The organism is Leisingera sp. JC1 (assembly GCF_001679925.1).
In the GTDB taxonomy this organism is placed as follows: Bacteria; Pseudomonadota; Alphaproteobacteria; order Rhodobacterales; family Rhodobacteraceae; genus Leisingera.
The window spans coordinates 1-113587 of sequence record NZ_LYUZ01000002.1 but is presented as its reverse complement, the minus strand read 5'-3'; the positions used below and the strand labels follow the sequence as shown (position 1 = coordinate 113587).

Below are 113587 nucleotides of genomic sequence, written 5' to 3'. Positions count from 1 at the left end.
CGGCGGCGGTCCATTCCGCTGTCCTCAGATGAGATTGACAACGAAGACTATGAGGACGAAGCGTCGCTTGCGCCCGAGGCGCGGGCGCTGGGGCGGCCCTATTTCGAGGTACTGATCGTTGATGACGTGTCGGAATCGCAGGAGCGGTTCCTGCGGCAGAACCTCTTGCGGATGCGGAGGATTGAGGACCCGTTCATCTATGAGCCGGTGATTGTGCCATCGCTGGAGGATGCGCTGATCGGCATCCTGTTCAACCACAATGTGCAGGCCGTGGTGGTGCGCCCCGGACTGTCGCTGAAATCGAAGATCGAACTGCCGATCCTGAACCAGTACCTGACACGCGTGAGCGAGGGGGAGGAAGTCGATTCCATCGCCCCTCATGAATACGGCCCCGAAGCCTGCCGCCTGATCGAGAAGATCCGGCCGGAGCTGGACGCCTATCTGGTCACCGACCGCTCAGCCGAGGATATCGCGGGGCTGGATCTGGGCCGCTGCCGCCGGGTGTTCTACAATCAGGAGGATTTCCAGGAGCTGCACTTGAACATTCTGCGCGGGGTCGACCGGCGCTACAAATCGCCGTTCTTCACTGCGCTCAAGGAATACTCAAAGCAGCCCACCGGCGTGTTCCACGCGATGCCGATCAGCCGCGGCAAGTCGATCAGCCGCTCGCACTGGATTCAGGACATGGGGGCGTTTTACGGCTCCAACATCTTCCTAGCGGAAACATCGGCCACCTCCGGCGGGCTCGACAGCCTGCTGGAGCCGCGCGGCCCTATCAAGGAAGCGCAGGACATGGCCGCGCGCGCCTTTGGCGCCAAGCACACGTTCTTTGCCACCAACGGCACCTCGACCTGCAACAAGATCGTGGTGCAGTCGGTGGTCCGCCCCGGCGACATTGTATTGGTGGACCGGGACTGCCACAAATCGCACCACTACGGAATGGTGCTGGCGGGTGCCAGCGTGGCCTATATGGACAGCTACCCGCTGCATGAGCATTCGATGTACGGGGCGGTGCCGCTGCGCGAAATCAAGCACACCTTGCTGCGGCTCAAAGCAGCCGGCAAGCTGGACCGGGTGCGGATGGTTCTGCTGACCAACTGCACTTTTGACGGCATCGTCTACAACGTGCGCCGGGTGATGGAGGAATGCCTGGCGATCAAGAAAGATCTGATCTTCCTGTGGGACGAGGCCTGGTTTGCTTTTGCCCGCTTTGACCCGACCTACCGCCAGCGCACGGCGATGGGGGTGGCCAACACGTTGCGGGAAACGTTGCGCACCCCGGAGACGGTGCAGGCCTGGGAGGCGCAGCAGGAGATGCTGAAGGACGCGGATGAGGAGACCTGGCTGAATACCCGGCTGGTGCCGCCGCCTGATGCGCGGGTGCGGGCCTATGCCACCCAGTCCACCCATAAGACGCTGACCTCGCTGCGGCAGGGGTCGATGATCCATGTGAATGACCAGGATTTTAAGGGCGAAGTCGAGCAGGCCTTCCACGAGGCTTACATGACACATACCTCGACCTCGCCGAATTATCAGATCATTGCCTCGCTGGATGTCGGGCGCCGGCAGGTGGAGCTTGAGGGGTTCGAGTTCGTTCAGAAACAAATCGAAAGCGCGATGTCGATCCGCCGGGCGATCAGTGAACACCCGCTGCTGAACAAGTACTTCAAAGTGCTGACCGCCGGCGACATGATTCCGGAGCAGTTCCGCGAGAGCGGGGTGGAGGCTTATTACGACCCGGATCACGGCTGGATCGACAAATGGTCGATGTGGAGCCAGGATGAATTTGTGCTGGACCCGACCCGCGTCACTCTGGCGGTAGGTGGCACAGGCTGGGATGGTGATACCTTCAAGACCAAGATCCTGATGGACAAATACGGGATCCAGATCAACAAGACATCGCGCAACACTGTCTTGTTCATGACCAACATCGGCACTACCCGGTCTTCGGTTGCTTACCTGATCGAGGTGCTGGTTGAGATAGCCAACGATCTGGATGAGTTGCTGGACGATGCCTCTAAGATGGAGCGCCGGTCGTTTGACAACCGGGTGTCGGCGCTGGTGGAACATGTGCCGCCGCTGCCGGATTTCAGCCGGTTCCACGATGCGTTCCGGGCGGGCAAGGAAACGCCGGAGGGCGACATCCGCACCGCTTTCTTCCTCGCCTACAACGAGGACAACTGCGATTACATCCCGACAGATGACAACCTGATGCAGCGGCTGGAAGCGGGTGAAGAGCTGGTTTCGTCGAGCTTCATCATTCCCTACCCGCCAGGCTTTCCGATCCTGGTGCCGGGGCAGGTCATAAGCCCGGAGATCCTGTCGTTCATGCGGGCGCTTGATGTGAGCGAAATCCACGGATTCCGCGCTGATCTGGGGCTGCGCGTTTTCACCAAGGAGGCCCTGAAGTCAGTCAAGAAATAGACGCCCGCCAAGAAACAGAAATCCAACGAAAAATTGAATTCACTGGGAGACGATACATGCCGAAGAAAGTTCTGAACAACATTTCGGAGATCCGCCGCTATTTCCATACCAATACGGACCCGGTCTATTTTGTCTCAGCGACCAACTTCAATCTTCTCGGGCTCGACGAGTGGGTAAAGAACTTCAAGTATATCTGCTACATGGACTGTTTCGACGGCCGCCACCCGAACGTGCTGGTGCCGTCTGAGCTGCCGCATGACGAATTCCAGTCCATCGAGGACATCAACAACTACCTGCTGCAGCACAAGGAGGTCATCGACTACGTCAAGGCGCGCGGCGGCAAGCCCAAGTTTGTGTTCCTGATGTTCGATGAAAAGACTGAGAAGCTGGCCAAGGAACTTGGCGGTGAGGTGTGGTTCCCCAAGGCGAAGCTGCGCACCAAGATGGATAACAAGATTGAGACCGTGCGGGTCGGCAACAAGGCCGGCGTGCCCTCAGTTCCGAATACGCTTTCAAAGGTCGACAGCTATGATCACCTGAAGAAGATCTGCAAGAAGGCGGATCTTGGCAGTGATCTGGTGCTGCAAAGCGCCTTCGGGGATTCCGGCCACACCACGTTCTTCATCAAGACGGAGGCTGATTTCCGCAAGCATGAGCATGAGATCGTCGGCCAGGGCGAAATCAAGATCATGAAACGGATCGATTGCCGCGGCTCGGCGATCGAGGCCTGCTGCACCTCCGAAGGCACAATCGTCGGGCCGCTGATGACAGAACTTGTCGGCTTTAAGGAACTGACGCCCTACCGGGGCGGCTGGTGCGGCAATGAGATTTTCTCTACTGCCTTTCCACCTAAGACACGCGAAAAGGCACGCGAGCTGACCTTCAAATTCGGCGAGCAGCTGCGCAAGGAGGGCTATCGCGGATATTTTGAGCTGGACTTCCTGATCGACAAGAAGACTGGCGATATTTGGCTGGGCGAGCTGAACCCGCGGATCACCGGGGCGTCCTCGATGACCAACCACGCTGCCTTTGCCCATGCGGACGCGCCGCTGTTCCTGTTCCACCTGCTGGAGTTCTCCAAGAAACCGTTCAAGCTGGATGTGGGGGAACTGAATGCCCGCTGGGCTGACCCGGACATGATAGATTCCTGGTCGCAGATGGTGATCAAGCACACCGAGGACACAGTGGATATCGTAACCCACGCGCCGGAATCCGGGATATATAAGATGCTGCCGGACGGATCAGTGGTGTTCGACCGTTTCGATTATCACCGCCGCGCTGTCGAAAGCGAGGATGAGGCATTCTTCCTGCGGATCTCCAATGCAGGCGATTACCGCTATGAAGGCGCCGATCTGGGCATTCTTGTCACCCGGGGCCGGTCTATGACCAAGGGCTTCCAGCTGACCGAGAAATCGAAACGCTGGATCGACGGCATCAAGAACGCCTATTCGGCGCGCCCGCTGCCGTCTGCACAGGCCTTTGAGGACCCGGCGTTCAAGATTATGTAGGCTGAATGAGACTGACATTCCGCGCCATGCAGGAAACGGAGCCGGGGCAAGTGCTGTCCGGGCTCTTTTCCGAATACCGCACAGCCTACTTGAATTGGTGGGCCAGCGAAGGCCTCTCTGGCCGTCCAACCTATGCCGAATGCCGTCGTGCGCTGCAAACACATATGCCTGAGATGGTGGGGCTTTATGATCAGCTGTGCGCGTCCGTTGGCGGCGGCGATCTGGAATCCCGGTTCCTCAGTTTCTATTGCCCGCCGCGTTATCTGGCAGGCTGCAGCCAGGCCATCTGGCAGGGCAGGGAGCCGCTGCTGGTGCGCAATTATGATTACAACCCTTCGGCCTTTGATGCGGTGTATCTGAAGACCGGTTGGAATGGGCGGCAGGTCATGGGGACCTCGGACGGCCTGTTCGGCTTGCTGGACGGGGTGAACGATGCCGGGCTTTGCGTCTCGCTGACCTTCGGCGGGCGCCGGGCCGTGGGCGACGGCTTTGGGGTGCCGCTCATCCTCAGGTATCTGTTGCAGACCTGCTCAACCATCGAGGAGGCAAAGGATGTGCTGCGGCGCGTGCCCTGCCACATGAGCTATAATGTGACGGTACTGGACCGCAACCGGAACTACTTCACCGCCTTTCTTGCACCCGACCGTCCGACCCTGATCACCCATGCGGCGGTTGCGACCAATCATCAGGAACGCGTTGAATGGACCAGTCATGCTCGTCTAACGGCCTCTGTTGAAAGGGAGCGGTTTTTGCTGCACCGGCTGACGCTGCATCCGGAAACCAAGGAAAAATTTGTCGGAACTTTCCTCAAGCCGCCACTGTACTCACTGGCTTTCGACAAGGGTTTTGGCACGCTGTACACTGCGGCCTATCACCCTGGCGATCTGTCAGTGGATTTGCTGTGGCTTGGCCGGACCTGGCGCAAAACGTTGGATCTGTTTGAGCCCGGCCAATTGGCAGTTGTCTACCCTGACCATCGCACGCAGCCGGTATTTTAGTGGCGTGCGCGCCTTCAATATGCAGCGCAGGCCATCGCTTGCGAGGGTACAGGCCGGGTTGAGCTGCCTTCATCCTGATGAAAGCGTGATAGTCTTGGCCGGGCACTGGTCTGCTGCGGGGCGGTTTCGGGCCGGAATTCCGGCTTCGGGAAGAAAAGTCTGTTTGCGGTCCTGAACGGGCGTGACACCATAGAATTTGCGGTAATGCAGCGTCAGCGTCGAGGAACTGGCATAGCCAACAGAATGAGCGATGTCCGAGATGCTGTCCCAGGAATAGCGCACCATCTGCCTGGCGGTCTTGAGGCGCTGGCGGCGGTAATACTCGCCAGGGCTGAGGCCTGTGGCGGTGCGGAAACTGCGCTCCAGCTGGCGCGGAGAAATTCCGGCCATGCGGGCGACCTCGCGGATGCCGACAGGAGTTTCGACATTCTCCGAAAAGATGGACATCGCCTGCTTGACCGCAGGCGGCATTTGATCAACCGTGCGGCCGCTTTGCAGAACGGGGATTTTTTGCCGTGCGCTGCCGCTGCGCAGGACAGGATGCTGATACATGCAGGCGACCTCATTCATAGCAGCCTCGCCAAGTGCGTTCCCGGTCAGCTCCAATGCCAGGTCAAGCATCGCAGCGGCTCCGGAAATTGTATGAACCGGCCCGTCACGCACGGCCAGCCTGTCCACAGCAGTGCAATCCGGAAAGGCGGTTTCAAAGGCGTTGCGGTAGCTCCAATGGACAGCGCAGCGCCGCCCGGACAGAACACCGCTGCGGGCAAGCGGGAAAATACCGCCCGCGGCCGCGCCAAGGATGATACCGTGGCGTGCCAGGTATCGCAGCCGGCCGTGTCCGGGGACCGGGTCATCAAACACGGCCTCTGGCCCGGAAAGCAGGAACAGACAGTCCATGGCGTCTGCTTCAGCAAGGCTGCAGTCTGCCGCAAAAGGCACGCCAGCGGAGGCTGTTGCCTGTGCGCCGGTCTCGGTCACAAGCGACCAGCTGAAAACCTGGTGCCCGGCCAGCTCATTTGCGGTGTGCAACGTGTCGATAGCTGCGGTCAGGCAGGCCATCGGAAAGCCGGGAAACAGCAGGAAGCCGAAGCGGCGGATCGGGGCGGGGCCGAAGTCGCTGGAGTGCAGTGTCATAGCATTACTCCAGTCCCAGTGCTTCTTTCTTGGACCGTGCCCAGGTGGACACCAGGTGGTCCACCATCAGCCCCATGAAGGCAACGGCAAGGCCCAGCACCAGGCCCTTGCCCACATCGGTGGAGGACAGCGCCCGCTGCATTTCCTGGCCGAGATCCTGGGTGCCGATGAAGGCTGCGATGATCACCATGAACAGCGAGAACATCACCGACTGGTTGACCCCGACCATAATGGTCGGCAATGCCATCGGCAGCCGCACCTTCCACAGGGTCTGCATCTTTGTGGCACCGGACATATCGGCAGCCTCGATCAAGGTTTCCGGCACCTGGCGCAGCCCTTCGATAGTGTAGCGAACCAGCGGCACCGCAGCGAACAGAATCACCGCGCCGACCACGGCCACGTCATTGACGCCGAACAGCATGACGACCGGGATCAGGTAGATAAAGCTGGGGAAGGTCTGGAGCGTGTCGCAGATCAGCAGCGCGATGCTTGCGCGCTTTTCGTTGAAAGAGCCCCAGATCCCCAGCGGAAAGCCCATTACTGCGGCGATCGAGACCGCGACCACCACGGTGTAGACGGTGATCATGGCGCGGTCCCACCAGCCGGACATGGCGATGAGGCCAAAGAAACCCAAACACACAAGAGCGGAGCGCAATCCGCCGATGGCCCAGCCGGCAGCTGCCAGCAGCGCCAGGACGGCAGCATAGGGCATCCACAGGAAGGCGTCACGGATCGGAATCAGCACCCAAGTGATCAGGAACCAGCGGAGCCACTGGGTCACCGGGTCGATCAGTACGATGAACCAGTCTGCGACTGCATCAATCGGTTTGGAGATGGTGAAAGCATCGCGGCGGCCGATCTGGTCCATCAGCGGGATGAACTGCGCCAGTACCAGGCAAGCCAGCGATAGGCCAATGCCGAGCAGCAGGAATTTGTTGTGCACAGCAAAGGATGTGCCTTTTTCGAAATGCTCGGGCTGTTTGGTGGCCCATGCTTTGGTGCAGCGGTCCAGCATGACCGCCAGCAGAACGATGGTGATGCCGATCTCGACCGAGCGGCCGATTTTCAGCGCTTGCAGCAACTGGAGCAGTTTCTGGCCGAGGCCCGGCATGCCGATGAAGCTGGCCAGAACCACCATGGCAAGGCATTGCATGATCACCTGGTTCACACCGACCAGGATCTCTGTCCGGGCTGTTGGGATGCGCACGTGGCGCAGCAGCTGCCAGCGGGTGGAACCGCACATATGGCCGCTTTCGATCACCTCATGCGGGACCTTACGCAGGCCCAACAGAGACATGCGGATCATTGGCGGCACCGAGAAAATGATGGTGACGATGGCGCCTGCCTTGGGACCGACGCCGATAAAGACGACGACCGGGATCATATAGGCGAAGTGCGGCAGGCTCTGCGCGATATTCAGGACCGGGTTCAGGATCCTTTCAAAAGTCTTGGAGCGCCAGGCGAGAATGCCCATGACAAGACCGAACAGAATCGAGAACGGCGCGGCAACGACGATCACGGACAGGGTCTCCATCGCCCATTTCCACTGTCCCATGACGGCAATCCAGACAAAGGTGCCGCCGGTCAGCAGCGACAGCCGCCAGCCCTGCAGGGCATAGCCGATGACAAAGCCGATGCTGGCGATTACGGTCCATGGAATGGGGCCGATACGGGGCCAGCGGTTCTTGCCGTACAGCAGGTTGGCGGTCACATCGAGCAGCCATTCGACGCCATCGGCAAAGGCGCGGGTCAGGTAGAGAAGGCCCAGATCGTCGCGGACAAACACGAAGAGTGCATTGATCCAGTCAGCGAAGGGGAGGACCAGCCACTCCGGCGGCCGCACCAGCCCGGCAGGCAAAACCGAATTACCAATGGCCAGAAGGCAAGCTGCGATGAAAATGGTCCAGCCTGTCCGGCTCCGCGTCCAGGTCTGAGGATTACCTGCAGGTGTCATCGTCTGGTCTGTCATGACCCTGCTCCCAGCAGCACGTCGAGTGCTTCCTGGCGGTTCATTGCGCCAACCAGAGTGCCGGTGTTGTTGGCCACAGGCAGGAAGTCGCGGCTGTCGTTGACCAGCAGCCGGGCAAGTTCGGCAATGGTCTGCTTGTCACCGACAGGATCGCCTGTCAGGCTGTGGCCGTTGACTTCGTGCGCCAGAACGCCTGCGTGAACCACGCGGGACTTCTCGATTTCCTCGGTGAACTTGGCGACATATTCGGTGGCGGGGTTCAGCACTATCTGGTCAGGGGTGTCGCATTGCTCCACGACGCCGTCCTTCATGATGGCAATGCGGTCGGCAAGGCGCAGGGCCTCGTCGAAGTCATGGGTGATAAAGACGATGGTCTTGCCCAGCATTTCTTGCAGGCGCAGGAATTCGTCCTGCATCTCGCGGCGGATCAGCGGGTCCAGCGCCGAAAACGGTTCATCCAGGAACCAGATGTCAGGCTCGATCGCCAGGCTGCGGGCGATGCCGACGCGCTGCTGCTGGCCGCCGGACAGCTCGCGCGGGAAATAGTCTTCGCGTCCAGAAAGACCGACCAGCTCGATCACCTCCAGCGCGCGGGCGCGGCGTTCGTGGCGGTCCTGTCCGCGCATCTCCAGCGGAAAGGCAACGTTATCCAGCACGGTGCGGTGCGGCAGCAGGCCGAAGCTTTGGAACACCATGCCCATCTTGTTGCGGCGCAGGTCTATCAGCTCTTTCTCGGACATTTCACCAATGTTCTGCCCTTCGACCTTGACCTCGCCGCCGGTGATGTCGATCAGCCGGGAAAGACAGCGCACAAAGGTCGACTTTCCAGAGCCGGACAGGCCCATGATCACCAGCATTTCCCCCTTGGCAATATCCAGGGAAACGTCCCGCACCGCGGCGATGTAGCCGGCCTGGCGGATCTCATCAAAACCCGGGTTGCCGCTCAGGGATTTCAGGTACTGTTCCGGATTGGCGCCAAACAGTTTCCAGACGTTTTTGCAGGAAATGACGGGGGTGGCGGCGGTCATGGCTTAACTTTCTTTAGCAGGGATTCCGGGGCAGCGGGCCGCCCCGGCTGATTGACGTTCGTGCGGGAAATCAGGAACCGGTCCAGGGCTTCCAGAGATCTTCATTCGCCTCCAGCCATTCGGCGGCGGCGTCCTCCGGCTCCAACTCGTCAATGTCGACCAGCTTGGCCATTTCTGCGATTTGCGGATTGGTAAAGCTAATCTGGGTCAGCGTTTCATAGGCCGCGGGCCACTTGTCCTTCATGCCGTCCCATGCGGCCTTTTTGAGGTAGCCGTTCGCCGGATTGCCGCAGTCGTAGGTGGCATCCGGGTTCGGGCCGACCGCAGGATCCTTGTCGCAACCCTCTTCCCAAGCCGGAAATTCAACAAATTCGCCCGGCCAGACAGCCTCTGCAAAGTTCGGTGTCCAATTGAAGATCACCACCGGCTTCTTGGTTTTTTCCGCGGCAGCCACTTCCGCCCACAGTGCCGACGCGGAGCCGGCGTTCACCACGGTAAAATTCATGTTCAGTGCTTCGACGCGCTCCGCATCATGCTTAAGCCAGTCAACCGGTCCGCCCAGGAAGCGGCCCTTGTCGCCGGTTTCCGGGGTGGCAAAGGCGGCGGCGCAATCATTCAAAGCTTCCCAGCTTGGCAGTCCGGGGCAGGCTTCTTTAGTCCAGGCCGGATACCACCAGTCTTCGCGGGTGACGGCGTTGTGATCGCCGGCATCGTGCAGGCCGCCCTTGGCCAGTGCCTCATTGAAAGACTTGCCAAAGGCGCCTTCCCAAACTTCCAGTTCAAGCGTGACGTCGCCCAAACGGACCGATTCATAAACGGCTTGGCTGTCGGTCGAAACATACTCAACGCTGTTTCCCATGGATTCAAAAATCTGCCCGACAACGTGGCTCATCACGATCTGGCTGGACCAGTTATGGATGGGAATGATGATGGGGTCGGAGGAATCCTCTGCCATAGCCATCGGAGCTGTCATCGCCATTGCGGCGGCACTGGCCATTAGGTGTTTCCGGAATTTCATGTGTGTCTCCCTGTTGTCGCGGCCCCGGTCCTGACGGCCTGAGCCTTTTCGCTGTTTGAAAGCCATGCTTTCGGTGACGGAGGCTAGGCAGCAGATGTGAACAGGTCAGCCCGGACAGATGAACAGGCTGGCCATGTATGTTAAAATTTGTTAACTGAAGGGAAAGTTGGGGTGCGGGACCTGCATGGCGCATATCTTGATCATTGAGGACGAGCCGGTCACCCGGAGCACTCTTGCCAGCTATCTGGATGCGCAAGGCTATGCCGTTTCGCAGGCCGAGACCGCCGAAGAGGCGGAACGGGTCCTGCAAACACGGGATGTCGATCTGCTTTTGGTCGACATCAATCTGCCCGGCAAGGACGGGTTGCAGATTACCCGGGAACAGAGAGCCAAATCGGACATTGGAATCATTCTGGTGACCGGCCGGGATGACGAAGTCGACAGAATTGTAGGCTTGGAACTTGGCGCGGATGACTATGTCTGCAAGCCATTCAACCGGCGCGAACTTCTGGCCAGGCTAAAGAACCTTTTGCGCCGCACGCAGGAGGCTCGGCGCCTTGCGCGGCGGGTTTATACTTTTGGAAAATTCCGGTTCGACGTCGCTGCGCGGCATCTGCAAACAGTTGAGGGTGACAGTATTCCGCTGACCCGTGCGGAGTTTGAAGTGCTGGATATGCTGGTTGGCCGGGCGGGTGAGGTCGCGACGCGCGACGCGCTGATGAGCCGGGTCACCCATCGTCAGTACGGGGCAAACCCGAGGACTGTGGATGTGCTGATCCGGCGCCTGCGCAGCAAGCTGGAAGAAGACCCTGCAAATCCCCGGATCATCACCACTGTGCACGGTGAAGGCTACGTGTTCACTGCTCCCTTGGGCTGATGGCCATAGTCGCGCAGCACTCTGGACAGAGCCTCCAAAACTTGCGGCGCTAGTGTGCTCAGCTCGCCCATATGCTCAGCGGTGGCGGCCTGGCTGCCATCGGTGGCGGACTTCTCGAGTTTTGCCAGAAGACTGGCCAGGTCCTGCTGACCGAAACTGCTGGCGGCGCCCTTCGCGCGATGGGCTTCCTGCGCCAGCCGTGCGAGGTCATGCGCTGTTTGGCTGGCGTCCATCTTCTCAACACTTTTGGGAAGTTCCTGCTGGAACAGCGCGGCAATTTCAATGGCCCGCTCCTCGCCCAGATCCTGAATATTCTCCTGCATCTGCCGCAGCAGGCTGGATCTCCTGTCCTGTCCGGGAGAGACTTGGCGAGCTGACAAGTAAACTGCGCCTTCGTGGCCCTGTGTGATGCTTTGCAGCGCCTTGGCAAGACGTTCCGGTGAGATTGGCTTGGCCACGAAACCATTCATCCCGGCCAGCAAATGGGATTCGATCTGCTCTTCTTGAACATGCGCGGAGATGCCTATGACCGGAAGATTTGACAGTCGCGGATCTGTCATTGCGCGCAGGCGGCGGGTAGCCTCAGTGCCGCTGATACCAGGCAGGCTGACATCCATCAGCACTAAGTCGAACCGGGTCTCCGGCAGGATCGCCAGTGCTTCCTCTGCGCTTGCCACGCATTGGCAGCTGTGGCCCATACGTTCCAGATAGCCCTGCGCAACCATTTGATTGATCTCATTGTCTTCCACCACAAGAACCGACAACGGGGGGCCAGACAGCTTGACCGGAGCCGGCGGGTCTTCCGGCTTCAAGTCTGCAGGATCGCCGGGCGCAAGTTCCACTGCCAGGGTAAAAACAGAGCCGACGCCTTTGGTGCTTTCCAGGGACAGGCGGGCACCGATTGCCTGGGCAAAATGCCTGCTGATCGCCAGGCCCAATCCTGTTCCACCGAATTTGCGGGCGGTTTCCGGGTCTTCTTGCTCGAATGCTTCGAAAATGCGCACCTTGGCCTCCTGGGAAATGCCCTTGCCGGTATCGCTGACCTCGAAGGCAACCCGGTGATGCCCGGCAGTGCCGCCATTTCTGCGAACCCGCAGGATGACTTCGCCCGTGTCCGTGAACTTCAGTGCGTTCGACAGCAGGTTGAACAGGATCTGCCTCAGCTTGGCGGCGTCTCCTTTAACAACGCCGGGGAGGTCTGCAGGTGCATCCAGCCACAGATGAACTCCTTTGCTGTCGGCACTGGGGCGCAGCAGGACAATGATCTCGTCCACAAGATCGCGCAGTGAAAACGTGACGTCTTCCCGTTTCAGCGCGCCGCTTTCGATTTTGGAGTAGTCCAGAATGTCGTTCAGGATTTTCAGCAGGTTCTGGCCCGACACCAGCGCCGCGCGCAGGCGTTCCATTTGCCCGGGCGGCAGGCCTTCGTCAGAGAGGTTGCGCAGCATGCCCAGAACGCCGTTCATCGGGGTGCGGATTTCGTGGCTCATCATCGCCAGGAATTCAGATTTCGCCTGATCGGCAGCTTCGGCCTTCTGACGGGCATCGTCGTGTGCCTCCACTTCTTCCCGCAGCCGTTCCGTTTGTTCGTCGACAAGAGATTGCAAGTTGTTGCGGTGTTCCCTGAGTTCCTGTTCGTTGCGGTCGCGGACCTTTTCCAGCTCCTGCTTGTCGAGTGCTTGCTGGCGGAACACTTCCACGGCCGCTTCCATACGGGCTATCTCATCTTGCCCGCGGGGCTGGACCGGGTGATCCAGTTCGCCGCGCATTAGTGCGGCCATGGTGGCTGCCAGCTGGTTGAGGCGGCGGGTGATGCTGCCGCGCACATAAAACCAGAGGACAGCCAGTGAAAGCAGGAAGCCGGTGACGGCAGCAAACCCATTGCGCAGCTGTGCCCGTTGAATGTCAGCTGCGGCAGCATGCCCCGAGCTGATCGCCCGCGCCTGCGCCTGATCGGCGACGGCAGAGGCCTCATCACCAAGCCGAAGCGCTGTGTTCTGCAGTTCCAGCTTCAGTGTGTTGATGCGGGTTTCGGTGGTGAGGATGCGGGCTCGCAGGCCAAAAAGGCCGGCGTTGCCTTCCGTCACGGATTGCAGCTGGGTGGCATAGCCTTCAGCCTGCTGGCGGCGGCCGGGATCGCGAATTGCCTTGATCCGGCGGGAAACGATGTCCAAGCGGCTGGTCAGTGCGCTCTCGATCTCCTGCAGTTCGGCCTCGTTGCCTGCCTCTTCGATCCGGTTGATCAGCAGTCCGATCTCAGCAGTTTGCGATCTAAGTTCGAACATCAGGCCAAGCTGGAACAGGTCCACCTCTATCAGCTTGTCCAGCATATCGGTGCGGGCCTGCTCCTCCACCGGAGACGTGCCTGGTCCGTACAGGCTTGAAATGACGGCTGTTGTTCCCATCTCGGCATTGGCAACCAGCGTGTCGGCCATGCTCAGTAGGTTGTTTGCGGCGGTCAAGTTGCGGGTGGTCAATTGTTTGAGCCCGCTGTGCAGCGCGATGCGCGTTTCCACCAGTTCATCAAGCAACGCCAGTACACTTGCGGCATCAGTAACGGTTTCCCGCAGGCGGCTGGACCCGGCTATGCCGCCACGCTTCAGCGCGTCCAGCCGCCGGGTGAGCGCCTCGACCTGAGCGGACAGAAACTGCGCCCGGTTTGCCCGTTCCGCTTGGGTTGCGACACCGGCCAGTTCCGGGGCAATGGCTATGATTCGGGTGCTTTCCTCTGCCATGCCGCGCACTTCTGCGATGGCGGGAATTGTCTGGCTGATCACTTCTGCCTGGCGGCGTGCAAGCACACGTAGTTCAACCAGCCCCAGAATGCCGGCAAGGGTCGGCAACCCCGCAATAACGATAAACGCGAGGCTCAGTTTTCCGCCAAGGCCGAGCTTTCCTAACATTCAGGAACTTTCGCCTGCATTTGCGGATTTCGCAAATTTGAATTTCCCTTTTCCGTCCCGCTGCCTATCCTCCACTCCCGGAGAAGGGGACTTCATGCGCGCTTTGTGGCTACTGCTTTTTACGTGTTTCAGCACAATGGCGGCTGCGGACAGCTGGCGGCTGCAGGTGCCGCGGACCGCTTTTGACTACGGCAGCGGGCTGGAGGAAGTGGAGTATGCACCGCTCGAACGGGCGGCGCAGGAATGGCGCCTGTGCATCGCCTACCCGCACTTGAAAGATGCATATTGGCTCAGCGTTAACTACGGGATGGTGGCAGAAGCCGCTCGGCTGGGAGTGTCTTTCAAGCTGGTCGAAGCAGGCGGTTATCCCAACCTCAGGCGGCAAATTCAGCAGGTGGAGGCTTGTGTCGCCGACGGTTCCGATGCGCTGATCCTTGGAACTGTATCTTTCGCCGACCTTACCAGCACGGTGGAGCGGATTTCGGCTTCTGTTCCGGTGATTGCTGCTGTGAATGACATTGCCGATGCCGGGATCACGGCCAAAGTGGGAGTGTCCTGGACGGAGATGGGGGCCGAGGCAGGCAGACTCATCGCTGCACGCCATCCGAAGGGGGCACCTGAAGTCAAGGTCGCCTGGTTTCCAGGGCCGGCGAAGGCGGGCTGGGTGGCTTTTGTCGAGGAGGGGTTCCGCGCCGCGCTTGCTGACAGTTCAGCCAAGATCGCGGTTACAAAATATGGCGATACCGGGCGTGAAATCCAGGTGCGGCTGGTCGAGGAGGCGCTGGATGCGGTTCCGGATCTGGACTACATAGCTGGTTCCGCGCCTGCTGCGGAAGCCGCAGTGTCGGTGCTGCGCGCCCGCGGCATGCAGGAACAGGTTCAGGTTGTTTCAGACTACATGACCCATGCGGTCTACCGCGGGGTTCTTCGCGATCGCATAATAGCTGCGCCAACGGATTTTCCTGTGCTTCAAGGACGGCTTGCGGTCGAAATGGCAGTGCGTGGAATCGAAGGCAGTTTGCGTTTCAAACATGCCGGGCCTGCCATCAGGATTTTCGACCGCAGCACGGTGTCAGAGGACTTGCTGGACCAGACACTGGCACCTGCAAGTTTCGTGCCTGTTTTCGATTTTCAGCCGCATCAGTAGGGGCAGGGGTGTCATGGCTTTCGCCATCTGACTGCCCTGTTGTTGACCGCTAGCCTGCGGCAGGTCATCCTTTGGCTATGGCTGCCAACCGCTGTTTTGGACAGCGTCAGACTTTCCGCGGCTGTTATGACAGTGAGGCCTGCCAGATGCCTGAGGCGCAGCAAAAAGGCTATCTGCACGACACCCACCGTCTGTGTGATCCAGCGCAGACACTGGCAAGGGTGCGCCCGCATCTGACAGATATGGGGATTACCCGGATTGCTAATCTGACGGGGCTGGACAGGGTGGGCCTGCCCACGGTTATGGTCACGCGGCCAAACTCCCGGTCGGTTGCAGTGTCGTTGGGCAAGGGGCTGACACTGGAGGCCGCGCAGGCCTCCGGCGTGATGGAGGCTATTGAGGCCTGGCATGCAGAGCGGATTACCCTGCCGCTGCGATCCGCCAGCTTTCTGGATTTGCAGAAGGAGGCACTGGTTGCGGATGTGGCACGGCTGCCGCGTGTGACCGGTGCGGGCTTTAACCCGAAACAGCGGATGTTGTGGATCGAAGGCACCGATCTGGCAACTGGCAACCGGTATTGGCTGCCCTATGAAATGGTGGATACTGACTATACTGGTCCTCCCAGCGGCGGGCAAGGGGCGTTCCCGCGCACTACAAACGGGCTGGCGTCGGGCAACAGCCTTGCAGAAGCTTCCTGCCATGCGATCTGCGAGCTGATTGAACGCGATGCGATCACCCTGTGGCACCATGCGGCGCCGGGACCGCGCATTGATCCGGCCACGATGGATGACGCGCGCTGCCAAGACGCGCTGGACCGCTTTGCTGCGGCGGGGCTGGACGCAGGTATATGGGACATCACTTCTGACATCGGGGTTCCGGCGTTTCTTTGCATGATTTGCGAGGCAGGCAGCGGGGCCGGCCATATCGGCATTGGCAGCGGCTGTCATCCGGACCGGGCCATTGCCCTGCTGAGAGCACTGACGGAGGCGGCACAGACCCGCCTGACCTATATTTCCGGAGCGCGCGACGATCTGGATCCGGAGGAATTCACGCCTGCAGCGGCCGCTGAGCGCGCTCAGTACGTTCGCCGTCTGCTTTTGCAGTGCGAGGCCGCGGCCAGGTTTCAGGATTGCCCGGCTTTTTCCTCCCCTTCTTTCGAAGAGGATCAGTGCTGGCTGCTGAACAGGCTGGAAGCAGCCGGAATGATGCAGGTGCTGACTGTTGACCTGTCGCGTCCCGGGTTGGGCGTGTCCGTGGTGCGCGCCGTGATCCCCGGGCTGGAAGCGCCGCACGACGATCCTGATTTCATCGCTGGCGCGCGGGCTTTGCGGGCGGCGGAGGCAAGTCAATGACGGCTGTGGTGTTCGCCGGACCGACCATCGGGGAGGAGGAGACCAAAGCCCTGTTGCCCGGCGCCATTGTTCTCCCCCCTGCCGGTCAGGGGGATATCTACAAAGCAGCGCGCCAGGGCGCCGCAGCAATCGGACTGATCGACGGCTACTTTGAAGGGGTGCCTTCAGTCTGGCACAAGGAGATTCTATGGGCGATGGAGCAGGGCATAACCGTGTTCGGCAGCGCCAGCATGGGGGCCTTGCGGGCGGCAGAGCTGTCGGCCTTTGGTATGATTGGCGTCGGCAGGATTTATGAGGCTTATGCCTCAGGCGCAATCATCGACGATGACGAAGTCGCGGTCCTGCACAGCCCGGCGGAGCTGGGCTATGCGCCGCTGAGCGAACCAATGGTTTCGATCCGCGCGACGGTGGAGCATGCGGCAAGCGGTTCGGTTCTGGACGCGGTGCAGGCGGGAGCTGTTTTGCAGGCCGCCAAGGCGCTTTACTATCAGCAGCGGACCTGGAAACGAATACTGGCGGATCTTCCAAAGTCATCCTGGCGGGACCGGTTTGCGGCCTGGGTGAAGACAGACGCGGTGGATGCCAAACGCAAGGACGCGCAGGAAATGCTGGCTCGAATGTCAGAGTTTTCCGGCAAGGAAGAGACGATTGCGGTCCAGGTGTGCGAGCCGATGGAGCAGACTCTTGCATGGCAAGGGCTGGTGCGCCGGGCTGAAAAGCAGGAGTGCAGCTTGCAGGACGCGGACCGCAGGGTGCTGGATGAGTTGCGGTTGGAGCCGGAGCGTTATGCTGCGTTCCTGAACCGGGCGGCGCTGCGTTTCCTGGCGCTGCAAGAGGCGCAGAGGTCCGCTATTCAGCCCGGACGGGAAGCCTTGTTGGCGCAGCTGAACAGCCACCGGCAGGCACATAGCCTGGTCCGCAGCAAGGACTTGCAGACGTGGCTGCAGGCCAATGGGCTGACCGCTGCGCAATACGAGGCGGAACTGGGCGAGGCGGCGCGAGCCGCTGCGGCTACCAGCGCGGTGCAGGGCGGCTTGGAACCCCGCTTGCTGGCGGAGCTCCGTTTGGCAGGTGCCTATGCCAGCCTGAAAGCGCGGGCCGATGCCAAAAGGAAGCAGGCCTCGGGATGTGTGCAGCCGGGCATTTCCATGCAGCAGGCGGACCGGTTGCGGACAGTGGCTTGGTATTTCGAAACCCGTCTCCGTCAGGACATTCCGGAGGATTTAAAGGCATACGCGGCGGGTATAGGAATTGAGATTACGGAATTCTACGAGCTGATCCGGCGAGAATTCATGTATCATCATGAGTGCAAAATGGGGCCCGCATCAGGCCGCAGCGGCGAGGCAGGCCGGGGCCAGTGAAACCTCCGCAGGATTGGAGGCACTATGGACGACACCTTTGAGGCGGCACAGGAGGCACCGGGAACACGGTTCCTGCTGTTTCCGCAATCGCCGTTCAGAACGGACAAGCCGGTGCTGGAGCTTGTTGAGATTTCCGCGCCCCCGGGTAGCATCGGTCCGGGGCCGTCAGGACCGCGGATGTATACGGTAAATGCGCTGGGCAAGATGATCCCCTATGGCGCAATTGTGCAGGGGCCTGAAGGACAGGGCATGTATCTGCCGCCTTGGCACGGGGATATTCACGCGGCGCCGGAACCGGATGCAGACGGGCACTTCCTTCATATCCCGCCATCTGATCCTCGGTTTGAAGCGGCACACCTTTTTGCAGCGGCGCATTTCACCCTAGATGTATGGGAAGAGTATTTCGGCCACGAAATACCCTGGCACTTTGCCCGCGACTACGACCGGCTGGAACTGTCCCTGCTGCCAAGCTTGGATAATGCCCATATCGGTTGGGGGTTTCTTGAAACGGGCGGCACCAATGAACACGGCGGTGAGTACCGCGCTTACAGCCTGAACTTTGATGTTGTTGCTCATGAGATCGGCCACGCCATTATTTACAGCATCGCAGGGATGCCGGTCTTGGAAGATGTTCCCGGTGAATACTACGGGTTTCATGAATCTGCGGCGGATATGGTTGCGCTGATTGCCTCCCTGCATTTCGGATCGGTGGTCGAAGACCTGTTAGAGAACACCAAGGGCAATCTGTACACATTCAACCAGCTGAACCGGTTTGCAGAGCTTGCAGGGAATGCGCAAATCCGGATGGCAGCGAACACCCGGCTGCTGGATGATTTCGTTTGCGGATGGAGCAGCGAGCACGCGCTGTCGGAGCCCCTGACCGGGGCGATGTTCGATATCCTGGTGGACATCTTTCACGAACGGCTTCTGGTGCATGGTTTGATTACCCCTGAAATGGAGGATCTGTCCGACCAGCTGGAAGACAGTCCCCATTATGGAGAGGTCATGCAGGCACTGTTCGATGCCCGCTATGCCGATGATCCTGAGGGTTTCCGTGTTGCGCTTCTGGAGGCCCGGGATATTCTGGGCTCCTATCTGGCAGCTGCGTGGAGCATGCTGGATGCTGAGGCGCTGACCTATGCAGCGGTGGCGCAGGCGCTTTTGCTGGTTGACAGTAACTCAACCGGCGGAGCGTTCCATTCGATCATCGAAGGCAATTTCCGGATGCGGGGGATTGGTTTGGTTCATGCCGGGCCACGTCTGGAGGAAGCGGGTGAAGACAGCCATGCACATTCCGTGCGGACTCGGGTACCGGATTAAGCAGGACCCGAACCTCGGAAGAGGTTCCGGTATTGGTCAAAATCAATAGATTTCCGGCAGGTGGCGTGTTTCAGGCTTCGAAAGCTGTGTGGTGATATGCCAGCGCATTTCTGCCTGGCGCGCGCAGATGGCTCGTTCTGGACTGTATTCCGAAGGCTCTCGGTTGGCCGCGTGTCTATGAGCAGTGTCTTCTCAGCGGAGTTGTCTACGTCCGTCGCAATGGTTTCCTCCAGAGCGAAGCGCCCACTCTTTGAAGTGTATTTGAACTGTCGGTGTTGTTAATCGCCGTTCAGCACAGTTCGTCCGGTTTGCGCCATCGCTATACTCAGCTCCTGGCTCAGGGCATTCCATAACTGCTCCAACCCCGTCTCTCCTGAAGCGGCGATAGCAAACTGCAGAATTCGTCCGGCGAATACAAAGTCTGCCCCCAGTGAAAGAGCTTTGAGAACATCCTCGCCTGACCGGATTCCACTGTCATAGAAAATAGGGAAGTCCGGCCCTAGCGAGGAGCGGATTTTCGCAAGCATTTCAATCGGAGCGGGTGCAGCCTCAAGTTGCCGCGCGCCATGGCTTGAGACTTGAATGGCGTCAACGCCTGCCGATACCAGCGCGCGGGCGTCTTCCACGTCCAGAACGCCTTTCACCACCAGTTTTCCGGGCCAGAGATCACGCAGCCGGGCAAGCGTCTCCCAGGTGGCCCGGGCACGGCTTTCGGTGCGGTCGAATTCATATCCCTCCATCTCAAAGTTCGCCATCACAGGCTTGCCTTTCAGCAGGGTTGTCAGCGACCAGCGCGGGTGCAGGGCAAAATCCAGGAACTGCCGCGGGCCGATGCGGAACGGCATTTTGAAACCGTGGCGCAATTCGCGCGGGCGGCGGCCGACCTCGGGCACGTCGACCGTCAGCACCAGCGTCTGGTATCCGGCCGCGCGGGCGCGCTCGGCCAGCTTGAAGGTGCCGGTGCCGTCGCCGCTGAAATAGAGCTGGAACCAGGCGTAGCCCTCTGCCGCCTCCAGAATGGTTTCTAAGGGGGTCGAGGCGACGGTGGAAACCCCATGCGGCACCCGGTAGCGCGCTGCCAGCCGGGCCAGCATCAGGTCGGCGCCGGGGGCTGCGAGGTTGCACATGCCCATGGGGGCAATCCCAAAAGGCCGGTCCGCCTCGGCGCCGAAGATACGGGTGGCGAGCGAGCGCTGGCTGACATCACGCAAGATTCGGGGTCGCAGGGTGATGGCATCCAGGGCGGCGCGGTTGCGCGCCGCCCCGGTTTCCTGCCCGGCGGCCCCATCGATATAGTCAAACACCATCCAGGGCAGCAGCCGCCGGGCCAGGCGGCGGGCATCCTCGGCAGAGTGGATGGCGCCTGCACCCATCAGCCGGCCACGGCCTTCATGAAGCGGTCGCGGATCACCACCGGGTCCATGGTGATCACCGGCATCTTGGCGTTGCCGCTGTCGCATTTGACCACCAGCACAGTTGCTTCGCCACTGGCCAGCGCCTCCTCCAGCGCCGGACCGGTGTCCTTGTCCTGCACCTCGACCACCCGGGCGCAGCCGGCGGCGCGGGCCATGCCGGCCAGATCGGTGCTCTGGCTGGTATAGGTCGGCTGGTCGCCGGTAGAGCCGTAGGAGCCGTTGTCGATAATCATCAGGATGTAATTACCGGGGGCGTTGTTGCCGATGGTGGGCAGGGTGCCGAGGTTGGTGAGGATTGAGCCGTCACCATCGATCACGATCACCGGTTTCGGCTGTGCCAGCGCCAGCCCTAGGCCGATGGAGGAGGCAAGCCCCATGGTGCCCAGCATGTAGAAATTGGTGGGTTGGTCGTCGATCGCATGCAGCTCCTGTGATGGAATGCCGATGTTGCAGACCACCAGCTGGCTGCGGAGAATGGGGGCGATCTCTTTCAGGATTTCGGAACGGATCATTGGTCGCCATAGCCTCCCCAGAAATTGGCGTCGGTCAGGATGGCAACGGGCTTGTTGCACATGAAGGTGTATTTCAGGATGTTGTCCAGTTCCTCGACATCTTTCTGCCAGTGGAAGTGGTAGGCCGGGATGTTGAGCTGGGCGAGCAGCGCCTTGGTGTGCACCGCCATCTCCACCTGGCAGGCCACCGGCTCCCGCAACTCGCCGCGGTAGGAGATCAGCATCGGCAGGGGCATCCGGTAATACTGGATCAGCGTTGCCAGCGCGTTGATGGTGACCCCGATGGCGGTGTTCTGCATGATGATGGCGGGGCGCTTGCCGCCCATCCAGGCTCCGGCGCAGAGCCCCATGCCCTCATCCTCCTTATTGGAGGGTATGTGGAAGATGTCGTCGCGATGGTCGATCTCTTCGATCACACCGGCCAGTTGTTTGCAGGGCACGGTCGTGACGAAGGAAACGCCGTTGGCGGCCAGATCGTCAGCGATCCTCTTGTCTATGTTCATGGTCGGTTGCCTTTGCTTAGGGTGTCGTGTTTCGGGGGCAGGCGGTCCGGCAAACGTGGACCGCGCAAGGGGCGTGGCGGACAACGCGGGCCGCTGTCGAGCCGAGGAAAAAGTCGCTGAGCCCCGGTTTATGGGAGCCGACGACGATGCAGTCCACGCCGTGCTGCTCCGCGTAATCGATGATGGCGCGGTAAGAGCGGCCCTTGACGATTTCCGCCGTCACATTGTCCAGGCCTGCGGTCTTGGCCGCGAGCAGCTGGCGGGCCTTGTCGAAGCCTTCGCGCATGGTGTCTTCATCCAGGTAGGCGGTGACCGAACTGTGCACCGCCTCATAGACATGCAGGGCGGTAATCTGCCCGCCCGGATTGCACAGGGTGGCGGCGGCCTCCAGCGTCGTTTCAGAAACCCCGTGATCCAGGGCCATGGGAACCAGGATTTTGTCATACATGGTTGCTCTCCGTTTGATTGGCGCGCGGGCTCAGGCCCAGGGGTCGAGGATGATCTTGGGGGCGGCCACCGCACCGGACCGAAGGTCGCGAAAGGCGGCGGCGCCGTCCGACAGCGGCCGCTGTTCAGGCCAGTCCAGCGGGCCAAGGCGGCCGTCGAAGATTGCCTGCGCGGTGTCGCGGAAATCCTGCGCGGTATAGGTGTAGGTGCCGATGAAGGTGATTTCCTGCAGCGTCATGCGGCGGATATCCAAGCCGCCCGCGTCCTCACCTAGTCCGACATGGGCAATCACCCCGCCGGGCGCGGCAGTTGCTGAGGCCGCGGCGCGGGTGGCGGCATAGCCCACGGCGTCCACCACCAGCGGCACCATTCCCTTGAACTCTGCCACCGCCTTTTGCCCGCAGCGGTCCGTCAGGTAGGCCCGGCGCGCTTCGTTCGGCTCCTGGATGGTCACCTCCTCCACCCCCATCGCCCTGAGCGCCAATGCAGCTGCCAGGCCGATGGCGCCGCCGCCGATTACCAGCGCGCGGCGTTCTGTGCTTGGATGCAGCGCCTCCAGCGCCAGCCGGGCGGCGTGCCAGCTGACCGCCAGCGGTTCGGCCAGAGCGGCCTTTTCCAGGGGTACCTCCTCTGGCACTGTCACAAGGTTGCGCTCCGGCATCGCCACGAACTGGGCAAAGGCGCCCTCGCGCGGGGGCATGGAGATGATCTGGCGGCTGGTGCAGAGGTTTTCGCGCCCCGACGCGCAGGCAGCGCAGCTGCCGCAGGTCACCAGCGGATTGATCGTTACCCGGCGGCCCGCCTGGGGGCCGTCCTCGATCACGCCGGCAGCTTCATGCCCCAGGATCAGCGGCGCGGGCCGCCGGTTGTCGTGGCCCAAGTAGGCGTGCATGTCCGAGCCGCAGATGCCGGAGGCGCGGATGCGGATCAGATGCTCACCATCCCGGCCCGCTGCCATCGGAACGTCGCGCAGCGCAAGCGTCTCAACCCCTTCATAAACCAAGGCTTTCATTTCGCTGTGAACCCCCCGTCAACCATCAGGATTTGTCCGGTGACATAGGCCGACGCCTCCGAGCATAGGAACAGGAGCGGCCCATCGATGTCCTCCAGCCGCCCGTTGCGGCCGATGCAGGTCTGCGCCGCATTGCGGGCGGCGCGGGCGTCATCCTCGAATACCGCCTGGGTCAGCTCAGTCGGGAAGAACCCCGGCCCGATCGCGTTTGCGGTGATACCAAGAGGCGACCAGGCTTCTGCCATGGCGCGGGTCAGCTGGCCGATCCCGCCCTTGCTGGCGCCATAGGCAATGCCGCCGGGAAAGGCGCGGGTTGTCTGGAGCGAGGCGAAATTGACGATCCGCCCCCAGCCCCGCTCCTTCATCGTCGGCACCAGCGCCTGGCTCAGGAAGAAGGGCGCCGAGAGGTTCAGCGCCAGGGTCTGATCCCAGCCCTCCGCTGTCACCTCATCCGCGGCTTGCCGGGTGTTGACGCCCGCCGCATGCACCAGGATGTCCGGCGCCCCGAAGGGGGCGGAGACCGCCTGCCGCAGCGCTTCCAGCCCGCTGCGGTCCGCCACATCCGCGGCCGCATATGCGGCCGTCGGGCCGATCTCCGCGCAGAGGCTTTCCAAAGCCTCCGCCCGCCGCGCCACCACCACCACCTGCGCCCCGGCTGCGGCCAGCGCGATTGCTGCCCGCCGGCCCAGACCAGAGCTAGCGCCGGTGATGCAGGCGGTCCGGCCTGCCAGATCGAACTTGGTTCGCGGGTCAACCATCGGCGGTCAGGTCAAAGGKTTCATCCGGGAAATACTTGGCCAGCCGCACGTCGGCCGCGCGGGCGTGGCCCTCCATCCCCTCTAGCCGGGCAATCCGGGCCGTGGCCTCCGCCACCGGCTTGGAGCCCTCGCGGGTGGCGCGCTGCCAGGTGACGATTTTCATGTATTTGTGGACACTGAGACCGCCGGTATAGCTGGCCGCGCGCGAGGTCGGCAGCACGTGGTTGGTGCCCGCGGCCTTGTCGCCGTATGAGACCGTGGTCTCCTCGCCCAGGAACAGCGAACCGTAGCAGGTCAGTTGCTCCAGCCACCAGTCCAGATCCTCTGCCTGCACGGTCAGGTGTTCGGGCGCGTATTCATCGGAACAGGCGGCCATATCTTCGCGGTCCGCGCAAAGGATCACCTCGGCATAGTCGCGCCAGGCCGCGGCGGCGTTCTCGCGGTTCACTTCGGGCAGATCGTCGATGTAGCCTGGCACCAGCCGCATCACTTCTTCCGCCAGGGCGCGGTCATCCGTTACCAGCCAGACCGGGGAGTTGTAGCCATGCTCTGCCTGGCTCACCAGATCGGTGGCCACGATATGGGCATCCGCGGTGCCGTCGGCCAGGATCAGGCTGTCGGTCGGGCCTGCAATCATGTCGATGCCGACCCGGCCGAACAGAATCCGCTTGGCCTCTGCCACGAACTGGTTGCCGGGGCCGACCAGGATGTTGGCCTTGGGCAGGCCAAAGAGGCCGAAGGTCATCGCAGCAACCCCCTGCACGCCGCCCATCGCCATGATCTTGTCGGCACCGCAGATGTGGGCGGCATAAACAATGGCCGGTGCCACGCCGACGCCGGGGCGCGGCGGCGAGCAGGCAGTGATGTGCTTGCAGCCGGCCACCTTGGCGGTGGTCACGGTCATGATGGCGCTGGCAATATGGCTGTAGCGGCCGCCCGGCACATAGCAGCCCGCCGCATCCACCGGGATCACCTTTTGCCCGGTGACGAAGCCGGGGGAGATTTCGGTCTCCACATTCTGCATCGTGCTTTTCTGCAGCTCCGCAAAGCGGCGCACATTGTCGTGGGAAAACTGAATGTCAGCTTTCAGCTTCTCCGGAACCAGCGCGCAGGCGGCCTCGATCTCTTCTGCCGTCAGCAGCACATTGCCCTCGTACTGATCGAATTTGGCGGCATACTCCAGCGCCTTGGCATCGCCGCCGGCCTCGATGTCGTGAAGGATACCCTGCACGATCTTATGGGTTTCGGAGGCATCGGACTTGGGGGTCAAGGCAGCCTTTTTCAGGTATTCACGGGTCATTTCCAGGGGGTCCTACTTGTAGATATCAGGAAGCAGCGTGGTCGAGATCGGCGGGATGTAGGCGATCAGCAGTACCACGATTAGCATGGTCAGCACGAAGGGCACGGCGCGGGCGGCGATCTTGAGGATGGATTCGCCGGTGATGCCGGAGACGACGAACAGGTTCAGCCCCAGCGGCGGGGTGATGAAGCCCACACCCAGTGCGGTAATCATCATGATGCAGAACTGGATTTCGTTCATGCCGATGTTGTCCGCCAAGGGCTTCAGGATCGGCGCCAGGATCACGATGTTTGGCGTTGTCTCCATCACACAGCCGGCCGCGATCAGGATGCAGATCATCAGGAGGATCAGCAGAGACGGATCATCGGTCAGCCCGGTCACCGCGGTCACGAACCCCTGCGGTACGCCCATGATGGCCAGCGCCTCGGCCAGCGGAGCGGAGAAGGCGATGATCGGCAGGATCACCCCGTTCACCTTGGCAGAGCTAACCAGCATCGCCGGGAAGTCCGACAGCTTCAGGGTGCCGAGCAGGAAGCCCATCAGGATGGTGACGACCACCGCGGTGGCGCCGGCCTCGGTCGGGGTCAGGCGGCCGGAGAAGATGCCGTAGAAGATGATGCCCGGCACGATGAAGGCATACCAGCCGGATTTCAGCGCATGGCCTAGGTTGCCCAGCCATTCGCCCAGCCCCATATTGCCGCCGGTCTCATAGGTATAGAGCCGGTTCATGATGATGTTGGTGACCAGGATCGACACCAGGATCGCCAGTCCCGGGATCAGCGCCGCCAGGAACAGGGTGGAGGCGGAAATGCCCAGCACCAGGCCGATGATGATATAGGCGATGGAGGGCGGGATCAGGATGCCGGTGCAGGCACCCGCCGCCACCAGCGCGCAGGCATAGGGCCGCGGGTAGCCGCTTTCGACCAGCCGCGCGATGGTCATCCGCCCGACGGCCGCAGCGCCGGCGGCGTCAGAGCCGGAGATCGCCGCGAACATGCCGCAGACCAGCACCGTGGCAGAGCCGAAGCCGCCCCGTGTCCAGCAGGTCAGCGCCTCGGCCACATCCAGGAACTTCTTGCTGAGGCCGGTCCGGACCAGCACGTCGCCGGTCAGAATGAACAAGGGCACCGCGGTCAGCGCAAAGGCGTCGATGCCGGTGAATAGGCTTTCGCCGATGGCGCTCAGCGGAAGGTCGCCGGACATCACCAGCATGGTGATGGCCGCCGCGCCGATCGCGGCCCACACCGGCACCGCCAGCGCAATCAGCGCCACGAACATGATCACCGGCAGATAGAAGTCCCAGCCCAGCTCGACCGTTTGATTGAGTGAATTCCACAGCATCGCTTAAGGCCCCTCAATCAAACAGCTTGTCGCCTTCAAAGACGGGGGTGCCGTCGCGAAGGCTGCGGTAGTCACGCAGGAATGATTGCAGCAGGCGCCAGATCATCAGGGCAAAGCCCGCGGGCACCGCCATCAGGAACCAGACCATCGACACCCGCAGCCCGTGGCTCACCGATCCGAACTTGGCCGAGACCAGCACCGTCTCGAACGACCAGTAAAGCGCCACCAATGCCACGATGAACATCACCAGGTCGCCGAAGATATAGATCAGCGCCTTGGGGCGGGGCCCCAGGTAATGCAGGATCACGTCGATACGGATATGGGCGCGTTCCTTGACTGCCGCTGCGGCGCCGATCCAGGCGAGGTAGATAAAGGAATAGCGGACTATCTCCTCACCCCAGATCGAGGAGAAGGCAAACAGCTCGCGCCGGATCACTTCGATCGCCATAGTGATGACCAGCATCACGTAGAACACCAGGAGCAGCCAGCGCTCCGCGTTCTTGTCGATGTTTCGCAGGATGTGCATTGCCGTTCCCGGGGTTCAGGCACGCCCCCGCAGCCAGCTCGGCGGGCTGTTGCGAAGGCTGCTGTTGAAAATTGCGGGGGCCGGATGAAGGCGCCCCGCCTAGTGCGGCTCAGGCGTCGTGAACGAAGTATTTGCCCTGGGTGCCCGCGGCCTCTTCCAGCTTGGCGAAGCTCTCCATCGAGCCTGCAAGCTCGGTCTTGAAGGAATCCCACTCGCTGCGCTGATAGCCGCCGGCCTCTTGCCACTCGCCCAGTTGATCGTCGCTGAGGGTATGAAATTCGACACCGGCCTTGGCCAGCTCCGCCATCGCATAGGCGCGGGCGGAGGGCACTTTGGACAGGTTCTGATGCGCGGTCATTTCCGATCCCCACATCACGCCGTCCTGCACGTCGGAAGGCAGTGAGTTGAACCATTCCAGATTGCAGGAATAGACTTGGCTGTCCGGCACCGCCTGGGTGAAGGTCACATGGCTCAGGATATCCTTGAAGCCAAATACATACAGTGCCCCGACGGAGGGGTCGAGCGCATCAGCTACCCCCTGCTTGATGGCGGAGGGCGTCTCGCCCCAAGCCACCGGCGTCGGGTTGGCACCAACCATGCGGTAATACTGCTGCAGCATCTTGGATCCCGGCACCCGGAATTTCACACCGGCCATGTCGCCTGGCGACATCACCGCATTGCCTCCCTTACGCACCGCCACGACGCGGGGGTCGATGTTCACATAGAACAGCGCCTTGAAGCCGGCGGCCTCCACTTTGGGATGCACTTCCGCCTTCCAGAAGTCGGAGTTCACCAGATTGGTGAACCGCTGATTTGACCCGCAGAGATAGGGCATGTTGATCAGGTCGACGGTCGAAGCGAAGGGGGCAAAATTCGACAGCGAATGCTGCGCTGCCTGAATGGTGCCGCCCTGAACCTTCTGCACCAATGCGCCGCCTGCACCCAGCTGTCCGCCGGGGGCCAGCTTTACATAGATCTTGCCGTTGGTGGCGTTCTGGATGTTCTCTTTGAGATCCAGCTGCATGATCGGATAGCTGCGTGACGCTCCCAGCACATAGGCGGTGGCAACCGTCATGATATGTTCCGCCGCGCGCTCGCGCTCTTTCTCTTCCTTTGCGGTCTGCGCAGCCGCTTCGGACGACCACAGCACCCCGCCCGCACCAGCCACCAGCGCCGCGGTGAATGAGCCGACCGAGGCCAGTTTCAGAAAATTCCGGCGCTCAGCAGATTTGAGGCCATCCTTGCCATTCGTCATAGTTTTCCTCCCTTAAGATCCGTCAGCTGCCGTTGTTGTTCTTGTGGTCAGCCTCGCGCTTGAGAATGGCCGCTACGAACAGGATCGAAGCAGCGAACAGAACCAGCATCTCTCCGACATCGCCCAGGAAGCCGCCGCCGCCAAAGGCGCCCATGGCGACATTGGCAAAGAACACGGTAAAGACGGCAGAGGCAGCCCAGAGAAACATCGCAAGTTCCCGATTTGTTATCCCAACCCTATTTGTAAGCGCTTACATCAATAATGCAAGCGCTTACATGGGTGGCTGGCAAGCGCTGGATTTTGTGGTATGACGAGGGGCAAAGGAAATGGCAGACGTCACATGGGAAAAACCCGTTCAGCTCCAACACTTAACGATGTTGCCGAGGCGGCGGGCGTTTCCACCGCCACGGTGTCGCGGTGCCTGAATTCCCCGGACCGGGTGATCGAGGCAACCCGCCAGAGGGTGATGGATGCGGTCGAATCACTGGGTTACACGCCGAATTTCGCGGCCCGCGTGATGGCGGCCAAACGCAGTTTCACCATCGGCGCCATCATCCCCACCATGGACAACGCGATCTTTGCCCGCGGCCTTCAGGCGTTTCAGGACCAGCTGCGCGAGGATGGCTATACGCTGCTGGTGTCCAGCTCTGCCTATGACCCTGAGGCGGAACGCGAGCAGATCCGCACCCTTGTCGCCCGCGGCGCAGATGGGCTGCTGCTGATCGGGCATGCGCGTGATGCTGGAATCTATGAATATCTGGAACGCCATCAGGTTCCGTCACTGGTCGCATGGTCCTACGACCCCGAGGCACAGCGGCCCTCTGTCGGTTTCAGCAACGCAGACGCCATGTGCGAACTGGCGCAGAGCGTGATTGCAGCTGGCCACCGGCGGATTGCCATGATCTCCGGCATCACAGAGGGGAATGACCGGGCGCAAGGCCGGGTGGAGGGTGTCAGGCGGGCGATGGCAGACAGCGGCCTGGATGCAAATACCCTAGCGCTGATTGAAACGGATTATGAGATTGAAAGAGGGGCCGAGGCCTTTCGGCAGCTTATGGCATTTGTCCCGAGGCCGACGGCAGTCATGTGCGGCAACGATGTGCTGGCGGCGGGAGCTCTGCGAGAAGCCGGAAGGCTGGGGATCCGTGTGCCTGAGCAGGTCTCTGTAACAGGGTTTGATGACATAGAACTGGCTGAGATCGTTAGTCCCGCGCTGACCACTGTGCATGTGCCCCACCGGGAAATGGGGCGCAAGGCTGCGCGCGAATTGACTGCAATGGTTGAAGGGAAATCGGAAGGCCGGTCTATCTGTATCGGTACAAAGCTTGTGAACCGCTGCTCGCTGGCAGAGCAGCATGGCTAATTTTGTCGAAAGGCTGTTTGTTGAAATCTGCACCCGTGCCGCCGGTAAAGCTTTAGCCGCCGTCTGACGCCGCCGCAGCCGTTGAAGCCCTGATGACGAGATCTGATCTCAATAGGCATGCCGCCGGCACTTTCTGGGTTTCAACCCAGGCGGCAATTGCATCCGCTGCCGCCGCCCCCATCCGCGAAACCGGCAAGTGAACGGTGCTCAACTCGGGAAACAAATGGGCTGAGCCGGCCAAGTCGTCGAGGCCCATCACGGATTTCTCCTGCGGCACGGACACTCCCTGACGCTGCAGTTCAAACAGCACGCCGGATGCCAGCACGTCTGACAAGCACAAGATGGCGGTCGGCTGTTTTTCCGCCTGCAGAACGTTGCGGCCTGCCTCACAACCGCCGGCAATGGACAGCGGAACTTCATAAAAACTCAGATCGCTTTTGGGGCTGTGGTTCTCAAGTCCGGCAATACGCGCCTGTGTCCGGTCGTTGCTGGCGCTTGGCCCATGCACCACTGCAACCCGGCTGTGGCCAAGGTCTGTCAGGTGGGCCAAGGCGGTGCGCGCCGCTGCGGCATTGTCATAGCCGATGGTAGGAAGTTGATAGTGCGGATCGTAAAAGGATGTGGAAACAACCGGCAGCTGACAGCGCTCGATCAGACTGTAGAACTCCGGCGCATGGGTGACACCGGAGACAATCAGCCCCTCGGCACCGATATCGACCAGCCCCTTGGCTTTCTCCGCCTCCCGGGCTGGATCATTATCGGTTGTCGCCACCACCAGCGACAGCCGGTGGGTGGCCAGCCGGCTCTCCATGCTGGCAAGCATCCTGGCAAAGATGGCATTGTCCAGTGTCGGTACCAGCGCCCCTACAAACCGTGTACGTCCGGTGTTAATGGCGCGGGCTGCTGCACTGGGCACCCAGTGCAGGCTGTTCATCGCCTCTTCGACCTTTTTGCGGGTTGCTTCCGCCACGGTTTCCGGTGCGTTCATGACGCGGGATACCGTCGCAACTGAAACTCCGGCGGCTGCTGCAACATCCCGCAGGTTGGCGCGTTTCCTGGATGTGTTCCGCTGCATTCCGCCTGCCTTCCTTTTCCGCTCCGGCCTCATGGTTAACGAAAATCTTGACAGATGTAACTAGTTTCATCAACCATGTAACCAGTTACATAACCAGATTCGGCAAAAAATGACCCGCTACGCAGTCCTGCGCGATTTCGACAACATGGGGTTCAGAACCCCAGCCCGGTCCTTCCCTGGCTTCCCCAAGCCCCTCGAAGGCGTGACGCACCGTCTCGCCCCGCGCCAAGGCCTGATGCAGGAGATGCGGCCGGGGGATCTGCTGTCACTGGCCGGAACCGAGTGCCAGATCGCGGCGTTTGACGCGGCCGGCCGCCCGGCGCTGGCCACACTGGGGCTGACGGCGGACGGCGCGCTGCGCCTGGCGGAATGCGACCCTGCCGTGCTGCTGGGCTGGATCAATGCCCGCGGCGGTGACAGCACCGCTGAAATCCCGGCCTGCACCCTCACTGCCGCGGAGGAGCCGCTGATACTGAAAGCCGCCGCCCGGGCCACCGTCTGGATCTTCCGCCCGGCCCGTCCCCAGGATCTGGTGCACGGCACCGTTTCGGGCGGGATGGAAATCACCTGGCAGCCCGGACCGGGCACCGCGCCGCTGCTGCCGCCGCTGCTCGGCGACACCCGCGACGAGTTCACCGTCAGCCGCGGCACCGGCTGCGCCTACGAGGTGAAGAAAGGCGAGATTATCCAGATCATCGACGTGGAAGGGCAGCAGTGCTCCGACTTCACCGCCTTCCGCGCCGCCGGGCTGGAGCGCGGCGAAGAGTTGATGATCGACAGCACCGCGACCCGCTCGATGGTTCGTCGCGCCTATCCGGGGCCGGGATTGCTGGACAAGTTCTTCGACCCCGGCATGCACCCGATGCTGAACGTGATCCAGGACACCTGCGGCCGCCACGACACTTTCGGCCTCGCCTGCACCGCGCGCGGGTACGAGGAGCGCGGCTTCCCCGGCCATGTGAACTGCTCCGACAACATGTCCCATGCGCTGGCCCCCTACGGCGTGGCGCCGCGTGCAGCCTGGCCTGCCATCAATTTTTTCTGGAACACCTGGGTCGATCCGCATTCGCACCACATCCTGACCGAGGAATCCCACTCCCGCCCCGGCGATTACATGGCGATGCGGGCGCTGGAGGATCTGGTCTGCGTCTCCACCGCCTGCCCGGACGATATCGACCCGATCAACGGCTGGAACCCGACAGACGTGCATGTCCGCATCTACCGCCCCGAAACACCCCTGCGCCGCGCTGTTGCCTACCGCGAAAAGGAAGACGCCCCGATGTCGATCAGCCAGAACTCCGCCTTTCACGCGCGGCTGGAGCCGCTGACCCAGCATTTCGCCCCCGCGCGCGATCTCTGGGCGCCGGTAAGCTTCCCCTCGCACGGCACCACCGGCGAATACTGGGCCTGCCGCAACGCGGTGACGGTGCAGGACATGAGCGGGCTGCGCAAATACGACATCGCCGGCCCCGATGCTGAGACGCTGCTGCAGCAGGCCACCACCCGCAACGTCGCCAAGCTGCCGGTCTGGCGCGGCTCCTACACGCTGATGTGTGATGAGGGTGGCTCGGTGATCGACGACGGTACCCTGTTCCGGCTCGCCCCTGACCTGTTCCGCTGGTGCTGCGGCTCCGAGGAAAGCGGCCGGTTGCTGGAAACGCTGGCGCAGCAGATGGGCCTGCAGGTCCGCATTCACGACATGCGCGGCGCGATGCCCAATCTGGCGATCCAAGGTCCCAAATCGCGCGACCTCCTGCGCAAGATCGCCTTTAACCAGCCGCATGTGCCGCAGCTGGACCAGCTCAAATGGTTCGGCGTCACCGTGGCGCGGCTGCACGACCGCGAAGGCGCGCCCTTCATGCTGTCGCGCTCCGGCTACACCGGCGAGCTGGGCTATGAGATTTTCTGCTCCCAGGCCCACGCCTTGGATATCTGGGACGCAGTGATGGAGGCAGGCGGGGAATTCGGGATCACTCCGATGGGCTCCGCCGCGCTGGAAATCATCCGGATCGAGGCCGGGCTGGCCGCCGCCAACGCCGAATTCGCACCGGGCGTGGATGCATTTGAGGCAGGCCTCGGCTTTGCCATCGACCTGACTAAAGCCGATTTCACCGGCAAGGCGGCGCTGGAGCGCAACGCGCGTGCGCCGCGCCGGCTGCTCAAGGGCCTGCTGCTGGGCTGCAATGACGTGCCGCTGCACGGCAGCCCGGTCTATGCCGGCGAACGGCAGGTCGGCACCGTCACCTCCGCCACCCGCTCGCCGATGCTGGAACACGCCATCGCCATCGCCCGGCTGGGTGTCGAGCACGCGGAAAACGGCACCCGGCTGGAAATCGGCCAGCTCGACGGCCGGATGAAGCGCCTCGGCGCCACCGTCACCGGCATCCCCTTCATAGACCCGCAGCGCAAGCGGGCGCGCGCCTGAGGTGCTTGAAACAAACACCAACAGGAGAGAGAAATCGATGAAAAATATCATCTTCGCCACCGCCGTTACCGCCTTGGGCGCAGCCGCGGCCACCAGTGCCACGGCACAGGAGAAAGTCATGGTGGGCGAGCCCAGCTGGCCCGGCGCCAAGATCATGAGCCGGATCATCGGCCAGGTGATCGAAACCCGCCTCGGCAGCGAGGCCGGCTACGCCCCCGGCGCCAACGCGGTGATCTTCGCCTCGATGGACGGCGGCCGCGGCGACATCGACGTGCACCCGGATGTGTGGCTGCCGAACCAGGCCTCCTTCACCGACGAATATGTCGATCAGAAAGGCACCGTGGCGCTGTCCTCCGGCAGCTACGAAGGCCGCGCGGGCATCTGCGTGCCCAACTACATGGTCGAGAATCACAACATAAAATCGATCTTCGACCTTGCCACTCCCGAAGCGCAGGCGCTGTTTGACAGCGACGGCGACGGCATGGGGGAGGTCTGGGTCGGTGCCTCCGGCTGGGCCTCGACCAATACTTTCAAGGTGCGGGTGCGCGACTACGGCATCGAGACCTTCCTGACCCCGACCACCGAAGACGAAACCGTGTTCTATTCCCGGCTCAAGGACCTGGTCGACCAGGAGAAAGGCGCTGCCTTCTACTGCTACGCGCCGCACTATGTTCATGCGCTCTATGACGTGACTATCCTGGAAGAGCCGGAGCATGACGCAAATACCTACAAGATGGTGCAGCCGGATCAGGATGCCGATTGGTACAACAACTCGCACATCTCCACCGGCGAGCCGGTCAAGACTGTGACCGTGGCCTATTCCAGCTCGCTGAAGGACCGCAACCCGGCCGCAGCCTCCTTTCTGTCCAGCATCGACATGAGCGCCGAAGCCCTGTCCGAACTCACCTACGAGGTGGTGGTCAAAGGCAATGAGATCGACGCGGTTGTTGCAGACTGGATCGCCGCCAATGGCGACACCGTCGATACCTGGCTCGGCCTGAAATAACGCGCCCTCCCACACGTGCGCCCCGGCTGCGGCCTGCCGCCGGGGTACCTTCCTTAAGTTAGACGGGGGTCCGGATGGAAAAGGAAATTGCAATCGACGCACGCGGCGTCTGGAAGATCTTCGGCGCGCGCTCCGCCGAGGCGCTCAAGGCCATTCACGCCGAAGGGCTGACCAAGCCGCAGGTGCTGGAGCGGTTCAACTGCGTGGTTGGCGTCGCCGATGCCAGCTTCCAGATCGAACGCGGCGAGCTGTTCTGCGTGATGGGCCTGTCGGGCTCCGGCAAATCGACGCTGGTGCGCCATGTGAACCGGCTCCTGGAGCCGACCGACGGCCATATCTACATCAATGGCGATGATGTGATGGGGCTGAACGCCGAGGGGCTGCGCGACCTGCGTAACCGCCGGGTTGCCATGGTGTTCCAGAACTTCGGCCTGATGCCCCACCGCACGGTGCGCGACAATGTGGCGATGCCGCTGGAAATCCGCGGCACCGGCAAGGCCCGCCGCTGGGAGGAAGCCGACCGGGTGCTGGAGCTGGTGGAGCTGTCGGGCTGGGAGGACAAATACGCCCATGAGCTGTCGGGCGGCATGCAGCAGCGGGTGGGGCTTGCCCGCGCCATCGCCTCCGACCCTGAGATCCTGCTGATGGACGAGCCCTTTTCAGCGCTTGATCCGCTGATCCGCAAGCAGCTGCAGGACCAGTTCATGGAGCTGTCCCGCAAGCTGGGCAAGACCACCATGTTCATCACCCATGACCTGGATGAGGCGATCCGCATCGGCCACCGCATTGCCATTATGAAGGACGGCCGCATCGTGCAGATCGGCACGCCGGAGGAAATCATCCTCAACCCGGCGGACGGCTACGTGGCGGATTTCGTGGCCGGCATCTCCAAGCTCAACATGATTTTCGCCCATTCGGTGATGAAACCCGTTGCCGAGTTCGAGGCCGCCTACGGTGCCCTGCCCGCCGACGCGAGGGAGGCGCGGCCCGACATGGACCTCAGCGACCTGATGGAGCTGGCAGTAGACGGCCACGGCATCGTCAAGGTGGCGGATGATGGCGCCACCGTCGGGGTGATCAACCGCGCGGGCCTGATCCGCGCCATTCAGGACAGTCAGGCGTAAGGAGAAGGGTGATGAAATACATCGACCAATCACAGATCCAACCGGAAACCGCCGGGCGCTTGAATGCGCTGGTGGCGGAATTCACCGGCCAGTCGCAGGCCTATTACCAGCGCGTTTTCTCCTACATGATGGAGGCGCCCGGCTACCGCTTCACCCTGAACCGTGCCGCCGCGCTGCTGGGGCCGGTTTGGTTCGGCGCGCGGGGCCTGTGGTCCTGGTTCCTGGGCTTCCTGCTGCTGGAAACGCTCGCCTATATCCAGATCGCGATGGGGCTGTTCGGCGACCTCGGCCGGGACTCCCGCCTGCGCGCCGAGCAGATCGCCCAGACGCTCGACCTGCGGCACCAGCAGATCGCCGCGGCGGAGGCTTCCGGTTCCTCCTCGCTGGACTCTCTGAAACGCGCGGCAGAGTCGCTGGAGGCGGCGCTGGCAGGCGCGCAGCAGGCCGCAGCAGCCGCCAATGCCAGCGGCACTATCTACCTGATTGCCGGCGCGGCGCTGCTGCTGGCGGTCAAGTTTCTGGCGTCCTCGCTTGCGAACTGGACGCTGGAGGGGCAGTTTGCCCGCTGGCGATCCGACCGCCGCGTCGCCAGCGGCTGGTCGCTGCCGCGGCTGATCGTCTCCGCCGTGCTGGCAGCCGCCGTGGTTGTGCTGTCGGCGCTGAAATTTGCGATGCCCGATGCCTTCTCGCTGCTGAACGCCTTCCCCACCAACCGCGACTGGCGGCTGAACGTCGGCGACGGGGTGCAGGCGGCGTTCGACTGGACCAAGACCTCCGGGCGCGGCTTCTTCGACGGGCTGACCGCCGGCATGCGCACGCTTCTGGACTGGATCGAAGTGGTGCTGGTCGATACCCCCTGGCCGGTGGTGGCGCTGGTCATTGTGATGCTGGCCTACCTGTCGGCAGGCGCAAGGGTGGCGATCTTCACCGGCGCAGCACTGGCCTACCTGGGCCTCTTGGACTTCTGGGAAAAGGCGATGACCACCATTGCCCTCCTGGGCGCCGCGGCGCTGATCTCGATCACCTTGGGCATTCCGCTCGGCATCTACTGCGCCCGCCGCCCCAAGGTGTTCGCGGTGGTGCGGCCTGTCCTTGATTTCATGCAGTCTATGCCCTCCTTCGTCTACCTGATCCCGGTGGTCGCCTTCATCGGCTCCGGCAAGCCCGCGGGCGTGGTCGCCACCATGATCTTCGGCAGCCCGCCGGTGATCCGCTTCACCGTGCTGGGCCTGCAGCAGGTGCCCGAAACCGTGCGCGAGGCCGCGCTCGCCTTCGGCGCCACCCCGCGCTACCTCCTGTGGCGGGTCGACCTGCCGCTGGCCCGCAAGACAATCATGGCCGGCGTCAACCAGACCATCCTGCTGTCATTGGCTATGGTTGTGGTGGCTTCGCTGATCGGTGCCAAGGGGCTGGGTGAGGATGTGCTGGAAGCGCTGCAATATGCCGCCGCCGGCCAAGGTATTCTGGCCGGTCTGGCAATCTTGTTCTGCGCCCTGATCCTCGACCGGATTGTGGCTGGGAAAAGGTAATGCGAAGATGCCGCATGCTGCGTCCTCAGGGTGCGGCTTCTTCAATTGGCGCTCTGAAGCTCCACCAGTTGTGTTGAAAAACCATGCAACTTGCGAGAGGGCAGATGAAGGCGGGTTTCACCGCGTGCCGGGATTGAAAACCCGGCGAGAGGAGATTGATGCGCCCGCCTTAGAACCATTGACCCGGTTCCATAAGCCCCAGATCCAGAAGCTGGCGCGAATGCCATTCAAACGGCGCGGAATTATGCCAGCGGAAGGTTTCGATATCGAAAGTGGAACCTGGATTCCGCTTAAGCGCCTTGGCGGTGCGGAAAGAACAGATGGCGGCAGTCAGGTTGTGGTGCCAGGGGCACGCATATGTGTTGTATTCCTGATCGTTGAAAGTGTGATCCAGCTGCAGTTGCAGACCCGGTTTGGCGCGGAACAGTGAAATCCGGTCGATTTTGCGGCTGGCCGCGGGGATGTGTTCTTCGAAGCGCCAGCGAACACCGCCGAAGAAATCCAGCTGCCGCTCGCGCGGGTGTCCGGTTTCCGGATCCTGCCGCGACTGCGCATAGTAACCGGATTTGTCGAGATATGCCTCTTCAAGCGACACTGCACTGGGGCAGGCATTCAGATCGCCGGCATAGAGGTCGATCACATAGGTGAGCATCGCATCCCGGCGTTCCTCGGTGTGGAAAGCAAGCATCTCTCCGATCCCGCGCGACTCGCAAAACGGGTAGAACAGGTATTCCGCGTTATAGCAGTAGTAGAGCCAGCAGCCTGGTTCAGCCGCAGCGATAACGGCATTGACGGCGCCTGTGACTGCCCCTTCCGATCCGCAGTCAAAAGGCACCCGATGCACCATGGCGCGCACATCCGGCGGCAGGTCAAATGCATCCGGCATCAAAGCCGCCACGGCCTTGAAGCCGCATTGAAGGTGGTGGCGCAGTGTGGTGGCTGTCTCTGTTTCATCTTCAATGAAGACCAGCGCCACCGGTCCCTTGGCCAGTAGTGGTTTGCCCTGTTTCAGGAAATCCTTCAGCGAGGAATACATCATGCTGGTCTGCCCTGCCTTTCTGGCCTTTGCAGTCAAAATCGGGTAAATGCCGCTCCATTGCAAGCAGCGGCATTTGCCTGTATTGCAAGCCGCTGTTTACCCACCCTGGCTGGAAGGCTGACCTGCATGAGCGCCCCGAAAAAGCTGTTTATCAAGACCTATGGCTGTCAGATGAATGTCTATGACAGCGAACGTATGGCCGAGGCGCTGGGCGGGGAAGGTTACATTGAGACGAAATCGGCAGATGACGCCGATATGATCCTGCTCAATACCTGCCACATCCGCGAAAAGGCGGCTGAAAAGGTGTATTCCGAACTCGGCCGTTTCAAAGGGCTGAAGGCAGAGAAACCGGATCTGAAGATCGGTGTCGCCGGCTGCGTTGCCCAGGCCGAAGGCGAGGAGATCATGCGCCGCCAGCCGCTGGTCGATCTGGTTGTCGGACCGCAGAGCTACCACCGCCTGCCGGAGATGGAGGCCAAGGCGCGGGCAGGTGAGAAGGTGCTGGACACCGATTTTCCCGAGGAAGACAAGTTCGAGAAACTGAAAAACCGCCCCAAGGCCAAGCGCGGCCCGACGGCGTTTCTGACGGTGCAGGAAGGCTGCGACAAGTTCTGCGCCTTCTGTGTCGTGCCTTATACCCGCGGTGCCGAAGTCTCGCGCCCGGCAGACCGTATCCTGCGCGAGGCGCAGGATCTGGTGGAGCGCGGCGTGCGCGAAATCACCCTGCTGGGCCAGAACGTGAACGCCTATCACGGCGCAGGCCCGAACGGTGACCTGACATTGGCGCAGCTCATTTGGGAACTCGACAAGATCGACGGGCTGGAGCGCATCCGCTTCACCACCTCGCACCCCAACGACATGCAGGACGATCTGATCGAGGCGCATGGCACCTGTGCCAAGCTGATGCCCTATCTGCATCTGCCGGTGCAGGCGGGGTCCGACAAGATCCTCAAGCGGATGAACCGCTCGCATACCGCCGAAAGCTACATCCGCCTGATTGAGCGCATCCGCGCCGCGCGTCCCGACATCCTGATCTCCGGCGATTTTATTGTCGGCTTTCCGGAAGAGACCGAGGAAGACTTCCAGGCCACCATGGACCTGGTGGAGGAGGTGAAATACGGCACTGCCTATTCCTTCAAATACTCGACCCGCCCCGGCACCCCCGCGGCGGAGCGCGCGCAGGTGGACTCGGCGGCGGCAGATGACCGGCTGCAGCGCCTGCAAGCCTTGCTGACCCGTCAGCAGCGCGAAGTGCAGGACAGCATGGTTGGCCGTGAAGTCGGGGTGCTGTTTGAAAAGGCGGGACGCTTGCCCGGACAGATGGTGGGGAAATCCGACTACCTGCATGCTGTGCATGTCGCTGATTGCAGCCGCGGGATTGGTGAACTTGCCCGGGTGCGTATTGTGTCTTCCGGAGCAAACTCCCTGGCAGGTGAGCTGATCAGCTGAGACCTTGTTCCGCTCGGCGAATCGCCCCGGCGGCGGGCCGGGGCAGTCCCAAGTCCGGGGCGCTCCGGAAAATTCTCCTGGCGCGATTGCTTCGCGTTCAGCAACAATTCCCGGGAGCTGAGCGGAGTGTCCTGCGAAGGCGTTTAATCTGCTTGTGCATTCGTCCGATTTTGGGAACGTTTTAACTTAAATTCAGATAGATTTACTCTTATGGCCTATGGGGTGGCCAGGTTTGAGACAGCTCCCTGGGGGGACTTAGGTGAAGGAATTTCGGTTGTGTTGACATTTAAACTGCACAAGGCGATTGCGCTGGCCGCTGCTGCCGCGGCTGCGCTCAGCATCGCCGCTGCGCCTGCGAGCGCCCAATCACAGCAGCGAACCATCAAAGGCGAACGCTATGTGCCGACCATCTGGGTCGACCCGGATGGCTGTGAGCACTGGGTGATGGACGATGGCGCTGAAGGCTATATGACTCCGCATGTGAAACCAGATGGCAAACCCGTTTGCCGCCGCGGCAATATCTGCGGCGTGATGCCGACGGACCAGTTCTTTGCCACTGACAGGCATTACATCAATGCAGCAGGCAAACAGCGCCTGCGCCAGTTCTTCCAGCAGGCGAGGAGCAACGGTGCGCGCTCTTTCATCGTTGCAGGCCATACCGACAGCAGAGCGTCGGATGAATACAACATCCGCCTGTCCGAGCGCCGTGCAAATGCCGTGGCTGCGGTTGGCCGTTCGGCCGGTGCGCGTATTGCAGGCGTGCGGGCCTACGGCGAGCGCGATCCGCGGGTGCCCAACACCAGCGCGGCCAACATGGCGCAGAACCGCCGTGTCGAAATCTATTGCCTGCGCTGAGGGGAAAAAATCATGATGATGAAAAGAACGCTTGGTCTTGTTGCGGTGATTTCCCTGCTTGGAGCCTGCACCGAAGCATTGGATAAAACCCGTGATGCCCACGTTGGCGATGGCAGCAACAATCATCTGTCCAACCTGACGGCCGGTATCTGGGTTGACCCGAACGGCTGTGAACATTGGATCATCGACGATGGCCTTGAGGGCTACGCCGACTTGCGCCGCACGCCCGACGGGAAGCCGGTCTGCAACAGCGACATTCCGCCCACCCTGGCGACCGGCCCGTTCAAGGACGGTTCGACCTTTGGCGACCCGATCTGAAATTTGAGTCTTGCCTGATTTGCAGCCGCCCTCAGGGGCGGCTGTTTTTGTTTCAAAAATGTGATTTTGCGAAGCGCCTGCTTGCGCAAACGCTGCTGCAGATGCAGACTGAAGGGGCAACGCCAGATTGAGGAGATCAGCTTGGCCATCAGCGCCCTGAATGACCCGCAGACCCAGACCGCAACCCACGAAGTGCTGCTGGAATTTCCTGACAACCGATTGCTGATCGACCTGTGCGGCGAATATGACCGCAACCTGGCTGACATTGAACAAAAACTGGGGGTACAGATTGTCCGCCGCGGCAATCAGCTGTCCGTAATGGGCGAGCATTCCGCGCGGGAGCAGGCTGCAGGAGTGCTGACGGCACTTTATGACCGCCTGGAAACCGGCCGCAGTGTCGAAAGCGGCGACATTGACCGCGAATTGCGCATGGGAGCGGACAGCGACGATGCCGAGCCCGATGGACAGCTGCAGATGTTCCGCGGCGGCCGGGTGGAGATCAAGACCCGCAAGAAACTGGTAGAGCCGCGCACCGAGGCGCAAAAAGCCTATGTGCAATCCCTGTTTGAACACGAATTGGCCTTTGGTATCGGCCCCGCTGGTACCGGCAAGACTTATCTGGCCGTCGCTGTGGGCGTTTCCATGTTCATCACCGGCCATGTCGACCGCATCATCCTGTCCCGCCCCGCAGTGGAGGCCGGGGAGAAGCTCGGTTACCTGCCTGGCGACATGAAGGACAAGGTCGACCCCTACATGCAGCCGCTCTACGATGCACTCAATGACTTCCTGCCGGGCAAGCAGCTGGCCAAGCTGATCGAGGACAAGCGGATCGAAATTGCGCCGCTGGCTTTCATGCGCGGCCGCACGCTGTCCAACGCCTTTGTGGTTCTGGACGAGGCGCAGAACGCCACCACCATGCAGATGAAGATGTTTCTGACCCGCTTGGGCGAGGGCTCGCGCATGGTGATCACCGGCGACCGCTCGCAGGTGGACCTGCCGCGTGGAGTGCAGTCGGGCCTGGCCGACGCTGAGCGGCTGCTGAAAACCATCCCCAAGATCAGCTTCAACTACTTCACCGCCCGCGATGTGGTGCGTCACCCGCTTGTGGCCGCGATCATTGAAGCCTATGACGCGGATTCGACACCGGCCTGAAAAAAGCAATCGGGCTTCATCTTTGTGAAAATACTCCGGGGGTGCGGGGGCTGTCCCCCGTTTGTGCAACCGTACCATGACGCTCGACATCACCATCGAAGACAGCCGCTGGCAGGACGCCGGACTTTCGGCGCTGGCGGAAGAGGCCGCTGCAATTGTTCTGGAGCATTTTGGCCTGGACGCCGGGATGTGCGAAATTTCGCTGCTGGCCTGCGATGATCCGCGTGTTGCGGACCTGAACGCTGAGTTCCGCGAAAAGCCGCAGCCTACCAACGTTCTCAGCTGGCCGGCAGAGGAGCTGGCAGCAGAAGAAGACGGCGGCACGCCGCTCCGGCCAGAGGCTGATTTTACTGGGGAAATCCCGCTGGGCGACATTGCCATCTCCTTTGACACATGCGCCCGCGAAGCTGCCGAGGCGGGGAAACCCCTGGCCGATCATACCCGCCATCTGATCATTCACGGACTGTTGCATCTTCTGGGCTATGATCACATTCGTGACCGCGATGCCGCATTGATGGAAGGGATTGAGATCCTGCTACTTGGCAAACTGGGTATCGCGAACCCATATATAAGTGAGGACGCCCCGTAACCGGGGTTTTTGGAATGGAAAGATGGGCGACATAGAAGGCAGTTCTAACGCGGCGCAAGGCGCGCTGCAGGACATCAATGGCACGGCGGCGGATGCGCCGGCTTCTGAAAATACCGGATTGTGGACGCGGCTGCGCAGCGTGTTCAGCCCCGATCCGCAGGACGGACAGGACACCGGCGGCGAACAGCCAGCGCCGGGCACTGCTCCGCATGGCATGATTAACCTGCGCCGGATGCGGGTTGAAGACGTCGCCATCCCCTCTGCCGAAATTGCCGCTGTGCCGGTCACTGTCGCCAAGGATGATCTGGTCGGCATTTTCCGGCAAAGCGGCTTCACCCGCATTCCCGTTTACGAGGGCACACTCGACACGCCGCTGGGCTTTGTTCACCTCAAGGATTTCTCGCTGACACACGGCTTTAACGGCGGCACCTCTGAGTTTGACTTGTCAAAAATGCTGCGGCCGCTGTTGTTCGTGCCGCCCTCGATGCCGATCGGGGTTCTGCTGACCAAGATGCAGGCTGAACGCCGTCACATGGCGCTGGTGATCGACGAATACGGCGGTGTGGACGGGCTGGTCACCATCGAAGACCTGATCGAACAGGTGGTGGGCGAGATCGAGGATGAGCATGACGCCGACGAACATCAGACCTGGTTCGAGGAAAAACCCGGCTGCTACATCGCGCTGGCCCGCACCTCGTTGCCGGAGTTCGAGGCTGAGACCGGCCATTCGCTGACCAGCCACGATGACGTGGACGAGGAAGAGATCGACACGCTTGGCGGGCTGGTCTTCATGCTGTCCGGCCGGGTGCCTGCCCGCGGGGAGGTGATCGAACACCCCGAAGGCGCCGAGTTTGAAGTCATGGATGCCGACCCGCGCCGGATCAAGCGGCTGCGGGTGCGGCTGCCGGACGCCGCTGCATGATGTCACTGGGGTTGCGGCAGGCTGCGCGCCAGCTTCGCCTAGCCCTGGCGGGGCTGGCTCTTGGCAGCGGTGCGCTGCTGTCCTTGGCGCTGGCTCCCTGGCACATGCTGATCGGGCTGCCGTTCGCGCTGGCCGCGGCTGGCTGGCTGATTTTGCATGCTTCGTCCGCCCGCACCGCTGCTCTGGCAGGCTGGCTGTTCGGACTGGGGTATTTCACTTTCGGCCTCTCCTGGATCATTGAGCCGTTTCAGGTCGACCCCGAACGCCACGCCTGGATGGCCCCCTTTGCGCTGGTCTTCCTTGCCGCTGGCCTTGCTCTTTTTTGGGGGGCTGCCTTTGGCATTTCCGCCCGTCTCAGCCGTGGGGTGGTGCGCCTTCCGATGCTGGTGGCGCTATGGTCGCTGGCAGAATTTGCCCGCGCCTATCTGCTGACCGGTTTTCCCTGGGCCGCATTCGGCCAGTTCTGGATTGATACGCCAGCCGCCAATCTGCTGCCGTGGACCGGGCCGCAGGGGCTGGCGCTGCTGACGCTTGTGGCGTTTTTGCCGCTCGCATTGCTACGGACGCATCCTGCAGCCGCCTTGCTGCCGCTGGGGTTGGCGTTGGCTGCAGCTGTTGGAGTTCCCGCCCCCGGGGAGACCGTGCGGACGGATCGTGTCGTGCGTATCGTTCAGCCCAATGCGCCGCAAAACCTGAAATGGCACCCTGAACACAGGTGGGAGTTCGTCCGCCGTGCGCTGGCATTCTCAGCCGAGGAGCCGCGACCTGACATGATCGTCTGGCCGGAAACCGCGGTGCCGCAGTTGCTGAATTATGCCGGAGACACGCTTCAGGCCATTTCCGAACGGGCCGGCGGTGTCCCGGTCTTGCTGGGTATCCAGCGAGAGGAGGGCGGTGCCTACTATAATTCTGCGGTGCTTCTGGATTCAGACGGGCTGCCAGCCGCTGCATATGACAAGGCGCATCTGGTGCCGTTCGGGGAGTATGTGCCCTTTGGCGACTTTATGGCCCGCTTCGGGATCCACGGGTTCGCCTCCCAGGCCGGGGCAGGTTACGCCGCTGGCCCGGGTGCCCGGGTGTTGGAACTGCCCATTGGCAGTGCCTTGCCGCTGATCTGCTATGAGGCAGTCTTCCCCCAGGATGTGAACGCCGCCGATACCCGTCCGGACATGCTGGTGCAGATCACCAATGACGCTTGGTTCGGCACCCGTTCAGGCCCTTATCAGCACCTTGTACAGGCGCGGATGCGGGCACTGGAGCAGGGATTGCCGATAATCCGGGCAGCCAACACCGGTGTCTCGGCCATGATTGGGCCGGACGGGGCGATGATGGACCAGCTGCCGCTGGGAGAGGCAGGCTTTATCGATGCAGCTCTGCCTGCTCCGCTGCCGCCGACGCTTTACAGCCGGACCGGGGACTGGCCGGTTCTGCTGCTGTGTTTCTTTATTGCAGGTGCGGCAATCTTTCTGCCCCGCGCTCTTGCGCCGCGGTCATAGCAGCTTAACTCTATTGGAATATAGATTGACCCGCGCGGATGGGCCGCGTACTGCGGCTTGATACCTGCCACAACGGCTTCCTGGCGTGGCATGGATAAACCAATGGAGCACTTTTCATGACCCGTACGAACTACACCTTCACTTCGGAATCGGTTTCCGAAGGCCACCCGGACAAGGTCTGCGACCGCATTTCCGACGCGGTTCTCGACGCTTTCCTGGCGGAAGAGCCCGAAGCGCGCGTGGCGGCTGAGACTTTCGCTACCACGAACCGTGTTGTCATCGGGGGGGAGGTCGGGCTGTCCGATCAGGACAAGCTGCACGATTACATGGGCCGGATTGAAGACATCGCCCGCGCATGCATCAAGGACATCGGCTACGAGCAGGACAAGTTCCACCACGAAACCGTGGAAGTGACAAATCTGCTGCACGAACAGTCCGCCCATATTGCACAGGGCGTCAACGCTTCCAGTGAAAAGGACGAAGGCGCCGGCGACCAGGGCATCATGTTCGGCTTTGCCACCAATGAAACCGACGCTCTGATGCCAGCCCCGATCCAGTTCAGCCATGCGATTCTGCGCCGTCTGGCCGAAGTGCGCAAGAACGGTACCGAACCGGTGCTTGGTCCGGACGCGAAATCCCAGCTGTCGGTGGTTTATGAAGATGGCAAGCCGGTTGGGGTCAGCTCGCTGGTGCTGTCGACACAGCATCTGGACGAAAGCCTGACCTCTGCGGATATCCGCGCCATTGTCGAGCCTTACATCCGCGAAACCCTGCCCGAAGGCTGGCTGACAGATGCCACCCAGTGGCACGTGAACCCGACCGGTAAATTCGTGATCGGCGGCCCGGATGGCGACGCAGGCCTGACCGGGCGCAAGATCATCGTCGACACCTATGGTGGCGCGGCTCCGCACGGCGGCGGCGCCTTCTCCGGCAAGGATCCGACCAAGGTGGACCGCTCGGCCGCCTATGCTGCGCGTTATCTGGCCAAGAACGTGGTGGCCGCGGGCATGGCTGAGAAATGCACCATCCAGCTGTCTTATGCCATCGGCGTCTCCAAGCCGCTGTCGATTTATGCTGAAACCCATGGCACAGGCGAGGTTGATCCGGCGGCGATCGAACGCGCAATTGACCAGGTTATGGACCTGACCCCGCGTGGCATCCGCTCCCATCTCGGCCTCAACAAACCGATCTACCAGCGCACTGCAGCCTATGGCCATTTCGGACGCGATCCGGAAGCCGACGGCGGCTTCAGCTGGGAGCGCACGGACCTGGTTGAGGCTCTGAAAAAGGCAGTTTGAGACAGCGCTCAAAAGAACCAAGGCGGGCCGGAAGGCCCGCTTTTTCTATGCAGGTCAGGCCCTTGCCTCCGCCGCTGCCTTCAAGAATGCCCCGCTTCTCAATCGGTCAAAGCCCGCGGCGGTGCGCTATGACCAAGAAAGTTGAAGCACATATTGCGCGGGAAATCTTGGGCAATTCTGCTGCGCTGAAAAATCTGGAGCATACGGGCAGGCTGCGCCATACTACGGGGGGTGATAACCAGCCACCGGGGGCGTGATGCTGCGTTTGATGTGCATTCTCTTTTGTCTGCTCTTGCCGCTGCAACTGGCCGCGAAGGACACACTGCCGCGCAAATTCAGCCTGCAGGGCACCACGCTTGTCTATGACACCGACATTAAGGAGCCGGGGGAAGCCGCAGAGATCACTGACGTGGACGCCGACCGGCTGCGCCGCATTCTGGCGGAGAATCCAGCCATTTCCGAACTGCAACTCAATAGTGTGGGCGGCAGCGTGTACGGTGGCGAGGAAATCGCCGGGCTGGTGATGGCCTATGATCTGGATACTCTGGTTGACGGGGAATGTGTCAGCGCTTGTGTCGATGTGTTCCTGGCCGGCAATCGGCGGCGTATGACCGAGGACTCGCGGATCGGGTTTCACCAGCGGAGTTGGCCCGCCCCGGCTGTGCATGATTATTACCGGAGTGAACGCAAGGAACAGCGCTGGGCAACACCGTTCGAGTTCGGCGCATGGATCTATGCAGACACACAGCGCGAGATTCACGACCATTTGAGCTATATGGTGGCGCGTGGGGTTGACCCCGGTTTTGCAATCGAGACTCTGCGCACCGGTTCAGACCGGGAATGGTACCCGAGCAGGCTGCGCCTGATCGCGGCGGGGGTACTGCGGGAGTTCCGGCCCGGTCTTCCAGAGGAGGATACTGAACAGGGCCTTCTCCCTGGCCAGCCGCCTGCACAGCTGTTGCCTTCGGATGCAGGGCAGCTGCCTTCGCCGGGTTGACCCGGCGGCTTGCTTGCGGCAGAGGAGCGGCCAGCCTTTTTCGTAGATGCCCTGAACAGGAGGCCAGACGCATGTCCGGCGACCAGAAGCCCCGCGACGACCAGTCCAAGGATGCCCGGCCCTCAGCAGAAAATGCGGCCGACAAACACGCCAGCGGCGCGCCCTGGCGCAACTTCTATGGCCGTTTCAAGGGCAAGACCCTGAAGGACAGCCAGAAACGGTACCTGGATGAGGATCTGGCGAGCCTCAGCCCCGGTGCCGTCGGCTGGGAGGAAAACCCGGACCGCACGCCGCTGGATCTTGGAGCGCTGTTCGGCGGCAAGGATGTCTGGCTGGAGGTCGGCTTTGGCGGCGGCGAGCATCTGGTGCATCAGGCCGTCAGCAATCCGGACGCGGGTATCATCGGCGCCGAACCCTTCATCAACGGTGTGGCGATGCTGCTGGGCAAAATCCGCAATTCGGGCGCGGACAATATCGCCGTGCACCCCGGCGATGCGCGCGACCTGATGGATGTGCTGCCTGAGGCGTCCATTTCCCGTGCCTTTCTGCTGTACCCCGATCCCTGGCCCAAGGCCCGCCACCACCGCCGCCGGTTTGTGACGCAGGAGCATCTGGAGCCGCTGGCCCGCTGCCTTAAGCCCGGCGCAATCTTCCGTGTTGCGACCGATATCCCCGACTACGTCCGGCAAACGCTGGAAGAGGTTCCGAAAGCGGGTTTCGAATGGCTGGCCGAAGGCCCGAATGACTGGCGCCAGCCGTGGGACGACTGGATCTCCACCCGCTATGAGCAGAAGGCCCTGCGCGAGGGGCGCACCCCGCATTACCTGACCTTCCGCCGCCTGGGGTAAGGCCAATTACGCTGGACCGGCCAGATCCAATCCGTTACCGATAGCGCAAACGAACAGACGAACGACCGACAGACGAAGGAAGCCCCATGTCCGGACACGGCACGCCCATCCCGATGACCTCTCACCGTGCTGACCCGCTCAAGGGCGTGGCAGAGGTGCCCGGCGACAAGTCGATCTCGCACCGCTCGCTGATCCTGGGCGCGCTGTCGGTGGGGGAGACGAAGATCTCGGGCCTGCTGGAGGGCGAGGATGTGCTGGACACAGCCAAGGCGATGCAGGCCTTTGGCGCAGAGGTGGTGAACCACGGCGGCGGCAGCTGGTCGGTGTTCGGCGTCGGCGTCGGTGGTTTTGCGGAACCGGACAACGTGATCGACTGCGGCAATTCCGGCACCGGAGTGAGGCTGATCATGGGGGTGATGGCGACCTCTCCGATTACAGCGACCTTCACTGGCGATGCGTCCCTGAACAAGCGCCCGATGGCACGTGTGACTGACCCGCTGGCGCTGTTCGGCACCCAGTCCGTTGGCCGTTCCGGCGGCCGCCTGCCGATGACCATCGTTGGCGCCGCTGATCCGGTGCCGGTCCGCTACGAGGTGCCGGTGCCGTCGGCGCAGGTGAAATCCGCGGTACTGTTTGCCGGCCTCAACGCGCCCGGAAAAACCGTGGTGATCGAAAAGGAAGCCACCCGCGACCATACCGAGCGGATGCTGGCAGGCTTTGGCGCAGAGATCACCACTGAAGAAACCGATGAGGGCCGCGTCATCACCCTGACCGGCCGCCCTGAGCTCAAACCGCAGATAATCGCCGTGCCGCGCGATCCGTCCTCCGCTGCATTTCCGGTCTGTGCCGCACTGATCACCCCAGGCTCTGACGTGCTGGTGCCGAACATCGGCCTGAACCCGACCCGCGCGGGCCTCTACTACACCCTGCAGGACATGGGTGCCGACCTGACCTTCGAGAACATGCGCGAAGAGGGCGGCGAGCCAGTGGCCGATCTGCGCGCCAAGTACTCGCCGAACATGAAGGGCATCGAAGTACCACCGGAGCGCGCAGCTTCAATGATTGACGAATACCCGGTGCTGTCGGTTGTGGCTTCCTTCGCGGAAGGCAAGACCATGATGGCGGGCGTCAAGGAACTGCGGGTCAAGGAGAGCGACCGCATCGACGCGATGGCCAAGGGCCTGCGCGCCAATGGCGTCACCGTCGAAGAAGGCGAGGACTGGTGGGAGGTCACCGGCCTGGGCATCGATGGCGTGCCCGGCGGCGGCACCTGCGAGAGCTTCCTGGACCACCGTATCGCCATGTCCTTCATGGTGATGGGCATGGGGGCAAGGAACCCGGTCTCTGTCGACGACGGCAGCCCGATCGCCACCTCCTTCCCGATTTTTGAGAGCCTGATGGGCAGCCTCGGCGCCAAGCTGGAGCGCACATGAGCGAGAGCTTCACCATAGCCGTCGACGGCCCCGCCGCCGCTGGAAAGGGCACACTGTCCAAGGCGCTCGCGGCCCACTATGGTTTCGGCCATCTGGATACCGGCCTTCTTTACAGGGTGGTCGGGGCCAGGATGCTGGATGGTGCCGCACCGGTAGAGGCCGCGCAGAACCTGACACCAGAGGATCTGGCGCGTGACGATCTGCGCGGGCCGGAGGTGGCGCAGGCCGCATCCAAGGTGGCGGTGATCGCCGAGGTGCGCGCCGCACTGGTCGATTTTCAGCGCGCCTTTGCCCGGCGGGCAGGCGGCGCGGTGCTGGACGGGCGTGATATCGGCACCGTGATCTGCCCCTACGCGCAGGTGAAGTTCTTCGTCACCGCCAGCGCTGAAGTGCGCGCCCGGCGCCGGTTCCTGGAACTGGCCGCGGCAGGCAAGGTGACAACCCTTGAGGAAGTGCTGGGTGACGTGAAGGCCCGTGACGACCGTGACATGAACCGGGCCGAGGCCCCGCTGCGCCCGGCGGCGGATGCGATTTTGATCGACACCAGCGATCTGAGCATCGAGGAAGCACTGGCCAAGGCGATGGCCGTGATTGAGGCCCGCCGCGAGGCAGGCGAGAAACTGCCCTAAGGGCCAGTTGATCGGCAAGGCCTGCAGCTGACGCACCAGCTGCGGTCCAGCGGTGGACAGGACGAAGTTTCAGACTCGCCCGCCTTTTGTCCGTTCGGCTGATTGTGCAGAACGCTTCCAACTGCACGCTGCATCAGCGGTTCGCGGCTCACCTATCTGTGCATAGCGGCTTGGGCAGGAGCGCATTAGCCTGAGAGGGAATGCTGAAAAGGAGTGTTTCCATGGCTTGGCTGAGGACAATTTTGCTGGCGGGTATTCTGGCGGCGCCTGCGTTGGCGCAGGAGGAACCCGAGCCGCCGATGAGCTATGAGCGGCTGGGCCGGATCCTCTTTGCCCTTGACGATGCAGCGCAGCCGGTCGGGCGTGGTTTCCAGCTCACAATCTCGGATGTTCCGATGCTGGTTGTCACGGATCCAGCGGCAGACCGGATGCGGGCGATGGTGCCGCTTCGCCCGTCTGAGGGGCTGACGGCAGAGGAACTGATGCGGATGATGCAGGCGAATTTCGACACCGCCCTGGACGCACGCTATGCGGTGGCCAAGGGGCAGCTGTGGGCGGTGTTCATTCATCCGCTGTCGCCGCTGAAGAAGGATCAGCTAATTTCTTCGCTGGGTCAGACGGTCAATATCGCACGCACCTACGGCACGCTCTACACCGGCGGAGCCTTGCAATTCGGCGGAGGTGACAGTCCGGGCATCCAGCGGCAGCTGATCGAGGAACTGCTGGAAAAGGGTGAGGAAATCTAACGGCAGTGGCCTCAGGCACAAGTACGAGTTTCGACACGAAATGCTGAAACAAGGATGAAAATCGTCTCCTGATGGCCTGAATTCTATGCGCCAAGTCACAGTTCGCAGCCTAATGTCGCTGCAAACGGCTTGGAGCGCGCGCATGACCACATTTCTGGACCGCCTGACCACACTGCGCCGGGATTTTCACCGCCACCCTGAGCTTGGCTTTCAGGAGGAGCGCACCAGGGCGAAGGTTGCGGAGCATCTGCGCAACTTGGGGCTGGAGGTGCATGAAGGCGCTGGCGTTATAGGGCTGCTGCGGGCTGGCAACGGAAACCGTGCCATCGGCCTGCGGGCGGACATGGATGCGCTGCCGATCACCGAAGGCTCAACACACGGCTATGTCTCGGAAACGCCGGGCAAGATGCACGCCTGCGGCCATGACGGTCATATGGCAATGCTCCTGGGCGCTGCTGAACGGCTGGTGCAGGAGCAGGGGTTCGATGGCACCGTCGTGTTGATTTTCCAACCGAACGAGGAACACGGGCTGGGTGCCCAGGCGATGATTGCCGAGGGAGTGCTGGAACGTTTCCCGATTGAAGAGATTTATGCGATCCACAATCTTCCGGGTGCGCCTGTCGGGCAGATCTCAACCCGCTCCGGCCAGATTTGCAGCAGCGAGAGCCTGTTTGAAATCGCAATTCAAGGCCAAGGCGGCCACGCCTCAATGCCGCAGGCAGGGGTGGATACCATCACTGTCGGTGCCGAAATGGTGCTGGCGCTGCAGACTATCGTATCGCGCAAACTGGCGCCTGGGTCCGGGGCGGTGGTATCTGTGACCGAGTTTCTGACCGACGGCCAACGCAATGTGCTGCCGGGCCATGCGGTTCTGAAAGGCGACGTGCGCGCGCGGGTTCCCGAAGACCGCGAGGCGATAGAGTGCTTCATGCGCCAGATCGCAGGTGGTGTTGCCGCGACACATGGGGTCGAGGCTGATGTGAGCTTCAATACCGAGTTCGTCGAGACTATCAACGCCGACGGGCCGGTTGAGGCTGTCTACCGTGCGGGCGAGGCTGCAGGCTGCGATGTGGTCCGCAACCGCCCGCCAATGAGCTTTTCCGAGGATTTCGCTCATTTCTCGGCAGCCGTTCCGGGCTGCTTCCTGCTGTTGGGCAACGGCGAAGAGGGGCCATGCGGCCAGCCGCTGCATTCGGCGGACTATGATTTCAACGACGCTCTGCTGCCTATCGGTGCAGAGTTCTGGGTGCAGCTCGTGCGTGACCGGCTGCCCGTGGGAAAGGACTGACCATGCTTGAGAAATTTGACGTTGCCATCCGCCACGCGGCAGGAAACCCAAACACCGGCGAGGCCGCCTATTCGGTCTTGTCCGAACAGGATTTTGCGAACGCGCAGGCGGAAATCACCGCCTGGGAGGGTTATGAGGCGACGCCGCTGGTGTCCCTGGCGGGTCTGGCCGGCCAGATCGGTGTGGCGCGTGTCGATTACAAGCACGAGGGCCCGCGGTTCGGCCTTGGCAGCTTCAAGGCGCTGGGCGGATCTTATGCGGCCCTGCGGGTGCTGCAGCGGGAGCTGAGCAAGCAGTTGGGCCGGGAGGTCAGCCTGGAGGAAATCCGCAACGGAGCCCACAAGGACGCCTGCGCCGGGATCGCCCTGGTCTCTGCCACGGATGGCAATCATGGCCGCTCGCTAGCCTGGGGCTGCCAGCGCTTCGGCGCGCCTTGCCGCATCTACATCCACGCTGAGGTCAGCGAGGGGCGCGCTGTGGCGATGCGTGAATTGGGCGCCGAAGTAATCCGCATCACGGGCGACTATGACGAATCCGTCCTTCTGGCCAAGAAAGAGGCGGAGGAAAACGGCTGGTTCGTGGTCTCTGACACTTCCTGGGAAGGCTACACCGAGCCGCCGCGCGACGTTATGGCTGGCTACAGCGTGATGACCCGCGAGGCCTGCGAGGCGCTGGAGCAGGCGCCGACCCATGTGTTCCTGCAGGGCGGCGTCGGCGGGCTGGCGGCCTCGGTCGCGGCGGCGCTGCGGCAGTACTACGGCGAGGCTTCGCCGCGGGTGGTGATTGTCGAGCCGGAACTGGCAGCCTGCCTGTTCGACAGCGCCAAGGCGGGCAAGGCCACCAATTTTGCCATTCAGGAAGAAACCATAATGGCTGGCCTCTCCTGCGGCGAGCCTTCGGAAATGGCCTGGGAAATCCTGGCCGAGGAAGCCGCGGATTTCGTGACCATCCCCGACAGCATCGTGGCCCCCGCGGTGCGGCTGCTGGCCAATGGTGAATCCGGCGACCCGGAGGTGGAGGCAGGCGAAAGCGCGGTGGCCGGCCTGTCTGCCCTGATCGCCGCCTGCCAGTCGGCGCAAATGAAGCAAACCCTGGGGCTGGACGAAACCTCCCGCGTGCTGCTGATCGGCTCTGAAGGTGTCACCGACCCGGCGATCTTTGCCGCGATCATGGAAGGTAAGGGCGATGTCTGAAGAGCCCGCGCGCGGTTTCCCTGAGGCTGAATTCGCCGCCCGCACCGATAAGGCGCAGGCGCTGATGGCGGCGCAGGGGCTCGACGGGCTGCTGCTGCTGACCGAGCCGGAAGTGCGCTACTTCAGTGGCTTCCACACGCTGTTCTGGCAAAGCCCGACCCGGCCCTGGTTCCTGTTCGTGCCGCTTGCAGGCAAGCCCATTGCCATCATACCGGAGATCGGCGCCGACCTTATGCGCCGGACCTGGATCGAGGACATCCGCACCTGGAGCGCGCCTGCGCCGCAGGACGACGGTATCAGCCTGCTGACAGAACTGTTGTCGCCGATTGCCGGGCGTGGCGGCTCCATCGGATTGATGAAAGGGCACGAGACCTCGCTGAGGATGCCGCTGGGCGACTACGAGCGGCTGATGGCAGGGCTGCCCGGGCTGAACGTGGCCGATGCCACGCCGCTGGTCCGGGGCCTGCGGATGGTGAAGTCTTCCGCCGAAATCGAAAAGCTGGCGCATATCTGCGGTATCGGCTCCCGCACCTTTGCCCAGGTGCCGCAGATCGCCCGCGAGGGTCTGCCGTTCGAGGATCTGTTCCGCGCCTTCCGGCGCGAGGCGCTGGCGCAGGGCGCAGACGATGTGCCCTATCTGGTCGGCGGTGCCGATCAGGGCGGTTACAGCGACGTGATTTCGCCGCCGACCACGCGGCCGCTGCAGGCTGGTGACATCGTGATGCTGGATACCGGCGCGACCTGGGATGGTTATTTCTGTGACTTCGACCGCAACTTTGCCATCGGCCGCGCCGACGACCTGTCGCGCCGCGCCCATGATGTGCTGTGGCGCGCGACAGAGGCCGGCATTGCCGCCGCCAAACCCGGTGCCACCTGCCGTGACCTGTTCCAGGCGATGCAGTCGGTGATTGCGGAAATGGACGATCAGGGCGGCGACGTTGGGCGGCTCGGCCATGGGTTGGGAATGCAGCTGACCGAATGGCCCTCCCATGCCGCCTTTGACGAGACGGTGATCGAAGAGAACATGGTGCTGACGCTTGAACCCTCGCTGGGCTACGGCGATGGCCGTATCATGGTGCATGAAGAAAACATCGTGGTGCGTGCGGGTGGCGCTGAACTGCTGACCGTCCGTGCCGCGCCGGAACTGCCGGTGATCTGAAGGAGGCCCCGGGCCATGAAGCTCCCCTATGAGACGGACGCAGGCATCGGCACCCGCGCCACCTTAGGCGTGATTGTGCTGGAAACCGACGAGACACTGGAGCCTGAATTCTCCCGGATGATGGCGCAGGAGGGCGTGGCGCTCTATCACAGCCGCATTCCGATGGTGCCTGAGGTGCGGCCTGAGACGCTGGCGCAGATGCAGGCGGATCTGCCGGCCTCGACCCGGCTGTTTCCCTCCACTCCGGACTTCGATGTGATCGGCTATGGCTGCACCTCGGCCTCGACCGTGATCGGCTCCGCCAAAGTGGCTGAGGCGGTTCAGACCGTTCTGCCGAATGCCAAGGTGACCGACCCGCTGGCTGCCATCATTGCGTCCGGCAAGGCGCTGGGCGCTGCCAGGTTTGGATTTGTCACGCCGTACCTTCCAGAGGTTTCGGCGCAGATGCGCGCCAAGCTGGAAGCGGCAGGGTTTGAAATTGCAGGTTTCGGCTCGTTTGAGCAGATGGACGACCGGGTTGTGGCCCGGATCACCGAGGCGGCCATTGCCGAAGCAGCCAGACAGGTCGCCGGTCAGGGAGACTGCGATGCGATCGTGATCTCCTGTACCAACCTGCGTTGCCTGCGGATCATACCTGAGATTGAGGCGCAGACCGGTGTGCCAGTGATCTCCAGCAACCAGGCGCTGGGCTGGCACATGCTGCGGCTGGCAGGCGTGACAGATCCTCAACCGCAGTTCGGTAAGCTGTTCACTCTGCCCATGGCAGGCTGACCGCTAAAATTGTCAGGGAATTGCCAGCTGGCAACCTGCGGCAGGCTGCCCCACGGGAGCGGTACAGTCTGCGCTTGTAATCCGCGCGCAGGCTGCCACAGATTGTCTCCGGAAACCTGATTTGCTCCAGCGAGGAAGCCCGGATGCCTGCCGCACGCCCCGAAAACCGGAATGTCCTGTTCATCATCATTGACCAGTTGCGCGCGGACTGCCTGACGGGCGCGCTGGCAGAGCATGTGGACCTGCCGAACATCCGCGCCTTCATGCAGGAGGCGGTATCGTTCAACCGGCATTTCTCGGTAACCAACCCTTGCGGGCCGTCGCGCGCCTCGATCCTGACCGGGCAGTACGCCATGAACCACCGCTCGGTCCGCAATGGCACGCCCCTGCGCCACGATACACCGAATATCGCCACCGAGATGCGCAAGGCCGGCTATTTGCCGATGCTGTTCGGCTATACCGACACATCGCAGGACCCCCGCGCTTTTGACGCCAACGACCCGGCGTTACGGACTTACGAATACCCGATGAACGGGTTTCATGAAGTGACCGAGATGCGGCTGGAGATGTCCTACCCGTGGCAGTCGCATCTGATGCGCCAGGGCTATGACTTCGAAAACTACTGGGACGTCTACAAGCCGGTTTCACCCGAGGGCGGCGCACCCCGGCTGAATGATCCGGCGCTGTATGCGGCAGAGGACAGCGATACCGCCTTCCTCACAAACTCATTCCTGAATACGATGCCGGCCCACGGCAAGGACAGCTGGTTTGCGCATCTGACCTACATCCGCCCGCATCCGCCGCTGGTGGCGCCGGCGCCCTTTAACAGCATGTACGACCCGGCCAGCCTGCCGCTGCCGCGGCGGCTGGCAAAGCCGGAAGAGGAAGGCGCACAGCACCCCTTCTTCGGTCCGCTGCTGCGCAAGAGCACCGCCGCCAGCTTTGTCGAGGGCTTCCCGGATTTGGAGCCGACGGATGAAAACATCCAAACCCTGCGTGCGGTCTACCTGGGCCTTGCAACGGAAGTGGATCATCATGTCGGGCGCGTGATCCGGTTCCTGAAGGACAGCGGGCAGTACGGCAACACCATGGTTGTGCTGACTGCTGACCATGGCGAGATGCTGGGCGACCGGCATTCTTGGGGCAAGATGACGGTCTATGACGCCGCCTTTCACACGCCGCTCATCATCCGGATGCCGGGTAACGAGGAGCACGCAGGCACCAGCCTCAATCACATTACCGAGTCAGTCGACGTGACGCCGACCATCCTGGAATGGGTAGGGCAGGAGGTGCCGAACTCCATGGACGGACGGTCGCTGCTGCCGCTGTTGCGCGGGAAGGCGCCACAGGATTGGCGGCAGTATTCCTTCTCGGAGCTGGACTTCTCGGATCCGCTGGAGCCGACCCTGTGGCAGCAGGAGCTGGGCACCACCGCCAGCGATTCTTGCCTGGGCATTCTGCGGGATGAGAGGTTCACCCTAGTAGAGTTCGCCGCCGACCTGCCGCCGATGCTGTTTGACAGTGAGGGGCAGGGAGAAATGGAGAACGTGGCCGGGCAGGCAGCTTATGCAAGTGACCTTAGCCGGCTGACCCGGCTCATGCTGCGGCACCGGATGAAAAATATGGATCATACGCTGTCGCTTACAGCCATCACGGGTGACGGCCCCCGCAGCAGGCCGCGGTATCCGCAGTAAGCCGTCAGGCAGGAGCGTCCCGCTTTTGCAAATCATTCTCAATTTCATTGACAGTTGAGAATGATTTGCAATAACAGTACGTCAACTGTGCCTTCAAAGGGAGAATCGGATGTTTCCGAATTTGCTCAAGACCGTATCCGTTGCTGCCATCATGGCCGTTGCCGCCAGCGCGGCAATGGCCGGAGACAAGATGAAGGTCGTCACCACTTTCACCGTTCTGGCCGATATGGCGGCCAATGTGGCGGGTGACGCGGCTGAGGTCGTCTCGGTCACCAAACCCGGCGCCGAGATCCACGGCTACGAGCCGACCCCGCGCGACATTGTCCGGGCGTCCGATGCGGACCTGATCCTGTGGAACGGCATGAACCTGGAGCTGTGGTTCGAGCAATTCCTGTCTAACATGCAGGATGTGCCCTCTGTCACCCTGACCGACGGCATCGACCCGATCCCGATCGCGGCCGGCTCTTACGAAGGCAAGCCGAACCCGCACGCCTGGATGGGCCTGGATAACGCGCTGATTTATATCGACAACATCGTCGAAGCCTTTGCCGAGCATGACCCGGAAAACGCCGCGGTCTATGTCAAGAACGCAGGCGAGTACAAAGACCGTTTGCGCGCCACTATCGAGCCGCTGCGCCGTTCCATCGCGGAGATTCCCGAAGACAAGCGCTGGCTGGTGACCTGCGAAGGCGCCTTCAGCTACCTGGCCCGCGATTTCGGCATGAAAGAACTGTACCTGTGGCCGATGAACGCGGATCAGGTCGGCACCCCTCAGCAGGTGCGCAGCGTCATCGACAGTGTGCGCGAAAATGACATCCCGGTGGTGTTCTGCGAAAGCACAGTGAACACCGCCCCGGCTGAACAGGTCGCCCGGGAAACCGGCGTGGCCTACGGCGGGGAGCTTTATGTCGACTCGCTCAGCGAGGCGGACGGCCCGGTGCCCACCTATCTGGATCTGCTCAAGGTCACATCGGAAACCGTTGCCCGCGGTTTGACAGAGGTTACCAACTAAGACCGCATTTCAAACCCGGACGCCCCGCAGCTGATGTTGCGGGGCGTTTCATTTCACAAAACACAATTTCTGTGTGTAACTCAGCAGGACAGCCCATGCTTGATGCCAGCGAGACCCGCACCATGAACACCAGCGCCGCGCCTCTGAATGGCGGGATTGCCGCCAGCAACGTCACGGTCACTTACCGCAACGGCCACACTGCGCTGTGGGATGCCAGCTTTGCCATTCCCCGCGGCACTGTGACAGCGCTGGTGGGGGTGAACGGGGCCGGCAAATCGACCCTGTTCAAGGCGATCATGGGGTTTGTTCCGGCCGCACAAGGCGAAATCCGTATCCTTGGCATGACGGTCAAGGACGCACTGCGCAAGAACCTGGTGGCCTATGTCCCGCAGTCGGAGGAGGTCGATTGGGCCTTTCCGGTGCTGGTCGAGGATGTGGTGATGATGGGCCGCTACGGCCATATGGGCTTCCTGCGCCGTCCCAAGGCGGCCGATCACGAGGCGGTCGATCAGGCACTGCGCCGGGTCAACATGCAAGACTTCCGTCACCGCCAGATCGGCGAGCTGTCCGGCGGTCAGCGCAAGCGGGTGTTCCTGGCCCGCGCTCTGGCGCAGGACGGGCAGGTGATCCTGCTGGACGAACCCTTCACCGGTGTCGACGTGAAGACAGAGGAACAGATCATAGCGTTGCTGCGCGAGTTGCGCGACGAGGGCCGTGTTATGCTGGTCTCGACCCACAACCTCGGCAGCGTGCCGGAGTTCTGCGACCGTACCGTGCTGGTCAAGGGGACCGTGCTTGGCTACGGGCCGACCGAAACCACCTTCACCCGCGAAAACCTGGAGCACGCCTTTGGCGGCGTGCTGCGGCATTTCACCCTGGGCGGCGATGCGCTGCATGACGATGGCGACACCCGCCAGGTGACCATCCTGACCGACGACGAACGCCCCTTTGTCCAGTACGGCGAAAAGACCCAGACCAGCGAAAGCCAGGGCGAGGGCGGAGGGCAGCAGTGATGGACTACCTGCTGGAGCCGTTTACTTACGGCTACATGACAAATGCGATGTGGGTCTCGGCATTGGTCGGCGGCGTTTGCGCTTTCCTGTCCGCCTACCTGATGCTCAAGGGCTGGTCCCTGATTGGTGATGCGCTCTCGCACTCAGTGGTGCCCGGCGTGGCTGGCGCCTACATCCTCGGGCTGCCCTTTGCGCTGGGCGCCTTCATCGCCGGCGGTCTGGCTGCCGGGGCGATGCTGTTCCTGTCGGAACGCTCCGGTCTCAAGGTCGATGTGATCATCGGCCTGATCTTTACCTCCTTTTTCGGGCTTGGCTTGTTCATCGTCTCAATCAGCCCGATGTCCGTCTCGGTGCAGACCATCACCATGGGCAATATCCTGGCCATCACGCCAGAGGATACGCTGCAGTTGGCGATCATCGGCTTTGTCTCGCTGGCGGTGCTGCTGGTGAAATGGAAGGATCTGATGGTCACCTTCTTTGACGAAAACCACGCCCGCACCATCGGCTTGCGCCCGGGGCTGCTCAAGGCCGTGTTCTTCGTGTTGCTGTCGGCCTCCGTGGTGGCGGCGATGCAGACCGTTGGCGCGTTCCTGGTGATCGCCATGGTGGTGACGCCGGGAGCGACCGCCTACCTGCTGTGCGACCGCTTCCCGCGGCTGATCCTGGTCTCGGTGCTGATCGGCGCCCTCACCAGCTTCTTCGGCGCCTATGCCAGCTACTTTTTGGACGGGGCCACCGGCGGCATCATCGTGACGCTGCAGACGCTGATCTTCCTTGTGGTCTTTGTCTTCGCCCCGAAACACGGGTTGCTTGCCGCCAAGCGCAAGGCGCGCGAGGCGCTGAAGCGCGGCCCGGCTGCACAAGGGGGGGCTGCGTGATGGATCTCGATACTCTGCTGATGCCGTTCCAGTTCGCGTTCATGCAGAACGCCTTTCTGATCTCTCTGATCGTCTCGGTCCCCACCGCGCTCCTGTCCTGTTTTCTGGTGATGAAGGGCTGGGCGCTGATGGGCGATGCGGTCAGCCATGCAGTGCTGCCGGGGATCGTGCTGGCCTATATCGTGGGGCTGCCGCTGATTGTCGGCGCCTTTGCCGCCGGCATGCTCTGTGCTGTCGCCACCGGGTTTCTGTCCGGCAACAGCCGGGTCAAGCAGGACACGGTGATGGGGGTGGTGTTTTCCGGCATGTTCGGGCTGGGCATCGTGCTCTATGTCTCGGTTGAGACCAACGCCCATCTGGATCACATCCTGTTCGGCAATATGCTGGGCGTGGAGCCGGATGAGTTGTGGACCGCAGGCATTATCTCGCTGGTGGTTGGTGCCGCGCTGGTCCTGAAGTGGAAAGACCTGCTGCTGCACAGCTTCGACCCGGCACAGGCGCAGGCCTCCGGCCTGCCGGTCACGGTGCTGCACTACGGGCTGCTGGCAGCCTTGTCGCTGACCATCGTGGCGACGCTGTCGGCTGCTGGGCTGATCCTGGCCATCGGCCTGCTGATTGCACCCGGCGCCATCGCCTTTTTGGTGGTGCGCAAGTTCAGCACCATGCTGTGGGTCTCGGTTCTGGTCTGCATGGTCTCGATGCTGGCAGGCACCTATGCCAGTTTCTTCCTCGACAGTGCACCTGCTCCGACCATCGTCCTGATCCTGAGCGCATTGTTCGTGCTGGCATTTGCGCGGCGTCTCTACCTGACCCGCAAAACCTCAATGCAGCGGGCCAAGGAGACCACGGGGGCCGCGTGAGTCACGCGGTTCCGGGTCTTGCCATGTCCAGCAGCCACTGCCTTACCAGTTCCGCATTAGGAACCAGGTCCTGTGTCTTGGACCACACCAAATAGAACCCCGATCCGGTGGTCCAGGACCATTCCTTGCGTGCCGCCAGCAGCCCTTGTTTTATCAGCGGCTCGGTCACATGCTGCCAGCCGAAGGCAAAGCCCTCGCCTGCAATCGCTGCCTGCAGCACCAGCGCATAGTCGTTGAGGCGCAGGCCTGCGGCAGGCAGCCGGCCTGTGACCCCGAAATGGGCGAACCACTGCTGCCACCGGGGACGCTCCCGGATCGGTTCCTCCAGATGGATCAGCCGCTCATGCAGCAGGTTGGGTACCGTCGCCAGGTTGACGGCTGAGGCCATCACCCGCGGGCTGGCCACCGGAAAGATCACCTCCGGCGCGATCAGGGCTGAATGGCAGTCCGGCCAATTGCCGTCGCCGCGCCGCACCGCCAGTGAGATGCCTTCGGTGTTGATGTCCGGCTCCCGGTCGGAGCTTTGCAGCCGAAGGTCAATATCCGGGTGCGCCTCATGCAGCTGGGCCAGTCTTGGCATCACCCAGTAGTATGCAAAAGCAGAGGAGCAATTGAGCGTCACATGGTCATTGCGCCCGAACTGCCGTACAGCCTTGGCGGAGGACAGTATGTCCTCAAGCGCTTTGGAGACATCTGTGTAAAGCCGCATGCCCGCCCCGGTCAATTCCACCTTCCGGTGACCGCGGCGGAATAAAATAACGCCCAAAGACGCTTCCAGCTGCTTGACCGCCGCACTGACGGCAGGCTGCTGCACGTTCAATTCCTCCGACGCACGGGTGAAAGAGCCGTGCCTGGCGGCGGCTTCGAACACGATCAGGTGGCGGGGGCTGGTGAGGAGTTTCCAGAGTTCTTGCATAACTGTGTGTTATCCAAATCATCAGAATTTTCAACCGTCACAACATCTGCGCCGGGTCTTATTGTTCCGCAACGCCTGAAGATGGAGAGCCCCATGGCCCGACGCGCCCGCGCATCCCGTGACAGAAACACTGCCCCCGCCGGCGCTCCGGCTTCGCCCTGGATCCAGCGTTCGCTGCCGTTCTTTGACGCGCTGGACGAGGAGAAGCTGGTCAAGCTGGAAGCCCAGGTCGACTGGATTTTCGAGGAGGTCGGCATTGCCTTCCGCGACGACCCGGAGGCGCTGCGGATCTGGAAAGAGGCCGGGGCAAAGATCGACGGTGACACGATCCGCGCCGATGCGCAGTGGATCCGGTCGCTTTGCGCCAAGGCGCCGCGGGAGTTCACGCAGCTGGCCCGCAACCCGGCGCGGTCGGTCACCATTGGCGGCAGCAATCAGGTGTTTGCACCGATCTATGGCGCGCCGTTTGTGCGCGACCTGGAGGGCGGGCGGCGCTATGGCGACATGGAGAGCTTCGAGAAGCTGGTGAAGCTTACCTATATGCATCCGAACCTGCATCACGGCGGGTTTGTGATCTGCGAACCCTGTGATGTGCCGGTCTCCAAGCGCCATTTCGACATGCTGTTTGCTCATATGACGCTGAGCGATAAACCGCATCTGGGCGCCATCACCGAAATGTCCCGGGCGCAGGACAGTGTGGACATGGCGGAGATCGTTTTTGGCAAAGAGGTCATGGACGAAAACTGCGTGATCATGGGCAATGTGAACACCAATTCGCCGCTTCTGGTGGACAAGGTGGTGACAGAGGCAATCAGAGTCTATTGCGGGCGGAATCAGGGAATTGTGGTTGTTCCCTTTATCCTCTCGGGTGCCATGGGGCCGGTCTCTACCGCCGCCTCGGTTGCGCAGGCGATGGCTGAGGCGATGATGTGCTGCGCCTTTGCCCAGATCGTCCGTCCCGGTGCGCCGTTTGTGCTGGGCAACGTCCTGTCGTCGATGTCGCTGAAGTCCGGTGCACCGACATTCGGGATGCCGGAGCCGGTGATTTCCAACTACGCCATCGGCCAGCTGGCCCGCCGGGCCGGGTTGCCCTTGCGCTGCGGAGGATCGCTGACCGCGTCCAAGATCGAGGATGCGCAGGCGGCCTATGAAAGTGCCGACTCGATGCATTCCACCATGCTGGCAGGCGCCAATTTTGTGCTGCATTCGGCGGGCTGGCTGGAAGGCGGCCTGTGCACCGGGTTCGAGAAACTGATCATGGATGCGGACCGGCTGGGCTCCTACCAGAAAGTGCTGAGCCAGGGGCTGGATACCAGCGATGAGGCGATGGCGCGCGATGCCTATGGCGAGGTTGCGCCGGGCGGGCATTTCTTGGGCTCCGGCCATACCATGCGCAACTACCAGACCGCGTTTTTTGAGCCGAAGCTGAGCGACAGCGAGAATGTCGAGAGCTGGGAAGAGGGCGGGTCCAAGGACATGCGCCAGCGCGCCTATGAACGCTGGAACCAGATGCTGGATGAATATCAGGCGCCGCCGATGGATGAGGCGGTGAAAGAGGAACTGGCCGCCTATGTCGCCCGCCGCAAGGAGGAGATCCCGGATGCGTGGTACTGAGTTAAGAAACTCTTCACCCATTTCCACAGCTTATGCAGGAAATGCCGGATTGCCCCGGCACCCCCTGTGCACCCCCCGTACACCACTTGTGCACCCCCTGGGTGCCACTTGCCGCAATTCCCGCGCTTTGCCCCAGATCTGAGGACAAATCCATGTCAGACAATTTTGCCCAATCGACGCTCAACATCCACAAAGAGGAGAGCACCGGCGACAAGAAGCTGCCGAGCCACGCCAAGGCGGTGATCATCGGCGGCGGTGTGGTTGGCTGCTCGATCCTGTTCCACCTGGCTAAGTTCGGCTGGAAGGACGTGGTGCTGCTGGAACGCGACGAGCTGACCTCCGGCTCCTCCTGGCACGCGGCAGGGCAGATCCACACGATTTCGTCGGACCCGAACATCTCGCGCCTGCAGAGCTATACCATCGACCTCTATAAGGAGATCGAGGAGACCTCCGGCCACTCGGTGGGTCTGCACATCACTGGTGGGTTCTATCTGGCGTCGAACAAGACCTGGTACGACTACCTGAAGCGGGAACGCTCCAAGGCGCGCTACATGGGTCTGAACCAGGAATTCATCAGCCCCAAGGAAGTGGCCGAGCGCCATCCGCTGATTGACCCCAAGCACTACCATGCAGCGCTGTGGGATGATCAGGACGGCGATCTGGACCCGTCGGGCGCGACCTACGCTTTTGCCAAATCCGCCAAGGTGCATGGGGCGCAGTATTTCACCCATACGCCGGTGACTGGCACCACCCAGCGTCCGGACGGCAGCTGGGATGTGGTGACCCCGCGCGGGGTGATCAACGCGGAGCATATTGTGAACTGCGGCGGTCTGTGGGCGCGGGAAGTTGGCCACATGCAGGGCATCAACCTGCCGGTGCAGCCGATGGAGCACCACTATCTGATCACCGACAAGATCGACGCGGTCGCCAACCACCCGACCCGCCTGCCGGCCGGGATCGACTATGAGGCGAACATCTATTTCCGCCAGGAACGGCAGGGGATGCTCTTGGGCACCTATGAGCCGAAGGGCACGCCCTGGAAGGTGGATGGCACGCCCTGGGATTTCGGGCATGAGCTGCTGCAGCCCGATCTGGACCGCATTGCCGACCGTCTGGAGATGTCGTTTGAGCGTATCCCGGCCATCGGCGAGGCGGGCATCAAGGATATGATCAACGGGCCCTTCACCTTCGGCCCCGACGGCAACCCGATGATCGGCCCGGTTCCGGGCATGAAGAACTACTGGTGCGCCGTGGGCGTGATGGCGGGCTTCTGCCAGGGCGGCGGCGTGGGCCTGACCATGGCGGAGTGGATGATTGACGGTGAGCCGTCCATCGACGTCTGGGCGATGGATGTGGCGCGCTTTGGCGACTTTGCGACCCCCGACTGGGGCACTGTGAAGTCGACCGAGAACTATGAGCGCCGGTTTGTGATGACCTTCCCGAACGAGACGCTGCCGAAGGGACGGATGCAGAAGACGACTGCGCTTTATGACCGGCTGGTCGCCAAGGGCGCGCGGATGGGCCAGGGCTTTGGCCTGGAGAACGCGCTGTGGTTTGCCGACGGGCCGGAGGACGCCCATGAAGAGCCGACCTTCGAGCGCAACCGTTCGCACGATTACGTGGCGCGTGAGGTCAAGGCTGTGCGCGAAGCCGTCGGCGGCATCGAAGTTGCCAACTTTGCCAAGCATGAGTTCAAGGGTGCGGGCGCGCGCGCCTATCTGGACCGGGTGCTGGCGGGGTATGTGCCGAAGCCGGGCCGCCTGACGCTGACCCCGATGCTGACGCCGAAGGGCAAGCTTTATGGCGATCTGACCGTGGCCTGCCTGGGGGAGGATCACTTCATGCTGTTCGGCTCCGGTGCGATGCAGGAGGCGCACCGCCGCTGGTTCGAGAAGGACCTGCCCGCGGATGTGTCGTACCAGAACGTCTCCGACGACTGGCACGGCATTGCGCTGTCGGGTCCGAAATCGCGGGAACTGTTGCAGCGGATCACCCGCGAGGATGTATCGGGCGAGGCTATGAAGTTCCGCGACCTGCGACAGACCTTTGTGGGCGGCGTGCCGGTGATCCTGAACCGGATCAGCTTCTCCGGCGAGCTGGGTTACGAGATCTACTGCAAGCCGCAGTATCTGCTGCGCCTGGCGGAGGCGATCGAGGAGGCGGGCGCTGATCTGGGCTACCGCTGGTACGGGGCACGGGCGCTGATGTCGATGCGGCTGGAAAAGGGCTGGGGTGTGTGGACGCTGGACTTCCGCCCCGATTTCGACGCGGCGGAAAGCGGCATGGATGTCTTCATCAACTGGAAGAAGGACTTTACCGGCAAGGAGGCCGCGCTGAAGGCCCGTGAGGCCGGTCCGAGCCGCAAGCTGGTCACCATGACCATCGAGGTGGACGGCATTGATGTGTCGAACGACGAGGCAATCCTGAAGGACGGCGAGGCCGTTGGCTACATCTCCTCCGGCGGTTATGCGCATCACGCGCGGAAATCCATGGCGATGGGCTATGTCTCGGCAGAGCACGCCGCGGCCGGCACCAAACTGCAGGTGGAGATCCTGGGCGAGATGTATGACGCCGAGGTGCTGGGCGCGCCGATCTATGACGCCAACGGCGCCAACATGCGCGCTTGAGCCGGGCAGGGGAGCGGAAGCCATGACCAAACCCATGCGGATGCTCCCCCAAGCGGCTGAGGCCATGCCGGCCTGCCGCTGCATCTTCCTGCTGCTGCCGACCTTCTCGCCGCTGGACCTGTCCAGTGCGGTGGCGGCGCTGGAAGCGGCGAACACACACGGCGGGAGTGCGCGTTATGACTGGCGCGTGGTCAGCGAGGACGGGCAGGCGGTCACCGCCCCGAACGGGCTGGGCGTGACCGTCGATGGCGGCCTGCCGGAACTGTCGCGCGGCAGCATGGTGTTTATCTGCGGCGGTCAGGGGGTGGAGCCGGGCATCTCGCTGAAGGTGCTGGGCTGGCTCAGGAAGGCGCAGCGCATGGGGCTGCCGATGGTAGCGCTTGGCGGCGGCATCATGGCGCTGGCGCGGGCGGGTCTCCTGTCCGGGCGTCAGGCCTCGGCCCATTGGGCGCAGCGCGCGACGCTGGCAGAGATGCACCCGGATGTGGGGGTGAAAAACTCGCTGTTCACTATCGACGGCAAGCTGATCACCTGCGCAGGCGGCACTGCAACCGTCGACATGATGCTGAACCTGATTTCGGATCACCACGGTTCGGACGTGGCAACCGCGGCTGCGGACCTGATGGTTTGCTCCTCGGCCCGCAAAGGCAGCCAGGACCAGACGGTTTCGGAGTTCGGGCGCGCGGGTGTGCGGCACGAAAAACTGGCTGCGGCGCTGGGTTTGATGCGCAGCAATCTGGAGGAGCCGCTAACTCCCGGCGGCATTGCCGATCTGGTTGGCCTGTCAGTGCGCCAACTGGAGCGGCTGTTCTCGAAATATCTGCAGACCACGCCCAAAGTCTATTACACCAAGCTGCGGCTGGACTACGCGCGCAGCCTGCTGTTGCAGACCAACATGCGGATAATCGATGTGGCGCTGGCCTCGGGCTTCAACAGCCAGACCCATTTCGCCAAGGTCTACCGGCGCTATTTCGGCAAGTCCCCGCATCAGGAGCGGCCGTTCTGAGGGCAGTTCGCTTGCGCGGTTCGCGCGCCCGTTGATGCATCTGGAAAAACCGCCGAGCGGCAGGTGAAACGCGTCCGCATCAACACAAGCTGTGCTGGTGTGCATTCTGTCATTTCGGGAAAGTGGTAGCGGAGGAGGGACTTGAACCCCCGACACGCGGATTATGATTCCGCTGCTCTAACCAACTGAGCTACTCCGCCGCTCTGTGTGGAGGCGATTTACGGAATGCCGCCAGCCGGGTCAAGCAGAAAAGCGGAAGATTCCCGGATTCTTCTGAGATTTTTCGCCGCGATAGGAATGTCATATATATTTCAGTGGGTTGGTCGCGTATGGGGCCGGGTGCTATCCATCAGGGCCGCGGTTGCGGTGCGGGCCGACGGAAGGCGGCAGTGCTTATTCGGACAGGCTGTCCAGGGCCGCGAGGTCCGGGCGCGGCAGCTGGTCCAGCAGGGCGAACACCAGGGCGCGGCAAGACTCGCCGGTCCAGTCCGCCGGGTGGAAACCGGACGGCAGATCCGGGTGGCGCAAGACCACGCGGCGCCAGCGGTGCACAATCAGGGTCCGCAGGGTGCCGGTCTGCACCGGTGTCAGGACGGCGGGCGGTGCAGAGATTTGCTGCAAGTCCCGCTGCAGGGCGGCGCAGGCGTCGCAGAGGTGGTCCGGGAACAGGCGTGATTTCAGCCAATCCGGTACTGCAATGGAGCTCACGCCGGCTGCCAGCAGATCATCCAGGTTTTGCGGCACAGGACCGCGGCCGAGAGCGGTGGTGCGGTTCACCGCTACATAGCTGGGCAGCAGCAGCACCTCGTCCAGGGTGGACTGGCCGGCGCCGTCCTCGGCGATTAGCAAGTGCCATTCGCCTGGTACAGCCGCGCGGCGTTCATAGATCCGCGGGGTGACCGAGGCGGATTGCTTGCGGCCGTATTCGGTCAGGTAGTGGACCGAGGCGCGGCCCGCGCGTTCGCTTTCGATCCAGCCGTCTTTGCGCAGCCGGTGCAGGGCCACGCGGATGGCCTCGGGCTTGATCCCCATCGGGGTGATGATGCGGGTCAGCGCCCCGCCGCTGATCTGGGCTCCCTTGTCCTGCGCCAGATCACCGAACAGCGACACGATCACCGACCAGACCCGCTGGTTCTGCGGGTCGTTCAGCTGTTGGACGGCGGCGTCAAACCAGGGGTTATGCTGTTCGTTCATGGGGATAAACATAGTGCGCCCGGACTGGATAGACCAGTCCGGGCGCACGGCTGCGTTACCGCCGCCTACCACTTTTGCGCAGTTTCAAAAGGCGTTCATTGTCAGCAGTTCATACTCTGCTGCGATCTCATCATCCTGGTTGGTAAGGGTGACGTGCCAGCGCACTTCTCCGTATTCCTCATTGCGAGGGGTCTTCTTCTTGACGGTCAGGCGGACCTTGATGCTTTCGCCCGCCGAAATCGGCTTCATGAAGCGCAGATTGTCGAGGCCGGTGTTGGCCAGAACCGGTCCCTCGTCCGGCTGCACGAACATACCTGCGGCGAAGGACAACAGCAGGTAGCCATGTGCCACGCGGCCCGGGAAGAAAGGGTTCCGCTTGGCGGCGTCGTCGTCCATGTGGGCATAGAAGGTGTCGCCGGTGAAATGGGCGAAGGTCTCGATATCCTCCAGTGTGACGGTGCGCGGGGCGGTGTGCAGGGTCTCGCCAATGGACAGCTCGCCGAACTTGCGGGTGAAGGGGTGTGCCGGGCCTTCGATCTCGGTTCCGCCGGGGACCCATTTCTCGCCGATTGCCGACAGGATGTCGGGCGAACCCTGGATGGCGGTGCGCTGCATGTAGTGTTTGACGCCGCGCACGCCGCCCATTTCCTCGCCGCCGCCGGCACGGCCCGGACCGCCATGCACCATGTGGGGCAGGGGGGAGCCGTGGCCGGTCGATTCCTTCATCGAGTCGCGGTTGTTGAAGTAGAGGCGGCCGTGGTAGGCGCCGGCGCCGATGGCGACCTCGCGCGCAACGGCCGGGTCATGGGTGATGACAGAGGCCACCAGCGAGCCCTGGCCGCGGTTGGCCAGATCGATGGCGTGGTCCAGATCGCGGTAACCCATGATGGTAGAGACGGGGCCGAAGGCCTCTGTGTCGTGCACGCGGCTGGCGTTGTCCGGGTCGGCGCAGTGGAACAGCATCGGCGGGACAAAGGCGCCTTTCTCGGCGTCGGCGCCGTCGACGGTGAAGCTGTCCGGGTCGCCAAAGACGCGCTCCGCTTCCTGCCCGATGATCGCTGCCTTCTCCAGCACGTCGCGTTTCTGGCTGTTGGAGACCAGCGCGCCCATGCGGGTGGTTTCCAGGCGCGGATCGCCGATCTGGGTTTTTGCCAGGCGGGCAGAGAGCGCTTCGATTACCGCGTCCACCTGAGCCTGCGGCGCGATAATGCGGCGGATGGCGGTGCATTTCTGGCCCGCCTTGGTGGTCATCTCGCGGCTGACTTCCTTGACGAAGAGGTCAAACTCCGGCGTGCCGGGCTGCGCGTCGGGACCGAGGATCGAGGCGTTGAGGCTGTCCTGTTCGGCCACGAAGCGGACCGAGTTTTCCAGGATCACCGGGTTGGCGCGCAGTTTCAGCGCGGTGCTGGCGGAGCCGGTGAAGCTGACCACGTCCTGCATGGTCAGGTGGTCCAGCATGTCGCCGAGGCCGCCGGAGACCAGCTGCAGCGCGCCCTCGGGCAGGATACCTGACTCCAGCATCAGTTTCACCGCCAGCTCCGTCACGTAGCAGCTGTTGGTGGCAGGTTTCACGATGGCCGGGACGCCTGCCAGCAGGGTGGGGGCGAGTTTTTCCAGCATGCCCCAGACCGGGAAGTTGAAGGCGTTGATGTGCACCGCGACGCCGCGCAGCGGGGTGCAGATGTGCTGGCCCAGGAAGGTGCCGTTGCGGCTGAGCTGCTCCACGTCGCCGTCGAGGTAGACATGGGCGTCCGGCATTTCGCGGCGGCCCTTGGAGGCAAAGACGAACATGGTGCCGATGCCGCCGTCGATGTCGATCATATGGTCGGACTGGGTGGCGCCGGTGTTGAACGACAGGTCATAAAGCGCCTGCTTGTGCTGGTTCAGGTGGCCCGCCAGCGCCTTCAGCATCCGGGCGCGGTCGTGGAAGGTCAGCCTGCGCAGGTTGGTGCCGCCCACGGTGCGGGCGTAGTCGAGCATTCCTTGCACGTCGAGCGCGTCGTTGCCCGCTGACGCAATCACCTCGCCGGTGATGGCGCTGGCGATGTTGCGGGCACCTGCGCCCGGTGCGACCCATTGACCCGCTGCAAAGCTGGAAATCTCTAGAAGGCTCATCCTGTCGTCCTTTTCATCAGGCCGGCGCGGGGCCGGCTGGCTGGAATCCGATGCTGAGATATATTGACCGTCCGGTCGGTTTATGCAAGAAGTTTGTCAAATGCGCCGTAGACAGGGTGAGGGAGCGATGAGCGATATGATTCTGGTTGAGGACCACGGCACCTGGGTGGAGATCACCCTGAACCGCCCGGACCGGTTGAACAGTTTCAACGAGGAGATGCACAACGCCTTGCGCGCAGCGCTGGAGGCCGCGCGCGACGGCGGCGCCCGCGCGGTGTTGCTGACCGGAGCCGGGCGCGGCTTTTGCGCCGGGCAAGACCTGGGCGACCGCGACCCGCGCAAGATGGACGGGCCGCCGGATCTGAGCCAGACCGTGCGGACTTTTTATGCGCCGCTGGTGCGGCTGATCCGTGAATTGAACTTCCCGGTGATCTGCGCGGTGAACGGCGTGGCGGCTGGGGCGGGCGCCAACCTGGCGCTGGCCTGCGACATGGTGCTGGCAGCCGAAAGCGCCAAGTTCATCCAGTCGTTTTCCAAGGTCGGCCTGATCCCGGACACCGGCGGCAGCTGGCATCTGCCGCGGCTGCTGGGTGAAGCGCGGGCCAAGGGGCTGGCGCTGACCGCAGAGCCGCTGCCCGCGAAGAAGGCCGAGGACTGGGGGCTGATCTGGAAGGCGCTGCCGGACGGAGAACTGATGGCTGAGGCCCGCGCCATGGCGGAGCGCTTTGCCAATGGCCCGACGCTGGGGCTGGGGCTGACCAAGCAGTGCATTCAGGCGGCGGCGGTCAACACGCTGTCGGACCAGCTGGAGATCGAGGCGGACGCGATGAAGACCTGCGGCGAGAGCGCGGATTATGCCGAAGGCGTGGCCAGTTTCCTGGAAAAGCGCGCGCCTGTGTTCAAGGGCAAGTGACCATGACCCCGAAAGAACGTGCTGAAAAATCCGCCGCGGCCATGTGGGCCGAAGATCATGCGTCCAAATGGGCGGGGATGGAGATCACCCATGTGGACGAGGGCGAGGCCACGCTTGAGCTGACCATCGCGCAGCACCACTGCAACGGCCACGGCATCTGCCACGGCGGCATGACCTTCATGCTGGCCGACAGCGCCTTTGCCTTTGCCTGCAACAGCCGCAACCAGTCGACCGTGGCGCAGCACAATGTGATCAGCTTCACCGCGCCCGGACGGCTGGGCGACAAGCTGATTGCCACGGCGCGCGAGATTTCCCTGACCGGGCGCAGTGGTATTTATGACGTGACAGTGACCAACCAGGACGGCCAGCAGATCGCCGAGTTCCGGGGCTTCTCCCGGGCGGTCAAAGGCCAGTTGTTTGACGAATAAGGTGTGGAGGACCCCATGGAAGACCTGAGCCCCAAGAAGGGTGAACTGGACCCGATCGAGATCGCCTCGATCGACGAAATCCGCAGCCTGCAGCTGGAGCGGCTGAAGTGGTCGCTGCGCCATGCCTATGACAACGTGCCGATGTACAAGCAGCGGTTCGACGAGGCGGGCGTGCATCCGGACGACCTGCGGGAGCTGAAGGACCTGTCCAAGTTCCCCTTCACCTACAAGAACGACCTGCGGGACAATTACCCCTTTGGCCTGTTTGCAGTACCGCGCAGTGAAATCATCCGCCTGCATGCGTCCTCCGGTACCACCGGCAAGCCGACGGTTGTGGGCTATACCGCCAATGACATTTCGAACTGGGCCGATCTGGTTGCCCGGTCCCTGCGGGCCTCGGGCCTGCGCAAGGGCGACATGGTGCATAACGCCTATGGTTATGGCCTGTTCACCGGCGGCCTGGGTGCGCACTACGGGATTGAGCGCTTGGGCGCCACTGTCGTTCCGATGTCGGGCGGCCAGACCGAAAAGCAGGTTGGCCTGATCACCGATTTCAAACCCGATGGGATCATGGTGACGCCCTCCTACATGCTCAATATCCTGGAACAGTACCACAAGGTCGGCATGGACCCGCGGGAGTGCTCTCTGAAGGTGGGCGTGTTCGGCGCTGAACCCTGGACCGATGCAATGCGCAAGGAGGTCGAGGAGGCCTTTGACATGCACGCGGTCGATATCTACGGCCTCAGCGAGATCATGGGGCCGGGCGTCGCCAATGAATGCGTTGAGACCAAGGATGGCCCGGTGATCTGGGAGGACCACTTCCTGCCGGAGATCATCGACCCGCAGACCGGCGAAGTGCTGCCTGACGGGGAACTGGGTGAGCTGGTGTTCACCACGCTGACCAAGGAAGGCCTGCCGATGGTGCGCTACCGCACCCGCGACCTGACCCGCCTGCTGCCGGGCACCGCACGCTCGATGCGGCGGATGGAGAAGATCACCGGGCGCAGCGACGACATGATCATCCTGCGCGGCGTAAACGTCTTCCCCAGCCAGGTGGAGGAGCAGCTGCTGGCGACCGGCGGCCTGGCACCCTACTACCAGATCGAGCTGTACAAATCCGGCCGCATGGATGCGATGCGGGTGTTTGTGGAGGCCAATCCGGATGCCACTGACGAGCTGAGCAAGACCGCTGCGGCGCGGATGCTGACCAAGCGGATCAAGGATATGGTTGGCGTTTCGACCGAGATCATTGTAGGCGACCCGGGGTCCGTCGAGCGCAGCCAGGGCAAGGCCAAGCGCGTCGTCGACAACCGCAGCAAGTCCTGACCCGGGAGAGTGAGCCTTGGCCCGCACGATCGCAAAAGACCACGATGAGAAACGCGCGCAGATCCTGAAGTCGGCGGCAAAGGTGTTTGCCGAGTCCGGTTACGACCGGGCGTCGATGACCCAGCTGGCGCGCGAGTGCGGGATCTCCAAGGCAAACATCTACCACTATTATGACAGCAAGGATGCCGTGCTCTACGGCCTCCTTGATACTTATCTTTGCGAGCTGCGCGACCGGGTGTGCGGTGTGGACCTGGAAGGCCTAGGCGCTGAGGACCGGCTGCGCCGTATCGTGTCGGAGATCATGCTGGCCTATCAGGGCGCCGACCATGAGCACCAGGTGCAGCTGGGCGCGATGGGGGCGCTGCCGGAGGAGCAGCAGAAGCATCTGCGCGGCTACCAGCGCGAGATGGTGCAGTTCATGAGCGATGCGCTGAAGGACGTGGCGCCGGAGATTTTCAATGGCGATGCTGCCAAGCTGCGCGGCGCCACGATGTCGGTCTTTGGCATGCTGAACTGGTATTACATGTGGAATTCCGGCGCCGGGTCAAAGGCGCGCGAGGATTACGCCGGGCTGGTCGCAGACCTGACGCTGAGCGGGGTCAAGGGGCTCTGACAGCGGCGCGGTTTTGCGTATCCGCCTTTCCGGGTTACCCTGCCCATGTGATCGGAGGATGCCATGCAGAAACCTGAGAACTTCGAGAATTTCTATTACAAGAAGGTTGGACTGGGCGAGGCCTGCGGCTGCGCTGAACGGGCCATCGACATGTATGAGTTCGACCGCACAGCGGGCAAGCAGAAGGCGGCCGGCGGCAGGATGCGGTTTTCCTGGAAACGGTTTGCGCTGAAATACGGGCTGCTGTCGCGCAAGAGGACACCGGCGGAGTAACAGTGAAACACCCGGCGGAATGTCCCGCCGGGTGTTGTTTCTTTTCAGATTTGGCCGGTTTCAGGCCGGTCAGCCCGGATTGCCCAGAAGCTGGGTGATGCGGCGCACCGCGACGCGGCGGTTGGCGCGTTCGGCTGCCAGGGTGCTGACCGCCAGGTCGCTTTCGCCGTAGCCCTGCACCACCATGTTTTCCGGTGCCACGCCGAAATACTCCGTCAGCGCCAGCGCCACGGTTTCGGCGCGCCGGTCCGACAGGGCCAGGTTATAGGTCGCGGCGCCCACCGCATCGGTGTGGCCTTCGATCAGGAACACCTCGCCCGGGTTGCGGTCAATCAGCTCGCGCAGCGCGTTGCCCAGCGTCGCCAGTTCCTCTGCCTCCTGAGGTCGGATCACCGAGGAGCCGGTGTCGAAATTGACCGAATCCACGTTGATCACCGGCGTCAGGCGGCGCACCGCGTCGATGTTGCGGATCTGCGCCAGCGAGAAGCGGCGGTCCACCGTCTTGGCTTCCTGTGCAGCCAGCGCCGCGGCCAGGTCTTCGGCCGAGACCGCGCCGGTGCTGGAGAAGGCGCGGCGGTTGTCCTGCACCTGCGGCAGCTCATTGACCACCACTCGCTCGGCCTTTTGGGTGTCATCAAACAGAACCACGCTGCGGCCATCGGGCAGCAGTTTGGTGCGGCGCAGCACCCGGCCCTCGGCGGAGCGGATGGTTTCCACCTCAACCCCGTTCTCGCGCACCACCACGGTGCGGGTGGAGCCGTCCTGGAACCGGTAGGTGGTCACGTTCGAGCCCGGCTGGCGCAGCAGCGCGTCGTCGTCTTTCAGGACGCGGTACTGGCCGTCCTGCTCGACAATGGCGCGGTCGCCTGAGTTGGACACCACCTTGCCGCCGTTGTTGAGCAGGGTGCCGATCGCCAGCGCGCCAAGGCCGAGCAGGGCGTTGCGTTCGCGGGTCGACAGGCCGCTGTCGTCCTCAGTGGCGGCATTGGCCTGCGGCGCGGTCACTTGGGCTTCTGCCTGGGCGTTTTCATTGACCCCGGTTTCGAATTCCTCGTCAGAGCTGCGCGCGGTGTCCTCGGTGACCACTTCTTCGGTCACTTCCGCCTCGCCTTCGGAAACAGCGCCGTCTGCAGCTGCCGCGGCGGCGGCAGCAGGTTCGCTGGTTTCCTCGGCCAGGGCATCAGCCTGCGCCTGGCTGTCCTGTTCCACCAGTTCCGGATTGTCCGTTTCTTCAGCCGTCCCGCCTTGTGACTGGGCAAGGTCCGCAGCGATTTCCCCGGCGCTGGCGCCGGCGGATGCCTCACCGCTGCTATCAGCCTGGGGGTCGGTTTGAATCTCAGCCTCTGCCTGTGCTTCGGCCTGTGCCTCTGCCTGGGCCTGTTCCTCGGCTGCAGCCTGCGCCGCCGCTTCCGCTTGAGCTTGTTCCGCTGCGGCTTGTTCCTCGGCTTCAGCCGCGGCCTGTGCTTCTGCTGCGGCTTGAACTTCGGCCTCAGCCTGTGCTTGTTGTTCCGCTGCGGCCTGCGCTTCGGCTTCTTCTTGTGCCAAAGCCTCTGCCAGTGCCTGCGCTTCGGCTGCAGCCTGAGCTTCGGCCTCTACTTGCGCTTCGGCCTCTGCAGGCTGTTCCTGCGCGTCCTGCTGTCCGGTGGCTTCCGCCGCAGCTTCAGCCTGGGGCTGGTCTTCGCTGACGGTTTCGGTCTGGGCTTCCGCTACAGCTTCTGCCTGCGCCCCGGCTGCCTGTTCTGTGGCTGCCGAGACCTCTGCCTCCGAAGCACCGATGCCTGCCAGAACACTGGCGGATTGGAGGTCCGCGGGCAGGGCGGGGTCAAATGCGCCGGCGCCATATGCCTGGCAGAACTGTGCTACCTTGCCGTTCTTTTGTTCGATTTCTTCACCGGCTTCCAGCTTCTTCTGCCGCCGTTCGGCCCGCTTGCGGCAGCGGTCCACCAGATCGCCGATTTCTGCGGCGGACATCTGGCTGAGGTCAATCTGCTTGCCGCCCTGGTTTTGCGACAGGGCGGGAAGCGGGGCCGCCAGCGAGATCATCACTGCCAGCGCCGTGGATGATTTGAAAATTCCCGGTTTCATTACGGTTCCTTTCTTGTTCCGGCACATGGCCGCACAAGGATAACGGATAAACTCCGGGTTAGTTGCGCATCGTGCGGCAAAAAGAAAAGCCGCCCCGGTCTGGGACGGCTTTTGTCAGGCTGATATCCGCTTGCGGCTGAGCGTCAGACCGCCGGCGGCGGCACCATGCCGATGATGTCATAAGTCTGGCGCAGGATCGGTGCGGTGATCGCGCGGGCGCGTTCGGCGCCGCGGGCCAGGATCTTGTCGATCTCGTCCTGCTGCTGCATCAGCCGCGCCATCTCGGTGGAGATCGGCGCCAGCTTGGAAACCGCAAGATCCGCCAGCATCGGTTTGAATTCCGAGAATTGGCGGCCGCCCACATCAGCCAGAACCTCTTCCACGGTCTGCTCGTTCAGGGCCGCGTAGATGTTCACAAGGTTGCGGGCCTCGGGGCGGTCTTCCAGGCCTTTGACTTCGGAAGGCAGCGCCTCGGGATCGGTCTTGGCCTTGCGGATTTTCTTGGCGATGGCGTCGGCATCATCGGTCAGGTTGATGCGGCTGGCGTCCGAAGGATCGGATTTCGACATCTTCTTGGAGCCGTCGCGCAGGGACATGACGCGGGTGGCTGCGCCCTCGATCACCGGCTCGGTCTCCGGGAAGAAGTTGACGCCGTAGTCGTGGTTGAACTTGATCGCGATGTCGCGGGTCAGTTCCAGGTGCTGCTTCTGGTCCTCGCCCACCGGCACATGGGTGGCGTGGTAGACCAGGATGTCAGCTGCCATCAGCGCCGGGTAGGCAAACAGGCCCAGCGAGGCGTTCTGCTGGTTCTTGCCCGCCTTGTCCTTCCACTGGGTCATCCGCTGCATCCAGCCCATGCGGGCGACGCAGTTGAACACCCACGCCAGCTGCGCGTGCTCAGGCACCTGGGACTGGTTGATCAGGATCGAATCCTCGGGGTCGATGCCCGCGGCGATGAAACCGGCGCAGAGCTCGCGGGTGGACTTCTTGAGATCCGCGGGATCCTGCCAGACGGTGATCGCATGCAGGTCAACCATGCAGTAGATGGTCTCAACGTCCTTGGCCTGCCAGTCGACGAAGCGCTTCAATGCACCGAGGTAATTCCCCAAGTGCAGGTTGCCCGAAGGCTGGATCCCCGAAAACACGCGCGGGGTGAAGCTGGTTTCGCTCATCGCGGAAACTCCCGTCTGGAATTATGCACCATCGTCGCTTACCCATGGGGCCAGGATAGGTCAACAGGCGCGGGGCATTCCGTGCCGCAAGGAGTCCGCATGAGCAGTGAGCCCCATAATGCCCCCGTCAACCCGCTGCCCGCCGCCGTGGTGGCGCTGGTGCTGATTATCATCGGCATCGAGGCGGTGTTCTCGCTGGGCGCCCGCGGAATCCTGGGCGGGCCTGAGGCGATCGGCTGGCGGCTGGAGGCGATCCAGTCCTATGCGTTTTCCAGCGACATTTTCTGGTGGATGCAGGAAAGCGGGCGCTGGCTGCCGGAGCATCTGATGCGCTTCCTGTCCTATATCTTTGTGCATGGCGCCTTTACCCATGCGCTGTTTGTCTGCGTCTTTGTGCTGGCGATGGGCAAGATGGTGGGCGAGGTGATGGGCGATCTGGCGATGGTAATCATCTTCCTGCTGTCCGGTGCCGGCGGGGCACTGGGCTATGCGCTGCTGGTCAACTCGCCGGCGCCGCTGGTGGGCGGTTTTCCGGCGGTTTACGGGCTCATCGGGGCGTTCACGTTCCTGCTGTGGCGCTCGCTGGCCTCGGTCGGGGCGCAGCAGAGCCGCGCCTTCACGCTGATTGCCTTTCTGATGGGGGCGCAGCTGCTGTTCGGGCTGCTGTTTGGCGGCCAGAAGGACTGGGTGGCGGATCTGGCAGGTTTCGCCACCGGCTTTGGCCTGTCGTTCTTCCTTGCGCCGGGCGGCTGGGCGCGGATCAGGAACCGCATCCGCCACGATTGAAGCCCCGGGCTGCTCCCGCCCGCTGGTGACACCCCTGGCGGGGCATCGCCAGCCGTTGGGCCAGGCCGCGCAGACGCGCGGCGGGAAGAGCTGCTGAGAAGCGTTTCACCGGCAGGTTTGTCCTGAAGGCACCTAATCCAGTGTCTTGCCGGTCAGGCCCGCCCCGCCTCAAGGGGTAACCGCGCCTGCGGCGCGGCCGCTTGAGCGGCCACTGACACGGGATTGGCAAGCGGTATCATGCCTGCTTCCGGCGGCTGAGGGCGCTGCGGAATTCCGACAGGCGGAAGGCACCAAACGCCTGGCCTGCAGTGAAGTAGACTGCGCCGCCCAGCACCACTAGGCCCAGCAGCGACAGATAGCGCCAGTAGGGAAGGGTGAACAGCCAGCCTGCGGAGGCAGCCGCAGCATAGAGCACCGCTCCCATCACCGCGGAGGCTGCGAGGATGCGCCAAGCCCGGCGGCGGAAGCGGGCGTCGAACCGGGCTTCCTCACCCATGCTGCGGGCTCCGAGCCCCAGCAGCGCCACCATCGCCCAGCCGGCGGCAGAGGCGGCAATGGCGGGGGCAATCCATCCCAGTACCGGTTTCAACCCAAAGGCCAGTCCTGCATTCACCAGCATGGCCACCAGCGCGTAGCGGAACGGGGTCTTGGTGTCCTCGCGCGCGAAGTACAGCGGCTGCAGCACCTTTTGCAGCATGAAGGCCGGCAGGCCCGCGCCGTAGACGGCGACGGCAACGGCAATTGCGGCAACGTCTTCGGGGCCGGTGGCGCCGCGCTCGTAAAGCACGGAGACCAGCGGCACGGGCACGGTGATGAAGGCCACGGCGGAGGGGACGGCCAGAAGCAGCGAGAACTCTCCGGCGCGGGACAGGGCGTCTTGGGATCCGGCGCTGTCGCCGGCGCGCAGGCGGCGCGACAGGGCGGGCAGCAGAACGATACCGACCGCGATGCCCACGACCCCCAAGGGCAGCTGGTACAGGCGGTCGGCGATGAACAGCCAGCTGGCGGCCTTTTCGATGTCCGAGGCCACATACTGGCCGACGACAAGGTTGATCTGGGTGACCCCCATGGCAAGCGCCGCTGGCAGCGCCACCCGCATCAGATCGCTCATCTCGGTATTCCAGCGCGGCAGGCCGGGCCGCAGGGAGATGCCCGCCCGTTCAGCCGCGGCCCAGACCAGGGCCAGCTGCGCCACACCTGCAACCGGGATGGTCCAGACCAGCCAGACGACAACGTCACCGCCCAGGACAGCGCCGGCTGTCATTGCGGCGCAGGTGAAAATGTTGAGCAGCACCGGCGCAGCAGCGGCCGCTGCAAACCGCCCGGTGGCGTTCAGAACGCCGGAAAACAGCGCCGCCAGCGACATGAACAGGATGTAGGGAAAGACGATGTAGCCGTATCCCACGGCCATATCGAACCGTGCGTCACCAACAAAGCCGCCGGCTGTCAGCCAGACCAATCCTGGCATGAACACCATGCCCAGGCCGACAAGGCCCAGTACCGCAGCCGCCAGCAGATTAAAGGCCTGCTGGGCAAACCCCGCAGGGTCTTCTCCCGCCTCGTAGCGTTTGGAAAACGCCGGAACAAAGGCTGCGTTGAAGGCACCTTCAGCAAAGAAGCGGCGGAACAGGTTGGGCAGGCGGAAGGCCACGATGAAGGCGTCCAGCACAGGCCCCGGACCGATGAAGGCGGCAATCAGGATTTCGCGGGCAAAGCCCAGCAGGCGGCTGGCCAGGGTCCAGAAGCCAACTGTCAGGAAGCCTGACAGCAATTTGATCGGTTTCATGTATCCGCCCGTTTTGCGCCCTCGGCAATTGCCGCGCGCAGTTTCTTTTCCAGCGTCCGCTGCTTGGATTCCGCGTAGTATTTCAAGCCAAACATGTCCTTGACATAGAAGGCATCCACAACCTGCTCGCCATAGGTCGCGATCACCGCATTGGCAATGTAGACGTTGGCAGAGGCCAAGGTTCTGGCCAGATCATAGAGAAGCCCGGGCCGGTCGCGGGTGTCGACCTCGATGATGGTGTAGATTTCCGATCCTTCGTTGTCGAAGGTGATATGGGTCGGCACCTTGAAGGCTTTCTCGCGTTTCTTGATCTTGTCGCGGGATTTCAGCGCGTCGCGGGTGATCACCTCGCCCTTCAGGGTCTTTTCGATCATCTGCTTCAGCCGGTGCAGGCGGATCGGATCAAAGGGGTGGCCTTCGCTGTCCTGAATCCAGAAGGCATCGGTCACATAGCCGTCCTTGGTGGTGTAGGAGCGCGCATCAACCACATTGGCCCCGACCAGCGCCAGGGCGCCGGCGATGCGGGCAAAGATGCCGGGGTGGTCCTCCATCACGAAACAGGCGCGGGTGGCGTCGCGGTCCTCATCCGGGTAGAGCCGGATCATTACTTCGCCCGCATTCCCCTTGGCGGTGAAGTCGCGCAGCATTTCGGCGAAATCCACATGTGCGGTTACATGCAGGCCGTGCCAGTAGGGCGGATAGTGGCGGGCGGTCTCTGTCTTGAGGTCGGCCTTGGACCAGTCCGGCAATGCCTCGCGCAGGGCTTTCTTGGCGGATACACCGCGGTGTTCGCGGTTCAAGGCCTCCATGCCGCCCTCAAGCGCGGCGCGGGTCTGGCCGTAGAGCGCACGCAGCAGCGCGGCTTTCCAGTTGTTCCAGGTGTCCGGGCCGACGCCGCGGATATCGCATACGGTCAGCAGGAGCAGCAGGTCGAGCCGTTTCACTGTCTGCACCGCTTTGGCGAAATCGCGCACCGTGCGCGGGTCGGCAATGTCGCGCTTCTGTGCCATGTCGGACATCAGGAGGTGATAGCGCACCAGCCATTCCACGGTTTCGCATTCCGAGGGCTTCAGCCCCAGCCGCGGCGCCACCTTGCGGGCGATCTGAGCGCCCAGGATCGAATGGTCCTGCTCGCGGCCCTTGCCGATGTCGTGCAGCAGCATCGCCACCATCAGCACCTTGCGGTTAAGACCTTTGCGCAGGATTTCCGAGGACAGCGGCAGCTCATCTTCCAGCTCGCCGCGCTCGATAGCGGCAAAGTTGGCGATCACCTGAATGGTGTGCTCATCCACCGTGTAGGAGTGGTACATGTTGAACTGCATCATCGCCACGATGGGTTCGAATTCCGGCAGGAAGGCCGACAGCACCCCCAGTTCGTTCATCCGCCGCAGCGCGCGCTCGGAGTTGCCGTGTTTCAGCAGCAGGTCGAGGAAGAGCTTCCGCGCCTCCTTGTCGTTGCGCATGTCCTCGTCGATCAGATGCAGGTTGGCGGTCACCAGCCGCATTGCGTCCGGGTGGATCAGCATGCCGGTGCGCAGGGCTTCCTCGAACAGCCGCAGGAGGTTCAGCCTGTCTTGCAGGAACGCCTTGGGATCGATCACGTCCAGCCGGTTGTGCACCACCTTGTAGCCCGGCTTGATCCGCGGGCGGCGGCGGAAGATCCGCTCCAGCAGCGGCGCGTTCTTCTGCTGGCTGGCCTCCAGCTTGGTCAGGAAGATGCGGGTCAGGTCGCCGACGCGGGTGGCGTGGCGGAAATACTCCTGCATGAAGACTTCCACGCCGCGGCGGCCTGCCTTGTCCTCGTATCCCATGCGGCTGGCTACCTCGACCTGCAGGTCAAAGGTCAACTGTTCGGTGGCGCGCCCGGTTGCCAGATGGAGGTGTGAGCGAACTGCCCACAGGAAATTGGCGGCCTTGGTAAACAACTCCATCTCTTCAGCGCGGAACAGGCCGAGCGGCACCAGTTCTCTGGCGTCCTTTACCTGGTAGAGGTACTTGGCGATCCAGAACAGCGACTGCAGGTCGCGCAGGCCGCCCTTGCCCTCCTTCACGTTGGGCTCAACCATATAGCGCTGGCCCTGTTTCAGGTGGCGGGCATCGCGTTCTGCCAGCTTGGCCTCGACGAACTCCGGCGCGTCCTGGGAGAACAGCTCCTTTTTCAAGCGCTTGTCCAGCTCTTGGGCCAAGGGGGCGTGGCCGGCCAGAAACCGGTGCTCCAGCATTGCGGTGCGGATGGTGTAATCCTCGCCGCCAAGCCGGATGCAATCCTTGATGGTGCGGCTGGAATGGCCGATCTTCAGCCGCAGGTCCCATAGGATGTAAAGCATGGATTCGATCACGCTCTCAGCCCAGGCGGTGATCTTGTAGGGGGTCAGGAACAGCAGATCGACGTCCGAGGCCGGTGCCATTTCGCCGCGCCCGTAGCCGCCAACGGCCATGACAGCGATCCGTTCGCCGCGGGTCGGGGTTGCCAGCGGGTGCAGCAGCTCGCTTGCGACGTACAGGGCTGTGGTCACAAGCCCGTCGGTGAGAAACGTGTAGGAGCGGGTCAGGTCCCGCGCCGCAAAGGGTTTGTCCGCGAAAGCTTCGGCAATGGCTGCGCGGCCGGTCTTGTTCGCAGCCTTGAGGATCTTCACGGTTTCCGCGCGCAGGGCCGCAGGGGAAGTGTCTTCTGCCAGCGCTTTGATCTGCGAGCGGATGCCGCCCGCGTCAAAAATCTCCGCCGGGCCGCAGATCAGCGGGCCCAGCGGTTCAGGATGGCCGGTAACTGAGGGCTGTGCCAGGGCGGCGGGCTCAGAAGCCTGCGCCGCCGAAGCTGCTTGGGGCTGGGTCAATGATCACGACCTTCTGTTCCTGGATGGTGGCAACGGCCAGCCCGCGCTCATTGGTGCCATCGGGCCGCAGGCGGAAAATGCCGCCAGCCCCCTGGAAGCCTGCGCCCTGGGTCAGGGCGCCCGCGGTCAGCGCGTCGGATTTTCCGGCCGCAACCAGCGCGCCGATGGCGGCAATGCCGTCATAAGCCAGGCTGCCGATGGAATGCGGCGCGGCGCCGTAGCTGGCCTGGTAGCGGGCGCTGAACTGCTGGACCTTGCTTTGGTCCGGCAGCGCAAACCAGCCGCCCTGAACGCCGGGCAGGGCCAGGGTCTGGGGCGGGATGTCCCAGCGGGTCAGGCCAATGTACTGCTTTTCTGCCGGGTCAACACCGGCTTCCGGCAGCAGCTGGGCCAGCAGCGGCAGCGCGCCTGCGGTGGTCGAGGTCAGGAAAACCGCATCCGCACCGGCCGCCTGGGAACGGATGCTGGGAATGGCATTGATCACACCCTGTTGCGACAGCTCGTAACCGACGCTGCCGGCGATGCTCACGCCGCTCTGGCCTGCAGCGCGCTGGATTGCGCTGCGCCCGGCGCTGCCTGCAGCGTCATTGCCGCCAACAACCAGAATGTTGCGCTTCCCGTTGCGGGCGGCAAAGCTGGTCAGCCGGCGGGCTGTATTGTCAAAGGTCGGCCCAAGGATAAAGACATTGCCGCCTGCAATTGCCGGGTTGTTCGAAAACGCCAGCACGTTCACGCCGCGCTGACGCGCCGCGATACCGGCGGCGTTGGCCGCCTCGGCGTAAACCGGGCCGAGGATCACGCGGGCCCCGTCCTTCAGCGCCTGCTGCGCGGCGCCAGAGGCCACTTCGGGACTGCCTGCGGTGTCATAGACCCGCAGGTCGATCTGCACCCCGTCCAGATCGGCGATGGCCATGCGGGCTGCGTTTTCCAAGCTCTTTGCCAGCACGGCGTCACCCTGCTGGGCAGAGCCGCGCGGCACCAGCAGCGCCACCGGAACCGGCTTGGAGGTGTTGATGGTCGGCCCGGTGCCGACGGCAATCGGGTCACAGGCGGTCAGGGCGATGGCGGAAATGGCCGCGGCGGCTGTCAGAGCCGCCTTGCGGGCGCGTTTGAAAACAGCAAACATAATGGCTTGAAACTCCGTTCTCCCGGCGCGTCAGCGCCGTGTGGGTTTTAGGGCGGATCATAAACGACCAAAAAGGCGGGTCCAGCGTTGAATCACCAGAATGTCATATTGTCCCCCGGGCTTTACTTTGTTGCCACGCCGATCGGCACCGCCCGCGACATTACCCTGCGGGCGCTGGATGTGCTGGCCTCGGCCGATGTGCTCGCGGCTGAGGATACACGCTCGCTGCGCAAGCTGATGGAGATTCACGGCGTGCCGCTGGGCGGACGGCGGATCATCGCCTACCACGACCACAGCGGCACCGGTGCGCGGGCGAAACTGCTGGAGGCGATAGCAGAGGGTAAATCGGTTGCCTATGCGTCTGAGGCCGGGATGCCGCTGATTGCTGATCCCGGATTTGACCTCAGCCGTGCTGCAGCGGAGGCAGGCCATTCCGTCACTTGCGCTCCCGGCGCCTCTGCTGCGGCTACCGCGCTGACGCTGGCGGGGCTGCCGACGGATGCGTTCTTTTTTGCCGGTTTCCTTCCCAATGCCTCCGGCGCCCGGCGCAAGCGGCTGGAGGAGTTGCGGGAAATCCCCGGCACGCTGATTTTCTATGAATCCCCGAAACGGGTGGCGGCTTCGGTTTCCGATATGGCGGCGGTGCTGGGCGACCGACCTGCCGCGCTGTGCCGCGAACTGACCAAGAAATTCGAAGAGGTGCGCCGCGCACCGCTGATGGAACTGGCTGCCGGGCTGGAGGAGACCCCGGTCAAGGGCGAGATCGTGCTGCTGGTTGACCGCGCGCAGGAGGCTGAGATCAGCGAGGGCGACCTGGAAAGCGACCTGCAGGCGGCCTTGCAGGGCAATTCGGTCAAGGACGCCGCCGGGATCGTCGCGGAGATGCACGGGCTGCCCCGGCGCAAGGTTTATCAGCTGGCGCTGCAACTGGCGAAGGGCGCGTGAACTATGAGCCGCACCCGCCAGCACCGCGGTGCCCGCGCGCATCTGGCCGGTGAAGCGGCGGAAGAAATCGTCGCGCGCCACTATGAAAACCGCGGCTACACCGTGGCCGAGCGCCGATGGCGGGGGCCGGGCGGCGAGATCGACCTGATCCTGCGCGGCCCCGAAGAACTGGTGTTTGTGGAGGTGAAGCACAGTGCCACCAGCGCCAACGCGGCGCTGCGCATCACACCGCGGCAGGCGGAGCGGATCTATGCCAGCGCCGGGCAGTATCTCGAAAATGAACCCAAGGGCCAGTTGACGCCGGTCCGGTTCGACGCGGCGCTGGTCGATGGCACTGGCGCGGTGGAGATTATCGAAAACGCCATCGGCTTTGACTGATCCGCAGCTGCCCCATTGAACCCCGGCGTTCTGTGGGCCATGTATTCGGGCAGCTTACGAGGGATACTGCCATGAAAATCGCCTTCCAGATGGACCCGGTCATGGGCGTGAACATCAACGCCGACAGCAGCTTCCGCCTGGCCGAGGAAGCCCAGGCGCGCGGCCATGAGCTGTTTTATTACGGCCCCGACCAGCTGGCCTATCAGGAAGGCCGCATCACTGCCCGCGGACATGATATGGCCGTGCAGCGGGTGGAAGGCGCCCCGGCGGTGCTGGGGCCTGAACGCGAGGTTGATCTGGCGGAATTCGACGTGGTCTGGCTGCGCCAGGACCCGCCGTTTGACATGCACTACATCACCTCGACCCACCTGCTGGACATGCTGAAGGGCAAAGCGCTGGTGGTGAACGATCCGTTCTGGGTGCGCAACTACCCGGAAAAGCTGCTGGTGCTGAACTTCCCGGAGCTGACCCCGCCCACGACAATCGCCCGCGACCTGCAGACCATCAAGGCGTTCAAGGAAAAGCATGGCGACGTGATCCTGAAGCCGCTTTACGGCAATGGCGGCGCGGGAGTGTTCCGGCTGGATGCCAATGACCGCAACCTCACCTCGCTGCATGAGCTGTTCACCGGCTTCAGCCGCGAGCCGCTGATCGTGCAGAAATTCCTGCCGGACGTCAGCAACGGCGACAAGCGGGTGATCCTGGTTGACGGCGAGCCGGTGGGGGCGATCAACCGTGTGCCCGCGGCGGGCGAGACCCGGTCGAACATGCATGTGGGCGGCCGTCCCGAGAAGATCGGGTTGAGCGAGCGTGACCTGGAGATCTGCGCGGCGATCGGCCCGCTGCTGCGCGAGAAGGGCCAGATTTTTGTCGGTATCGACGTGATTGGCGACTACCTGACCGAGATCAACGTGACCTCGCCCACCGGTATTCAAGAGCTGGAGCGTTTTGACGGTGTGAATATCGCAGAGAAGGTCTGGCAGGCGATCGAAGCGAAGGTCTGACGTGTGCTCCGGCTCCGGGTCAACCCGGCAGCCGGAAGCTCAGCGCCTCGGCGAAATGCTTGCGCTGCACCTGTTCCTCGCAGGCCAGATCCGCAATGGTGCGCGCGACCCGCAGCACCCGGTGGTAGCCGCGCGCACTGAGGCCGAAACGTTCCGCCGCGCGAACCAGCAGGTCGCGGCTTTCGGCGTCAGGGGCGGCAATTTCCTCCAGCAGCGCGCCCTCGGCATCGGCGTTCTGGCGCAGGCCGGGATGGCCCTGGAAACGGGCGGTCTGCATCTCCCGGGCAATCGCCACGCGCTGCGCAACCTCGGCAGAACCCTCGGCGCTGGGCGGCAGCTCCAGGTCGGCCACATCCACTGGCGGCACGTCCAGATGCAGGTCGAAGCGGTCCAGCAGAGGGCCTGAAATCCGGCCCAGATAGTTCGCCCCGCAAATTGGGGCTTGAGAGCAGGCGCGGTTGGCATCGGCCAGATAGCCGCATTTGCAGGGGTTGGCGGCTGCCACCAGCATGAAGCGGCTGGGGTATTTCACATGGGCATTGGCGCGCGCCACCATCACCTCTCCGGTTTCCAGAGGCTGGCGCAGGGTTTCCAGCACCGGGCGGCCGAACTCCGGCAGCTCGTCCAGAAACAGCACGCCGTTGTGGGCCAGGCTGATTTCGCCCGGCTGCGCCCGACGCCCGCCGCCCGCAATTGCGGCCATGGAGGCCGTGTGGTGCGGCTCGCGGAAAGGGCGGGCGCGGCTGATGCCGCCCTCGTCGATCAGCCCGCAGAGGGAATGGATCATCGAGGTTTCCAGCGCCTCCGCCGGCGTGAGCGGCGGCAGGATCGAGGGCAACCGCGCCGCCAGCATCGACTTGCCCGACCCTGGCGGGCCGACCATCAGCATGTGATGGCGCCCGGCGGCGGCGATTTCCAGCGCCCGTTTTGCGATCTCCTGTCCTTTCACATCGCGCAGGTCCTTGCCGCCCAGACCGGTAATGGCCTCACCCGGCGTGGCAGGTTCGATGCGACGCTGGCCGGTGAAATGCTGCACCACCTCTGTCAGGGTGGCTGCGCCGATCACCTGCGCCGCGTCGACCCAGGCGGCCTCCGGCCCTGAGGGCTTCGGGCAAAGTAGCATCCTGCCTTCCTCAGCTGCCGTGACCGCAGCGGGCAGGGCCCCGGCCACCGGCATCAGCTGACCGTCGAGCGACAGTTCTCCAAGGGCAATGGTTTCCTCAGCTTTTTCCGCCGGAACGATGCCGATGGCCGCCAGCAGAGCCAGCGCAATCGGCAGGTCGAAATGGCTGCCCTCCTTGGGCAGGTCGGCGGGCGACAGGTTTATGGTGATCCGGCGTGAGGGCAGGGCGATGGACATTGCCGCAAAGGCGGCCCGTACCCTTTCACGGGCTTCCTGCACCGCCTTGTCCGGCAGGCCGACCACCGAGAAGGCGGGCAATCCGGGGGCAACGGCGCATTGCACTTCGACCTGGCGGGCTTCGACGCCTTGAAAAGCAACTGTGTAGGACCGTGCTGTCATCTCTCCCCGCCTTCTGAAAGGTCAGGGAGAGATGCTTGGCAATCGTGGTTTCTGATTGGTTAACGTGACCGGGTGCACCCCGCGAATTCACGCAGATTTCGCGCAGGCTGCCGGTTCAGTCCAGCGACCAGGGCCGCTTCGGCAGGTCCATTGCATAGGGTTCCGGGTCATAGCTGACCTCCTGCGCCAGGGTTTGCCAGTGCAGGACCGCCGGGTCGGACAGCAGGAGCTTGCAATAGGCGCGGGTTTCTGCGGACACGGGCAGGCCATATCCCACGATCCGGGCCGCAACCGGCGTGTAGAACACATCTGCCAGAGAATATTCCCCGAACAGGTAACCGCTGCCAAGGCCGGAAATCTTTCGGGCGTGGGCAAACAGCGCCTCAATCCGGTCCAGGTCGGCCTTTACTTCGCGCGACACCTCGAAGCCTTCGTAGATATGCGCCAGCTGCATCGGGCATTCACCGCGCAAGGCCGAGAAGCCGCCAACCATTTCCGCTGCCAGCCAGCGCGCCGTTGCGCGCTGCGCCGGATCCGCGGGCCAGAGGCCGGCATCCGGGTGTCGTTCGGCCAGGGTTTCGGCAATGGCCAGGCTTTCGCCCACCACCAGCCCCTCCGGAGTGCGCAGCGCGGGCACCAGCCGTGCCGGGGTCAGATGCGCCATTTCCTGCGCCATGGTTCCGGAATAAAGCCCCACCATATGCACCGTATGGGGCAGGGAGAATTTTTCGAGCATGAGCCAGCCGCGCAATGACCAGCTGGAATACATGCGGTCGCCAATATAGATTTCATAAGCCATGGCAGGAGGCTAGCGCGGGGCCGCGCATTTCAAAATGGAATGTTTGTGATGGAACACGTCACGGAGTGTGATTGATCTTTCCGGCCTTCCAGCCATCCGGCCCAAGGGAGATTTCGCTGACTGACAGGTTGTCGATCCGGTGGGCAAAGGCCTCTTCCGCTGTCAGCATCTCAGCCCGCTGGATCTGAGTCAGGATCTGGCCGAAGTGGCCGACCACGATCAGGTCACGGCCCCGGTGCGCGCCGATAAGCCCGTCGATCGCTGTGTTTACACGGCTGCAAACCTGGTGCCAGCTTTCACCGCCCGGCGGTGTCACGTCGCCTGGTGTTTCCCAATAGGCCCGGATGCGCTCAGGGTCCTCTGCATCCACTTCGGCCCAGCTGCGCAGTTCCCAGGCGCCGAAATGGATTTCGCGCAACGCCTCAGCGTGGGGCAGGCGTTCCCGGCTGCCTTGGATTGCACTGGCGGTTTCCACCGCCCGGGACAGGTCCGAGGACACCACCAGCGCCTTGGCGGGCAGGTAATCCGACAAGCGGGAAAGGGCTGCTGTGTCCGACAAATCCGCAGGCAGATCGGACCAGCCCACCATGCATTTCGCATGGGTTGGCCCATGCCGCACCAGGAACAGCCGGGTGATCACAGCGTGCCCTTCAGAACCAGTGGCAGCCCGGCCGTGACCTGAACCACGGTGTCCGCGCGTGCGGCCAGCGCGATATTCAGTCGTCCTTGGGCCTCGCGGAAACGGCGGGCCAGCGTGTTTTCCGGCACAATGCCCAGCCCGGTTTCATTGGAGACAATCACCAGATCAGCCTGGCAGCGTTCCACGGCAGATAGCAATTCTTCGGTGGCGGCGTTCAGGTCGTGCTCCGCCAGCAAATGGTTTGTCAGCCACATCGTTGCGCAATCCATCAGGCAGATTTGACCGGAGTTGAGAGGGTCAAGAACCTGCGCGGCCGTTTCCGGTTCTTCAAAAGTCAGCCAGCCGCCCCCTCTTTGTTCGAGGTGCCGGGACACTTTTTCGCGCATTTCGGCGTCGAAAATTTGTGCGGTTGCCCAGTAAACTTTGTCTTTTCCGGTAGTTGAGCATAGCTGCTCGGCGAATGCCGACTTCCCCGAGGCGGCGCCCCCCAGAATAAAAGTTACATTTAACGGCATTTTTTGCTAACCTGTGAGTCCGAAGCCGTTCCTGTGGGTAACTGCAGGGCCCGGTGAAGACAAGAGACCGCAGCGTCCCGGGGTTCCACTTATTAAGGCCGGGATAGGCTGCGCAGGGGCCAAGATACAATTTAACTTTTCCATTTTGGCCTTTGGATGAGCCGTGAGTCTTATCCGCTGCGCTGTTGCTGCCGGCCTATGAATGCCGGGCCTCCAATTGTTGTAAGCACGCCTGCAGGCGGCAGTTTGTTAATTAGTTTCCGGGGGGAAATCACAATGGCACTTGATCAAACAGCCGAAAACCCATTGCCGAGACAGGCAATGAAGGCGGAACTTCTGGATGCAGAGACTGAGCGGCGCCTGGCCTATGCCTGGCGGGATGACCGCGACGTGCAGTCGCTGCACCGGCTTATCAACGCTTATATGCGTCTGGCCATTTCCATGGCGGCCAAGTTCAAGCGGTATGGGGCGCCGATGAACGACCTGATCCAGGAGGCAGGCCTGGGGCTCATGAAGGCGGCAGACAAATTCGACCCGGACCGGGGGGTGCGGTTCTCGACCTATGCGGTCTGGTGGATCAAGGCGTCGATCCAGGATTATGTGATGCGCAACTGGTCGATGGTCCGCACCGGCTCCACCTCGTCGCAAAAATCGCTGTTCTTCAACATGCGCCGGGTGCAGGCGCAGTTCGAGCGTGAAGCGCGGGCGTCGGGTGTGAAGCTGGACCGGCACCAGCTGCACCAGAAGATCGCCACAGAAATCGGTGTGCCGTTGCGCGACGTTGAAATGATGGAGGGGCGCCTGTCCGGTGCCGACTTCTCGCTCAATGCCATCCAGTCCGCCGATGAAGAGGGCCGCGAATGGATTGATGCGCTGGAGGATGAAGCGTCGCAGGCCGAGGAACTGGTGCAGGAGCGCCATGACCGCCGCCAGCTGCGCAAATGGCTGGTGGGTGCGCTGCAGGCGCTGAACGACCGCGAGCGGTTCATCATCACCGAGCGCAAGCTGCGCGAACGCCCGCGCACGCTGGAAAGTCTGGGCCTGGAACTTGGCCTGTCCAAGGAGCGGGTGCGCCAGCTGGAGGCAGGTGCCTTCCAGAAGATGCGCAAATGCCTTGAAGGCCAATCTCGCGAGGTGCACAAACTGCTTTCATGAGAAAGCGATTGAATGGCCTGAAAATGATTGCAAGCGCCGCCGCCCTGGCGGCGCTTTGCGTGTCCGGTGCCCGTGCGGAAGAGCTTTCCGGCGTCGTTGAAGCGCTGCGGGGGGCGGATGTGGTGATCCTGGGCGAGGTTCATGACAACCCTGTGCACCACCAGCGGCAGGCACAGCTCCTTCTGGTGCTGAAGCCCAGGGCCGTGGTCTGGGAGATGATCACGGCAGAGCAAGCGGAGGGGCTGGAAGCCGGTGTTCTTGGTGATGCAGAGCAGACGGCCGAAGCGCTGAACTGGGCGGCAAGCGGCTGGCCGGATTTCGGCCTGTATGCCCCGGTTTTCGCGGCGGCCARGGGCGCCCGCCAGTATGGCGCACTGGTGCCGCGAAGTGATGCGTCCAAAATCATGAGTGAAGGTGCAGTTGCCTACTTCGGAGCCGGGATGTCCGCGCGTTTCGGTCTGGATCAGCCGTTGCCGGAAGAGGAGCAGGCGGCAAGGGAGGCGGACCAGCAGGCCAATCACTGCAACGCCATGCCAGAGGAAATGCTGCCGGTTCTCGTGAACTTCCAGCGTCTGCGCGATGCTGCGCTGGCGGCGGCTGCGGACAAGGCCTTGGCGGAAACCGGCGGCCCGGTTGCTGTCATCACCGGCAACGGCCACGCAAGCACGGACCGGGGGCTGGCGGTCTATCTGGCAAAAGCCCGGCCTGAGGTAGCAATCCGAAGCTTGGGACAGTCGGAGGACGGGAAGATCAGCGGGCAATTTGATCTGGTGCTGGATGCGCCATCGGTCGAGCGGCCTGATCCCTGCCTGGCCTTCCGCAAGGACGGCTGACTGCTTCACACTTTTGCCGCGCCGCAGTAAGGTCGCGGGAAACCGGGGCGAGGATGCGCAGATGCTGGCTGGCAAACATATTCTATTGATCATCGGCGGCGGCATTGCGGCCTATAAGTCGCTGGAGCTGATCCGCCGCCTGCAGGACCAAGGCGCCCGGGTGACACCGGTGCTGACCAGGGCCGGCGCCGAGTTCGTAACGCCGCTGTCAGTTTCTGCCCTGGCCGGGACGGCAGTGCATCAGGAGCTGTTCGACCTGACGGCAGAGGCCGAGATGGGCCATATCCAGCTGTCGCGCAGTGCAGACCTTCTTGTGGTGGCGCCGGCCACCGCCGATTTGATGGCGAAGATGGCGCAAGGCTTTGCCAATGACCTCGCCTCGACGCTGCTGCTGGCAACCGACACGCCTGTGCTGCTGGCGCCTGCGATGAACGTCCGCATGTGGGAGCACCCGGCAACGCAGCGCAATCTTGAAGCCCTGAAGGCAGACGGTGCCTCTTTCGTTGGTCCTAACGAGGGCAGCATGGCTTGCGGCGAATTCGGTCCCGGCCGGATGGCGGAGCCCGACGAGATTTTGGCTGCCATCTCCGCCAAGCTCGCGGACGGGCCCCTGAAGGGAAAGCGCATCCTGGTCACCTCCGGCCCCACGCATGAGCCGATTGACCCGGTGCGCTATATCGCCAACCGCTCCTCCGGGGCGCAAGGGGCAGCGGTGGCCCGTGCTCTGCGAGATTTGGGGGCTGAGGTCGTGTTTGTCACGGGCCCCGCAGAGGTGCGTCCGCCTGAGGGCGTGCAGGTGGTGCCGGTAGAAAGCGCCCGCGAGATGGAAGCCGCTGTGCAGCAGGCACTGCCCGCCGACGCTGGTGTCTTTGCCGCCGCGGTGGCGGACTGGCGGGTTGCCAGCGCCTCGGACCGCAAGCTGAAGAAATCCAAGGATGGTTTGCCGGTGCTGGAATTCGCGGAAAACCCCGACATCCTGAAAACCGTCTCGCAGATGAAGAAGGGCCGGCCGGGTCTGGTGGTTGGCTTTGCGGCGGAAACCAACGACGTGATCGAGAACGCCACCGCCAAACGCAAGCGCAAGGGCTGCGACTGGATCGTAGCCAATGATGTTTCCCCCGCTACCGGCATCATGGGCGGCAGCGAAAACGCGGTGATCCTGATCTCTGACGAAGGCGCCGAGGAATGGCCGCGCACGGGCAAGGACGAAGTCGCTCGCAAGCTGGCAGAACGGATCGCGGCGGCGCTGGCCGGGTGAATTTGAGTATTTGAGCAAAGAAGAAGCAGGGGCGCTTTGATGGTGACTATCCGTGTGATCCACGATGAGGGGGCAGACTGGGATGTGCCGCTGCCGTCGTATGAAACTGCCGGTGCCGCCGGTGCCGACGTGCGCGCCAACCTGCCGGACCGTAGCTGCCTGGTGCTGCAGCCGGGGGCGCGCAAACTGGTGCCGACCGGTCTGCGGATCGAGATCCCGGCAGGCTATGAGGTGCAGATCCGCCCCCGCTCCGGGCTGGCGCTGAAGCATGGCATCACCTTGCCCAATACGCCGGGCACCATCGACAGCGATTACCGCGGCCCGCTGGGGGTGATCCTGATGAATGCCGGGCAGGAGCCCTTTGAGGTTCTCCACGGAGAACGCATCGCCCAAATGGTGGTGGCGCCTGTTCTGCAGGCACGGTTCGAGCTCGCTGATGATCTTTCGGAGACCAGTCGCGGCGGCGGCGGCTTCGGCTCCACCGGGCGCGGCTGATGCTGCGCATTTTCATCCTCGCCGCGCTGATCTGGTGGGGCGGGCGTTTTGCCCATCTGCCGCGCAGTATCCGCGTTGCGATGCTTGTTCTCTTGTTTGCTGCGGTTCTAGCCATTCAACTGACGCTGCCGGACGGGCACCCGCTGCGCGAAAGCACCGGCGGCTCGGCAGCACCCTGGCTGATGCTCGGCGGCTTTGCCCTTGTGGCCGGGTTTTATGCGCGTATCGTTGCCGCCCTGAAAACCCGKGCCCAGCCCCAGGAAGCAGAGATGAATCAGCCCGCCAGCACCTTCAGCGAAAGCGAGCTTGACCGCTATGCCCGCCACATCGTCCTGCGGGAACTGGGCGGGCCGGGGCAGAAGAAGCTGAAGAAAGCCAAGGTGCTGGTGATCGGCGCGGGCGGGCTGGGGGCGCCTGCGCTGCAATACCTCGCGGCGGCCGGCGTCGGCACTATCGGGGTGATCGACGACGATGCGGTCGACAACGCCAATCTGCAGCGCCAGGTGATCCACCGGGACGAGGACATCGGCAAGCCCAAGGTGTTTTCGGCCCAGGCCGCGATGCAGGCACAGAACCCCTATGCGGAGGTGCGCCCGTACAACCGCCGTCTGACAGAAGATGTCGCGGCAGAGCTGTTTGCGGAATATGACCTGATCCTCGACGGCACTGACAATTTCGAAACCCGCTATCTGGCTAACCGCACCGCGGTGGCGCTGGGCAAGCCGCTGATCTCCGGCGCGCTGTCGCAGTGGGAGGGGCAGCTGAGCGTGTTCCATCCGGCCCAGGACGGCCCCTGTTACCAGTGCATTTTCCCAGAGGCCCCAGCAGCCGGTCTTGCGCCCAGCTGCTCCGAGGCCGGGGTGGTCGGCCCGCTGCCCGGCGTGGTCGGGTCGATGATGGCGGTGGAGGCGGTCAAGCAGATCACCGGCGCCGGGGCTGTGCTGCGCGGCGAGATGCTGATCTATGACGGTCTGTATGGCGAAACCCGCAAAATCCGCCTGTCCCGGCGGGCGGACTGCCCGGCCTGCAGCGGCAAAGCGGAAAGCTGAACGCCGCCAGTGAACGAAGCCTACTACATCGCGCTCCTTTGCGGCGCCCTGTTCGGCGGCCAGCCGGAACGGGTGCATGATTTCACCTATTCCGGCGGCGGCTCCTCGATCCGCACCGATTGCGAGAACGAGAACCGCGTCATCGAGTTCGGGCTGGATAAGCGCAGCAGTCTCGACAGTATTCAGCAGGCGCTGTTTGCGGCAGAGATCACCGGCAAGGAGCCGGTGGTAGTGCTGATCGATACCGATGGCAAAATGGGCCGCTTCGAATGGCGCATTGCCCGCGCAGCCAATGTGGCGGATGTGCCCATCCGCATCATTCCGGCGGAGCTGACAGCGGGCGACGGGGCAGGCGGCTGAGACAGCGGACCTGTGCCGGGAAAGGCCAATTGCAGCCCCCTGTCTTTGCCGCTAGCGTCACCCGCAAAGGAGACCCTTCACATGTCCAACCCGCTTCTGTCCCGCTGGGACACGCCGTTTGAAATCGCCCCGTTCAACAGCATTTCCGATGACGATTTTGCCCCCGCTCTGGAACAGGCGCTGGCAGCGCATAAGGCGCAGATCGACGCCATCGCAAACAGTTCCGAGCCGCCCGCATTTGCCAATGTGATCGAAGCGCTGGAGACGCCGTGCCGTGAATTGGAGCAGGTGCTGGGCGTGTTCTTCACCGTGGCGGGGGCTGACAGCAACCCCAAGCGGGAAGAGCTGCAGCGGGAGTTTTCTCCGAAACTCGCGGCGCATTTTTCAGCCATCACCGCGAACAAGGCGCTTTATGCGCGCATCAAGGCAGTGTGGGACCAGCGCGCGGAATTGGACCTGACAGAGGAACAGCAGCGGGTGCTGATGCTGACCCATCGCGGTTTTGTCCGCGGCGGTGCGGCGCTGGAAGGTGACGCCGACATCCGGATGCAGGAGATCAAGGGGCGGCTGGCCACCTTGGGCACCCAGTTCACCCAGAACCTGCTGGCGGATGAGCGCGAGTGGTTCATGGAGCTTAGCGAGGAGGATCTGGAAGGCCTGCCGGATTTCGTGGTCAAGGCGGCCCGCGCGGCTGGCGAGGAAAAGGGCGCAAGCGGCCCGGTGGTCACCCTGTCGCGGTCGCTGATCACGCCGTTCCTGCAATTCTCGCCCCGCCGCGACCTGCGCGAGAAAGCCTTCAACGCCTGGGCCGCCCGCGGCGCCAATGGCGGCGGGACCGACAACCGCGCCATCGCGGCGGAGATCCTGCAGTTGCGTGAAGAACGCGCGCAGTTGCTGGGCTACGAAAACTTCGCAGCCTATAAACTGGAAACCGAAATGGCCAAGACGCCGGAGGCAGTCCGCGGGCTGCTGATGGAGGTCTGGGGGGCGGCCAAATCTCGCGCCGATCAGGATGCGCAGATCCTGACTGACATGATGCAGGAGGACGGCGTCAACGGCGATCTGGAACCCTGGGACTGGCGCTACTACGCCGAGAAACGCCGCAAGGCAGAACATGACCTGGATGAGGCGGCACTAAAGCCCTACCTGCAGCTGGACCGGCTGATCGAGGCGTCTTTTGCCTGCGCCAGCCGCCTGTTCGGGCTGGAGTTCACACCGCTGAACGTGCCGCTTTACCACCCCGACTGCCGTGCTTGGGAGGTGACCCGGAACGGGAGCCATGTGGCGGTGTTCATCGGCGACTATTTCGCCCGCGGCTCCAAACGCTCGGGAGCCTGGTGCTCAGCCATGCGGCAGCAGGCCAAGTTCCCTGATGTTCAGTCACCTGTGGTGATCAACGTTTGCAACTTCGCCAAGGGCGACCCGGCGCTCTTGTCCTGGGACGACGCCCGCACCCTGTTTCATGAGTTCGGCCACGCGCTGCACCAGATGCTGTCCAATGTGACTTACGAGAGCATCTCCGGGACTTCGGTTGCTCGTGATTTTGTCGAACTGCCCAGCCAGCTTTATGAACACTGGCTGGAAGTGCCGGAGGTGCTGCAGGAGTTTGCTACCCACGCGGAAACCGGCGAGCCGATGCCGCAGGAGATGCTGGAGAAAGTGCTGGGGGCGGCCAATTTCGACATGGGCTTCCAGACGGTGGAATATGTTGCCTCCGCCCTGGTCGACCTCGCCTTCCACGATGGGGCAGCACCAGCCGACCCGATGGCAAAGCAGGCTGAAGTTCTGGAGGAAATCGGCATGCCGAGGGCGATCATCATGCGCCATGCCACCCCGCATTTCGCGCATGTGTTTGCAGGTGACGGCTATTCCTCGGGCTATTACAGCTACATGTGGTCAGAGGTGATGGACGCCGATGCCTTTGCTGCCTTTGAGGAGGCAGGCGGGGCCTTCGATGCGGAGCGTGCCAAGGCGGTGGAGGCGCATATCCTTTCCACCGGCGGGTCTGTTGATCCGGCTGAGCTATACACCGCATTCCGCGGGCGGCTGCCGGGAGTGGAGGCGCTGCTGAAAGGCCGCGGCCTGGCTGCGGAATAAGAGACACGCCCTGACGGGCGCTGCCTGCGGATTGAGTATTTTGGGAAAGATGAAAGAGCGGGCGCCAGTCCGCTCTTTTGCGTTCAGTAGCCGAGGCTGCGGTCGACCAGATGCAGCAGCGTCTCCCCCGCCTCGGCGCGGCGGATGTTTTCGGCGATGACTTCGGCCGCGGTGCTTTCGCGGGTTTCCGAGGCGATGTGCGGCGTGACGGTCACATTGGGATGCGCCCAATAGGGGTGTTCCGGCGGCAGCGGCTCGACGCGGAATACGTCCAGCGTTGCATGGCCCACCTGTCCGCTGTCCAGTGCCGCCAGCAGTGCGGCGTCATCAATCAGCGGCCCGCGGCCCGGGTTAATGATCCTGGCCCCCTTGGGCAGCAGCGCCATGGTTTCGGCGTTCAGGGTATTTTCTGTTGCGGGCGTATCGGGCAGCAGCAGAATGACGATCTCCGCCTGCGCCAGTGCCGTCTTCAGCCCCTCTGCGCCGGAGTAGCAGGCAATGCCCGCGATGTCCTTTTGGCTCCGGCTCCAGCCGGAAACCTGAAACCCGAGTGCGGCCAAGGCTTTTGCTGAGGCAGTTCCCAGCGCGCCAAGGCCCAGCACAGTCACGCTGCGGTCCTTCGCCAGCGGCGGGGCTTTGGGTTTCCAGTGCCCGTTCTGGCCGAGGATATGCACGTCCATGCCCAGGTGATAGCGCAGTGTGTGGCCCACCACCCATTCGGTCATGCCCCGTTCCAGCCCGCTGTCCACCATTCGGGTAAGCGGCACTGCGGCAGGCACGACAGGCACGATCTTTTCAACGCCTGCCCACATGCTCAGCACCGCCTTCAGGCGGGAGAAGGGAGTGAAATCGCTGACGGGGCCGCTGGGGGCGTAGACGATATAGTCCACCTCTTCCGGCGCAAATTCAGTGCGCAGATCGGCATCCACGCCAAGCCGGGCAAGCTCTGTCTTCAAAAGCGGCTCATAGACGGGCCAGCCATCGGGGCGGCCTGCAAACAGGACATTGGCGGTCATGGAAACTCCCTGAATATCTAACGTGACGCCTGGCGCGGGCGGTGGATATGGGCGCTTTGCACGATGCCGAAGGCGCCCAGCAGCACCAGCATCGCAGAGCCGCCGTAAGAAACCATCGGCAGCGGCACGCCAACTACCGGCGCCAGCCCCATCACCATTGACATGTTCACGGCAAAGAACAGGAAGAAGGTGATGGCGATGCCCATGATCACCAGCGAGGAGAACCGGTCCTTGGCGGCAATCGCGGAGGCGATGCAGAACACGATGATCAGCATGTAGATCGACAGCAGGGTCACGCCGCCGATGAAGCCGAATTCCTCCGCCAGGGTGGTGAAGATGAAGTCGGTGTGCTTTTCCGGCAGGAAGTTCAGCCGCGACTGGGTGCCTTGCATGAAGCCGCGCCCGGACCAGCCCCCGGACCCCAGTGCAATCTTGGACTGGGTGATGTGGTAACCCGCGCCCAAGGGGTCCTGCGAGGGATCGAGGAAGGTGTCGATGCGGCGGAACTGGTAGTCCTTCAGCAGTTGCCAGTCGGTGCCGCGGCTTTGAAAAACCGCGCTGACCAGCCCCACGCCAGCCGCAATCACCGCCACGAAATAGGCCCAATGCACGCCCGCCAGGAACATTACCCCGCCGCCCGCCGCCATCAGCAGGATCGAGGTGCCAAGGTCCGGCTGCTTCAGCACCAGCGCCGTCGGAATGAGGATCAGCGCCACCGGCAGCAGCACCCACAAGGGGCGCGAGGTCTTCTCGGCTGGCAGCCAGTCGTAATAGGCGGCCAGCAGCATCACCAGGGCAATCTTGGTCACTTCCGAGGGCTGCAGCCGCATGAAACCGATGTCGATCCAGCGCTGCGCGCCCATGCCGACGGTGCCGAACAGCTCCACCGCGACCAGCAGCGCCAGCGACCCCAGGTAGGCCACCACCGAGATATTGCGCCAGAACCAGATCGGGATCATCGCGACCACAAACATGACGCCAAGGCCGAGTGCAAAGCGTTTGACCTGCGGTTCCACCCAGGGGCTGAAGGACCCGCCCGCCACCGAATAGAGCATCAGGAAGCCGACGCTGGACACCGTGGCCAGCAGCAGGGTCAGCCCCCAGTTCAAATGCAGAACCTTGCGCAGGCCAGTGGGTGTCGATTTGGCGTGGTACTCTAGATAGCTCATGCCCGGCTGCTCCTGCTGCCCAGCGGGCGCTTGACGCGTTCACGCTCAAGCCGTTCCTGCTGTGCCTTGATGCGGCTGCGGTCGGCCTTGGGATAGGCTTCCAGCGGCGGGGTGCCGTTGTACAGCGCCTGAAGCATCACGTCGCGGGCCACCGGGGCTGCCGCCTTGGAACCGCCGCCGCCATGCTCGACAACCACAGCAACCGCATATTTCGGCTTGTCATAGGGCGCAAAGCAGACAAACAGCGCGTGGTCGCGCCGTTCCCATGGCAGGTCCTCGTTTCGGATCACCCCGGCTGCGCGCTCGGCGGCGGTGATGTTGCGGACCTGGCTGGTGCCGGTCTTGCCAGCCATCTCCATTTCCTTGGGAGCAATGCGGGAGCGGTAGGCAGTACCGCGGCGGTCGTTGCTGACTGAATACATACCGCGGCGGACCATGCGCAGGCTGTTTTCGCTGACTGGCAGCGGCTCGCCCGCGCCGCTGGGCTGCTCGACACCGTCCAGCGATTTCAGCAGCCGCGGCGTCACGCTGCGGCCAGTGGCAATCCGCGCTGACATGACGGCCAGCTGCAGGGGCGAGGCCAGCATGTAGCCCTGCCCGATCGAGGCGTTTGCCGTATCGCCGATCAGCCAGTCCTTGCCATAGGAGCTGGATTTCCACTCCTTGGTCGGGGTGATGCCTTGGGCGACCGCCGACATCGGCAAGTCGTGCTTGATACCCAGGCCGAACAGATTGGCCATTTCGGAAATCTTGTTTATGCCGGTCTTGATCGCCACGTCGTAGTAATAGACGTCGCAGGACCGCTTCAGAGAGGTGTTCAGGTCCACATGCCCGTGGCCCGCCCGTTTCCAGCAGTGAAAGCGGCGGCCGGCAACTTTCAGGTGGCCGGGGCACCAGACGGTTTCCTCCGGCCCGACCACACCGTTTTCCAGCGCCGCCAGTGCGGTGATCATCTTGAAAGTGGAGCCGGGCGGGTAGGTGCCCTGCACCGTCTTGTTGGAGAGCGGCCGGTAATTGTCCTCGGTCAGCATCCGGTAGTCGGCTACCGAAATGCCGCGCACGAACAGGTTTGGGTCGAAGCTGGGCGAGGAGCAGATCGCTCGGATATCGCCATCTTCACAGTCGATTACCACCGCAGCGGCGCTTTCCCGGCCCAGCCGCGCCTGCACGTAATTCTGCAGTTCGGCGTCGATGGTCAGCTGCATGTCGGCGCCGGAGATCCCCTCGCGCCGGTCCAGCTCGCGCATCACCCGGCCGGTGGCGTTGACCTCCACCCGCTTGGCGCCGGCCTTGCCGCGCAGCACGTCCTCGCGTTTAGCCTCGAAGCCGACCTTGCCGATCTGAAAGCGCGGGATCATCAAGACCGGCTCCGGGTCTTCCATCTTGCTCAGGTCATAGTCGGAGACCGGCCCCACATAGCCGATGACATGAGCAAAATCGCCAAGCTGCGGATAAACCCGGGTCAGGCCCACCTCCGGCGTGACACCAGGCAGGGCAGGGGCGTTCACTGCAACTTTGGAAATATCCTCCCAGCCGATTTGGTCCGCCAGGGTAATCGGCAGAAACGGCGGCGAGCGGCGCATCTCGGTGCGGGCGCGCTCCAGATCTTCCGGGTCCAAAGGCACCAGGCTGGAGAGTTTGGCGATCACCGCCTCCACATCGCCCGCATCCTCCGGCACAACGGTGATCCGGTATGAGGGCGAGTTCTGCGCGATGATCAGCCCGTTGCGGTCAAAGATCTGCCCGCGGGCCGGCGGCAGCAGGCGGATGTTGATCCGGTTTTCCTCGGCGAGCAGGCGGAACTCATCGGCTTGGTCCACCTGCAGATAGCGCATCCTGGCGGCCAGCCCGCCGGCAAAGGCCAGCTGCAGCCCGCCCAGGAACAGCGCCCGCCGGGTCATCTTGCCATGTGCGGCATCCAGATCCTTGGGATTGCGTTTCATCAGCGGCTCACCAGGGTTTCGGCTTCAGAAGGGGACAGTTTGCGCACCCCGAGAATAGACTGGCTGGCCCAAACCGCCAGCGGATAGGCAGCAATAGTCATCACAACCTGGATAACGGTCAGGCTCAGCTGTGCCTGGGCAACCCCGAACAGGGTCAGGATCAGCCGGTTCAGCGTGGCAATCCCGGTCAGTACCAGCGCAACGGCCAGCCATTCGCTGGCAAAGGTGCTTTCCCGGTGGGGTGCTGCGCGGCCCTTGAGGAAGCCGCAGCCCAGCACCGTCAGCAGCGCCAGCGGCCCTGGCGGGCGGTGGAAAAGCAGATCCGCCAGCAGCATCACCAGGCCGATGGACAGCGCGGGCACATAGTCCGGGCGGCGCAGGCTCCAGGCCATGGCCAATGCCAGCAGCAGATCCGGCGGTGACCAGAAGCGCGGCTCGGTTTCCAGCGGCAGCAGGTGGAAGAACATGATCAGCAGTGCAACTGCGGGAAAGGCCGCGCGCATGGTCCAGATCCGGGCGGGAGAGGTGTTAGCCATTGCCGGCCTCTGCCGTGCTTTCGGCGCTGTCCTCCCCCAGGGTTTCGGGCCGCGGCTGCGGCTGCGGGTCGCCGGGGGCGGCGCCGACCAGCCCGCCGGGATCCTGAATCACTTGCGTGCCGTGATGGCGCAGCACCCGCAGGAATTCCAGCCGCCCGTAGTCAGCAGACAGCCGCACGCGCATCCGTCCCGACCGGTCCTTGGCCACCTGGCCGATCAGCAGGCCCGCCGGAAAGACAGAGCCGTCGCCGGACGAGATCACCCGGTCGCCGGGGCGCACCAAGTCGGGGTTTTCCAGAAAACTGAGCACCGGCGCGGCGCTGTTATCGCCGGTGACCAGAGCGGTCTGGCCGGAGGGCTGGATGGTGGCGGGCACGGCGCTGGCGGCATCGGTCAGCAGGATCACCCGCGCGGTGTTGCGCCCGGTGCCGGAGATCCGTCCCACCAGGCCGATGCCGTCCATCGCGGCCCAGCCATCATGGACACCGTCGCGGCTGCCGACGTTCAGAAGCACCGACTGCCGGAACGGGGAGCCGCTGTCTGCCATCACCACGCCGGTGATATACGTCAGCTGCGGATCCAGCCGTACGTTGTTGAGGTCCAGCAGCCGCGCGTTTTCCTGTTCCAGCTGCAATGCCGCCTCTTTCCAGGCCCGCATCTGCCGCAACTCGCTGCGCAACTCGCGGTTCTGCTCGGCCAGCCGCTGGTAGCTTTGGAAATCGCGGATCAGGTTTATTGCAGCGGTGACCGGCACCATCGCCCAGTCCATGCTGGGCACCACTGTGTCGACCACCTGGGCGCGGAACCGTTCCACCCGCGGGCTGTCGATGCGCCAGACGACAAAGATTGCCGCAAGGCACAGACACAGCACCGCTGTCAGCAGACGCCGCAGCGGGGTTGCGTAATCATCGCGCTGTGACTTGTCCTTTGCCACGTCTCTCCTTCCAGCCGCCACTCCAGCCTGTCAGCTGGCGCCGTTCTGGCGGGCGGGGCTGTTAGCTGTCGTAGTCGATGGCGTGGGCCAGCTGCTTTTCGAACTCCAGCGCCTTGCCGGTGCCAAGCGCCACGCAGTTGAGGCTCTCGTCCGCGATGGAGACGGCCAGACCGGTCTGCTCGCGCAGGGCAAGGTCCAGATCACCCAGCAAAGCACCGCCGCCAGTCAGCATGACGCCGCGGTCAACGATGTCGGCGGCCAGATCCGGCGGGGTGGTTTCCAGCGCGGTCATCACGGCTTCGCAGATTTGCTGTACCGGCTCGGCCAGCGCTTCTGCCACCTGGGCCTGGGAAATCTCGATCTCCTTCGGCACACCGTTCAGCAGGTCGCGGCCGCGGATCTGCATCGACTGGCCGCGGCCGTCGTCGGGCATCCGGGCGGTGCCGATGGAGGTCTTGATGCGCTCGGCGGTGGATTCGCCAACCAGCAGGTTCTGCTGGCGGCGCAGATAGCTGATGATCGCCTCGTCCATGCGGTCGCCGCCGACACGGACAGAGCGGGCGTAAACGATGTCGCCCAGCGACAGAACCGCCACTTCGGTGGTGCCGCCGCCGATGTCGACAACCATGTTACCGGTCGGGTCGGTGATCGGCATGCCGGCACCGATGGCGGCGGCAATCGGTTCGGCAATCAGGCCGGCGCGGCGGGCGCCTGCGGACAGCACCGACTGGCGGATCGCGCGTTTTTCAACCGGGGTGGCACCATGCGGCACGCAAACAATGATTTTAGGCTTGGAGAAGGTCGAACGCTTGTGCACCTTGCGGATGAAGTGCTTGATCATCTCCTCGGCGGTGTCGAAGTCGGCAATCACGCCTTCGCGCATCGGCCGGATCGCCTCGATCGAGCCAGGGGTGCGGCCCAGCATCAGCTTGGCGTCCTCGCCGACGGCCAGCACCTTCTTGACGCCGTCCTTAACGTGGTAGGCGACCACGGAAGGTTCGGACAGGATCACTCCGCGGCCCTTGACATAAACCAGAGTGTTGGCTGTGCCGAGGTCGATGGCCATGTCCGAGGAGAACAGACCGCCCAAGTTTCCGAAAAGCGCCATATAGAAGGGATCCTGTGAGTGCTGCCAATATTCCTTGGGCGACTCCCCTCAGAAGCCGCCTTCCCAAACCTTATAAGCGGCACGGCTGGGCCGCGAAAGGGCGTATTATGGTGAAACAGCGCCTTTCCGCCCACTATATAGAGCCTCAACCTAGCCGCGTTCCTGCACTGTTCCTGCTGGAGCTGAAAGGCGTGCCTGGTCTGGAATGTGTCGCTTCGGAACGTCTGGCCGTCAGCTTCGGAAGATCCGCTTCATTTCGGCGTCGAAATGAGCCCAGGTCAGGCTGGCGCTGTTGCCGGCATAGCCCTCGTAATAGGATTTCCCGGTGGAGATTGGCAGTCCGGCCCAGATCTTGGCCAGATTCAGCATGAAGGTCTTGCGCGGCATTTCCGACGCCAGGAAGGCGCTGTAGCCGGCCTCCTCCACCAGTTGGTGCGCCAGCTGGTCCTGCAGCTCCGGCGTGAAGCGGGCCTGCGGTTTCACCCCCTGGTGCTTAACGAGCCGCCGAAGCGTTGCGGGGATGAACTGATAGCGGCCGATGGCATGGGGCTGTCCCGGGGTGGCGTCGATCCAGGCGTTGATCTCCGCAATAGTCATGCTTGTGGGTTTTTTCGGCGGCTTGCGGGTGGCCCCGTACTGCACCGCATCATACTGCGCCTTGCCGGCCTCGGCGCTGGCGATCAGGTCCAGCAAACGTTTGACGCTGGGCGGTGCCTTCAGGATAGGGGCAAACAGTCCGCCGCCGCTGCGGCCGCGGAACAGGCTGGCGGCACTCGGGTTGAGCGATACCGCCCCGCGGCCTTGGTCCGCGCCGGGCAGGGTGTCCGGCAGCAGGCTGGCAATGGCCTGCGGTGCCGGGCCTGGGACCGCAGCTGCGGGCGCCGGTCCGGGCATCGGGGCAGAGGCCTTTTGCAGGAAGAAATTATTGCCAACCAGCGAATAGCCTTGCGCGCTGACGGCAGCTGCTGTGCACAGCAGCAGGGCCAGAAACGTCACGATCAGGGCAAGGGCGCTCATTCTGAGGGGCATGGGAACCTGCATTCTGCGGTATCTCGTCGAGGGCAGTCTGCCGCAGCGGGGTTGAGATTCCGTTTACCGGGCGTACGCCGCCTCTTCCGCCCTTTGGAAATAGCGGCTAGAGGGGGCTCATGCTCTCATATCAGCACATCTACCACGCCGGAAACCTGGCCGATGTCCAGAAGCACGCGCTGCTTGCCTGGATGCTGGCCTATCTTACCCGCAAGGACAAACCGGTCAGCTATCTCGAGACCCACGCAGGCCGGGGGCTCTACCAGCTGGACGCGCCCGAGGCCGTGAAGACAGGCGAGGCGGAGCAGGGCATCACCAAGGTGCTGGCAGAGCAGGGGCTGGCGGCGGATCATCCGCTGCACCGCGCCCTGTCTGAAACCCGCAAGGCGCACGGCGCGGCTGCCTATCCCGGATCACCGCTGATCGCAGCCTCGCTGCTGCGCCCGGGTGACTCGCTTCATTTTGCCGAGCTGCACCCGCAGGAAAACGCCGCGTTGCGCGCCGCGCTGAAGCCTTGGAAGGCCAAGGTGCATCAGCAGGACGGGTTTGAGCTGGCCATGTCGCTGGCGCCCCCAACCCCGCGCCGCGGGTTGTTGCTGATCGACCCGAGCTACGAGATCAAATCCGACTATGCCCGCATCCCCGGCATCATCGGCCAGTTGCACAAGAAGTGGAACGTCGGCGTTATCGCGCTCTGGTATCCGATCCTGCGGGACGGCAGCCACAAGCAGATGCTGAAGGCGCTGGAGGCGCAGGGGCTGCCTGATGCTCTGCGGCACGAAGTATCCTTTCCGCCAGTGCGCGAAGGACACCGGATGGTCGGCAGCGGCATGTTCGTGGTCAACGCGCCCTTTGGCGCGGCAGAGGAAGCCGCGCGGATTTCGGCGCTGTTCGAGGCAGTTTCCCGCAAGTAACCCCGGATCGCGCGTTCGACCCGCTGGACCAGCGAGGCACCGCCTGCCTCACCGCTAAGGGCAGCGGCGTTGATCATCCCCTTGGCAATGGCCACTACGTCGCGCGCCTCCTGCGGTCCGGCATCGGGGGCGAAACGGCGGATGGTGTCCAGCACGATCTGCGCCATTTCCTGGGCCAGCGCCGCGGTTTCCGGTGCCAGCTGCAGGTGCTGTTCAGCATATTCTGCCTCCACCGCCAGCCGGGGACGTTCAAACTGGTGCCGCATCCCGGCGGCCAGCAACTCGCGCAAGGCAACCTCCTGAGGCGCATTCTGGCAGCGCTTTGCAGCGTCCCGCATCCAGCCCAGCAGCTCTGCCCGCTTGCTGCGCAGCACCGCGGCCAGAACCGCCTCTTTGTTGGGGAAATACTGATACAGTGAGCCGATGCTGACGCCGGCCCGCTCGGCTATCGCATTGGTGGTCAATCCCTCCCGCCCCGCGTTTTCCAGAATGCGAGCCGCCGCCTCCACGATCGCCTCCTGCGTGGCACGGGAACGGGCCTGGCGCGCTTGTTTTCTTGGGCTGTGCATCGCGGGTTCCTTTCAGCCGGGAACGCGAGTTGAGAATGTGAGCAATCCTTCACATTCTTGGCAGTAAAGGCAACATCCCGGAGGTAACCCGATGAAAATGACCATCTTCCTGCTGCTCAACGCCACCCCCGGCTGGCTGCGCATCAGCCGCGCGGAACGCAGCCGCATCGCTGCCGCTGCGCTGGAGCCCTTCACCCGAAACGGGCTGTCGCTGCGCCATTTCGATGCCGAAGCCTTCCATGCCGACTGCAGCGATGTGGCGATGATCGAGGCAGAGACGCCAGAGGCCTACTATTTTGCGATCGAACAGCTGCGGGACACTGCGCTGATCACCGAGGGCTACTTCACGGTTACTCAGATCATCCCGTCTTATGAAAACGGTTTTCGCGCCTACGAGGCTGCCAATGCGGTTTGACGGCAAACGTGTCCTGGTTACGGGCGCCTCCCGCGGGATCGGGCGGGCACTGGCATTGCAGCTGGCGGCAGAAGGCGCGGAGGTTCTGGCGCTGGCGCGCACCAGCAAAGCGCTGGAGGACCTGCCAGAGGGTATTGAGCGGCTGGCCTGCGACCTGACGGACGGCAGCGCGCGCACTGCGCTGATTGCCGGGCTGCAGGGGCAACGGCTGGACGGGGTGATCAACAACGCGGGCATTCAGATCGCCGCTGACTTTGCCAAAGGCACAGCAGACCTGCAGGATATAGAGCAGGAACTGGCGGTGAACCTGACAGCGCCTATTCATCTTGCGGCAGGGCTGCTTCCGGTTCTGGCGCAATCCCCGGGCAGCTTTCTGGTCAATGTAACCTCCGGTCTCGCGCTTGCACCGAAACGGCAGGCGGCTGTCTACTGCGCTTCCAAGGCCGGCCTGCGCAATTTCACTCGCGCCCTGCGTTATCAGGCTGAGGATGCGGGGCTGCCAGTGCGCATTTCCGACTGCGTGATGGCGCTGGCGGCGACGCAGATGACCTCCGGGCGCGGCCGCGGCAAGATCAGCCCCAACGTTGCCGTGGCCGCCTTGCTGGACGGGGTGGCTGCAGGCAATAGCGAAATCTGGGTCGGGCAGATGAAGCTGCTGCGGCTGATCCACCGCCTCTCTCCGGCGCTGGCGGCCCGCATCCTGCGCGGCTAAGGATTTGCAAATAATTTTGAAATCCTGTGCTTTCCCGCTACGCTTTCCGGAAAGGAGGGCGCGACATGGAACGCAGGCTGGCCGCCGTGCTGGCGGCGGATATGGTTGGCTACAGCCGCCTGATGGACGTGGATGAGCAGGGCACGCTGGCCCGTCTTCGCACCCACCGGATCGAACTCATTGACCCTGCGATATCCAAGAACCGCGGTTCCATCATAAAGACCACCGGCGACGGGATGCTGGTGGAATTCCCCAGCGTATGCGACGCCGTGGCCTGCGCTGCCGAGGTGCAGGACCGGATGCGCCGCCGCAACGCCGATGTGGTGCCCGGAAAACGCATCCAGTTCCGGATCGGCGTGAACCTCGGCGATATCATTTTTGATGACGGCGACATTTACGGCAGCGGCGTCAACGTGGCAGCCCGGCTGGAGCAATTTGCCGGCACCGGGGATGTCTGCATTTCTGCAGCGGTTTTTGATCAGGTCCGGCGCCTGGGCGGCTTGCAGTTCGAGGATCTGGGGCCGCAGCAGTTGAAAAACATCGCGGAACCGGTGCAGGTCTACCGGCTTCTGCTGGAAGGCGACGCCGCCGGCGCSGCGCCGGACCTGGATCACAATTCGGCTGAGCCGGTTGCCGTGGTCAAACCTTCCATAGCGGTGCTGCCCTTTGCCAATATGAGCGGCGACCCGGAGCAGGAGTTCTTTGCCGATGGGCTGACAGAGGACATCCTGACCGAACTCAGCCGCCGCCATGAGCTGTTCGTGATCTCCCGCAATTCGTCCTTTGTATACAAGGGGCAGGCGGTGAACATCCGCGAAGTGGCGGAGAAACTTGGTGCCCGCTATATCGTCGAAGGCAGCGTGCGCAAGGGTGGCAACCGTGTCCGGATCACGGTGCAGCTGATCGACAGCTGCAATGATTCCCATATCTGGGCCGAGAAATATGACCGTACCCTGGATGATATCTTCGAGATCCAGGATGAGGTGACATCGGCCATTGTCGCTACCCTGCCGGGGCGGATCGAAGCGGCGCAGCAGGATGAAGTCTCGCGCAAGAAACCCGCGAGCCTGGCGGCCTATGAATGTGTGCTGGCGGCCAAGGTGCTTCATCACCGCAGCACGGCTGAAGACAACGCCAAGGCGATGGAGCTGATCGACCGGGCGGTGGAGCTGGACCCTGAATTTGCCCATGCTCACGCCTGGCGCGGCTGCATCCGCGGTCAGGCCTGGGGATATGGCTGGTGCGATGATGTCGAGGAGATGCTTGAGCTGGCGCTGGAGTCGATCCAGAAAGCCGCGTCGATGGATGACAATGATGCGGATGTGCACCGGCTGATGGCGGCGGTGTCCATACTGCAGGAGAACCTCGATCAGGCGCAATACCATCAGGAACGCGCTTTGTCCCTGAACCCTAATTATGATCTGGTTGTGGTGCAGATGGGTGAATTGCTGACCTGGCAGGGACGGCCGGAGGAAGGCGCGGAATGGATCGAAAAGGCGATGCGCCTCAACCCGCATTTTCCGGTCCGCTTCTGGAGTCATCTAGGCAAGGCGCATTTTGCCGCGCGGCTCTATGAGCAGGCGTTGACTGACTTCAAGCGCCTGCCTGCTTTGGATGCGGTCCAGACTGGCTTGGTTGCGGCCTGCCATAGCTGGATGGGGAACACGCAGGAGGCGCAGGACTGCGTGGCGCAAATCCGGGTGATGCAGCCGGACGCCACGGCAGAGGCTTTGCTGGCGGGTCTGCATTACGGCCGCAGCGAGGACAAAGAGCATTTCACCGAAGGGCTGCGCAAAGCCGGGCTGGAATAGGCCGTAACAAAAAGGGCGCCGCAATGGGCGCCCTTTCGCTTTGAAGAATACCGGGCTCAGGCCAGATCTTTGTAGGAGATTTCCTTGGTGTCGGCGCCTTCGCCGACACGGCCGCGGCGCACGATCAGGCGGTTCAGCGCGTTCACGTAGGCTTTGGCCGAGGCAACAACCGTATCGGTATTCGCGCTTTCGCCGGTGGCGATGTTGCCGTCCTCTTCCAGTCGTACCGAAACCGTCGCCTGCGCGTCGGTGCCCTCGGTCACTGCATGCACCTGGTAGAGCTGCAGCCGGGCAGTGTTCGGATAAATCTTGCGGATTGCCTTGAAGGTCGCATCCACCGGCCCGTCACCCTCGGCAGTCTCCGTAACGTCCTTACCGTCGATCTCCATCTCGACGGTGGATTCCGCCGGGCCGCCAGTGCCGCAAACGACTTTCATCGAGACGATCTTGAGGTGGTCGTTTTCCGCGTCGGCGCCGATGCGCATCAGCGCGATGAGGTCGTCGTCGAACACTTCCTTCTTGCGGTCAGCCAGTTCCTTGAAGCGGACAAAAACGTCCTTCAGCTGGTTGTCGCCCACGTCGTAGCCAAGATGCTCCAGCTTGTCGCGCAGTGCGGCGCGGCCGGAGTGTTTGCCCAAGGGCAGCGAGGTGCCGGAAAGGCCGATGTCCTCGGGCCGCATGATCTCGAAGTTCTCGCGGTTCTTCAGCATGCCGTCCTGGTGGATACCGCTTTCGTGGGCAAAGGCGTTTTTGCCGACGATCGCCTTGTTCGGCTGCACCACAAAGCCGGACACGGTCGAGACCCGGCGCGAGACATGCATGATCTTGGTGGTGTCGATGCCGGTGGACCAGGGCATGATGTCATTGCGCGTCTTCAGCGCCATCACCACTTCCTCAAGCGCGGTGTTGCCAGCGCGTTCGCCGAGCCCGTTGATGGTGCATTCGATCTGGCGCGCACCGCCTGCCACGGCTGCCAGCGCGTTGGCGGTCGCCATCCCGAGGTCGTTGTGGCAGTGGGTGGCAAACACCACCTCATCCGCGCCCGGCACGGTTTCAATGAGGCGCTTGATCAGGTCGGCGCTTTCCGCTGGCGCGGTATAGCCGACGGTGTCGGGGATGTTGATGGTGGTGGCGCCGGCCTTGATGGCGATCTCGATCACCCGGCACAGGTAGTCCCACTCGGTCCGGGTTGCGTCCATCGGCGACCACTGCACGTTGTCCACCAGGTTGCGCGCGTGCGTCACCGTCTCGTGGATCTTGTCGGCCATCTCGTCCATCGTCAGGTTCGGGATGGCGCGGTGCAGCGGCGAGGTGCCGATGAAGGTGTGGATGCGCGGCTGCGCAGCCCTGCGCACCGCTTCGGCGCAGCGGTCGATGTCCTTGAAGTTGGCGCGCGCCAAGCCGCAGATCATCGCATTCTTGGAGCGTTCCGCAATCTCGGACACGGCAGCAAAGTCGCCCTCGGAGGCAATCGGGAAGCCGGCCTCAATGATGTCCACGCCCATCTCGTCCAGAAGCTCGGCAATCTCCAGCTTCTCGTCATGGGTCATGGTGGCGCCGGGGCTTTGCTCGCCGTCACGCAGGGTGGTGTCGAAAATCAATACACGGGATTTGTCGCCGGAAATCGGGGATGCATTTGTCATGATGGTATCTCTTGTCTCTGTCCTAGGCCCTTCCAGGGCATTCATAGCCTTCGATGGCGCGCGTGCGGCAATCCTCTGAGCGGGCGCGCCGGAAGGGCACGCTCAGAGGCGGGCTAGGATCAGTAGGGCGCGCAGAGCGGCACCGCGGGGAGCGGTGGCTGCAATTGTGATATCTGCGCAAATGGTCATGGCAGGGATTTATACAGAGGCACGGGCGAATGGAAAGAGGGATTCTGCCCTGTGCGGTTTTCGCAGTTGCCGTTGCGGCACGGCACCGATTTATCGGCGCTGCATGCCGCCGTATGCGGTAAGTGCAAGACAATATTGAAAAAGGGATATAATATAAGTAAGGACCTGCCGCAGTTTCAATGCGGCAGTTTGTCCGCACTGCGCCTTTTTTTGAGGCGGGAACGGCAATGGGTCTTGCGCCGGCAGGTTTTCCGGCGTTGACACCCCGGATCCGGCGCTCCCGTAGAGGAATGCGCCATCGATAGGAGGAAAAAGTGTCGAATAAAATTGTCCTTGGATATGACGACAGCGAGGCCGCCAAATCGGCGCTTGCTTTTGCCGTCAGCCTTGCCAAAGCGCAAGGGGCAGAGCTGGTAATCGCGCATGTGCTGGAATGGTCGCCCTATTCTTTCCTCACCCCGGAGGAGATCGAGCAGCGCCACAAGCGCCGCGAGGAAGAATTGAAGCGTGCAGAGGACGCCTTGCTGGCCCCCGTGCGCAAGAGCCTTGAAGACGACGGTGTCACCGTCTCGACTGAGCTTCGATACGGCCATATCGCGGAAACCCTGATCGAAGTGATCAAGAAGAGTGGCGCCAGCCATCTGATCATCGGCCGCACCGGCCATTCGGCACTGTCTTCGCGGCTGTTCGGCTCCGTCGCGGGCAGCCTGGCCCAGGCGGCTCCGGTTCCGGTCACCATCGTTCCCTAAAGAAAAACTCAGAGGACAGTCATGAGGAAATCAATCAAGGCGGCAGCCCTGTCTGCGCCGCTGCTGCTGGCGGCAACCGCCCCGGCGATGGCACAATCCGTCGACGAGCGCGTCAATGAGCTGTTTGCCAGTTCTACCGGCTGGTTCGTCAACCTGATCTTCAGCCCGTTCCCCGGCACCAGCTTCCCCTGGATCGTGGCCTGGCTGGTGGTTGCAGCCACCGTTTTCACCGTCTACTTCGGCCTGATCCAGTTCCGTGCCTTCCCGCACTCGATCTCGCTGGTCAAAGGCGACTACTCCGACCCCAATGATGCGGGTGAGGTCAGCCACTTCCAGGCGCTGGCAACCGCGCTGTCGGGCACTGTCGGCCTCGGCAATATCGCAGGCGTTGCGGTGGCCGTCGGCATCGGCGGCCCCGGTGCAACCTTCTGGATGATCCTGGCCGGCCTGATGGGCATGGCTTCCAAGTTCACCGAATGCACTCTGGGCGTGAAATACCGCAATGAGTTCGAAGACGGCCACGTCTCCGGCGGCCCGATGTATTACATGACCAAGGGCTTTGCCGAACGCGGCCTGCCGATGGGCAAGTTCCTGGCGGTACTGTTCTCGGTGTTCTGTATCCTCGGCGCCTTTGGCGGCGGCAACATGTTCCAGGCCAACCAGGCGCACGCGCAGATCTCCGGCGTTGTCGGCGATTATCCGGGCTGGATCACCGGCGTAGTCTTCGCCGCTGTGGTGTTCGCCGTGATCGTGGGCGGCCTCAAGTCGATTGCCCGCGTGACCGAAAAGGTCGTGCCGTTCATGGGTGTCATGTATGTGGCAGCGGCGCTGGTCATTCTGGCGATGAACGCTGACAAGATCGGCTGGGCATTCGGCCAGATCTTCGAAGGCGCTTTCACCGGTGCAGGTGTTGCCGGCGGCATGGTTGGCGCGCTGATCCAGGGCTTCAAGCGCGCGGCTTTCTCGAACGAGGCAGGCGTTGGCTCTGCAGCGATCGCCCACTCCGCGGTGAAAACCAAGGAGCCGATCACCGAAGGCTTCGTGTCGCTTCTGGAACCTTTCATCGACACCGTGGTGATCTGCACCATGACCGCGCTGGTGATCATCATCACCGGTCAGCTGATCCAGGATCCGAACACCGGCCTCTACCTGCTGGATGAGGGCGCAAGCACCATCCAGACCGTGGACGGCAACAAGGGCGTGGCGCTGACTTCGGCAGCCTTCTCCTCGGCCTTCAGCTGGTTCCAGTACGTGCTGGCGCTGGCAGTGATCCTGTTCGCGTTCTCCACCATGATCAGCTGGTCCTACTACGGCCTCAAGGCCTGGACCTTCCTGTTCGGCGAAGGCCAGACCACCGAGCTGGTGTTCAAGGTGATCTTCTGCATCTTCGTGGTGATCGGCGCAGCCGCAAACCTCGGCCCGGTGATCGACTTCTCCGACGCGGCAATCTTTGCCATGGCGGTGGTCAACATCATCGCGCTCTACTTCCTGATGCCGATCGTCAAGAAAGAGCTGAACAGCTACATGGCGCGCCTGAAATCGGGTGAGATCAAGAAGTACAGCTGATCGGCCCAATCCTGATCAAAGCTGAATGAGACAGGCCTTCCCGGGTAACCGGGGAGGCTTTTACTTTGGCTGGTCATAGCAGGTGTTCTCCACAATCCGGCGCAGCCCGGCAATCTGAACTGGCAGGTCTTTGGCCTGCGTCTGGCAGAACCCGATCAGCAGCCCCTGTGCGGCGCCTTCCGGGTCGTGCAAAGACAGTGGCCGGACGCCATATCCTGCCTCGGCTGCGCGGCGGCAAATCTCCGTGTCCTTCGGCGTGCACTTCAGATGAAACGCGATCTGCATCCCGGCATTGTGGCGGTGAAAACACCCCAGCGCCTCCGGCCAGCCCGCCAGCGCCTCAGCCGCCGCCGCATAGCGTTCCGCATAGAGCCTGCGGGCGCGGCGGATGTGGCGGTCATACTGGCAGGAGGCCATGAATTCCGCTAGCGGCCGCTGCGCCGTGATGGCGGCACCTGCACTAGGATGGATGAACTGCGCCCGGAACCGCGGCACCAGCGCTGGCGGCAGGATCGCATAGCCCAGCCGCAGCGCGTGGGAAAACGTCTTGGAAAACGTGCCCACATAGATGCAGCGCCCCTCGCGGTCCAAGGCGGCCATCGCAGGCACCGGCTGGCCCCCATAGCGGAATTCGCTGTCAAAATCGTCCTCAATGATCCAGCCGCCGCGCGCCCTGGCGGCTTGCAGAAAAGCCTGCCGCTGCGGCACCGGCAGGGTGCCGCCCAGCGGAAACTGATGCGAGGGTGTCAGCAGCGTGACCTTGGCCATCTTTTTCGGCATCTCGGCCCCGCGCGCACCAGCCCGCAGCCACTGCACCGGCCATCCACGGGCCTGCGCAAACCGCCGGGTGGGCGTGAAGCCGGGGGCTTCCAGCGCGATGTCCTCGCCCTCCACAAGAAACTCCATCGCCAGTTCCAGCGCCTCCCGCGCGCCGCTGGTCACCAGCACTTGTTCAGCGCTGCAGTCTATGCCCCGCCACCGCGCTGCATAGGCGGCGATTTCGCGCCGCAGTTCCGGGTCGCCAAAGGCATCCTCCTGGTGGCTCAGGCTCAGCGGGTTCATTCTTGCCACACGTGAAACACAGCGTGCCCAGGGCCGCGCGGGGAAAACCCCCGGATCCGGTGCGCCGGGCAGCAGCATTCCGGGGG

100 protein-coding genes, 1 tRNA gene, 1 pseudogene and 1 riboswitch (1 of these 103 cut by a window edge) are annotated in these 113587 nt (G+C 62.9%); of the genes and pseudogenes, 61 read left to right on the top strand and 41 right to left on the bottom strand.

The window, feature by feature from the left end:
• The 3 genes in view from A9D60_RS02540 to A9D60_RS02530 are tightly spaced (at most 56 nt apart) and all read left to right on the top strand, a layout consistent with a single transcriptional unit that may run on beyond the window.
• A protein-coding gene (locus A9D60_RS02540; RefSeq protein WP_083194074.1) for an aminotransferase class I/II-fold pyridoxal phosphate-dependent enzyme crosses the window boundary here: on the top strand, window positions 1-2424 show its 3' portion. The gene continues 321 nt to the left of window position 1, outside the view; 2424 of the gene's 2745 nt are visible here — the last part of the coding sequence; its start codon lies beyond the left edge, outside the window; its stop codon occupies window positions 2422-2424.
• A 56-nt stretch (window positions 2425-2480) separates the two neighbouring features.
• Window positions 2481-3932, top strand: a complete 1452-nt coding sequence (locus tag A9D60_RS02535; RefSeq protein ID WP_065266158.1) for a biotin carboxylase — start codon at window positions 2481-2483, stop codon at window positions 3930-3932.
• 5 nt (window positions 3933-3937) lie between these two features.
• Window positions 3938-4930 (top strand): C45 family autoproteolytic acyltransferase/hydolase, encoded by a 993-nt coding sequence (locus A9D60_RS02530; RefSeq protein WP_175392870.1) that lies wholly within the window; start codon window positions 3938-3940, stop codon window positions 4928-4930.
• A gap of 69 nt (window positions 4931-4999) precedes the next feature.
• Here A9D60_RS02530 and A9D60_RS02525 read toward each other — a convergent pair whose 3' ends face one another.
• From A9D60_RS02525 to A9D60_RS02510, 4 genes are all read right to left on the bottom strand, one after another.
• A complete protein-coding gene (locus tag A9D60_RS02525) occupies window positions 5000-6067 on the bottom strand; it encodes a GlxA family transcriptional regulator (RefSeq protein WP_083194073.1) in 1068 nt (355 codons plus the stop codon).
• 4 nt (window positions 6068-6071) lie between these two features.
• Window positions 6072-8036: an ABC transporter permease gene (locus A9D60_RS02520; protein ID WP_065266157.1), complete on the bottom strand. Its 1965-nt coding sequence runs from the start codon at window positions 8034-8036 to the stop codon at window positions 6072-6074.
• Complete coding sequence (locus A9D60_RS02515) at window positions 8033-9064, bottom strand: quaternary amine ABC transporter ATP-binding protein (protein ID WP_065266156.1); 1032 nt, start codon at window positions 9062-9064, stop codon at window positions 8033-8035. The genes A9D60_RS02520 and A9D60_RS02515 overlap by 4 nt, the downstream gene beginning before the upstream one ends.
• Before the next feature lie 70 nt (window positions 9065-9134).
• Window positions 9135-10082 carry an ABC transporter substrate-binding protein gene (locus tag A9D60_RS02510; protein ID WP_065266155.1) on the bottom strand — a complete coding sequence of 316 codons (948 nt, stop codon included), beginning with the start codon at window positions 10080-10082 and terminating at the stop codon, window positions 9135-9137.
• A gap of 184 nt (window positions 10083-10266) precedes the next feature.
• On the opposite strand from A9D60_RS02510, the gene A9D60_RS02505 reads away from it, so the two are divergent.
• Window positions 10267-10959, top strand: a complete 693-nt coding sequence (locus A9D60_RS02505) for a response regulator (protein WP_065266154.1) — start codon at window positions 10267-10269, stop codon at window positions 10957-10959.
• On the opposite strand, the gene torS is transcribed toward A9D60_RS02505, so the two are convergent.
• Window positions 10932-13862, bottom strand: coding sequence for a TMAO reductase system sensor histidine kinase/response regulator TorS (gene torS / locus A9D60_RS02500; RefSeq protein ID WP_065266153.1), 2931 nt, complete (start codon window positions 13860-13862; stop codon window positions 10932-10934). The genes A9D60_RS02505 and torS overlap by 28 nt on opposite strands.
• Window positions 13863-13956: 94 nt before the next feature.
• Between torS and torT the strand changes: the two genes are divergently transcribed.
• From torT to A9D60_RS02480, 4 genes are all read left to right on the top strand, one after another.
• A complete protein-coding gene (torT, locus tag A9D60_RS02495; protein ID WP_065266152.1) occupies window positions 13957-15009 on the top strand; it encodes a TMAO reductase system periplasmic protein TorT in 1053 nt (350 codons plus the stop codon).
• A gap of 77 nt (window positions 15010-15086) precedes the next feature.
• Window positions 15087-16361: a YcaO-like family protein gene (locus tag A9D60_RS02490; protein WP_254656608.1), complete on the top strand. Its 1275-nt coding sequence runs from the start codon at window positions 15087-15089 to the stop codon at window positions 16359-16361.
• A complete protein-coding gene (locus tag A9D60_RS02485; RefSeq protein ID WP_065266151.1) occupies window positions 16358-17722 on the top strand; it encodes a TfuA-like protein in 1365 nt (454 codons plus the stop codon). The genes A9D60_RS02490 and A9D60_RS02485 overlap by 4 nt, the downstream gene beginning before the upstream one ends.
• 24 nt (window positions 17723-17746) lie before the next feature.
• Window positions 17747-19042, top strand: a complete 1296-nt coding sequence (locus tag A9D60_RS02480; protein WP_065266150.1) for a hypothetical protein — start codon at window positions 17747-17749, stop codon at window positions 19040-19042.
• 278 nt (window positions 19043-19320) lie between these two features.
• Here A9D60_RS02480 and A9D60_RS02475 read toward each other — a convergent pair whose 3' ends face one another.
• The 11 genes from A9D60_RS02475 to A9D60_RS02425 form a co-directional block, all read right to left on the bottom strand.
• Complete coding sequence (locus A9D60_RS02475; protein WP_065266149.1) at window positions 19321-20415, bottom strand: alpha-hydroxy acid oxidase; 1095 nt, start codon at window positions 20413-20415, stop codon at window positions 19321-19323.
• Window positions 20415-20969: a sulfopyruvate decarboxylase subunit beta gene (gene comE / locus A9D60_RS02470; RefSeq protein WP_065266148.1), complete on the bottom strand. Its 555-nt coding sequence runs from the start codon at window positions 20967-20969 to the stop codon at window positions 20415-20417. The genes A9D60_RS02475 and comE overlap by 1 nt, the downstream gene beginning before the upstream one ends.
• Window positions 20966-21472, bottom strand: coding sequence for a sulfopyruvate decarboxylase subunit alpha (gene comD, locus A9D60_RS02465; RefSeq protein WP_065266147.1), 507 nt, complete (start codon window positions 21470-21472; stop codon window positions 20966-20968). The genes comE and comD overlap by 4 nt, the downstream gene beginning before the upstream one ends.
• 16 nt (window positions 21473-21488) lie before the next feature.
• The gene (locus A9D60_RS02460; protein WP_065266146.1) at window positions 21489-21920 is read right to left on the bottom strand and encodes a universal stress protein; all 432 of its coding nucleotides are present in this window, start codon (window positions 21918-21920) and stop codon (window positions 21489-21491) included.
• Between the two features lie 30 nt (window positions 21921-21950).
• Window positions 21951-22931 (bottom strand): alcohol dehydrogenase catalytic domain-containing protein, encoded by a 981-nt coding sequence (locus A9D60_RS02455; protein ID WP_065266145.1) that lies wholly within the window; start codon window positions 22929-22931, stop codon window positions 21951-21953.
• The gene (locus A9D60_RS02450; RefSeq protein ID WP_065266144.1) at window positions 22928-23689 is read right to left on the bottom strand and encodes an SDR family NAD(P)-dependent oxidoreductase; all 762 of its coding nucleotides are present in this window, start codon (window positions 23687-23689) and stop codon (window positions 22928-22930) included. Before A9D60_RS02450 ends, A9D60_RS02455 begins: the two co-directional genes overlap by 4 nt.
• Window positions 23682-24989: a histidinol dehydrogenase gene (gene hisD / locus A9D60_RS02445; RefSeq protein ID WP_065266143.1), complete on the bottom strand. Its 1308-nt coding sequence runs from the start codon at window positions 24987-24989 to the stop codon at window positions 23682-23684. The genes A9D60_RS02450 and hisD overlap by 8 nt, the downstream gene beginning before the upstream one ends.
• Before the next feature lie 12 nt (window positions 24990-25001).
• Window positions 25002-26330: a TRAP transporter large permease gene (locus A9D60_RS02440; protein ID WP_065266142.1), complete on the bottom strand. Its 1329-nt coding sequence runs from the start codon at window positions 26328-26330 to the stop codon at window positions 25002-25004.
• A 13-nt stretch (window positions 26331-26343) separates the two neighbouring features.
• Window positions 26344-26856, bottom strand: coding sequence for a TRAP transporter small permease (locus A9D60_RS02435; protein WP_065266141.1), 513 nt, complete (start codon window positions 26854-26856; stop codon window positions 26344-26346).
• Window positions 26857-26965: 109 nt separating this feature from the next.
• On the bottom strand, window positions 26966-28111 hold the full coding sequence (locus A9D60_RS02430; RefSeq protein ID WP_065266140.1) for a TRAP transporter substrate-binding protein: 1146 nt from the start codon (window positions 28109-28111) through the stop codon (window positions 26966-26968).
• 22 nt (window positions 28112-28133) lie between these two features.
• On the bottom strand, window positions 28134-28319 hold the full coding sequence (locus A9D60_RS02425; protein ID WP_065266139.1) for a hypothetical protein: 186 nt from the start codon (window positions 28317-28319) through the stop codon (window positions 28134-28136).
• A gap of 132 nt (window positions 28320-28451) precedes the next feature.
• Here A9D60_RS02425 and A9D60_RS02420 point away from each other — a divergent pair, with 132 nt between their 5' ends.
• Window positions 28452-29474 carry a LacI family DNA-binding transcriptional regulator gene (locus tag A9D60_RS02420; RefSeq protein ID WP_065266138.1) on the top strand — a complete coding sequence of 341 codons (1023 nt, stop codon included), beginning with the start codon at window positions 28452-28454 and terminating at the stop codon, window positions 29472-29474.
• Window positions 29475-29526: 52 nt separating this feature from the next.
• Here A9D60_RS02420 and A9D60_RS02415 read toward each other — a convergent pair whose 3' ends face one another.
• Window positions 29527-30549: a substrate-binding domain-containing protein gene (locus tag A9D60_RS02415; RefSeq protein ID WP_065266137.1), complete on the bottom strand. Its 1023-nt coding sequence runs from the start codon at window positions 30547-30549 to the stop codon at window positions 29527-29529.
• Window positions 30550-30658: 109 nt separating this feature from the next.
• Here A9D60_RS02415 and A9D60_RS02410 point away from each other — a divergent pair, with 109 nt between their 5' ends.
• The 4 genes from A9D60_RS02410 to A9D60_RS02395 all read left to right on the top strand — a co-directional run bounded on the left by A9D60_RS02410 (window position 30659) and on the right by A9D60_RS02395 (window position 36633).
• Window positions 30659-32974, top strand: coding sequence for a DUF1989 domain-containing protein (locus A9D60_RS02410; RefSeq protein ID WP_065266136.1), 2316 nt, complete (start codon window positions 30659-30661; stop codon window positions 32972-32974).
• Between the two features lie 37 nt (window positions 32975-33011).
• The gene (locus A9D60_RS02405) at window positions 33012-33980 is read left to right on the top strand and encodes an ABC transporter substrate-binding protein (RefSeq protein ID WP_065266135.1); all 969 of its coding nucleotides are present in this window, start codon (window positions 33012-33014) and stop codon (window positions 33978-33980) included.
• A gap of 74 nt (window positions 33981-34054) precedes the next feature.
• Window positions 34055-35104, top strand: coding sequence for a quaternary amine ABC transporter ATP-binding protein (locus A9D60_RS02400; RefSeq protein WP_065266134.1), 1050 nt, complete (start codon window positions 34055-34057; stop codon window positions 35102-35104).
• Between the two features lie 11 nt (window positions 35105-35115).
• Window positions 35116-36633 carry an ABC transporter permease gene (locus A9D60_RS02395; protein WP_065266133.1) on the top strand — a complete coding sequence of 506 codons (1518 nt, stop codon included), beginning with the start codon at window positions 35116-35118 and terminating at the stop codon, window positions 36631-36633.
• Between the two features lie 169 nt (window positions 36634-36802).
• On the opposite strand, the gene A9D60_RS02390 is transcribed toward A9D60_RS02395, so the two are convergent.
• A complete protein-coding gene (locus A9D60_RS02390) occupies window positions 36803-37672 on the bottom strand; it encodes a hypothetical protein (RefSeq protein ID WP_065266132.1) in 870 nt (289 codons plus the stop codon).
• A gap of 126 nt (window positions 37673-37798) precedes the next feature.
• Here A9D60_RS02390 and miaB point away from each other — a divergent pair, with 126 nt between their 5' ends.
• The 23 genes from miaB (at window position 37799) to A9D60_RS02280 (ending at window position 60272) form a co-directional block, all read left to right on the top strand.
• Window positions 37799-39121, top strand: coding sequence for a tRNA (N6-isopentenyl adenosine(37)-C2)-methylthiotransferase MiaB (miaB, locus tag A9D60_RS02385; RefSeq protein WP_065266131.1), 1323 nt, complete (start codon window positions 37799-37801; stop codon window positions 39119-39121).
• 276 nt (window positions 39122-39397) lie between these two features.
• Entirely contained in the window at window positions 39398-39976 is a 579-nt protein-coding gene (locus A9D60_RS02380; protein ID WP_254656607.1) for an OmpA family protein, read from the top strand.
• Between the two features lie 12 nt (window positions 39977-39988).
• Window positions 39989-40294, top strand: a complete 306-nt coding sequence (locus A9D60_RS02375; RefSeq protein WP_065266130.1) for a hypothetical protein — start codon at window positions 39989-39991, stop codon at window positions 40292-40294.
• 141 nt (window positions 40295-40435) lie between these two features.
• Window positions 40436-41446, top strand: a complete 1011-nt coding sequence (locus tag A9D60_RS02370; protein ID WP_065266129.1) for a PhoH family protein — start codon at window positions 40436-40438, stop codon at window positions 41444-41446.
• Window positions 41447-41522: 76 nt separating this feature from the next.
• Window positions 41523-42035 carry an rRNA maturation RNase YbeY gene (gene ybeY, locus A9D60_RS02365; RefSeq protein WP_065266128.1) on the top strand — a complete coding sequence of 171 codons (513 nt, stop codon included), beginning with the start codon at window positions 41523-41525 and terminating at the stop codon, window positions 42033-42035.
• Window positions 42036-42057: 22 nt separating this feature from the next.
• Window positions 42058-42957, top strand: coding sequence for a hemolysin family protein (locus A9D60_RS02360; RefSeq protein WP_065266127.1), 900 nt, complete (start codon window positions 42058-42060; stop codon window positions 42955-42957).
• Window positions 42954-44453, top strand: a complete 1500-nt coding sequence (gene lnt, locus A9D60_RS02355; RefSeq protein ID WP_065266126.1) for an apolipoprotein N-acyltransferase — start codon at window positions 42954-42956, stop codon at window positions 44451-44453. The genes A9D60_RS02360 and lnt overlap by 4 nt, the downstream gene beginning before the upstream one ends.
• Window positions 44454-44514: 61 nt before the next feature.
• A riboswitch (SAM-SAH riboswitch) is annotated at window positions 44515-44563 on the top strand.
• Window positions 44564-44569: 6 nt separating this feature from the next.
• Entirely contained in the window at window positions 44570-45751 is a 1182-nt protein-coding gene (gene metK, locus A9D60_RS02350; protein WP_065266125.1) for a methionine adenosyltransferase, read from the top strand.
• Window positions 45752-45879: 128 nt separating this feature from the next.
• Entirely contained in the window at window positions 45880-46008 is a 129-nt protein-coding gene (locus A9D60_RS27195) for a hypothetical protein (RefSeq protein ID WP_302621837.1), read from the top strand.
• A complete protein-coding gene (locus A9D60_RS02345) occupies window positions 46008-46748 on the top strand; it encodes a hypothetical protein (protein WP_254656606.1) in 741 nt (246 codons plus the stop codon). The genes A9D60_RS27195 and A9D60_RS02345 overlap by 1 nt, the downstream gene beginning before the upstream one ends.
• 71 nt (window positions 46749-46819) lie before the next feature.
• Window positions 46820-47596: a tRNA (guanine(46)-N(7))-methyltransferase TrmB gene (gene trmB, locus A9D60_RS02340; RefSeq protein ID WP_065266124.1), complete on the top strand. Its 777-nt coding sequence runs from the start codon at window positions 46820-46822 to the stop codon at window positions 47594-47596.
• 86 nt (window positions 47597-47682) lie between these two features.
• The gene (gene aroA / locus A9D60_RS02335; RefSeq protein ID WP_065266123.1) at window positions 47683-49029 is read left to right on the top strand and encodes a 3-phosphoshikimate 1-carboxyvinyltransferase; all 1347 of its coding nucleotides are present in this window, start codon (window positions 47683-47685) and stop codon (window positions 49027-49029) included.
• A complete protein-coding gene (locus A9D60_RS02330; RefSeq protein WP_065266122.1) occupies window positions 49026-49658 on the top strand; it encodes a (d)CMP kinase in 633 nt (210 codons plus the stop codon). The genes aroA and A9D60_RS02330 overlap by 4 nt, the downstream gene beginning before the upstream one ends.
• Before the next feature lie 221 nt (window positions 49659-49879).
• The gene (locus A9D60_RS02325; RefSeq protein ID WP_065266121.1) at window positions 49880-50404 is read left to right on the top strand and encodes a hypothetical protein; all 525 of its coding nucleotides are present in this window, start codon (window positions 49880-49882) and stop codon (window positions 50402-50404) included.
• Window positions 50405-50546: 142 nt separating this feature from the next.
• Entirely contained in the window at window positions 50547-51692 is a 1146-nt protein-coding gene (locus tag A9D60_RS02320) for an amidohydrolase (RefSeq protein ID WP_065266120.1), read from the top strand.
• A 2-nt stretch (window positions 51693-51694) separates the two neighbouring features.
• Window positions 51695-52885: a diaminopropionate ammonia-lyase gene (locus A9D60_RS02315; protein WP_065266119.1), complete on the top strand. Its 1191-nt coding sequence runs from the start codon at window positions 51695-51697 to the stop codon at window positions 52883-52885.
• Window positions 52878-54044, top strand: coding sequence for a M24 family metallopeptidase (locus A9D60_RS02310; RefSeq protein ID WP_065266118.1), 1167 nt, complete (start codon window positions 52878-52880; stop codon window positions 54042-54044). The genes A9D60_RS02315 and A9D60_RS02310 overlap by 8 nt, the downstream gene beginning before the upstream one ends.
• A 15-nt stretch (window positions 54045-54059) precedes the next feature.
• Complete coding sequence (locus A9D60_RS02305; RefSeq protein WP_065266117.1) at window positions 54060-54815, top strand: maleate cis-trans isomerase family protein; 756 nt, start codon at window positions 54060-54062, stop codon at window positions 54813-54815.
• A gap of 143 nt (window positions 54816-54958) precedes the next feature.
• Window positions 54959-56509, top strand: coding sequence for an alkaline phosphatase family protein (locus A9D60_RS02300; RefSeq protein ID WP_065266116.1), 1551 nt, complete (start codon window positions 54959-54961; stop codon window positions 56507-56509).
• Window positions 56510-56618: 109 nt separating this feature from the next.
• Complete coding sequence (locus tag A9D60_RS02295) at window positions 56619-57521, top strand: metal ABC transporter substrate-binding protein (RefSeq protein ID WP_065266115.1); 903 nt, start codon at window positions 56619-56621, stop codon at window positions 57519-57521.
• A 95-nt stretch (window positions 57522-57616) separates the two neighbouring features.
• On the top strand, window positions 57617-58534 hold the full coding sequence (locus tag A9D60_RS02290; protein WP_065266114.1) for a manganese/iron ABC transporter ATP-binding protein: 918 nt from the start codon (window positions 57617-57619) through the stop codon (window positions 58532-58534).
• Complete coding sequence (locus A9D60_RS02285; protein ID WP_065266113.1) at window positions 58534-59412, top strand: metal ABC transporter permease; 879 nt, start codon at window positions 58534-58536, stop codon at window positions 59410-59412. Before A9D60_RS02290 ends, A9D60_RS02285 begins: the two co-directional genes overlap by 1 nt.
• On the top strand, window positions 59412-60272 hold the full coding sequence (locus A9D60_RS02280) for a metal ABC transporter permease (RefSeq protein ID WP_065266112.1): 861 nt from the start codon (window positions 59412-59414) through the stop codon (window positions 60270-60272). The genes A9D60_RS02285 and A9D60_RS02280 overlap by 1 nt, the downstream gene beginning before the upstream one ends.
• 1 nt (window position 60273) lies before the next feature.
• On the opposite strand, the gene A9D60_RS02275 is transcribed toward A9D60_RS02280, so the two are convergent.
• Window positions 60274-61188, bottom strand: coding sequence for a LysR substrate-binding domain-containing protein (locus tag A9D60_RS02275; protein ID WP_065266111.1), 915 nt, complete (start codon window positions 61186-61188; stop codon window positions 60274-60276).
• Between the two features lie 93 nt (window positions 61189-61281).
• On the opposite strand from A9D60_RS02275, the gene A9D60_RS02270 reads away from it, so the two are divergent.
• From A9D60_RS02270 to A9D60_RS02260, 3 genes are all read left to right on the top strand, one after another.
• Complete coding sequence (locus A9D60_RS02270) at window positions 61282-62802, top strand: trimethylamine methyltransferase family protein (protein WP_065266110.1); 1521 nt, start codon at window positions 61282-61284, stop codon at window positions 62800-62802.
• Window positions 62803-62954: 152 nt separating this feature from the next.
• Entirely contained in the window at window positions 62955-65429 is a 2475-nt protein-coding gene (locus A9D60_RS02265) for a GcvT family protein (protein WP_141117775.1), read from the top strand.
• A 22-nt stretch (window positions 65430-65451) separates the two neighbouring features.
• A complete protein-coding gene (locus A9D60_RS02260; RefSeq protein WP_175392869.1) occupies window positions 65452-66435 on the top strand; it encodes a GlxA family transcriptional regulator in 984 nt (327 codons plus the stop codon).
• Window positions 66436-66558: 123 nt separating this feature from the next.
• On the opposite strand, the gene A9D60_RS02255 is transcribed toward A9D60_RS02260, so the two are convergent.
• The 3 genes from A9D60_RS02255 to paaZ form a co-directional block, all read right to left on the bottom strand.
• Window positions 66559-66635, bottom strand: a tRNA-Met gene (locus A9D60_RS02255).
• Between the two features lie 193 nt (window positions 66636-66828).
• Window positions 66829-67629: a PaaX family transcriptional regulator C-terminal domain-containing protein gene (locus A9D60_RS02250; protein WP_065266208.1), complete on the bottom strand. Its 801-nt coding sequence runs from the start codon at window positions 67627-67629 to the stop codon at window positions 66829-66831.
• Between the two features lie 84 nt (window positions 67630-67713).
• Window positions 67714-69744 (bottom strand): phenylacetic acid degradation bifunctional protein PaaZ, encoded by a 2031-nt coding sequence (paaZ, locus tag A9D60_RS02245; RefSeq protein ID WP_065266109.1) that lies wholly within the window; start codon window positions 69742-69744, stop codon window positions 67714-67716.
• A gap of 127 nt (window positions 69745-69871) precedes the next feature.
• On the opposite strand from paaZ, the gene paaG reads away from it, so the two are divergent.
• From paaG to A9D60_RS02220, 5 genes are all read left to right on the top strand, one after another.
• Window positions 69872-70657: a 2-(1,2-epoxy-1,2-dihydrophenyl)acetyl-CoA isomerase PaaG gene (gene paaG / locus A9D60_RS02240; protein ID WP_065266108.1), complete on the top strand. Its 786-nt coding sequence runs from the start codon at window positions 69872-69874 to the stop codon at window positions 70655-70657.
• Window positions 70658-70659: 2 nt separating this feature from the next.
• The gene (gene paaI / locus A9D60_RS02235) at window positions 70660-71085 is read left to right on the top strand and encodes a hydroxyphenylacetyl-CoA thioesterase PaaI (RefSeq protein ID WP_065266107.1); all 426 of its coding nucleotides are present in this window, start codon (window positions 70660-70662) and stop codon (window positions 71083-71085) included.
• A 15-nt stretch (window positions 71086-71100) separates the two neighbouring features.
• Window positions 71101-72411, top strand: a complete 1311-nt coding sequence (paaK, locus tag A9D60_RS02230) for a phenylacetate--CoA ligase PaaK (protein WP_065266106.1) — start codon at window positions 71101-71103, stop codon at window positions 72409-72411.
• 16 nt (window positions 72412-72427) lie between these two features.
• Window positions 72428-73024, top strand: coding sequence for a TetR/AcrR family transcriptional regulator (locus A9D60_RS02225; RefSeq protein WP_065266105.1), 597 nt, complete (start codon window positions 72428-72430; stop codon window positions 73022-73024).
• 63 nt (window positions 73025-73087) lie between these two features.
• Entirely contained in the window at window positions 73088-73297 is a 210-nt protein-coding gene (locus A9D60_RS02220; RefSeq protein ID WP_065266104.1) for a hypothetical protein, read from the top strand.
• Between the two features lie 69 nt (window positions 73298-73366).
• Here the strand turns inward: A9D60_RS02220 and A9D60_RS02215 are convergent, their stop codons facing one another.
• Both A9D60_RS02215 and trpS read right to left on the bottom strand, forming a co-directional pair.
• A complete protein-coding gene (locus A9D60_RS02215; protein WP_065266103.1) occupies window positions 73367-75382 on the bottom strand; it encodes an OmpA family protein in 2016 nt (671 codons plus the stop codon).
• A 143-nt stretch (window positions 75383-75525) separates the two neighbouring features.
• Complete coding sequence (trpS, locus tag A9D60_RS02210; RefSeq protein ID WP_065266102.1) at window positions 75526-76554, bottom strand: tryptophan--tRNA ligase; 1029 nt, start codon at window positions 76552-76554, stop codon at window positions 75526-75528.
• 99 nt (window positions 76555-76653) lie between these two features.
• Here trpS and A9D60_RS02205 point away from each other — a divergent pair, with 99 nt between their 5' ends.
• Entirely contained in the window at window positions 76654-77340 is a 687-nt protein-coding gene (locus A9D60_RS02205) for a rhomboid family intramembrane serine protease (protein ID WP_065266101.1), read from the top strand.
• Between the two features lie 235 nt (window positions 77341-77575).
• Here the strand turns inward: A9D60_RS02205 and murJ are convergent, their stop codons facing one another.
• Genes murJ through A9D60_RS02190 form a run of 3 tightly spaced genes read right to left on the bottom strand, consistent with a single transcriptional unit; the run spans window position 77576 to window position 83086 of the window.
• Window positions 77576-79126 carry a murein biosynthesis integral membrane protein MurJ gene (gene murJ, locus A9D60_RS02200; protein ID WP_065266100.1) on the bottom strand — a complete coding sequence of 517 codons (1551 nt, stop codon included), beginning with the start codon at window positions 79124-79126 and terminating at the stop codon, window positions 77576-77578.
• On the bottom strand, window positions 79123-81960 hold the full coding sequence (locus tag A9D60_RS02195) for a [protein-PII] uridylyltransferase (RefSeq protein ID WP_083194069.1): 2838 nt from the start codon (window positions 81958-81960) through the stop codon (window positions 79123-79125). Before A9D60_RS02195 ends, murJ begins: the two co-directional genes overlap by 4 nt.
• Window positions 81920-83086, bottom strand: a complete 1167-nt coding sequence (locus A9D60_RS02190; protein ID WP_065266099.1) for a penicillin-binding protein activator — start codon at window positions 83084-83086, stop codon at window positions 81920-81922. Before A9D60_RS02190 ends, A9D60_RS02195 begins: the two co-directional genes overlap by 41 nt.
• Before the next feature lie 87 nt (window positions 83087-83173).
• Here A9D60_RS02190 and rsmI point away from each other — a divergent pair, with 87 nt between their 5' ends.
• From rsmI to gshB, 3 genes are all read left to right on the top strand, one after another.
• Window positions 83174-84031: a 16S rRNA (cytidine(1402)-2'-O)-methyltransferase gene (gene rsmI, locus A9D60_RS02185; RefSeq protein ID WP_065266098.1), complete on the top strand. Its 858-nt coding sequence runs from the start codon at window positions 83174-83176 to the stop codon at window positions 84029-84031.
• Window positions 84032-84034: 3 nt separating this feature from the next.
• Entirely contained in the window at window positions 84035-84409 is a 375-nt protein-coding gene (locus A9D60_RS02180; RefSeq protein ID WP_065266097.1) for a YraN family protein, read from the top strand.
• A gap of 71 nt (window positions 84410-84480) precedes the next feature.
• Window positions 84481-85413 (top strand): glutathione synthase, encoded by a 933-nt coding sequence (gshB, locus tag A9D60_RS02175; protein ID WP_065266096.1) that lies wholly within the window; start codon window positions 84481-84483, stop codon window positions 85411-85413.
• 19 nt (window positions 85414-85432) lie between these two features.
• Here the strand turns inward: gshB and A9D60_RS02170 are convergent, their stop codons facing one another.
• From A9D60_RS02170 to cobU, 4 genes are all read right to left on the bottom strand, one after another.
• Window positions 85433-86935: a YifB family Mg chelatase-like AAA ATPase gene (locus tag A9D60_RS02170; RefSeq protein ID WP_065266095.1), complete on the bottom strand. Its 1503-nt coding sequence runs from the start codon at window positions 86933-86935 to the stop codon at window positions 85433-85435.
• Window positions 86936-87050: 115 nt separating this feature from the next.
• A complete protein-coding gene (locus A9D60_RS02165) occupies window positions 87051-87734 on the bottom strand; it encodes a glutathione S-transferase (RefSeq protein ID WP_065266094.1) in 684 nt (227 codons plus the stop codon).
• Between the two features lie 58 nt (window positions 87735-87792).
• Window positions 87793-88374 (bottom strand): histidine phosphatase family protein, encoded by a 582-nt coding sequence (locus A9D60_RS02160; RefSeq protein WP_065266093.1) that lies wholly within the window; start codon window positions 88372-88374, stop codon window positions 87793-87795.
• Complete coding sequence (gene cobU / locus A9D60_RS02155; RefSeq protein ID WP_065266092.1) at window positions 88371-88889, bottom strand: bifunctional adenosylcobinamide kinase/adenosylcobinamide-phosphate guanylyltransferase; 519 nt, start codon at window positions 88887-88889, stop codon at window positions 88371-88373. The genes A9D60_RS02160 and cobU overlap by 4 nt, the downstream gene beginning before the upstream one ends.
• Window positions 88890-89165: 276 nt before the next feature.
• On the opposite strand from cobU, the gene A9D60_RS02150 reads away from it, so the two are divergent.
• The 7 genes from A9D60_RS02150 to A9D60_RS02120 all read left to right on the top strand — a co-directional run bounded on the left by A9D60_RS02150 (window position 89166) and on the right by A9D60_RS02120 (window position 96136).
• Window positions 89166-90044 (top strand): RNA polymerase factor sigma-32, encoded by an 879-nt coding sequence (locus A9D60_RS02150; protein WP_065266091.1) that lies wholly within the window; start codon window positions 89166-89168, stop codon window positions 90042-90044.
• Complete coding sequence (locus tag A9D60_RS02145) at window positions 90041-90877, top strand: ChaN family lipoprotein (RefSeq protein WP_065266090.1); 837 nt, start codon at window positions 90041-90043, stop codon at window positions 90875-90877. Before A9D60_RS02150 ends, A9D60_RS02145 begins: the two co-directional genes overlap by 4 nt.
• A gap of 61 nt (window positions 90878-90938) precedes the next feature.
• Window positions 90939-92135 (top strand): bifunctional phosphopantothenoylcysteine decarboxylase/phosphopantothenate--cysteine ligase CoaBC, encoded by a 1197-nt coding sequence (coaBC, locus tag A9D60_RS02140; RefSeq protein WP_065266089.1) that lies wholly within the window; start codon window positions 90939-90941, stop codon window positions 92133-92135.
• A 39-nt stretch (window positions 92136-92174) separates the two neighbouring features.
• Complete coding sequence (gene dut / locus A9D60_RS02135; RefSeq protein WP_065266088.1) at window positions 92175-92630, top strand: dUTP diphosphatase; 456 nt, start codon at window positions 92175-92177, stop codon at window positions 92628-92630.
• Window positions 92630-93679: a HesA/MoeB/ThiF family protein gene (locus A9D60_RS02130; protein ID WP_065266087.1), complete on the top strand. Its 1050-nt coding sequence runs from the start codon at window positions 92630-92632 to the stop codon at window positions 93677-93679. The genes dut and A9D60_RS02130 overlap by 1 nt, the downstream gene beginning before the upstream one ends.
• 9 nt (window positions 93680-93688) lie before the next feature.
• A complete protein-coding gene (locus tag A9D60_RS02125; RefSeq protein ID WP_065266086.1) occupies window positions 93689-94039 on the top strand; it encodes a hypothetical protein in 351 nt (116 codons plus the stop codon).
• Window positions 94040-94120: 81 nt separating this feature from the next.
• Window positions 94121-96136: a M3 family metallopeptidase gene (locus A9D60_RS02120; RefSeq protein ID WP_065266085.1), complete on the top strand. Its 2016-nt coding sequence runs from the start codon at window positions 94121-94123 to the stop codon at window positions 96134-96136.
• Window positions 96137-96219: 83 nt separating this feature from the next.
• Here A9D60_RS02120 and A9D60_RS02115 read toward each other — a convergent pair whose 3' ends face one another.
• From A9D60_RS02115 to A9D60_RS02085, 7 genes are all read right to left on the bottom strand, one after another.
• Entirely contained in the window at window positions 96220-97152 is a 933-nt protein-coding gene (locus A9D60_RS02115) for a 2-hydroxyacid dehydrogenase (RefSeq protein WP_065266084.1), read from the bottom strand.
• Window positions 97153-97169: 17 nt separating this feature from the next.
• Window positions 97170-98321, bottom strand: coding sequence for a rod shape-determining protein RodA (gene rodA / locus A9D60_RS02110; RefSeq protein WP_065266083.1), 1152 nt, complete (start codon window positions 98319-98321; stop codon window positions 97170-97172).
• Window positions 98318-100264 (bottom strand): penicillin-binding protein 2, encoded by a 1947-nt coding sequence (gene mrdA / locus A9D60_RS02105; RefSeq protein WP_065266082.1) that lies wholly within the window; start codon window positions 100262-100264, stop codon window positions 98318-98320. Before mrdA ends, rodA begins: the two co-directional genes overlap by 4 nt.
• On the bottom strand, window positions 100264-100800 hold the full coding sequence (locus A9D60_RS02100) for a rod shape-determining protein MreD (RefSeq protein ID WP_065266081.1): 537 nt from the start codon (window positions 100798-100800) through the stop codon (window positions 100264-100266). Before A9D60_RS02100 ends, mrdA begins: the two co-directional genes overlap by 1 nt.
• Window positions 100793-101734: a rod shape-determining protein MreC gene (gene mreC / locus A9D60_RS02095; protein ID WP_065266080.1), complete on the bottom strand. Its 942-nt coding sequence runs from the start codon at window positions 101732-101734 to the stop codon at window positions 100793-100795. The genes A9D60_RS02100 and mreC overlap by 8 nt, the downstream gene beginning before the upstream one ends.
• 61 nt (window positions 101735-101795) lie before the next feature.
• Window positions 101796-102842 (bottom strand): rod shape-determining protein, encoded by a 1047-nt coding sequence (locus A9D60_RS02090; protein ID WP_019297721.1) that lies wholly within the window; start codon window positions 102840-102842, stop codon window positions 101796-101798.
• 231 nt (window positions 102843-103073) lie between these two features.
• Complete coding sequence (locus A9D60_RS02085) at window positions 103074-103859, bottom strand: hypothetical protein (RefSeq protein ID WP_065266079.1); 786 nt, start codon at window positions 103857-103859, stop codon at window positions 103074-103076.
• A 131-nt stretch (window positions 103860-103990) separates the two neighbouring features.
• Between A9D60_RS02085 and A9D60_RS02080 the strand changes: the two genes are divergently transcribed.
• Window positions 103991-104785: a 23S rRNA (adenine(2030)-N(6))-methyltransferase RlmJ gene (locus tag A9D60_RS02080; protein WP_065266078.1), complete on the top strand. Its 795-nt coding sequence runs from the start codon at window positions 103991-103993 to the stop codon at window positions 104783-104785.
• Between the two features lie 383 nt (window positions 104786-105168).
• On the opposite strand, the pseudogene A9D60_RS27320 reads toward A9D60_RS02080, so the two are convergent.
• Window positions 105169-105354, bottom strand: a pseudogene (locus A9D60_RS27320) (TetR family transcriptional regulator); the annotation flags it as partial.
• A 91-nt stretch (window positions 105355-105445) separates the two neighbouring features.
• Here A9D60_RS27320 and A9D60_RS02070 point away from each other — a divergent pair.
• From A9D60_RS02070 to A9D60_RS02060, 3 genes are all read left to right on the top strand, one after another.
• On the top strand, window positions 105446-105769 hold the full coding sequence (locus A9D60_RS02070; RefSeq protein ID WP_065266076.1) for a darcynin family protein: 324 nt from the start codon (window positions 105446-105448) through the stop codon (window positions 105767-105769).
• A complete protein-coding gene (locus A9D60_RS02065) occupies window positions 105759-106481 on the top strand; it encodes an SDR family NAD(P)-dependent oxidoreductase (RefSeq protein ID WP_065266075.1) in 723 nt (240 codons plus the stop codon). Before A9D60_RS02070 ends, A9D60_RS02065 begins: the two co-directional genes overlap by 11 nt.
• Window positions 106482-106546: 65 nt before the next feature.
• A complete protein-coding gene (locus tag A9D60_RS02060; protein ID WP_065266074.1) occupies window positions 106547-108292 on the top strand; it encodes an adenylate/guanylate cyclase domain-containing protein in 1746 nt (581 codons plus the stop codon).
• Between the two features lie 56 nt (window positions 108293-108348).
• Here the strand turns inward: A9D60_RS02060 and A9D60_RS02055 are convergent, their stop codons facing one another.
• The gene (locus tag A9D60_RS02055) at window positions 108349-109935 is read right to left on the bottom strand and encodes a 2-isopropylmalate synthase (RefSeq protein ID WP_065266073.1); all 1587 of its coding nucleotides are present in this window, start codon (window positions 109933-109935) and stop codon (window positions 108349-108351) included.
• A gap of 503 nt (window positions 109936-110438) precedes the next feature.
• Between A9D60_RS02055 and A9D60_RS02050 the strand changes: the two genes are divergently transcribed.
• Window positions 110439-110873 (top strand): universal stress protein, encoded by a 435-nt coding sequence (locus A9D60_RS02050; protein WP_065266072.1) that lies wholly within the window; start codon window positions 110439-110441, stop codon window positions 110871-110873.
• Between the two features lie 21 nt (window positions 110874-110894).
• Window positions 110895-112439: an alanine/glycine:cation symporter family protein gene (locus A9D60_RS02045; protein WP_065266071.1), complete on the top strand. Its 1545-nt coding sequence runs from the start codon at window positions 110895-110897 to the stop codon at window positions 112437-112439.
• A 60-nt stretch (window positions 112440-112499) separates the two neighbouring features.
• On the opposite strand, the gene A9D60_RS02040 is transcribed toward A9D60_RS02045, so the two are convergent.
• On the bottom strand, window positions 112500-113587 hold a 1088-nt coding region (locus A9D60_RS02040; RefSeq protein WP_065266206.1), incomplete at its 5' end, for an aminotransferase-like domain-containing protein.

What these genes read in the sequence shown, in the direction of transcription:
- mrdA (WP_065266082.1), bottom strand. Translation starts at nt 100,264, where the DNA reads ATGAAACGCAATCCCAAGGATCTGGATGCCGCACATGGCAAGATGACC.
- A9D60_RS02395 (WP_065266133.1), top strand. Translation starts at nt 35,116, where the DNA reads ATGAAATACATCGACCAATCACAGATCCAACCGGAAACCGCCGGGCGC.
- A9D60_RS02490 (WP_254656608.1), top strand. Translation starts at nt 15,087, where the DNA reads ATGGCTGCCAACCGCTGTTTTGGACAGCGTCAGACTTTCCGCGGCTGT.
- A9D60_RS02515 (WP_065266156.1), bottom strand. Translation starts at nt 9,064, where the DNA reads ATGACCGCCGCCACCCCCGTCATTTCCTGCAAAAACGTCTGGAAACTG.
- trpS (WP_065266102.1), bottom strand. Translation starts at nt 76,554, where the DNA reads ATGAGCGAAACCAGCTTCACCCCGCGCGTGTTTTCGGGGATCCAGCCT.
- murJ (WP_065266100.1), bottom strand. Translation starts at nt 79,126, where the DNA reads ATGAAACCGATCAAATTGCTGTCAGGCTTCCTGACAGTTGGCTTCTGG.
- A9D60_RS02285 (WP_065266113.1), top strand. Translation starts at nt 58,534, where the DNA reads ATGGACTACCTGCTGGAGCCGTTTACTTACGGCTACATGACAAATGCG.
- rodA (WP_065266083.1), bottom strand. Translation starts at nt 98,321, where the DNA reads ATGAGCTATCTAGAGTACCACGCCAAATCGACACCCACTGGCCTGCGC.
- A9D60_RS02360 (WP_065266127.1), top strand. Translation starts at nt 42,058, where the DNA reads ATGGGCGACATAGAAGGCAGTTCTAACGCGGCGCAAGGCGCGCTGCAG.
- A9D60_RS02120 (WP_065266085.1), top strand. Translation starts at nt 94,121, where the DNA reads ATGTCCAACCCGCTTCTGTCCCGCTGGGACACGCCGTTTGAAATCGCC.
- coaBC (WP_065266089.1), top strand. Translation starts at nt 90,939, where the DNA reads ATGCTGGCTGGCAAACATATTCTATTGATCATCGGCGGCGGCATTGCG.
- A9D60_RS02165 (WP_065266094.1), bottom strand. Translation starts at nt 87,734, where the DNA reads ATGGCTTATGAAATCTATATTGGCGACCGCATGTATTCCAGCTGGTCA.
- paaZ (WP_065266109.1), bottom strand. Translation starts at nt 69,744, where the DNA reads ATGAGCCTTCTAGAGATTTCCAGCTTTGCAGCGGGTCAATGGGTCGCA.
- torT (WP_065266152.1), top strand. Translation starts at nt 13,957, where the DNA reads ATGCGCGCTTTGTGGCTACTGCTTTTTACGTGTTTCAGCACAATGGCG.
- A9D60_RS02250 (WP_065266208.1), bottom strand. Translation starts at nt 67,629, where the DNA reads ATGAACGAACAGCATAACCCCTGGTTTGACGCCGCCGTCCAACAGCTG.
- torS (WP_065266153.1), bottom strand. Translation starts at nt 13,862, where the DNA reads ATGTTAGGAAAGCTCGGCCTTGGCGGAAAACTGAGCCTCGCGTTTATC.
- A9D60_RS02220 (WP_065266104.1), top strand. Translation starts at nt 73,088, where the DNA reads ATGCAGAAACCTGAGAACTTCGAGAATTTCTATTACAAGAAGGTTGGA.
- A9D60_RS02270 (WP_065266110.1), top strand. Translation starts at nt 61,282, where the DNA reads ATGGCCCGACGCGCCCGCGCATCCCGTGACAGAAACACTGCCCCCGCC.
- A9D60_RS02065 (WP_065266075.1), top strand. Translation starts at nt 105,759, where the DNA reads ATGCGGTTTGACGGCAAACGTGTCCTGGTTACGGGCGCCTCCCGCGGG.
- A9D60_RS02295 (WP_065266115.1), top strand. Translation starts at nt 56,619, where the DNA reads ATGTTTCCGAATTTGCTCAAGACCGTATCCGTTGCTGCCATCATGGCC.
- A9D60_RS02190 (WP_065266099.1), bottom strand. Translation starts at nt 83,086, where the DNA reads ATGTTTGCTGTTTTCAAACGCGCCCGCAAGGCGGCTCTGACAGCCGCC.
- A9D60_RS02080 (WP_065266078.1), top strand. Translation starts at nt 103,991, where the DNA reads ATGCTCTCATATCAGCACATCTACCACGCCGGAAACCTGGCCGATGTC.
- A9D60_RS02280 (WP_065266112.1), top strand. Translation starts at nt 59,412, where the DNA reads ATGGATCTCGATACTCTGCTGATGCCGTTCCAGTTCGCGTTCATGCAG.
- A9D60_RS02320 (WP_065266120.1), top strand. Translation starts at nt 50,547, where the DNA reads ATGACCACATTTCTGGACCGCCTGACCACACTGCGCCGGGATTTTCAC.
- A9D60_RS02070 (WP_065266076.1), top strand. Translation starts at nt 105,446, where the DNA reads ATGAAAATGACCATCTTCCTGCTGCTCAACGCCACCCCCGGCTGGCTG.
- A9D60_RS02520 (WP_065266157.1), bottom strand. Translation starts at nt 8,036, where the DNA reads ATGACAGACCAGACGATGACACCTGCAGGTAATCCTCAGACCTGGACG.
- A9D60_RS02115 (WP_065266084.1), bottom strand. Translation starts at nt 97,152, where the DNA reads ATGACCGCCAATGTCCTGTTTGCAGGCCGCCCCGATGGCTGGCCCGTC.
- A9D60_RS02400 (WP_065266134.1), top strand. Translation starts at nt 34,055, where the DNA reads ATGGAAAAGGAAATTGCAATCGACGCACGCGGCGTCTGGAAGATCTTC.
- A9D60_RS02345 (WP_254656606.1), top strand. Translation starts at nt 46,008, where the DNA reads ATGCTGCGTTTGATGTGCATTCTCTTTTGTCTGCTCTTGCCGCTGCAA.
- A9D60_RS02315 (WP_065266119.1), top strand. Translation starts at nt 51,695, where the DNA reads ATGCTTGAGAAATTTGACGTTGCCATCCGCCACGCGGCAGGAAACCCA.
- metK (WP_065266125.1), top strand. Translation starts at nt 44,570, where the DNA reads ATGACCCGTACGAACTACACCTTCACTTCGGAATCGGTTTCCGAAGGC.
- A9D60_RS02475 (WP_065266149.1), bottom strand. Translation starts at nt 20,415, where the DNA reads ATGGGTGCAGGCGCCATCCACTCTGCCGAGGATGCCCGCCGCCTGGCC.
- A9D60_RS02300 (WP_065266116.1), top strand. Translation starts at nt 54,959, where the DNA reads ATGCCTGCCGCACGCCCCGAAAACCGGAATGTCCTGTTCATCATCATT.
- A9D60_RS02290 (WP_065266114.1), top strand. Translation starts at nt 57,617, where the DNA reads ATGCTTGATGCCAGCGAGACCCGCACCATGAACACCAGCGCCGCGCCT.
- A9D60_RS02485 (WP_065266151.1), top strand. Translation starts at nt 16,358, where the DNA reads ATGACGGCTGTGGTGTTCGCCGGACCGACCATCGGGGAGGAGGAGACC.
- A9D60_RS02325 (WP_065266121.1), top strand. Translation starts at nt 49,880, where the DNA reads ATGGCTTGGCTGAGGACAATTTTGCTGGCGGGTATTCTGGCGGCGCCT.
- comD (WP_065266147.1), bottom strand. Translation starts at nt 21,472, where the DNA reads ATGAACATAGACAAGAGGATCGCTGACGATCTGGCCGCCAACGGCGTT.
- aroA (WP_065266123.1), top strand. Translation starts at nt 47,683, where the DNA reads ATGTCCGGACACGGCACGCCCATCCCGATGACCTCTCACCGTGCTGAC.
- A9D60_RS02535 (WP_065266158.1), top strand. Translation starts at nt 2,481, where the DNA reads ATGCCGAAGAAAGTTCTGAACAACATTTCGGAGATCCGCCGCTATTTC.
- paaI (WP_065266107.1), top strand. Translation starts at nt 70,660, where the DNA reads ATGACCCCGAAAGAACGTGCTGAAAAATCCGCCGCGGCCATGTGGGCC.
- A9D60_RS02390 (WP_065266132.1), bottom strand. Translation starts at nt 37,672, where the DNA reads ATGATGTATTCCTCGCTGAAGGATTTCCTGAAACAGGGCAAACCACTA.
- A9D60_RS02460 (WP_065266146.1), bottom strand. Translation starts at nt 21,920, where the DNA reads ATGTATGACAAAATCCTGGTTCCCATGGCCCTGGATCACGGGGTTTCT.
- A9D60_RS02085 (WP_065266079.1), bottom strand. Translation starts at nt 103,859, where the DNA reads ATGAGCGCCCTTGCCCTGATCGTGACGTTTCTGGCCCTGCTGCTGTGC.
- A9D60_RS02375 (WP_065266130.1), top strand. Translation starts at nt 39,989, where the DNA reads ATGATGATGAAAAGAACGCTTGGTCTTGTTGCGGTGATTTCCCTGCTT.
- trmB (WP_065266124.1), top strand. Translation starts at nt 46,820, where the DNA reads ATGTCCGGCGACCAGAAGCCCCGCGACGACCAGTCCAAGGATGCCCGG.
- A9D60_RS02090 (WP_019297721.1), bottom strand. Translation starts at nt 102,842, where the DNA reads ATGGCGCTTTTCGGAAACTTGGGCGGTCTGTTCTCCTCGGACATGGCC.
- A9D60_RS02260 (WP_175392869.1), top strand. Translation starts at nt 65,452, where the DNA reads ATGACCAAACCCATGCGGATGCTCCCCCAAGCGGCTGAGGCCATGCCG.
- A9D60_RS02430 (WP_065266140.1), bottom strand. Translation starts at nt 28,111, where the DNA reads ATGACGAATGGCAAGGATGGCCTCAAATCTGCTGAGCGCCGGAATTTT.
- dut (WP_065266088.1), top strand. Translation starts at nt 92,175, where the DNA reads ATGGTGACTATCCGTGTGATCCACGATGAGGGGGCAGACTGGGATGTG.
- paaK (WP_065266106.1), top strand. Translation starts at nt 71,101, where the DNA reads ATGGAAGACCTGAGCCCCAAGAAGGGTGAACTGGACCCGATCGAGATC.
- lnt (WP_065266126.1), top strand. Translation starts at nt 42,954, where the DNA reads ATGATGTCACTGGGGTTGCGGCAGGCTGCGCGCCAGCTTCGCCTAGCC.
- A9D60_RS02180 (WP_065266097.1), top strand. Translation starts at nt 84,035, where the DNA reads ATGAGCCGCACCCGCCAGCACCGCGGTGCCCGCGCGCATCTGGCCGGT.
- A9D60_RS02530 (WP_175392870.1), top strand. Translation starts at nt 3,938, where the DNA reads ATGAGACTGACATTCCGCGCCATGCAGGAAACGGAGCCGGGGCAAGTG.
- miaB (WP_065266131.1), top strand. Translation starts at nt 37,799, where the DNA reads ATGAGCGCCCCGAAAAAGCTGTTTATCAAGACCTATGGCTGTCAGATG.
- paaG (WP_065266108.1), top strand. Translation starts at nt 69,872, where the DNA reads ATGAGCGATATGATTCTGGTTGAGGACCACGGCACCTGGGTGGAGATC.
- A9D60_RS02405 (WP_065266135.1), top strand. Translation starts at nt 33,012, where the DNA reads ATGAAAAATATCATCTTCGCCACCGCCGTTACCGCCTTGGGCGCAGCC.
- A9D60_RS02305 (WP_065266117.1), top strand. Translation starts at nt 54,060, where the DNA reads ATGAAGCTCCCCTATGAGACGGACGCAGGCATCGGCACCCGCGCCACC.
- A9D60_RS02265 (WP_141117775.1), top strand. Translation starts at nt 62,955, where the DNA reads ATGTCAGACAATTTTGCCCAATCGACGCTCAACATCCACAAAGAGGAG.
- gshB (WP_065266096.1), top strand. Translation starts at nt 84,481, where the DNA reads ATGAAAATCGCCTTCCAGATGGACCCGGTCATGGGCGTGAACATCAAC.
- A9D60_RS02420 (WP_065266138.1), top strand. Translation starts at nt 28,452, where the DNA reads ATGGGAAAAACCCGTTCAGCTCCAACACTTAACGATGTTGCCGAGGCG.
- cobU (WP_065266092.1), bottom strand. Translation starts at nt 88,889, where the DNA reads ATGCCGTTAAATGTAACTTTTATTCTGGGGGGCGCCGCCTCGGGGAAG.
- A9D60_RS02150 (WP_065266091.1), top strand. Translation starts at nt 89,166, where the DNA reads ATGGCACTTGATCAAACAGCCGAAAACCCATTGCCGAGACAGGCAATG.
- A9D60_RS02505 (WP_065266154.1), top strand. Translation starts at nt 10,267, where the DNA reads ATGGCGCATATCTTGATCATTGAGGACGAGCCGGTCACCCGGAGCACT.
- A9D60_RS27195 (WP_302621837.1), top strand. Translation starts at nt 45,880, where the DNA reads ATGACCAAGAAAGTTGAAGCACATATTGCGCGGGAAATCTTGGGCAAT.
- comE (WP_065266148.1), bottom strand. Translation starts at nt 20,969, where the DNA reads ATGATCCGTTCCGAAATCCTGAAAGAGATCGCCCCCATTCTCCGCAGC.
- A9D60_RS02215 (WP_065266103.1), bottom strand. Translation starts at nt 75,382, where the DNA reads ATGAAACCGGGAATTTTCAAATCATCCACGGCGCTGGCAGTGATGATC.
- A9D60_RS02435 (WP_065266141.1), bottom strand. Translation starts at nt 26,856, where the DNA reads ATGCACATCCTGCGAAACATCGACAAGAACGCGGAGCGCTGGCTGCTC.
- A9D60_RS02450 (WP_065266144.1), bottom strand. Translation starts at nt 23,689, where the DNA reads ATGGTTGACCCGCGAACCAAGTTCGATCTGGCAGGCCGGACCGCCTGC.
- A9D60_RS02205 (WP_065266101.1), top strand. Translation starts at nt 76,654, where the DNA reads ATGAGCAGTGAGCCCCATAATGCCCCCGTCAACCCGCTGCCCGCCGCC.
- A9D60_RS02170 (WP_065266095.1), bottom strand. Translation starts at nt 86,935, where the DNA reads ATGACAGCACGGTCCTACACAGTTGCTTTTCAAGGCGTCGAAGCCCGC.
- A9D60_RS02330 (WP_065266122.1), top strand. Translation starts at nt 49,026, where the DNA reads ATGAGCGAGAGCTTCACCATAGCCGTCGACGGCCCCGCCGCCGCTGGA.
- A9D60_RS02455 (WP_065266145.1), bottom strand. Translation starts at nt 22,931, where the DNA reads ATGAAAGCCTTGGTTTATGAAGGGGTTGAGACGCTTGCGCTGCGCGAC.
- A9D60_RS02510 (WP_065266155.1), bottom strand. Translation starts at nt 10,082, where the DNA reads ATGAAATTCCGGAAACACCTAATGGCCAGTGCCGCCGCAATGGCGATG.
- A9D60_RS02275 (WP_065266111.1), bottom strand. Translation starts at nt 61,188, where the DNA reads ATGCAAGAACTCTGGAAACTCCTCACCAGCCCCCGCCACCTGATCGTG.
- A9D60_RS02480 (WP_065266150.1), top strand. Translation starts at nt 17,747, where the DNA reads ATGGACGACACCTTTGAGGCGGCACAGGAGGCACCGGGAACACGGTTC.
- A9D60_RS02525 (WP_083194073.1), bottom strand. Translation starts at nt 6,067, where the DNA reads ATGACACTGCACTCCAGCGACTTCGGCCCCGCCCCGATCCGCCGCTTC.
- ybeY (WP_065266128.1), top strand. Translation starts at nt 41,523, where the DNA reads ATGACGCTCGACATCACCATCGAAGACAGCCGCTGGCAGGACGCCGGA.
- A9D60_RS02045 (WP_065266071.1), top strand. Translation starts at nt 110,895, where the DNA reads ATGAGGAAATCAATCAAGGCGGCAGCCCTGTCTGCGCCGCTGCTGCTG.
- A9D60_RS02425 (WP_065266139.1), bottom strand. Translation starts at nt 28,319, where the DNA reads ATGTTTCTCTGGGCTGCCTCTGCCGTCTTTACCGTGTTCTTTGCCAAT.
- A9D60_RS02100 (WP_065266081.1), bottom strand. Translation starts at nt 100,800, where the DNA reads ATGGCTAACACCTCTCCCGCCCGGATCTGGACCATGCGCGCGGCCTTT.
- A9D60_RS02055 (WP_065266073.1), bottom strand. Translation starts at nt 109,935, where the DNA reads ATGACAAATGCATCCCCGATTTCCGGCGACAAATCCCGTGTATTGATT.
- A9D60_RS02415 (WP_065266137.1), bottom strand. Translation starts at nt 30,549, where the DNA reads ATGCAGCGGAACACATCCAGGAAACGCGCCAACCTGCGGGATGTTGCA.
- A9D60_RS02310 (WP_065266118.1), top strand. Translation starts at nt 52,878, where the DNA reads ATGTCTGAAGAGCCCGCGCGCGGTTTCCCTGAGGCTGAATTCGCCGCC.
- A9D60_RS02410 (WP_065266136.1), top strand. Translation starts at nt 30,659, where the DNA reads ATGACCCGCTACGCAGTCCTGCGCGATTTCGACAACATGGGGTTCAGA.
- A9D60_RS02440 (WP_065266142.1), bottom strand. Translation starts at nt 26,330, where the DNA reads ATGCTGTGGAATTCACTCAATCAAACGGTCGAGCTGGGCTGGGACTTC.